The sequence below is a fragment of the Clostridium sp. AF37-5 genome (assembly GCF_003477605.1).
Taxonomy (GTDB): domain Bacteria; phylum Bacillota; class Clostridia; order Lachnospirales; family Lachnospiraceae; genus Eubacterium_F.
On the sequence record NZ_QUDR01000003.1, the window covers coordinates 115,343 to 225,764 of the forward strand.

General features: G+C 39.6%; 109 protein-coding genes and 1 tRNA gene (1 of these 110 only partly in view). 40 read left to right on the plus strand and 70 right to left on the minus strand.

The genetic code is table 11. The features are described from left to right. The 24 genes from DW019_RS03030 to ligA form a co-directional block, all read left to right on the plus strand. A protein-coding gene (locus DW019_RS03030; RefSeq protein ID WP_118442489.1) for an NAD(P)/FAD-dependent oxidoreductase crosses the window boundary here: on the plus strand, positions 1-264 show its end. It extends 978 nt beyond the left edge of the window; 264 of the gene's 1,242 nt are visible here — the last part of the coding sequence; the start codon falls outside the window, past its left edge; its stop codon occupies positions 262-264. Positions 265-279: 15 nt separating this feature from the next. Continuing rightward, positions 280-948, plus strand: a complete 669-nt coding sequence (cmk, locus tag DW019_RS03035) for a (d)CMP kinase (protein WP_117478605.1) — start codon at positions 280-282, stop codon at positions 946-948. Then, positions 938-1,810, plus strand: a complete 873-nt coding sequence (ispH, locus tag DW019_RS03040; protein ID WP_118442490.1) for a 4-hydroxy-3-methylbut-2-enyl diphosphate reductase — start codon at positions 938-940, stop codon at positions 1,808-1,810. The genes cmk and ispH overlap by 11 nt, the downstream gene beginning before the upstream one ends. Next, complete coding sequence (gene rpsA, locus DW019_RS03045; RefSeq protein ID WP_022376853.1) at positions 1,780-2,877, plus strand: 30S ribosomal protein S1; 1,098 nt, start codon at positions 1,780-1,782, stop codon at positions 2,875-2,877. The genes ispH and rpsA overlap by 31 nt, the downstream gene beginning before the upstream one ends. Then, complete coding sequence (locus DW019_RS03050; RefSeq protein WP_118442491.1) at positions 2,877-3,659, plus strand: protein-glutamate O-methyltransferase CheR; 783 nt, start codon at positions 2,877-2,879, stop codon at positions 3,657-3,659. The genes rpsA and DW019_RS03050 overlap by 1 nt, the downstream gene beginning before the upstream one ends. 90 nt (positions 3,660-3,749) lie before the next feature. Further along, on the plus strand, positions 3,750-4,754 hold the full coding sequence (gene plsX, locus DW019_RS03055; protein ID WP_022376851.1) for a phosphate acyltransferase PlsX: 1,005 nt from the start codon (positions 3,750-3,752) through the stop codon (positions 4,752-4,754). Between the two features lie 15 nt (positions 4,755-4,769). Next, the gene (gene rnc, locus DW019_RS03060) at positions 4,770-5,468 is read left to right on the plus strand and encodes a ribonuclease III (RefSeq protein ID WP_118442492.1); all 699 of its coding nucleotides are present in this window, start codon (positions 4,770-4,772) and stop codon (positions 5,466-5,468) included. A 3-nt stretch (positions 5,469-5,471) separates the two neighbouring features. Next, positions 5,472-9,035, plus strand: coding sequence for a chromosome segregation protein SMC (gene smc, locus DW019_RS03065; protein WP_118442493.1), 3,564 nt, complete (start codon positions 5,472-5,474; stop codon positions 9,033-9,035). 16 nt (positions 9,036-9,051) lie between these two features. Further along, positions 9,052-9,975, plus strand: coding sequence for a signal recognition particle-docking protein FtsY (ftsY, locus tag DW019_RS03070; protein ID WP_022376848.1), 924 nt, complete (start codon positions 9,052-9,054; stop codon positions 9,973-9,975). A 21-nt stretch (positions 9,976-9,996) separates the two neighbouring features. Then, complete coding sequence (ilvA, locus tag DW019_RS03075) at positions 9,997-11,217, plus strand: threonine ammonia-lyase (protein ID WP_022376847.1); 1,221 nt, start codon at positions 9,997-9,999, stop codon at positions 11,215-11,217. Positions 11,218-11,230: 13 nt separating this feature from the next. Beyond that, entirely contained in the window at positions 11,231-12,457 is a 1,227-nt protein-coding gene (gene hisZ, locus DW019_RS03080) for an ATP phosphoribosyltransferase regulatory subunit (RefSeq protein ID WP_022376846.1), read from the plus strand. A 30-nt stretch (positions 12,458-12,487) separates the two neighbouring features. Further along, positions 12,488-13,126: an ATP phosphoribosyltransferase gene (gene hisG / locus DW019_RS03085; RefSeq protein WP_022376845.1), complete on the plus strand. Its 639-nt coding sequence runs from the start codon at positions 12,488-12,490 to the stop codon at positions 13,124-13,126. A 14-nt stretch (positions 13,127-13,140) separates the two neighbouring features. Beyond that, positions 13,141-14,451 carry a histidinol dehydrogenase gene (gene hisD / locus DW019_RS03090; protein WP_117478598.1) on the plus strand — a complete coding sequence of 437 codons (1,311 nt, stop codon included), beginning with the start codon at positions 13,141-13,143 and terminating at the stop codon, positions 14,449-14,451. 115 nt (positions 14,452-14,566) lie between these two features. Continuing rightward, the gene (rplS, locus tag DW019_RS03095) at positions 14,567-14,914 is read left to right on the plus strand and encodes a 50S ribosomal protein L19 (protein WP_022376843.1); all 348 of its coding nucleotides are present in this window, start codon (positions 14,567-14,569) and stop codon (positions 14,912-14,914) included. A gap of 74 nt (positions 14,915-14,988) precedes the next feature. Beyond that, positions 14,989-15,603, plus strand: coding sequence for a signal peptidase I (gene lepB / locus DW019_RS03100; RefSeq protein ID WP_182431030.1), 615 nt, complete (start codon positions 14,989-14,991; stop codon positions 15,601-15,603). Positions 15,604-15,615: 12 nt separating this feature from the next. Continuing rightward, a complete protein-coding gene (gene ylqF, locus DW019_RS03105) occupies positions 15,616-16,479 on the plus strand; it encodes a ribosome biogenesis GTPase YlqF (protein WP_022376841.1) in 864 nt (287 codons plus the stop codon). Further along, complete coding sequence (locus DW019_RS03110; protein ID WP_118442495.1) at positions 16,469-16,927, plus strand: CYTH domain-containing protein; 459 nt, start codon at positions 16,469-16,471, stop codon at positions 16,925-16,927. Before ylqF ends, DW019_RS03110 begins: the two co-directional genes overlap by 11 nt. A gap of 70 nt (positions 16,928-16,997) precedes the next feature. After that, the gene (gdhA, locus tag DW019_RS03115) at positions 16,998-18,332 is read left to right on the plus strand and encodes an NADP-specific glutamate dehydrogenase (RefSeq protein WP_022376839.1); all 1,335 of its coding nucleotides are present in this window, start codon (positions 16,998-17,000) and stop codon (positions 18,330-18,332) included. Positions 18,333-18,498: 166 nt separating this feature from the next. After that, the gene (locus DW019_RS03120; RefSeq protein ID WP_117478595.1) at positions 18,499-19,407 is read left to right on the plus strand and encodes a DUF5688 family protein; all 909 of its coding nucleotides are present in this window, start codon (positions 18,499-18,501) and stop codon (positions 19,405-19,407) included. Positions 19,408-19,455: 48 nt separating this feature from the next. Continuing rightward, positions 19,456-19,528: transfer RNA gene (locus DW019_RS03125), tRNA-Arg, on the plus strand. Between the two features lie 42 nt (positions 19,529-19,570). Then, positions 19,571-20,464 (plus strand): Hsp33 family molecular chaperone HslO, encoded by an 894-nt coding sequence (hslO, locus tag DW019_RS03130; protein WP_117478594.1) that lies wholly within the window; start codon positions 19,571-19,573, stop codon positions 20,462-20,464. A 69-nt stretch (positions 20,465-20,533) separates the two neighbouring features. Beyond that, positions 20,534-21,268 (plus strand): hypothetical protein, encoded by a 735-nt coding sequence (locus DW019_RS03135; RefSeq protein WP_118442496.1) that lies wholly within the window; start codon positions 20,534-20,536, stop codon positions 21,266-21,268. A 90-nt stretch (positions 21,269-21,358) separates the two neighbouring features. Then, entirely contained in the window at positions 21,359-22,081 is a 723-nt protein-coding gene (locus DW019_RS03140; RefSeq protein WP_118442497.1) for a pseudouridine synthase, read from the plus strand. Beyond that, entirely contained in the window at positions 22,081-24,045 is a 1,965-nt protein-coding gene (gene ligA / locus DW019_RS03145; protein ID WP_118442498.1) for an NAD-dependent DNA ligase LigA, read from the plus strand. Before DW019_RS03140 ends, ligA begins: the two co-directional genes overlap by 1 nt. Here ligA and DW019_RS03150 read toward each other — a convergent pair. Next, entirely contained in the window at positions 24,029-25,516 is a 1,488-nt protein-coding gene (locus tag DW019_RS03150; RefSeq protein ID WP_182431031.1) for a polysaccharide biosynthesis protein, read from the minus strand. The two genes, ligA and DW019_RS03150, sit on opposite strands and share 17 nt — an antisense overlap. 117 nt (positions 25,517-25,633) lie before the next feature. On the opposite strand from DW019_RS03150, the gene DW019_RS03155 reads away from it, so the two are divergent. Further along, a complete protein-coding gene (locus DW019_RS03155) occupies positions 25,634-27,586 on the plus strand; it encodes a hypothetical protein (RefSeq protein ID WP_118442500.1) in 1,953 nt (650 codons plus the stop codon). 70 nt (positions 27,587-27,656) lie between these two features. Beyond that, complete coding sequence (locus tag DW019_RS03160; protein WP_117478588.1) at positions 27,657-28,847, plus strand: cysteine desulfurase family protein; 1,191 nt, start codon at positions 27,657-27,659, stop codon at positions 28,845-28,847. On the opposite strand, the gene DW019_RS03165 is transcribed toward DW019_RS03160, so the two are convergent. Together DW019_RS03165 and DW019_RS03170 are read right to left on the minus strand one after the other, a co-directional pair. Then, positions 28,844-29,668, minus strand: a complete 825-nt coding sequence (locus DW019_RS03165) for a histidinol-phosphatase HisJ family protein (protein ID WP_117478587.1) — start codon at positions 29,666-29,668, stop codon at positions 28,844-28,846. The genes DW019_RS03160 and DW019_RS03165 overlap by 4 nt on opposite strands. Then, positions 29,668-31,446: an NFACT RNA binding domain-containing protein gene (locus DW019_RS03170; RefSeq protein WP_118442501.1), complete on the minus strand. Its 1,779-nt coding sequence runs from the start codon at positions 31,444-31,446 to the stop codon at positions 29,668-29,670. The genes DW019_RS03165 and DW019_RS03170 overlap by 1 nt, the downstream gene beginning before the upstream one ends. 125 nt (positions 31,447-31,571) lie before the next feature. On the opposite strand from DW019_RS03170, the gene DW019_RS03175 reads away from it, so the two are divergent. The 7 genes from DW019_RS03175 to DW019_RS03205 all read left to right on the plus strand — a co-directional run bounded on the left by DW019_RS03175 (position 31,572) and on the right by DW019_RS03205 (position 37,084). Then, positions 31,572-32,450, plus strand: a complete 879-nt coding sequence (locus DW019_RS03175; protein ID WP_118442502.1) for a YicC/YloC family endoribonuclease — start codon at positions 31,572-31,574, stop codon at positions 32,448-32,450. 13 nt (positions 32,451-32,463) lie between these two features. Then, the gene (locus tag DW019_RS03180; protein WP_022376827.1) at positions 32,464-32,697 is read left to right on the plus strand and encodes a DUF370 domain-containing protein; all 234 of its coding nucleotides are present in this window, start codon (positions 32,464-32,466) and stop codon (positions 32,695-32,697) included. An 18-nt stretch (positions 32,698-32,715) separates the two neighbouring features. Beyond that, complete coding sequence (gene gmk, locus DW019_RS03185; protein WP_022376826.1) at positions 32,716-33,345, plus strand: guanylate kinase; 630 nt, start codon at positions 32,716-32,718, stop codon at positions 33,343-33,345. Between the two features lie 7 nt (positions 33,346-33,352). Next, positions 33,353-34,000 (plus strand): signal peptidase I, encoded by a 648-nt coding sequence (gene lepB / locus DW019_RS03190; RefSeq protein WP_118442503.1) that lies wholly within the window; start codon positions 33,353-33,355, stop codon positions 33,998-34,000. Positions 34,001-34,037: 37 nt separating this feature from the next. Beyond that, complete coding sequence (gene rpoZ, locus DW019_RS03195; RefSeq protein WP_022376824.1) at positions 34,038-34,286, plus strand: DNA-directed RNA polymerase subunit omega; 249 nt, start codon at positions 34,038-34,040, stop codon at positions 34,284-34,286. 156 nt (positions 34,287-34,442) lie between these two features. After that, entirely contained in the window at positions 34,443-34,751 is a 309-nt protein-coding gene (locus DW019_RS03200) for a LysM peptidoglycan-binding domain-containing protein (protein WP_118442504.1), read from the plus strand. Between the two features lie 110 nt (positions 34,752-34,861). Beyond that, on the plus strand, positions 34,862-37,084 hold the full coding sequence (locus DW019_RS03205; RefSeq protein ID WP_118442505.1) for an N-acetylmuramoyl-L-alanine amidase: 2,223 nt from the start codon (positions 34,862-34,864) through the stop codon (positions 37,082-37,084). A gap of 9 nt (positions 37,085-37,093) precedes the next feature. Here the strand turns inward: DW019_RS03205 and DW019_RS03210 are convergent, their stop codons facing one another. From DW019_RS03210 to DW019_RS03250, 9 genes are all read right to left on the minus strand, one after another. Further along, on the minus strand, positions 37,094-38,155 hold the full coding sequence (locus tag DW019_RS03210) for a tyrosine-type recombinase/integrase (protein WP_117478580.1): 1,062 nt from the start codon (positions 38,153-38,155) through the stop codon (positions 37,094-37,096). 170 nt (positions 38,156-38,325) lie between these two features. After that, positions 38,326-38,703: a BlaI/MecI/CopY family transcriptional regulator gene (locus DW019_RS03215; RefSeq protein ID WP_242989376.1), complete on the minus strand. Its 378-nt coding sequence runs from the start codon at positions 38,701-38,703 to the stop codon at positions 38,326-38,328. Between the two features lie 186 nt (positions 38,704-38,889). Beyond that, a complete protein-coding gene (locus DW019_RS03220; RefSeq protein WP_022376819.1) occupies positions 38,890-39,822 on the minus strand; it encodes an RluA family pseudouridine synthase in 933 nt (310 codons plus the stop codon). Further along, positions 39,804-40,310 (minus strand): signal peptidase II, encoded by a 507-nt coding sequence (gene lspA / locus DW019_RS03225; protein ID WP_022376818.1) that lies wholly within the window; start codon positions 40,308-40,310, stop codon positions 39,804-39,806. Before lspA ends, DW019_RS03220 begins: the two co-directional genes overlap by 19 nt. After that, entirely contained in the window at positions 40,310-41,338 is a 1,029-nt protein-coding gene (locus DW019_RS03230) for a DivIVA domain-containing protein (RefSeq protein WP_118442506.1), read from the minus strand. The genes lspA and DW019_RS03230 overlap by 1 nt, the downstream gene beginning before the upstream one ends. A 14-nt stretch (positions 41,339-41,352) precedes the next feature. Then, entirely contained in the window at positions 41,353-42,120 is a 768-nt protein-coding gene (locus DW019_RS03235) for a YlmH/Sll1252 family protein (protein WP_022376816.1), read from the minus strand. A 2-nt stretch (positions 42,121-42,122) separates the two neighbouring features. Then, on the minus strand, positions 42,123-42,626 hold the full coding sequence (locus DW019_RS03240; protein WP_022376815.1) for a cell division protein SepF: 504 nt from the start codon (positions 42,624-42,626) through the stop codon (positions 42,123-42,125). A gap of 16 nt (positions 42,627-42,642) precedes the next feature. Then, on the minus strand, positions 42,643-43,332 hold the full coding sequence (locus DW019_RS03245) for a YggS family pyridoxal phosphate-dependent enzyme (protein WP_022376814.1): 690 nt from the start codon (positions 43,330-43,332) through the stop codon (positions 42,643-42,645). Positions 43,333-43,371: 39 nt separating this feature from the next. Continuing rightward, on the minus strand, positions 43,372-44,757 hold the full coding sequence (locus DW019_RS03250) for an HlyD family efflux transporter periplasmic adaptor subunit (protein WP_117478577.1): 1,386 nt from the start codon (positions 44,755-44,757) through the stop codon (positions 43,372-43,374). Positions 44,758-44,856: 99 nt separating this feature from the next. Here DW019_RS03250 and DW019_RS03255 point away from each other — a divergent pair, with 99 nt between their 5' ends. Further along, entirely contained in the window at positions 44,857-45,051 is a 195-nt protein-coding gene (locus tag DW019_RS03255) for a DUF378 domain-containing protein (protein ID WP_022376812.1), read from the plus strand. A gap of 39 nt (positions 45,052-45,090) precedes the next feature. On the opposite strand, the gene mgsA is transcribed toward DW019_RS03255, so the two are convergent. The 15 genes from mgsA to DW019_RS03330 all read right to left on the minus strand — a co-directional run bounded on the left by mgsA (position 45,091) and on the right by DW019_RS03330 (position 62,115). Next, on the minus strand, positions 45,091-45,489 hold the full coding sequence (gene mgsA, locus DW019_RS03260) for a methylglyoxal synthase (RefSeq protein WP_022376811.1): 399 nt from the start codon (positions 45,487-45,489) through the stop codon (positions 45,091-45,093). 24 nt (positions 45,490-45,513) lie between these two features. Then, positions 45,514-46,671 (minus strand): FtsW/RodA/SpoVE family cell cycle protein, encoded by a 1,158-nt coding sequence (locus DW019_RS03265; RefSeq protein WP_118442507.1) that lies wholly within the window; start codon positions 46,669-46,671, stop codon positions 45,514-45,516. Between the two features lie 26 nt (positions 46,672-46,697). Beyond that, positions 46,698-46,973: a cell division topological specificity factor MinE gene (gene minE, locus DW019_RS03270; RefSeq protein WP_022376809.1), complete on the minus strand. Its 276-nt coding sequence runs from the start codon at positions 46,971-46,973 to the stop codon at positions 46,698-46,700. A 14-nt stretch (positions 46,974-46,987) separates the two neighbouring features. Continuing rightward, entirely contained in the window at positions 46,988-47,776 is a 789-nt protein-coding gene (gene minD / locus DW019_RS03275; protein WP_118442508.1) for a septum site-determining protein MinD, read from the minus strand. Positions 47,777-47,818: 42 nt separating this feature from the next. Continuing rightward, a complete protein-coding gene (minC, locus tag DW019_RS03280; protein ID WP_117478575.1) occupies positions 47,819-48,484 on the minus strand; it encodes a septum site-determining protein MinC in 666 nt (221 codons plus the stop codon). Between the two features lie 12 nt (positions 48,485-48,496). Continuing rightward, positions 48,497-51,349, minus strand: coding sequence for a penicillin-binding transpeptidase domain-containing protein (locus DW019_RS03285; protein WP_118442509.1), 2,853 nt, complete (start codon positions 51,347-51,349; stop codon positions 48,497-48,499). 3 nt (positions 51,350-51,352) lie between these two features. Beyond that, a complete protein-coding gene (gene mreD, locus DW019_RS03290) occupies positions 51,353-51,859 on the minus strand; it encodes a rod shape-determining protein MreD (protein WP_117478573.1) in 507 nt (168 codons plus the stop codon). Further along, entirely contained in the window at positions 51,852-52,727 is an 876-nt protein-coding gene (mreC, locus tag DW019_RS03295) for a rod shape-determining protein MreC (RefSeq protein ID WP_118442510.1), read from the minus strand. Before mreC ends, mreD begins: the two co-directional genes overlap by 8 nt. A gap of 31 nt (positions 52,728-52,758) precedes the next feature. Next, positions 52,759-53,751: a rod shape-determining protein gene (locus tag DW019_RS03300; protein ID WP_022376803.1), complete on the minus strand. Its 993-nt coding sequence runs from the start codon at positions 53,749-53,751 to the stop codon at positions 52,759-52,761. Between the two features lies 1 nt (position 53,752). After that, positions 53,753-54,451, minus strand: coding sequence for a DNA repair protein RadC (radC, locus tag DW019_RS03305; protein ID WP_022376802.1), 699 nt, complete (start codon positions 54,449-54,451; stop codon positions 53,753-53,755). A 118-nt stretch (positions 54,452-54,569) separates the two neighbouring features. Beyond that, entirely contained in the window at positions 54,570-55,859 is a 1,290-nt protein-coding gene (locus DW019_RS03310) for a methionine gamma-lyase family protein (protein ID WP_118442511.1), read from the minus strand. Between the two features lie 3 nt (positions 55,860-55,862). Next, the gene (gene miaA / locus DW019_RS03315) at positions 55,863-56,819 is read right to left on the minus strand and encodes a tRNA (adenosine(37)-N6)-dimethylallyltransferase MiaA (RefSeq protein WP_118442512.1); all 957 of its coding nucleotides are present in this window, start codon (positions 56,817-56,819) and stop codon (positions 55,863-55,865) included. A 23-nt stretch (positions 56,820-56,842) separates the two neighbouring features. Further along, positions 56,843-58,654: a DNA mismatch repair endonuclease MutL gene (gene mutL / locus DW019_RS03320; protein WP_118442513.1), complete on the minus strand. Its 1,812-nt coding sequence runs from the start codon at positions 58,652-58,654 to the stop codon at positions 56,843-56,845. An 18-nt stretch (positions 58,655-58,672) separates the two neighbouring features. Continuing rightward, complete coding sequence (gene mutS / locus DW019_RS03325; protein WP_118442514.1) at positions 58,673-61,318, minus strand: DNA mismatch repair protein MutS; 2,646 nt, start codon at positions 61,316-61,318, stop codon at positions 58,673-58,675. Between the two features lie 32 nt (positions 61,319-61,350). Next, positions 61,351-62,115 (minus strand): SH3 domain-containing protein, encoded by a 765-nt coding sequence (locus DW019_RS03330; RefSeq protein ID WP_182431032.1) that lies wholly within the window; start codon positions 62,113-62,115, stop codon positions 61,351-61,353. Between the two features lie 181 nt (positions 62,116-62,296). Between DW019_RS03330 and lexA the strand changes: the two genes are divergently transcribed. After that, complete coding sequence (lexA, locus tag DW019_RS03335; protein WP_117478567.1) at positions 62,297-62,911, plus strand: transcriptional repressor LexA; 615 nt, start codon at positions 62,297-62,299, stop codon at positions 62,909-62,911. 130 nt (positions 62,912-63,041) lie between these two features. On the opposite strand, the gene rsfS is transcribed toward lexA, so the two are convergent. The 12 genes from rsfS to DW019_RS03395 form a co-directional block, all read right to left on the minus strand. Further along, complete coding sequence (rsfS, locus tag DW019_RS03340; RefSeq protein WP_117478566.1) at positions 63,042-63,395, minus strand: ribosome silencing factor; 354 nt, start codon at positions 63,393-63,395, stop codon at positions 63,042-63,044. Between the two features lie 19 nt (positions 63,396-63,414). Beyond that, the gene (gene nadD, locus DW019_RS03345; RefSeq protein ID WP_117478565.1) at positions 63,415-64,611 is read right to left on the minus strand and encodes a nicotinate-nucleotide adenylyltransferase; all 1,197 of its coding nucleotides are present in this window, start codon (positions 64,609-64,611) and stop codon (positions 63,415-63,417) included. An 8-nt stretch (positions 64,612-64,619) separates the two neighbouring features. Then, a complete protein-coding gene (yhbY, locus tag DW019_RS03350; protein ID WP_022376793.1) occupies positions 64,620-64,928 on the minus strand; it encodes a ribosome assembly RNA-binding protein YhbY in 309 nt (102 codons plus the stop codon). A 148-nt stretch (positions 64,929-65,076) separates the two neighbouring features. Then, positions 65,077-66,369: a GTPase ObgE gene (gene obgE, locus DW019_RS03355; protein ID WP_117478564.1), complete on the minus strand. Its 1,293-nt coding sequence runs from the start codon at positions 66,367-66,369 to the stop codon at positions 65,077-65,079. Between the two features lie 69 nt (positions 66,370-66,438). Further along, positions 66,439-66,726 carry a 50S ribosomal protein L27 gene (gene rpmA, locus DW019_RS03360; protein ID WP_022376791.1) on the minus strand — a complete coding sequence of 96 codons (288 nt, stop codon included), beginning with the start codon at positions 66,724-66,726 and terminating at the stop codon, positions 66,439-66,441. Positions 66,727-66,738: 12 nt separating this feature from the next. Continuing rightward, a complete protein-coding gene (locus DW019_RS03365; RefSeq protein WP_022376790.1) occupies positions 66,739-67,059 on the minus strand; it encodes a ribosomal-processing cysteine protease Prp in 321 nt (106 codons plus the stop codon). A 16-nt stretch (positions 67,060-67,075) separates the two neighbouring features. Further along, entirely contained in the window at positions 67,076-67,384 is a 309-nt protein-coding gene (rplU, locus tag DW019_RS03370; RefSeq protein ID WP_022376789.1) for a 50S ribosomal protein L21, read from the minus strand. A 167-nt stretch (positions 67,385-67,551) separates the two neighbouring features. Continuing rightward, the gene (locus tag DW019_RS15260; RefSeq protein WP_207663917.1) at positions 67,552-70,860 is read right to left on the minus strand and encodes a hypothetical protein; all 3,309 of its coding nucleotides are present in this window, start codon (positions 70,858-70,860) and stop codon (positions 67,552-67,554) included. Positions 70,861-70,882: 22 nt separating this feature from the next. Beyond that, positions 70,883-71,779, minus strand: coding sequence for a glycosyltransferase family 8 protein (locus tag DW019_RS03380; protein ID WP_118442516.1), 897 nt, complete (start codon positions 71,777-71,779; stop codon positions 70,883-70,885). Between the two features lie 47 nt (positions 71,780-71,826). After that, positions 71,827-73,002, minus strand: coding sequence for a ribonuclease E/G (locus DW019_RS03385; RefSeq protein WP_118442517.1), 1,176 nt, complete (start codon positions 73,000-73,002; stop codon positions 71,827-71,829). A 3-nt stretch (positions 73,003-73,005) separates the two neighbouring features. Then, on the minus strand, positions 73,006-73,728 hold the full coding sequence (locus DW019_RS03390) for a TIGR03936 family radical SAM-associated protein (RefSeq protein ID WP_118442518.1): 723 nt from the start codon (positions 73,726-73,728) through the stop codon (positions 73,006-73,008). After that, positions 73,725-75,611: a TIGR03960 family B12-binding radical SAM protein gene (locus DW019_RS03395; RefSeq protein WP_118442519.1), complete on the minus strand. Its 1,887-nt coding sequence runs from the start codon at positions 75,609-75,611 to the stop codon at positions 73,725-73,727. Before DW019_RS03395 ends, DW019_RS03390 begins: the two co-directional genes overlap by 4 nt. Before the next feature lie 135 nt (positions 75,612-75,746). Between DW019_RS03395 and DW019_RS03400 the strand changes: the two genes are divergently transcribed. Further along, positions 75,747-76,622, plus strand: coding sequence for a hypothetical protein (locus tag DW019_RS03400; RefSeq protein WP_022376783.1), 876 nt, complete (start codon positions 75,747-75,749; stop codon positions 76,620-76,622). 88 nt (positions 76,623-76,710) lie between these two features. On the opposite strand, the gene DW019_RS03405 is transcribed toward DW019_RS03400, so the two are convergent. The 21 genes from DW019_RS03405 to DW019_RS03505 form a co-directional block, all read right to left on the minus strand. Beyond that, positions 76,711-78,351, minus strand: a complete 1,641-nt coding sequence (locus DW019_RS03405; protein ID WP_118442520.1) for a polysaccharide biosynthesis protein — start codon at positions 78,349-78,351, stop codon at positions 76,711-76,713. A 16-nt stretch (positions 78,352-78,367) separates the two neighbouring features. Beyond that, positions 78,368-79,474 (minus strand): DUF3048 domain-containing protein, encoded by a 1,107-nt coding sequence (locus DW019_RS03410; protein WP_118442521.1) that lies wholly within the window; start codon positions 79,472-79,474, stop codon positions 78,368-78,370. 24 nt (positions 79,475-79,498) lie between these two features. Next, positions 79,499-79,996, minus strand: a complete 498-nt coding sequence (gene ybeY / locus DW019_RS03415) for an rRNA maturation RNase YbeY (RefSeq protein WP_118442522.1) — start codon at positions 79,994-79,996, stop codon at positions 79,499-79,501. After that, positions 79,993-81,009: a PhoH family protein gene (locus tag DW019_RS03420; protein ID WP_118442523.1), complete on the minus strand. Its 1,017-nt coding sequence runs from the start codon at positions 81,007-81,009 to the stop codon at positions 79,993-79,995. The genes ybeY and DW019_RS03420 overlap by 4 nt, the downstream gene beginning before the upstream one ends. Then, positions 80,996-82,240, minus strand: a complete 1,245-nt coding sequence (locus DW019_RS03425; RefSeq protein ID WP_118442524.1) for a sporulation protein YqfD — start codon at positions 82,238-82,240, stop codon at positions 80,996-80,998. Before DW019_RS03425 ends, DW019_RS03420 begins: the two co-directional genes overlap by 14 nt. Before the next feature lie 6 nt (positions 82,241-82,246). Continuing rightward, complete coding sequence (locus DW019_RS03430) at positions 82,247-82,504, minus strand: YabP/YqfC family sporulation protein (RefSeq protein ID WP_118442525.1); 258 nt, start codon at positions 82,502-82,504, stop codon at positions 82,247-82,249. A 115-nt stretch (positions 82,505-82,619) separates the two neighbouring features. Continuing rightward, the gene (gene rpsU / locus DW019_RS03435) at positions 82,620-82,796 is read right to left on the minus strand and encodes a 30S ribosomal protein S21 (RefSeq protein WP_022376776.1); all 177 of its coding nucleotides are present in this window, start codon (positions 82,794-82,796) and stop codon (positions 82,620-82,622) included. 102 nt (positions 82,797-82,898) lie between these two features. Beyond that, entirely contained in the window at positions 82,899-83,699 is an 801-nt protein-coding gene (locus DW019_RS03440; RefSeq protein WP_118442526.1) for a polysaccharide deacetylase family protein, read from the minus strand. A 16-nt stretch (positions 83,700-83,715) separates the two neighbouring features. Next, a complete protein-coding gene (locus DW019_RS03445) occupies positions 83,716-84,015 on the minus strand; it encodes an AzlD domain-containing protein (protein WP_118442527.1) in 300 nt (99 codons plus the stop codon). Next, the gene (locus tag DW019_RS03450; RefSeq protein WP_022376773.1) at positions 84,012-84,713 is read right to left on the minus strand and encodes an AzlC family ABC transporter permease; all 702 of its coding nucleotides are present in this window, start codon (positions 84,711-84,713) and stop codon (positions 84,012-84,014) included. The genes DW019_RS03445 and DW019_RS03450 overlap by 4 nt, the downstream gene beginning before the upstream one ends. Then, complete coding sequence (locus DW019_RS03455; RefSeq protein WP_118442528.1) at positions 84,706-86,043, minus strand: ATP-binding protein; 1,338 nt, start codon at positions 86,041-86,043, stop codon at positions 84,706-84,708. The genes DW019_RS03450 and DW019_RS03455 overlap by 8 nt, the downstream gene beginning before the upstream one ends. After that, positions 86,040-86,738, minus strand: a complete 699-nt coding sequence (locus tag DW019_RS03460) for a response regulator transcription factor (protein ID WP_118442529.1) — start codon at positions 86,736-86,738, stop codon at positions 86,040-86,042. The genes DW019_RS03455 and DW019_RS03460 overlap by 4 nt, the downstream gene beginning before the upstream one ends. A 23-nt stretch (positions 86,739-86,761) precedes the next feature. After that, positions 86,762-87,790, minus strand: a complete 1,029-nt coding sequence (locus tag DW019_RS03465) for a S66 peptidase family protein (protein ID WP_118442530.1) — start codon at positions 87,788-87,790, stop codon at positions 86,762-86,764. 11 nt (positions 87,791-87,801) lie between these two features. Beyond that, positions 87,802-88,281 carry a 23S rRNA (pseudouridine(1915)-N(3))-methyltransferase RlmH gene (rlmH, locus tag DW019_RS03470; protein ID WP_022376769.1) on the minus strand — a complete coding sequence of 160 codons (480 nt, stop codon included), beginning with the start codon at positions 88,279-88,281 and terminating at the stop codon, positions 87,802-87,804. 245 nt (positions 88,282-88,526) lie between these two features. Beyond that, on the minus strand, positions 88,527-88,874 hold the full coding sequence (locus DW019_RS03475) for a type II toxin-antitoxin system PemK/MazF family toxin (protein WP_022376768.1): 348 nt from the start codon (positions 88,872-88,874) through the stop codon (positions 88,527-88,529). Positions 88,875-88,951: 77 nt separating this feature from the next. Continuing rightward, a complete protein-coding gene (gene alr, locus DW019_RS03480) occupies positions 88,952-90,079 on the minus strand; it encodes an alanine racemase (protein ID WP_117478547.1) in 1,128 nt (375 codons plus the stop codon). Further along, positions 90,066-91,571: an NAD(P)H-hydrate dehydratase gene (locus DW019_RS03485; protein WP_118442531.1), complete on the minus strand. Its 1,506-nt coding sequence runs from the start codon at positions 91,569-91,571 to the stop codon at positions 90,066-90,068. The genes alr and DW019_RS03485 overlap by 14 nt, the downstream gene beginning before the upstream one ends. A 15-nt stretch (positions 91,572-91,586) precedes the next feature. Continuing rightward, positions 91,587-91,961, minus strand: coding sequence for a holo-ACP synthase (gene acpS, locus DW019_RS03490; protein WP_118442532.1), 375 nt, complete (start codon positions 91,959-91,961; stop codon positions 91,587-91,589). Next, complete coding sequence (locus DW019_RS03495; RefSeq protein ID WP_022376764.1) at positions 91,958-92,563, minus strand: hypothetical protein; 606 nt, start codon at positions 92,561-92,563, stop codon at positions 91,958-91,960. The genes acpS and DW019_RS03495 overlap by 4 nt, the downstream gene beginning before the upstream one ends. A gap of 10 nt (positions 92,564-92,573) precedes the next feature. Next, positions 92,574-93,206, minus strand: coding sequence for a redox-sensing transcriptional repressor Rex (locus DW019_RS03500; RefSeq protein WP_022376763.1), 633 nt, complete (start codon positions 93,204-93,206; stop codon positions 92,574-92,576). An 83-nt stretch (positions 93,207-93,289) separates the two neighbouring features. Next, complete coding sequence (locus tag DW019_RS03505) at positions 93,290-93,637, minus strand: hypothetical protein (RefSeq protein ID WP_022376762.1); 348 nt, start codon at positions 93,635-93,637, stop codon at positions 93,290-93,292. 128 nt (positions 93,638-93,765) lie between these two features. Between DW019_RS03505 and DW019_RS03510 the strand changes: the two genes are divergently transcribed. Next, positions 93,766-95,715, plus strand: coding sequence for an ABC-F family ATP-binding cassette domain-containing protein (locus tag DW019_RS03510; protein ID WP_117478544.1), 1,950 nt, complete (start codon positions 93,766-93,768; stop codon positions 95,713-95,715). On the opposite strand, the gene DW019_RS03515 is transcribed toward DW019_RS03510, so the two are convergent. The 4 genes from DW019_RS03515 to lepA are packed head-to-tail and all read right to left on the minus strand — an operon-like array spanning position 95,705 to position 100,763. Continuing rightward, positions 95,705-96,985, minus strand: a complete 1,281-nt coding sequence (locus DW019_RS03515; protein ID WP_243024088.1) for an amidohydrolase — start codon at positions 96,983-96,985, stop codon at positions 95,705-95,707. The genes DW019_RS03510 and DW019_RS03515 overlap by 11 nt on opposite strands. A gap of 1 nt (position 96,986) precedes the next feature. After that, positions 96,987-97,802, minus strand: a complete 816-nt coding sequence (locus DW019_RS03520) for a purine-nucleoside phosphorylase (RefSeq protein WP_117478543.1) — start codon at positions 97,800-97,802, stop codon at positions 96,987-96,989. A 15-nt stretch (positions 97,803-97,817) separates the two neighbouring features. Further along, on the minus strand, positions 97,818-98,945 hold the full coding sequence (gene hemW, locus DW019_RS03525; RefSeq protein ID WP_117478542.1) for a radical SAM family heme chaperone HemW: 1,128 nt from the start codon (positions 98,943-98,945) through the stop codon (positions 97,818-97,820). Next, the gene (gene lepA / locus DW019_RS03530; protein ID WP_118442533.1) at positions 98,946-100,763 is read right to left on the minus strand and encodes a translation elongation factor 4; all 1,818 of its coding nucleotides are present in this window, start codon (positions 100,761-100,763) and stop codon (positions 98,946-98,948) included. Between the two features lie 146 nt (positions 100,764-100,909). On the opposite strand from lepA, the gene DW019_RS03535 reads away from it, so the two are divergent. After that, positions 100,910-101,692 carry an Ig-like domain-containing protein gene (locus DW019_RS03535; RefSeq protein ID WP_118442534.1) on the plus strand — a complete coding sequence of 261 codons (783 nt, stop codon included), beginning with the start codon at positions 100,910-100,912 and terminating at the stop codon, positions 101,690-101,692. A gap of 49 nt (positions 101,693-101,741) precedes the next feature. On the opposite strand, the gene DW019_RS03540 is transcribed toward DW019_RS03535, so the two are convergent. Beyond that, entirely contained in the window at positions 101,742-102,980 is a 1,239-nt protein-coding gene (locus DW019_RS03540; protein WP_117479879.1) for a glycoside hydrolase family 27 protein, read from the minus strand. Positions 102,981-103,150: 170 nt separating this feature from the next. Between DW019_RS03540 and trkA the strand changes: the two genes are divergently transcribed. Both trkA and DW019_RS03550 read left to right on the plus strand, forming a co-directional pair. Continuing rightward, on the plus strand, positions 103,151-104,545 hold the full coding sequence (gene trkA, locus DW019_RS03545) for a Trk system potassium transporter TrkA (protein WP_243024089.1): 1,395 nt from the start codon (positions 103,151-103,153) through the stop codon (positions 104,543-104,545). 6 nt (positions 104,546-104,551) lie between these two features. Continuing rightward, the gene (locus tag DW019_RS03550) at positions 104,552-106,021 is read left to right on the plus strand and encodes a TrkH family potassium uptake protein (protein WP_117479877.1); all 1,470 of its coding nucleotides are present in this window, start codon (positions 104,552-104,554) and stop codon (positions 106,019-106,021) included. A 315-nt stretch (positions 106,022-106,336) separates the two neighbouring features. On the opposite strand, the gene DW019_RS03555 is transcribed toward DW019_RS03550, so the two are convergent. The 5 genes from DW019_RS03555 to DW019_RS03575 form a co-directional block, all read right to left on the minus strand. Beyond that, positions 106,337-107,347 carry a GGGtGRT protein gene (locus DW019_RS03555; RefSeq protein ID WP_022376752.1) on the minus strand — a complete coding sequence of 337 codons (1,011 nt, stop codon included), beginning with the start codon at positions 107,345-107,347 and terminating at the stop codon, positions 106,337-106,339. 18 nt (positions 107,348-107,365) lie between these two features. Next, positions 107,366-108,070 carry a hypothetical protein gene (locus tag DW019_RS03560; protein ID WP_022376751.1) on the minus strand — a complete coding sequence of 235 codons (705 nt, stop codon included), beginning with the start codon at positions 108,068-108,070 and terminating at the stop codon, positions 107,366-107,368. Positions 108,071-108,134: 64 nt separating this feature from the next. Further along, positions 108,135-108,800: a UDP-N-acetylglucosamine pyrophosphorylase gene (locus tag DW019_RS03565; RefSeq protein WP_118442535.1), complete on the minus strand. Its 666-nt coding sequence runs from the start codon at positions 108,798-108,800 to the stop codon at positions 108,135-108,137. Between the two features lie 20 nt (positions 108,801-108,820). Further along, on the minus strand, positions 108,821-109,978 hold the full coding sequence (locus tag DW019_RS03570; protein WP_118442536.1) for a YARHG domain-containing protein: 1,158 nt from the start codon (positions 109,976-109,978) through the stop codon (positions 108,821-108,823). A 219-nt stretch (positions 109,979-110,197) separates the two neighbouring features. Beyond that, the coding region (locus DW019_RS03575) for a hypothetical protein (protein WP_207663918.1) at positions 110,198-110,422 on the minus strand (225 nt) is incomplete at its 5' end.

Genomic DNA, 110,422 nt, shown 5'->3' on the forward strand with positions numbered 1-110,422 from the left:
GACAAAAAAAATCGGTTGAAATTAGTTGACAGCATAAAGGATTTTACGGTAACATTAAAAGGATTGAGAGATATCAACGAAGCGATTATTACGCGCGGGGGTGTAAAAGTTTCGGAAATTGATCCATCAACGATGGAATCGAAACAAATACAGGGATTATTCTTTGCCGGTGAGGTGTTAGATTTGGATGCTTTAACCGGAGGTTTTAATCTTCAGATTGCATGGTCTACCGGGTATTTGGCTGGCAGGGAAGAATCGAATTAGAAGGAGGCGTTACGAATGAATATTGCAATTGATGGACCGGCAGGAGCCGGAAAAAGCTCAATCGCAAAGCTAGTAGCAAAAAAACTGAATTATGTTTATGTAGACACAGGTGCTATGTTCCGCACGATGGCGTATTATTTTTTGACAAACGGCATTGATACAACAGATGAAAATGCGGTAAATGAAAAATGTCAGGCAATTGATATTACGATTCAGTATGAAAACGGCGAGCAGCATATTTTCTTAAATGGTGCGGATGTCAGCAAAGAAATCCGTAAAGAAGAAGTTGGAAAAAATGCTTCGGTAGTTGCAAAATATCCAAAGGTTCGCGAAAAATTATTAGAATTGCAGAGAAATTTGGCGGCTGCCAATGATGTCATTATGGATGGCAGAGATATTGGAACCGTTGTTTTGCCAAATGCTGAGTGCAAAATTTATCTGACGGCAAGTTCTTTTGTGCGCGCAAACCGCCGTTACAAAGAATTAATAGAAAAAGGAGAAACCTGCGATTTGGCACAAATTGAGAAGGATATCATTGCTAGAGATGAACAGGATATGAACCGTGAAATTGCGCCGTTAAAGCAGGCAGAAGATGCAGTATATCTGGATTCCTCTGATTTATCAATCGATGAAGTGGTAAATAAAATTATTGAAATACAAGGAGCATCGGCTCATGACAATTAAATGTGCAGACAGCGCGGGGTTCTGTTTTGGAGTAAAGCGGGCCGTTGATACGGTATATGATTTATTGGCAGAAAAAAAATACAAAGTATATACACTTGGACCGATTATTCACAACGAGCAGGTAGTAGAGGATTTAGCATCGCAGGGGGTACAGGTGATTGAACACCCGGATGAAATTGCAAAAGAAGACAGGAGTCAGGCGATTTTAGTGATTCGTTCGCACGGTGTACCGGAATCCGTCATTCACACGCTAAACGAAGAAAAGATTCCTTTTGAAGATGCAACGTGTCCATTTGTGAAAAAAATTCATAAAACCGTTGCTGAATATAGTAAAAAAGGATATGAAATTGTTATCATCGGTTCGGCAAAACATCCGGAAGTACAGGGGATTCTCGGATGGACCAAAAACGGTGGAACCGTCGTAGAATCGAAGGAAGATGCCCTTTTATTTAAGCCGTCAAAAGAGGAAAAACCGATATGCGTGGTAGCACAAACGACATTTAATTACAAAAAATTTCAAGAATTAGTTGAAATTTTTTCAAAAAAAGGTTATGATATACTTGCTGTGAATACAATTTGTAATGCTACGTCTACACGTCAGACGGAGGCGGAGTCTTTAGCAAAGGATTCCGACGCTATGATTGTGATAGGCGGAACACATTCATCCAATTCACGCAAGTTATACGAAATATGTAAAAATCAGTGTGAAAACACTTTTTTTATACAGACAGCAGAAGATTTGCCGGATATCCCGGTCTCATCTTTTGCAAGCCTAGGTATTACTGCCGGGGCATCGACCCCAAATACTATTATACAGGAGGTTCTTAAGGCATGTCAGAAGCAAGTTTCGCAGAATTATTAGAGGATTCATTAGTCACAATCCACAATGGTGAGATTGTAGAAGGGACAGTTATCGGAGTTAAAGACAATGAGATTATCTTGAACATTGGATATAAAGCAGATGGTATTTTAACGAAGAATGAATACAGTAACAATACTGATGTTGACTTGACCTCCGAAGTAAAACCAGGAGATACGATGACTGTTAAAGTTTTGAAAGTCAACGATGGTGAGGGACAGGTTCTTCTTACTTATAAGAGACTTCAGCAGGACAAGATGAATGAACGTTTTCAGGAAGCATTTGAAAATCAGGAAGTACTTACCGGAAAAGTTTCCATGGTACTCAAAGGCGGTTTGAGTGTTTCTTATGGTGAAGGCCGTGTGTTTATCCCGGCTAGTCTGGTATCCGATATGTATGAGAGAGATTTATCCAAATATCAGGATCAGGAAGTTGAATTCGTTCTTACTGAAGTTAATCCACGTAAGAGAAGAATTATTGGCGACCGCAAACAGTTAATCGTTGCTAAGAAGAAAAAAATGCAGGAAGAATTGCTTTCCCGTATTAAAGTTGGCATGATGGTAGAAGGTACTGTTAAAAACCTTACCGATTTTGGTGCATTCATCGACTTGGGCGGAGCAGATGGACTTCTTCACATCTCCGAGATGTCATGGGGACGCGTTGCAGATCCTAAAAAGCTGTTCAAAGTTGGCGATAAAGTAAATGTCATGATTAAAGATATTCAAGACACAAAGATTGCACTTACTCTTAAACTGGAAGAGAACAATCCATGGAAAAATGCAGCAGAGAAGTATCAGATTGGTACAGTCGTAACCGGTAAGGTTGCCCGCATGACTGATTTTGGTGCATTTATTGAGTTGGAAGAAGGAATTGACGCATTGCTTCATGTTTCTCAGATTGCTATTGAGCATGTAGAAAAACCTTCCGATGTTTTGAAAGTAGGTCAGGAAATTACTGCTAAAATCGTTGATTTCAATGAAGAAACAAAGAAAATCAGCTTAAGTGTAAAAGCACTTGAGATTGAGAAACGCAACGAAGCAGCAGATGTTGAAGATTCCGAAGAAGAATAATGAGTCTTTACGATTACGAATGGTTTAAAAGCGGATTCCTTTCAATGTCAGGAATTGATTTAAATTCCTACAAAGAAGGGCAGATGAAGCGGCGGATTAATAATTTTTTGAAAAAACATCAAGTAGATGATTATAACACTTTTTTGTCATTACTTAGACAGGATACAGAAATTCATGATAGTTTTATTACATATTTGACTATCAATGTATCAGAGTTTTACCGAAATCCTCTGCAATGGCAGACCTTGGAAAAGGATATCATTCCACTGCTTTTGAAACGCTTTCCAAAACCTTTGCGTATTTGGAGTGCAGCCTGTTCAACAGGTGATGAGCCATATTCGCTGGCGATGGTTTTAAGTGATTTTCTTCCATTGAGTCAAGTTCAGATTTTGGCGACGGATATGGACGCGGAAGTTTTAGCAAAAGCAAAGGCGGGGTGTTACACCGGTCAGAGCATTAAAGGACTGCCGCAGCGTTACAGAGATAAATTTTTAGAAAAAGATGAGCATGGTATTTACCGTGTTTCTGACAAATTAAAATCATGTATTTCTTTTAAGCAGCACAATCTGTTAAAGGATGGATATCCGCAGAGAGTTCATCTGATTGTATGCCGGAATGTGATGATTTACTTTACGGAAGAGGCAAAGGAGCGGATTTACCGCCGATTTTCGGATTCCTTATGCAAACAGGGAATTTTGTTTGTAGGAAGCACTGAGCAGATTATTGGTGCGAAAAAGTATAATTTCCAGGGAATTCAGTCATTTTTTTATGAAAAACAGTAAGAAAACCACCTTCGGGTGGTTTTTTGATTGCTTTTTTTCTCATTTTCTAGTATATTTATAACGTATGAGTTTTTTTAGGAGGTAAAAAAGATGGAAAATAAAGTTGTAATTGCGTTAGATGCCATGGGTGGCGATTACGCACCGGTTGAAACAGTAAAGGGAGCCGTAGAGGCAGTAAATGAGAATAAGGGTATGAAAGTAATTCTTGTTGGCAGAGAAGAAGAAATAAAAAGTGAGCTTGCAAAATATACCTATGAGGAAGCAAGCATTGAAATCGTGAATGCAACAGAAATTATTGATATGGGTGAAGTCCCAACAAAGGCAATTCGTGAGAAGAAAGATTCTTCTTTAGTTGTTGCCATGAAATTAGTACGCGATGGAAAGGCGGATGCGATTGTATCGGCAGGAAGTACAGGTGCCATTTTGGTTGGTGGACAACTTGTTGTTGGTCGAATCAAAGGAATCAAGCGTCCGGCACTTGCACCATTTTTACCTTCTAAAAACGGATTTTCTCTGTTAATCGACTGTGGAGCGAATGTAGACGCTCGTCCGGAACATCTGGTTCAGTTTGCTCAGATGGGTTCGGTTTATTTTGAAAACGTTATGGGCAAAAAAAATCCAACGGTTGGTATTGTAAATATCGGAACCGAAGAGGAAAAAGGAAATCAGCTTGTGAAAGAAACATATCCGTTGCTTCGTGACTGCAAAAACATTAATTTTGTCGGAAGTGTTGAGGCAAGAGATATTGCAAAAGGCGGCACAGATATTCTTGTCTGTGAAGCTTTTGTCGGTAATGTGATTTTGAAATTCTTTGAAGGTGTTGCTAAAACATTCTTAGGCTGCATCAAAGAGGGCATTATGAAGAGCCTCCGCACAAAAATCGGTGGTATGCTGATTAAACCGGCATTAAAAGGATTATTAAAGACATTTGATGTCAGCAGCCAGGGCGGTGCCCCGTTGTTAGGATTAAAAGGGCTTGTGGTAAAGGCTCATGGAAATTCCAAGAGTGCGGAAATCAAAACGGCTTTGGGACAATGTATTACATTTAAAGAAAATAGTATTAATGAAAAAATACAGGACAAGATTCAGGCTTAAAGGAGGCTTTGTGCTGTGAAAGAAGACAAATTAACACAGTTACAGGACAAAATTGGATATCACTTTCAAAATCTTTCGTTGCTTAACAATGCGCTGACACATAGTTCGTATGCTAATGAGAGGCATTGGAAATATGAGAGAAACAATGAGCGGCTGGAATTTTTGGGAGATGCTGTTTTAGAATTGGTAAGCAGTGATTATATCTTCTCAAACCATAAGGATATGGTAGAAGGAAAAATGACGAAGCTGCGTGCCAGTTTAGTATGCGAGATGAGTCTTGCATCTTCTGCCAGGGAAATTGAATTAGGAGAATATTTGAAACTGGGACACGGCGAATGGGTTACCGGTGGCGGCAAGAGAGATTCAATTTTGTCTGACGCTTTTGAAGCTGTGATTGGCGCAATTTATCTGGATGGTGGATTGAATCCGGCAAGAGAGTTTATTTTGCAGTATGTTTTATCGGACATCGAAAAGAAACAGTTATTTTATGACAGTAAGACAATTTTGCAGGAAATTATCCAGAGCAAATTTCACGAAAAAACAAATCTTTCTTATGCACTGGAAAAAGAGGAAGGCCCTGACCACAATAAATCGTTTGAAGTGGTCTGCATGGTAAATGAGAAAGCCTATGGCCGTGGAAGAGGCCGTACGAAAAAGGCGGCCGAACAAAAGGCGGCGTATGAAACGATATTATTATTGAGACAGGAGAAGTAGTCCATGTATTTGAAAAGTATAGAAGTTCAGGGTTTCAAATCCTTTGCAAAAAAACTTGTATTTGAATTTCATAATGGAATTACCGGAATTGTCGGACCAAACGGCAGTGGAAAAAGTAATGTTGCCGATGCGGTCCGCTGGGTATTAGGCGAACAAAGTGCTAAGCAGTTACGTGGTTCGAGCATGCAGGATGTTATCTTTTCGGGAACGGAGATGCGCAAACCACAAAGTTATGCATATGTTGCATTGACAATCAGCAATGAGGACCACAAATTAAATCTGCCTTATGAAGAGGTACAGGTAGCGAGAAGAGTGTACCGTTCCGGTGAAAGTGAATACTTGTTAAATGGTGTAACCTGCCGTCTCCGTGATGTACAGGAATTGTTTTTTGATACCGGTATCGGAAAAGAAGGTTATTCCATCATCGGGCAGGGACAGATTGACAAAATTCTTAGTGGTAAACCGGAAGAACGAAGAGAATTATTTGACGAAGCTGCCGGTATCGTCAAATTCAAAAAAAGAAAGGCTGCTGCTGAGAAAAATCTGGAGACAGAACGTCAAAATCTTCTTCGTGTACAGGATATTTTAACAGAATTAGAAAAACAGGTTGGTCCACTGGAAGAACAGTCGAAAAAGGCGAAAGAATTCCTTCAGTTAAAAGAAGAGTTAAAACAGTTTGAAGTAGGACTGTTCTGCATGGATTATGAGACATTACAGCAGGAAACAGAAGAAATTGAGAAAAACCTTTCCCATACAAAAGAAGAATTGGAACAGGCAAAAGCGGATAAAGAAAAATCGCGTTCTGAATATGATTCGGTAGAGTCTGCAATTGCGGAGTTTGATCGTTCGGTTGAGAAGAAAAAGGAAAAAGTAAATCAGGATAAACTTTTGATTACGAATTTTGAAGGAGAAATTCGTATTACCAAGGAAAAAATTTCGTCTGCCGCACAGGGAAAAGAATATTACAAAGAGCGTACGGATGCATTGGAGGAATCCAAACAGGCAGCAAATGAGGAACTGGCTTCTTATACTGCTTCTCAGAAAGAGGCACTTTTAGAACTCGAGAAAATTACAGACGAAGAAAAATCGCTTAGCAGCCAGATGGAGCAGTTAGAGAAAGCAATTTTAGAAGATGAAATCGAGTTAAGCGAACAGAATGAGCAGATTATGGATTCGATGAATGCTTCCAGTAAGATTACTGTGGAACAGCAGAAAGCGAAATCCATGCTGGAGCAGAATAAGATTCGTAAAGCAGAATTAAATCAGAAGATTTTAGCAAATAAAACACAATATTCTTCAGCGGAAGAAGAAATGAAAAGAGAAGAGGAACTTTTGAAGGCGGCAAAGAAAGAGTTAGACTCTGCTTATGTGGCGAAAAAAGAACTCTTACGAAATGCAGATATAAAACGGCAGGATATTTTATCTTTGCAGAAAAAGCAGCAGGAAAAACAAAAGAATTACCATATCATTGATTCTAAACTGGAAACGGTAAAAAACATGGCAGAGCGCTATGAGGGGTACAGTCAGAGTATCCGCCGTGTGATGGAGCAGAAGAAACAGGAACCAGGTGTGCTTGGCGTTGTTGCAGATATTATCCGGGTGAAAGAAAAATATATTACTGCTGTTGAGACAGCACTTGGCGGAAATATTCAAAATATCGTAACAGAGGATGAACATGTTGCAAAACGAATGATTCAGTATTTAAAGAAGAATCGTTTGGGACGTGCTACATTTTTACCGCTGACGACAGTTACACCGAAAAAAGAAAAGCCATTCCGGGATGAAATTCTAGAGGAAGATGGTGTTCTTGGAAATGTAGCTTCCAAGGTAGACTGCGATGAAAAGTATAAATTAATTATCGAATATCTGTTAGGGCGTTTTCTTCTTGTGGATACGATTGATCATGCGATGCAGATTAGTAAAAAGTATCAGTACCGAGTGCGTATTGTAACATTAGAGGGTGAATTGTTCCATCCGGGCGGTTCTCTTTCCGGTGGTACCTTTAAGAATAATTCAAATCTGCTTGGCCGCCGCAAGGAGCAGGAAGCATTAGAAAAAGAAAAACAGACGATTGAGAGTGCAATTGCTTCCGTGAAAGAAGAAATTCAGACAGCACAGAAACAGGTGGAAAACTTTGTTAAAGATGCCAATACCAAAGAAGAGACGGTTAAAGAACTGGAATTAAAGAAAAATACGGCTCAGATTAAATATGAGCAGGCAGTATCGGTAAAAGAGCAGAAGGAAAAAGAATACCGCGCTATTGCCAATGATGGAAAAGAAATTGAAAACCAGAAGGCATTAATTGAAGATTCTCTTTCAAGAATCGACAGTGATTTGGAATTGTCGAAGCAGAAAGAGGAGCAGGCAAAAGAGCAGGTAAAACTTTTATCTGTCAAATTGGATGAAGAACGTGAAAAACAAGTGGAGTTACAAGAGAAAATTTCTCAAAACCGCTTAGAAGTTTCTTCGTTCCAGCAAAAGAACAATTATGTAGCTGAAAATATTCACCGAATTGAAGAATCACTTCATGATCTGGAAACAGAATACAACAAATTGATGCAGGAGCAGAAAAATTCGGATGATACGGTTTCTGAGATGGAACAGGCAATTGCCGGTTACGAAGAGAAAAACAAACAGTTACAGGAAGAAATTGTCCGCCTGACCAAAGAAATTGAAGAGGAAAGTAAGCAGAAAGAAGAAATGATGGCATCCCAGAAAGATATTTTTGAAAAGCGGGATGCACTGATGAATCATATGAGCGAACTCGACAAAGAGTCTTTCCGTTTAGAGTCGCGAAAGCAGAACATCGAAGAGAAGATGGAAGCAAAAGTCAATCATATGTGGAATGAATATGAGCTTACATACCGCAGTGCCAAAGAAATTGATATCGACCATTCCATTTCCTACACACGCATGAAGGCGAATGTAACGGATACGAAAAATAAAATTCGTGGTCTTGGCGATGTCAATGTGAATGCAATTGAAGACTTCAAATCCGTCAGTGAGCGTTATACACTTTTGAAAACGCAGCATGACGACTTGATTGAGTCGGAAGACGCACTGAAAAAGATTATTGCTGATTTAGATGAAGAAATGCGCAAACAGTTTACAGAAAAATTTGCGGATATTCAGAAACAGTTTGACAAGGTGTTCCGCGAGTTGTTTGGAGGCGGAAAAGGTACTTTGGAATTAGTCGAGGAAGAAGACGTATTGGAAGCCGGCATTACAATCAATGCGCAGCCGCCGGGAAAGAAACTTGGCAACATGATGCAGTTGTCCGGTGGAGAGAAGGCGTTAACAGCCATTGCACTTTTGTTTGCTATTCAAAATTTGAAACCTTCTCCGTTTTGTCTGCTTGATGAAATTGAGGCAGCACTTGACGATTCCAACGTAAAGCGGTATGCTAAATACTTGCATAAGCTTACAAAAAACACACAGTTTATTGTAATTACCCATCGAAAGGGCACGATGGAAGCAGCGGATGTTCTGTATGGTATTACCATGCAGGAAAAAGGCGTTTCTACGCTGGTATCCGTAAAACTCATTGAAGAGCAGTTAGACAACTAAAAGTAAGGAGACAGCAATGGAAGAAAAAGTTGGATTTTTCAAACGATTAAAAAATGGACTTTCCAAAACGAGAGATTCTTTCGTTTCCGGAATTGATTCTTTGTTTACCGGTTTTTCGGAGATTGATGATGATTTTTATGAAGAACTGGAAGAATTACTGGTAATGGGGGACATCGGTATTAATACTACAATGAGTATTATTGATGGACTCAAAGAACGTGTAAAAGAAGAAAAAATTAAAGAAGCTTCTGCCTGCAAACAGCTTTTGATTGATACCATTAAGGAGCAGATGCAGATTCATGAAGACGCTTATGAATTTGAACACAAAAAGTCTGTTTTATTATTGATTGGTGTAAATGGTGTTGGTAAGACGACCAGTGTCGGCAAACTGGCAGGACAGTTCAAAAATCAGGGTAAAAAGGTAATGCTTGCTGCCGCTGATACATTCCGTGCAGGTGCAATTGATCAGTTAAAAGAATGGGCAAATCGTGCCGGCGTAGATATTATTGCAGGACAGGAAGGTTCTGACCCGGCTGCGATTGTGTACGATGCGGTTGCTGCCGCAAAAGCAAGAGATGTTGATATTCTTCTCTGTGATACAGCAGGAAGACTTCATAATAAGAAAAATTTGATGGCAGAACTTCACAAGATTCATACCATCATCGAAAAAGAGTACCCGGAAGCCTTATTAGAGACCATGATTGTTGTTGATGGTACAACGGGACAGAATGCACTGGCACAGGCAAAAGAATTTAGCGAAGTGGCAGATGTATCAGGTGTTATTTTAACAAAACTTGATGGAACCGCAAAAGGCGGTATTGCGATTGCCATTCAGTCAGAATTAAGCATTCCGGTTAAGTATATCGGAATTGGTGAACAAATTGGTGACTTACAGAGATTTGATGCCGAAGAGTTTGTGAATGCATTATTTGAAGAATAGAGAAAGGTTGTGTTTTACCGGATGATGACGTTAGATCAGTTTGAGCAGGCAAGTGAAAAGGTGCAGAATGTAATTCTTCCTACAAATTTAATATATAGTGAGTATTACAGTGCACAGACCGGCGGAAAAATTTACTTAAAGCCGGAAAATATGCAGTATACAGGTGCTTATAAAGTTCGTGGTGCCTACTATAAAATCAGTACCATGTCAGAAGAGGACAGACAAAAAGGACTCATTACCGCTTCTGCCGGAAACCATGCACAGGGCGTTGCTTATGCAGCGAAATTGTTTGGGGTAAAGGCAGTAATTGTAATGCCAAATACAACACCGTTAATCAAAGTAAACCGCACAAAAAGCTATGGTGCAGAGGTAGTTCTTCACGGTGATGTATATGACGATGCGTGTTCTTATGCTTTGCAGTTAGCAGAGGAAAAAGGATACACTTTTATTCATCCGTTTGATGATGAAGTGGTAGCAACCGGACAGGGCTCCATTGCCATGGAGATTATTAAAGAACTTCCAACCGTTGATATGATTTTAGCACCGGTTGGCGGCGGCGGTTTGTTATGCGGCGTTTCAACACTCGCCAAATTATTAAATCCGAATATTAAAGTCATTGGTGTAGAGCCTGCAGGTGCAAACTGTATGCAGGAGTCGTTAAAGCAGGGAAAAGTTGTCTCTCTACCAAATGTCAATACCATTGCAGATGGTACGGCAGTAAAGACACCGGGACATAATATTTTCCCATATATCCAGAAAAATGTAGATGAAATTATCACCGTGGATGACCACGATTTGATTGTTAATTTCTTAGACATGGTGGAAAATCATAAAATGGTAGTTGAAAATTCCGGTCTGCTTACGGTATCTGCACTGAAGCAGTTAGACTGCAAAGGCAAGAAAATTGTCTGTATCTTAAGTGGCGGTAATATGGATGTCATTACAATGTCTTCTGTTGTTCAGCACGGACTTATTCAGCGTGGCAGAATCTTTACCGTGAGTGTCCAGCTTCCGGACCGTCCGGGTGAATTGGTACGGGTGGCAGATGTGATTGCAAAAGCACAGGGAAATATTATCCGCTTAGAGCATAACCAGTTTGTCAGCATTAACCGAAATGCCGCCGTGGAACTTACGATTACGATGGAAGCGTTTGGCAATGACCATAAAGAATCCATTATTGCAGCATTAAAAAAGGCAGGGTATACACCGAAACCGGAACAGCCGACTGCCGTTTACCAATAAAGGAGGAGCCGTGATGGACCAGAAATCATTACTCTTTACACCGGAAGGTGTACGAGACATCTACGGAGAAGATTGTGAAAGAAGAGCCAAAATTCAGCAGGGAATTCATACGATTATGAAACAGTATGGATTTAAGAATATTCAAACGCCTACTTTTGAGTTCTTTGATATTTTTAACAGAGAACGTGGAACTGTAAAATCTGCTGATATGTTTAAGTTCTTTGACCAGTACAACAATACGCTTGTGCTGCGTCCGGATATCACACCGTCGATTGCACGTTGTGTGGCTAAGTATTATGAAAAAGAAGAAATGCAGATTCGTCTGTGCTATACAGGAAGTACCTTTACCCGCTTAAGCGGTTATCAGGGAAAACTTTCGGAAATCACACAGCTCGGTGCGGAAATGATGAATGATGCGTCTTCCGATGCCGATGGTGAAATTATTGCCATGACGATTGAATGTCTGCAAAAATCGGGTTTGAAAGAGTTTAAAGTCGATATTGGACACGCTGATATTTTCCGCGGGCTTATTGAGGAGACGGATTTATCCGAAGAAGAAATCGAGACGTTAAAAACCTATTTAAATAACAAAAATATTTTTGCGGTTGAGGATATGCTCGAAAACCGCGATATGCCACAAGAATGTAAAAATCTTTTGGTAAAAATGCCGGATTTGTTTGGCGGAATCGAAACCATTACTTATGTTAAGGAACAGACCACAAACAAACGTGCCTTAAAAGCGTTAGAGCGATTAGAAAAAATCTATGAGATTTTGTCGGTATCCGGTTTAGAAGACCATATCACATTTGATTTGGGACTTTTGTCGCATTATGAATATTACACCGGAGTTATTTTCAAGGCTTATACATATGGTACCGGAGATGCGATTGTGACCGGTGGCCGGTATGATAATCTGGTCGAACAGTTCGGTAAAAAGACCCCCGCGGTTGGATTTGCGTTACTGTTAGACCAATTGATGGAAGCACTTAGAAGCCAGGAGATTCCAATTGAGGCACAGGAGAAAGATTACCTGATTTTGTACCGCTCAGCGAATCGAAAAAAAGCGTTAGAGATGGCAAAATCTTATCGTACGGATAATCAGCCGGCAAGACTGCTTCGAAAGGACGCACAGACACCATTAAGTGAGTATATTGCCTATGGCAAGCGAAATGAGGTTTCCAAGCTCCTTTATATTGATGACACCGGTGAAATTTCAGAGTTTGACTTATCGGAAATGTAATGCAGACAAAAGTTTGAAATGGAGGTTTTCATGAAATATATTACGATTGCACTCGCAAAGGGCCGTCTTGCAAAACAGACACTTGCACTGCTTGAGCAGACCGGCATTACCTGCGAGGAAATGAAAGACAAAGATACAAGAAAGTTGATTTTTATCAACGAGGAGTTGAAATTAAAATTCTTCCTTTCCAAAACATCGGATGTACCTACTTATGTGGAGTATGGCGCGGCAGATTTAGGTGTCGTAGGAAGCGATACAATTATGGAAGAGGGAAGAAAAGTATTAGAAGTTTTGGATTTAGGACTTGGCAAATGCAATATGTGTGTTGCAGGTCCTGCTTCAGCAAAAGAATTGCTGCATAATAATCAGGTGATTCGTGTTGCCTCGAAATATCCGGCAATTGCGAAAAACTATTTTTATAATCAGAAACATCAGACTGTGGAAATTGTAAAATTAAATGGTTCTGTTGAACTTGCACCAATTGTTGGTTTGTCCGAGGTCATTGTTGATATTGTTGAGACGGGCTCGACATTAAAGGCAAACGGACTAGAGGTATTGGAAACAATTTGTCCATTATCCGCCCGCGTGATTGTTAATGAAGCAAGTATGAAATTGCAGCGTGAGCGTATTACGAAACTGATTAAAGATTTAAAACAGGCACTGGAATAAGGAGGAATGGTAACATGCGCATGGTACAGCTTACCAAACAGGAAAAAGAAAATATTTTGGAAAATTTGTTGAAACGCAGCCCGAACCAGTATGATGAGTATCAGGAAGCAGTCAATGAAATTTTGGAAAATGTAAAAAAAGAAGGAGACAAGGCGGTCTTTGATTATACGAAGCGCTTTGACAAAGCCAATATTTCTAAAGAGACCTTGTATGTGACAGAAGAAGAGATCAAAGAGGCATATTCTCTTGTTGATGCTGACTTAATTGAGACAATGAAAAAATCGATTGCAAACATTCGCGATTTTCATGAACGTCAGGTGAGAAACAGCTGGTTTCACACAAGAGAGGATGGTGTGATTTTAGGACAGCGCATTACAGCATTAGCAAGTGTTGGTGTTTATGTGCCGGGCGGAAAAGCAGCTTATCCATCCAGTGTTTTGATGAATATTATTCCTGCAAAAGTGGCTGGCGTAAAACGTATTGTTATGGCAACTCCTCCGGGAAAAGACGGAAAAGTGACACCGGTCACTTTGGTAGCTGCTCATTTGGCCGGCGCCTCAGAAGTTGTAAAGGTTGGCGGTGCACAGGCGATTGCAGCACTCGCTTATGGAACGGAATCAATTCCGAAAGTAGATAAAATTGTAGGTCCCGGTAATATTTTTGTTGCCCTTGCCAAGAAAACGGTATACGGACATGTCAGCATCGACTCGGTTGCCGGCCCGAGTGAAATTCTTGTGCTTGCAGACGAAACTGCAAATCCACGTTACGTGGCTGCTGATTTGTTATCCCAGGCAGAACACGATGAGTTAGCGTCCGCAATTTTGGTGACGACAAGCCGTGAACTGGCAGAACAGGTATCGAAAGAAGTGGATACTTTTGTTGCTTCTTTATCCCGTAAGGAAATCATTTCAAAATCTTTGGAAAACTATGGATACCTTTTGATTGCTGACAATATGGATGAGGCAATTGACGTGGTAAATGAGATTGCTTCCGAGCATTTGGAAATCATTACGAAAAATCCGTTTGACACAATGACGCGTGTAAAGAATGCCGGTGCCATGTTCTTAGGTGAATACTCCAGTGAACCGCTTGGCGATTATTTTGCCGGACCAAACCATGTCCTTCCGACAAATGGAACAGCGAAATTCTTCTCCCCATTGTCCGTTGATGATTTCATCAAGAAATCCAGCGTAATTTCCTATTCACGTGAAGCACTGGAAGAAGCGCATGAGGACATTATCAAATTTGCGAAAGCAGAGCATTTGACAGCACACGCAAACTCCATCGCTGTGCGCTTTGGCAAAGAGGTCTTTGACGAAAATTAATACTTGACTTGTACAAGTGAAGTATGTTATATTTTTAATGTTGTGAATAAAGTAGATGGTCCTCTGATGGAAATATATCATTAAGAACATCAAAATTAGATTAGGAGGAACAACAATGAACGAAATTATCAAGAAAATCGAAGCAGAGCAGTTGAAAGCTGAAGTACCTGAATTTCACGTTGGTGATACCGTTAAAGTATATGCCAAAGTAAAAGAGGGACAGCGCGAAAGAACACAGGTTTTTGAAGGTGTTGTATTAAAACGCCAGGGCGGAAGCACTCGCGAGACATTTACTGTCCGCAAGTTCTCCAATGGTGTTGGTGTTGAGAAGACATGGCCTCTTCATTCTCCAATTGTTGAGAAAATCGAAATTGTTCGTCTTGGTAAAGTAAGAAGAGCAAAACTGAATTATCTGCGCGGACGCATAGGTAAAGCAGCTAAGGTTAAAGAACTTGTTAAGTAAATATTTGCTTTTCATCGAGGCGCATGGGCTTGGCTCATGCGTCTTTTTCAGTAAATGAGCAAAGGGGTATTGCTATGAATTTAAGGTTTGAAGAAGAAAAAAAACACGAACAGAGAATGCAGTTTCTAAAAGGAGCCATCCGCTTTTTGATTATGGCAGCAGCGGTTGTATTTCTTGCCTGGCTGATTATTACGTTTGCCTTAAAAAAAGTAAGTGTAATTGGCAGTTCCATGGAAACGACACTTTACAATGGGGAAGATGTGATTGTAAACAAAACTTCTTATGTGCTTTTTCCACCAAAAAGAAATCAGATTATTGCTTTTTATCCGGAAGTACAGGACGAGGAGGAGACAATAAACAGTGACAGTATGATTCACATCCGCAGAGTTGCCGGTCTTCCCGGTGAAAAAGTACAAATTAAAAATGGAAAACTTTATATTAATGGAGAAGAACAGAAAGAAAAATATGATTTTGAAGCGATGCATTCCGGCGGACGGGCAGTCAATGAAATTACGCTCAAAGACGATGAGTATTTTGTGCTAAGTGACAGCCGCAATGACATGGATGACAGTCGGAATTCATCTTTTACAAAAGTTACGAAAAAGAATATTATCGGAAAAGTAATTTTGCGGCTTGACCCATTTTCCTTAATTGGAGGGCCAACGGCAGAAGATAAGAAAACGGAATAGGAGGAAGTTTCGATGCATTTTCAATGGTATCCGGGGCATATGACAAAAGCAAAACGTGCCATGCAGGAAGATATCAAACTAATTGATGTCATTATTGAACTGGTGGATGCTAGAATCCCCCGAAGCAGCAAAAATCCTGATATTGATTCGCTGGCACAGGGAAAATCAAGAATTTTACTGTTAAATAAAAGCGATATGGCGGATGCGGCAAAGACTCAGTCATGGATTTCATATTATGAGAAACAGGGCTTTTTAGCATTGGCAGTCAATTCAAAAAAGAAAAATGAATTAAAACAGGTGAATGCGTTAGTGCAGAAAGCCTGTGAAAAGAAAATTGAGCGCGATCGCAAACGAGGCATTAAAAATCGTCCGGTTCGTGCTATGATTGTTGGTATCCCGAATGTTGGAAAGTCTACATTTATTAATAGTTTTGCCGGAAAAGCATGTGCAAAAACAGGAAATAAACCGGGCGTTACCAAAGGGAAACAGTGGATTCGCCTAAATAAACAGGTAGAACTTTTAGATACACCGGGTATTTTATGGCCGAAGTTTGAAGACCAGACAGTTGGACAGCATTTAGCTTTTATCGGTTCTATTAAAGATGAATTAATCCAGAGTGTAGAACTTGCACTGGATTTGATTGAGTTTTTAACGGCAAGTTATCCGGGAATTCTTGGTAAAACATATTCCGTTGATGAATCTGAGGATTCCGTTGCTATTTTAAATGCAATTGCTGTAAACCGCGGCTGTCTGAAAAAAGGAAATGAGTTAGACCATGATAAGGCTGCTTTTTTGCTTTTGGATGATTTCCGCAATGCAAGACTTGGAAAAATTTCAGTTGAAAATCCGCAGGATGGTGAGAATAATGGAAATTGAGAAAAAATTTTTAGTGAGTGACATTCCGGATTTAAGCCAGGCGGTCAAAGTGTTTGAAATTGAACAGGGATATCTGTGTTCGGAACCGACCGTGCGGATCCGCAGGAAAAATGACGACTATATTTTGACTTATAAAAACCGCATTGCTGTTGATGACGAGGCATTGAATGTTTCGGATGAGCGGGAGATGCCTTTGACAAAAGATAGTTTCTTTCATTTGAAACAAAAATGTGATGGCATCTGCATAAAGAAAACGAGATACTGCATCCCATATCAGAATTATATGATAGAACTGGATATCTTTCATGACCGTTATGAAGGACTTATTCTGGCAGAAGTGGAGTTTGACTCTGTTGAAGAAAGTAAATTGTTTGAAAAACCGTCATGGTTTTTAGAGGATGTAAGCGGAAAAGTTGACTATACAAATAGTTATTTAGCCCAAAAGTAATTTTTTACTTGTCAATTTCGTTTTTGCGTCTTATAATGTTAAGTGACAAAAAACGAAGGAGGTTATGACTATGTCATACGTAGATGAGGTATTGGCTGAATTAATCGAGAAGAACCCTGCTGAGCCGGAGTTCCATCAGGCAGCCAAAGAAGTTCTTGAATCACTTCGTCCTGTTGTAGAGCAGAACGAGGAAAAATTCCGTAAAGATGCTTTGCTTGAGCGTCTTGTTAATCCAGAGAGACAGATTAAGTTCCGTGTTCCTTGGGTTGATGATAAAGGACAGGTACAGGTAAATACCGGTTACCGTGTTCAGTTTAACAGTGCTATCGGACCATACAAAGGTGGACTTCGTTTCCATCCATCCGTAAACCTTGGTATCATTAAATTCCTTGGTTTCGAGCAGATTTTCAAAAACTCCCTGACCGGACTTCCGATTGGCGGCGGTAAAGGTGGTTCTGATTTCGATCCAAAAGGTAAATCAGACCGTGAGGTTATGGCATTCTGCCAGAGCTTTATGACAGAACTTTGCAAACATATCGGAGCAGATACAGACGTTCCTGCCGGTGATATCGGTGTTGGTGGACGTGAAATCGGTTATATGTTCGGACAGTATAAGAGAATCCGCAACCTGTATGAAGGTGTTCTGACAGGTAAAGGACTTACTTACGGTGGTTCTCTCGCTCGTACAGAAGCTACCGGATATGGTCTTTTGTACTATACACAGGAAATGTTGAAATGCAACGGACATGATTTGGCTGGTAAAACAGTTGTTGTTTCCGGTGCTGGTAACGTTGCTATTTACGCAACACAGAAAGCTCAGCAGCTTGGTGCAAAGGTTGTTACCGTTTCGGATTCTACCGGCTGGATTTATGATCCGGAAGGAATCGATGTTGAACTTTTGAAAGAAGTAAAAGAAGTTAAGAGAGCACGTCTTACTGAGTATGCAGCAGCTAGAAAGAGCGCTGAGTATCATGAAGGCAGAGGCGTTTGGTCTGTTAAATGTGATGTTGCTCTTCCATGTGCAACTCAGAACGAATTGCACTTAGATGATGCAAAAGCATTGGTTGCTAACGGCGTTATCGCTGTTGCTGAGGGTGCTAACATGCCTACTACTTTGGAAGCTACTGAATATCTTCAGGAGAACGGTGTTCTGTTTGCACCTGGTAAAGCTTCTAACGCCGGTGGTGTTGCTACATCTGCACTTGAGATGAGCCAGAACAGTGAGAGACTTAGCTGGACCTTTGATGAAGTTGATGCAAAACTTCAGGGTATCATGGTTAATATTTTCCATGCTTGTGATGATGCTTCAAAGAAATATGGTTTTGAGAAAAACTATGTTGTAGGTGCTAACATCGCTGGTTTTGAGAAAGTTGCTGAAGCTATGACAGCTCAGGGAATTGTTTAATCAATTAAATGAATAACGATTTAGGAGTCAGCCTCAAAAAAGGCTGGCTTCTTTTTATGTCGTAATGCGCCAAAAATAGCGTCAAACAATCCTTGCAAATCCATCTTTTCTCTGATACAATTTTTGTTACACGGTGATGGGTTATAATAATGGGAAGGGAGTCATTATGACAAAACAAGATTTTATGGAACAATTGATTGAAGAACTGTATCGTTATTTTTCACCGGAGCAGTATCAGTTAGAGGGCAGTGTTTTGCTGAAAAACAATGATACAAAACGGTATGCCATTCTTTTGAAAAAAATCGAAGGGACGGTATCACCTACAATTTATCTGGACAATTTTTACTCTGAATTTGAACACGGAAGAACAACAATCTCCGAAACAGCAAGTCATATTTATGAGCAGATGCACGATTTTGAGGATAAGATAGAAGCATATCAGGAATTTTCTGCCGAATTATCCGATTGCAGCAATAAAATAACATACCGGCTTGTTTCAAAAGAGAGGAATAAACAATTTTTGGAATCGGTACCACATCTTCCTTTCCTGAATATGGCGGTAGTTTTTTATATCATTCATCATGTATCGAAAGAAGGTATGGAATCAATCTGCGTAACAAATGAATTGGCAGGAAAATGGGGACTTTCCGCAAAATCACTCTATATTATTGCCGAAAAAAACACACCCATTCTTTTGCCTCCGGTAATTGATACGATGGAACACACGCTGGAATTACTTATGGGAGAGATTAACTGCGCAATTGAACCTGCCGGGGATTCCAATAAGCCTATTCCGATGCATATTATGACAAATAAGTATCAGATTAATGGTGCATCTGTATTGTTATATCATGGATTACTGGATGGACTGGCAGAAAAACTGGGTACGGATTTATATGTGATTCCAAGCAGTATTCATGAACTGATTATTATGCCGGCAGAAGATGGTTCCTTGTCATTATCAAAATTATCCGATATGGTAAAAGAAATCAATGAAAATCATGTAAAAGAGGAGGAAATTTTGTCCGATTGTGCCTACTATTATGACCATAAGGAAAAATCGTTTTATATGTAAAAAACACTTTACAAAGTCGAATCCATTGATATATAATAGATGAGTAATGCATCTGTGGCTCAGTGGATAGAGTAGAGGCTTCCGAAGCCTTTGGTCGGGGGTTCGAATCCCTCCAGGTGCATTCTTTTTATGCATTAGACTCTGGCTTAAAAGGAGAGATTACATGGAGAACAAAAAGGATTATATCGTACGTGGTACAGCGGCAAATGGTCAAATTCGCTGTTTTGCCATTACTTCAAGAAATTTAGTAGAAGAGGCAAGAAGCCGTCATCAAACAAGCCCTGTCATTACCGCGGCACTTGGCAGATTATTATCCGGTGGTGCTATGATGGGTGCCATGATGAAGGGGGAGAAAGATTTATTGACACTGCAGATTCAGTGCAGCGGACCGGTGCAGGGACTCACAGTAACAGCAGATGCTTTTGGGCATGTAAAAGGCTATGCAGTAAATCCGGTGGTATCTCTTCCTGCCAGAAAAGATGGCAAGCTGGATGTTGGAGGTGCACTTGATTTAGGCGTTTTAACGGTAATTAAGGATATCGGCATGAAAGAGCCGTATTCCGGACAGGTGCAGTTGGTTTCCGGGGAAATTGCAGAGGATCTCACATATTATTTTGCAGCATCGGAGCAGACTCCATCATCGGTAGCATTAGGTGTGCTGATGAATAAAAACAATACCGTTGCGCAGGCTGGTGGTTATATCATTCAGCTTATGCCGGATGTCGAGGAAGAAACCATCGAAATATTAGAAAAGCGTTTAGCCTCCATTGAACCGGTAACAACCTTGTTCGAGAAAGGCCATTCTCCGGAATCGATTCTTGCGGCAATTTTAGATAGCTTTGAGGTGGAACTGTCAGAAGAAAAACTTCCGGTTTGCTTTCACTGTAACTGCTCGAAGGAGCGTATGGAGCGTGCTCTTGTAAGTCTTGGAAGTAAGGAATTGGAAGATATTATAAAAGATGGTGAATCAATTGAACTGCATTGCCATTTTTGTAATTCCAATTATTCATTCTCCATAGAGGAGCTTAAGCAGATAAAAAATGGCTTAAAAGAATAGACAAAGACACCAAAAATTGCTATACTGTTATAGGGTAAAACGAATTACAATAGAAAGCTGGAATATACTATGAAATTAAAATATAAGAAAATGGTCATCATTGCATCCATTGTTGTTATGGCACTTGGATTTGTAGCACTTGTCTTTTTGGATAACGGAAGTCCGAATCAGAATGCACAGACAGCAGATTTGAACTTAAACGAGAACAAAGACATTAATAAACTGATTGAAAATTACTTTAATGCTAAAAAGTCCGTCAATATGGACGCTTTAAGCGAGTTAGTCAGTGATCCAAGCAGAATTCCAAAAGATCGCTATACGATATTAGCCAGTTATGTGGAAAACTATAAGGATTTTGATTGTTATTGCATTAAAAATGAGGAAATGGATTCGTATCGTGTTTATGTAAAGTATAACATGAAGTTAAAGAATATTGAAAGCTGGGTTCCTTGTTTGACCAAGTATTATGTTAAAATAACATCCGAAGGAAAGTATGTCATTTACTTTAGTGCTTTGGATAATTCCGAAGTGGAGTTTATTAACCTGGCAGATAAGAACGAAGAAATTCAGAAATTGAAGCAGGAAGTAAACAAAAGCATGTCCGATATATTGGAAAAGGATGCCACCTTTAAACAGTATTATCAGAAAATGCAAAAAGAGATTAAAGCGGCAGCAAATGGTGAAAGTGCTTCCGCATCACCGGCAGCATCAGCTGCGAATAATGGAACCGCAGTTCCAAGCACTGCTCCGAGTACGGCACCAAGTTCCGTTCCGAGTGCAAGTAGTGCACCAGCAGCAAACTGACAAAAGAAAATGAATTACAAAGATGGTACGTTTGAATCGTCAGACGTACCATTTTATTCCTAAGTAAAGAGAATAAAGGATGATAAAACTATGCAGGAAACAGGTACGCGAATTAATAAATATATGAGTCAGTGTGGCTACTGCTCCAGAAGAGAAGCTGATCGGCTGATTGAAAAAGGGGAAGTATGGATTAACGGTACTTTGGCAACAATGGGAACAAAAGTGATGCCCGGCGATACGGTAATGGTTCATCATACAACAATTACTCCTTGCCAAAAAGAATATCTTCTTGCATTTCACAAGCCTGCCGGTATTGTGTGCACGACAAGCAAAATAGATAAGAATAATGTAATTGATTACTTGAATTTCCCGGAGCGGATTTATCCGGTAGGAAGACTGGATAAAGAATCTACCGGTTTATTGCTTCTTACCAATAATGGACAATTGATGGACGATATTTTACGGGGAAGCAATTATCACGAAAAAGAGTATATTGTTCATGTAAATAAACCAATTACGGATTCTGTATTGCAGGCAATGGCTCAGGGTGTACCAATTTTAGATACAATAACCAGACCATGTAAGATACGCCGGATGGGAAAGGACTGCTTCTACATTACATTAACGCAGGGATTAAACCGTCAAATTCGTCGAATGTGTGAATATTTTGACTATCGTGTCACCAGTTTGAAAAGAATCCGGATTATGAATATTGAACTTGGTTCGCTCCCTGTCGGTAAATGGCGTGAGCTGACACCATCCGAAATAAAAACATTGAAAAATCTGGCACAGAATAAAGGAGAAGCAGAATAATGGAGAATGTATCCCGCATGAAAGAATTGATTTCACGTTTGAACCACGCTGCCAAAGTATATTATCAGGGGCAGGGTGAAGAGATGTCAAATTTTGAATATGATAAACTTTATGATGAACTGCTTGCATTGGAAAAAGAAACCGGCATTACGATGAACAACAGCCCAACCATTCATGTCGGATATGAAACCATTAGTGAACTTCCAAAAGAGCAGCATGTTCAGCCAATGCTTTCTTTAAATAAAACAAAAGAACCGGCGGATTTGGTTGCATGGCTTGGAAACAAGCAGGGCCTTTTGTCAATGAAATTAGATGGCTTGAGTATTATTTTGACTTATGAAAACGGTGAATTAGTAAAAGCATTGACACGTGGAAATGGTGAAATTGGAGAAGTCATCACAAATAATGCAAAAACGTTTGTAAATATACCGGGACATATTCAGTATACCGGCACTTTAATTGTTCGTGGTGAAGCTTTGATTCGATATTCCGATTTTAAAGAATTAAATAAGCAGGAAAATGTAGAAGAACAGTATAAAAATCCGCGAAACCTCTGCAGCGGAAGCGTACGACAGTTAAATAACGAGATTACGTCAAAACGCCGTGTTCATTTCTACGCCTATAATATTATTTCGATTGGAGATGAAATTTCATTCACAAAGAAAAAAGAGGGGCTTTCTTGGCTTGTGAAACAGGGCTTTGAAGTGGCACCTTACCGTGAAGTTTCTGCTTCAAACATAGAAGACATGATAACTTATTTTTCAAATTATGTAAAGCAGTCTGACTTGCCAAGTGATGGTTTGGTATTGACTTTTGATGATGTTGCCTATAGTGCTACACTTGGACGTACAGCTAAATTTCCTCATGATTCGATTGCATTTAAATGGCAGGATGAACTGGCAGAAACGACGCTTCGGGAAATTGAATGGAGTGCTTCACGTACTGGCTTGATTAACCCGGTTGCCGTTTTTGATGCTGTTGAATTAGAAGGAACCACTGTTTCCCGTGCCAGTGTTCATAATGTAAGCATTTTGAAAGAACTGAAATTGGGAATTGGTGATAAAATATTAGTCTATAAGGCCAATATGATTATTCCTCAGATACAGGAAAACAAAACACAGAGCGGAACGTGCGTAATTCCTGATAAATGTCCGGTCTGCGGTGCGTCTACAACATTAGAGCAGGAACACGGTTCTGTCTTTTTGCTCTGTCCAAATAAAGAGTGTTATGCAAAGAAAATAAAACTGCTGACACATTTTGTAAGTCGTAATGCTATGAACATCGACGGCTTATCAGAATCCACACTTGAAAAATTTGTAGCAGATGGCATGATTCATTCATTGACAGACATTTTTTATTTAGAAAAATATCAGGATAAAATTGTTGAGATGGAAGGGTTTGGTGAAAAATCCTACGACAATCTCATTGAGTCTATTGAAAAGGCAAAACAAATACCACTTGCCAATTTACTATACAGCCTTGGCATTAAAGGCATTGGCTTAAGTATGGCAAAACTTATTGCTGAAAAATACCCGTATCCGATTATAAAAATGCAGGAAATCACAGAAGAAGACCTGCTTCAAGTGGATGGCATTGGAGAGGTATTAGCAAAATCTTTTGTCCGGTACTTCGCAGATAAAAACAATCAGGAACAGTTAAAGAATTTAGATGCCCTGCTTATTGTTTCTTATCCGGAGAAAAAAGAGCATCAGCCATTTGCCGGCCTTACCTTTGTTATCACAGGGACATTAAATACATTTGATAACCGTAATCAGTGCAAAGACATGATTGAATCGCTCGGTGGGAAAGTGGCAGGAAGTGTCAGCAAAAACACCAGTTATCTGGTGAATAATGATATTACTTCCCAGTCCTCTAAAAACAAAAAAGCAAAAGAACTTTCGGTTCCGATTATTGAGGAAGCCACACTTGCTCAGATGATTGAAGAGGCTAACGAAAAAGCTTAATATCCTTTTTGGAAATCAAGCCACATTGATAAAAATACAAAAAGGATACAAAAAGAACCGGAATCAGCAATAAGTATGATAAATAAGGCTGATTTGTTAAATGAATCAGGTTACGGCAGAATATTTTACTAATATAGAGAAGGCTCACAAGAAAAACAAACGGCCAGACAAAATATTTTGCAACCTGAATGGTAATGTGTGTTTTCTTCATCAGGTAGATTCCATGACACAAACAGATGACAATCTGGCTGCATAAAAGTCCGAACAGATAACCAAAGATTCCATAAACAGGAGCCAGAAAAAACAGGCAGCCAATTCGAATGATAAGACCAATTACGGTAAAAGCAAAAGTGATTACCGTTTTCCCGAGTCCATTGATAATGCTGCCTAAAGTTGTTGTCACATATAGAAATGGGCATAAGAAAGCAAGCAGCGTCAAAAGTTTTCCGGCATTTTCGCTGTGAAACACAAATTGTCCAAGGTCCATTCCATAATTTAAAAAGACAGCACAGGTGAGCACGCCAAGCAGTAGGGAATAACGGACTGTAACAGAAGTTGTCTGCCGCACATGGTGATTATCTTTTTTGCCACTTGCTCTGGATATGGCTGGCAGTAAAAGAACAGAAAGTGAGTTTGTAATGGTTCCCGGAAAAAGAATAAAAGGCAGTACAACACCTGTCAAAATTCCATAAATTGCCAGTGCATCTTCTAAAGAGGAACCTGCCCTGCATAAAATCGGCGGAATGAAAACCGATTCTACACTGCCAAGAAGTGCAATAATTAATTTTGTGCCGGTGAGTGGCAGTGCCATACGAATTACATTACCAAACTGAGCTTTTTGACAAAATAGATGGGTAAAGGAAGACTCTTTTATCAAATGATACATATTATAAAAGTTGCTTGCCAGTTCACCAATGACAAGTCCGGCTACGGACAAAATAAGAGACGAAACCGGAAGCAAGTCGTAAAAGCAGAAAGAGACAACAAAAACAACCCGGACTAACTGCTCAATAATCTGTGTGACAGCCGGAATCCTGGCATTGTTTTTTCCGTAAAAATATCCATTGATTGTGGAAGTGACACCACAAAAAGGAAAGATAAAAGCCAAAACAAAAAGAAGCGGTGCCGTTTTATCTGCACCTAAAAAAGAATGTGCAATTACTGTGCGGAAAGAAAAAAGGCTAAACGACAAAATGACTGCCAGACAAAGAGAAAGTGTAATACCGGCTTTTATAATTTGTCCATGATTTTTTTGGGGCTGATGCGAGATCAACTGTGATACAGCTGTCTGGATGCCAGCGGCATAAATTGTAAAACAAATCGAATAGACCGGAAAAATTAATTGGTAAATTCCTAAATTTACTTCCCCTAATTCACCGGCAAGAAAAATTCGATAGCAAAAGCCAATAACTCTTGTGGCAAATCCGGCGATTGTTAAAATCATTGTTCCCTTTAATAATTGGTCTTTCACCGCACACCTCATTCTTTTTTTATTAATATATGTGTCAAATCACGAAAAAATGTTGTTAAAATCATTATTTTATAGTATGATAAATAGGAATGTTTATGTACAAAAGGAGAGATACCTGTGTTATTAAAAAGAAATGTTTTTCGTGTTGTGTGTGCCCTTTTTTACTTACCGGTCGCACTTTTAAGCATGTTTGAGATTATCAATTTGGTTATGACCAATTCTCAAAATAGATATTTTCTGGTAGGAGGCGTTGTTTTTGGCGTACTGCTTTTTCTAATTGCCGCGTACTTTATAAAACAAAAAAAATGGTTAATTATTGCCGAGAATAGTCGTCCTATTTCTATTATTTTAGAGACGATTATTGTTGTTCTTGTCGGCGTAGGTCTTTTCTTGTGGCAGAACTTGGTTTACGGATGGAAAACAGCTGCTACATCTTTGGTACTGACTTTATGCATTTATGCAATTGGACGTCTCTGCAGTGGACGGATTTGTGGAATTATCAGTTTTGCAAGCAGTATTTATTTAGTTATTTATCTGAATCAGGCACAGTATCTTCCGGAGCAGATGACGCTGAATATGTTTAGCTTTTTAATTCCATATCTTTGTTTTTTGATTTGGTTAAAGGCTTTAAGATTCGGAGAGAAAACAAGTGTTTTTTCCTGCGTTTTCGGTGCTTTGTTTCTTGGCGTGGTTTTCGCATTTGCTGTTCGAATCAATCCACTTGTAACCGTTTTATTTTTGGGGTGTTTTCTGGCTTTGTTTTTTGCCGGACAAAAAAATCCGAATCCATCCATTTTTTCAAAAGGTAGTTTATGCGCCGTTTATTTTCTTGTATTTACGGCAGGCATATTAGCAGTATTGTTTTTCTTTGAAAAAACAATTGTTACAAATATAACTTTTGTAAAAGATGCATCCCTTCCATTGGATGGCTGGCGTACCATGGTAGATTACATTCTTTTAAAATATGCGAAACCATTATTTTACTTTTTTGCACCATTTTCAAACGGTGTGTTTGTTATGCTTTTCTTCTTCTTTTCTGTTTTAGCCGGATATTATGCTATTCGAAATCGGTTTTCTTATATTGGACCGGTTCTTATCACGTTTTTTGCAGCTGTATGTTACTATATTTTGTGCTCTGAACACACAAATATTTTTTACTGCATTACATGTTTTCTGCCAATTTTAACCGGCTACGGATTCAGTAATATCCTTTTGCCGGAAGAAATTCTGCCGGAAACAGAAAAAAATGAAGCAGAAATGCTTGAACCGGAAAATGCCGAGACAGAAAATTTGGAAACAAAAAATTTGGAAACTGCAACAAAGAGTGAAGAACCTAAACGCGAAGAAAAACCAGAACCTGTACCGGAACCAAAAGAGGCGTTACCGCACAAAGAAGCGAAAGAAAAGGAAAATCTTATCTTGAAAACCTTAGGAAAAATGAAAGATAAAATTCCTGAGTGGACGATGCCGGAAGAATTTATAGAAAAACAGATGGAAATTGAAGAAGAGCCGGAAACTCCTTCGGATGCACTGGTTGAAAATACTTACTTATCGGCACAGACAGAAGAGGAACAGTTAAGTAATTTACTTAACCGTCTGGATATGGCTGAACCGATTAAACGTATGAACGAGAGTGCCCAGGAAGATATGGCGGATGTAATTGAGCGCGATGAAGAAAAGGTAGAATTATCTGAAGCACTGCCTCTTAAGCCATCCAAAAGCACCCTGCCCAAATATCAGAAACCAAAATTTGATTTTGATATTCAGCCGGTTAGTATTCCTTTGGATGACCAGTATTCAAATATCAGTGAATATGATGAAGTTCCAACAATCCATGATTTAGAAAATCAGTGGAAAGATGATTCCAAACCAATTATTGAAACAGTTGCTACAAGCATGGAGGAAGCACCGCAAACATTCAATACGTTGGAAGCGTCCGATACACCGGAGGCTGTTGATTTTACTGTTCCGCCAGAAGAGATTGAGCCTGAGCAGGAAGTTCACAGTGAAGAAATTGTACGCAAAAACGGAATCGGTAAGCGTTCCTATCATAAAATTACCATTCGCTAATGTAATTTGTCACAATCTGTCGAATAATGCATAAGATATAGTGATAGATACAAGAGAGAGGGTATGAGGTATGAGTCAGACGATTTACTTGGATAACGCCGCCACCACGCCTCTTTCAGAACAAGTGTTAGAAGAAATGATGCCTTATTTAAAGGATTCCTACGGAAATCCATCCAGTGTATATGACTTAGGTGTCGCCAATAAGTCTGCATTATTAACGGCACGAAAGCGAATTGCCAAAACGCTTAATTGTGCCAACCCGCAAAACATCTATTTTACCTCGGGTGGAACGGAATCAGATAACTGGGCAATCATCGGCACTGCCGAGCAGTGCAAAAAGAACGGAAATCATATTATTACTTCAAAAATAGAACATCATGCCGTATTAAATACATGTGCCTATTTGGAAGAAAAAGGTTTTGAAATTACCTATTTAGATGTGGATGAACAGGGGTTTATAAAACCGGAGAAATTGCTGCAGGCATTGCGTAAAGATACCATTTTGGTATCCATTATGACTGCAAATAATGAGATTGGCACAATTCAGGCAATTCCTGAGCTTGCATCACTTGTAAAAGCAAACAGCAGGGCTGTTTTTCATACTGACGCCGTTCAGGCATATGGACAGATTCCGATTGACATCACAAAAATGAATGTAGATTTATTAAGTGCCAGTGCACACAAATTTTATGGCCCAAAAGGTGTCGGATTTTTGTATATACGGGAAGGAGTGAATTTGCCTTCCTTCCATCACGGTGGAAAACAAGAGAGCGGACTCCGCGCCGGTACAGAAAATGTTCCTGCTCTTGTTGGTATGGGAAAAGCGGCTCAATTAGTAAACGAAATCTTAATGGAAAAATCAAATATGATGTCGCAATTACGTGATTACATGATTCACCGAATAGAGCAGGAAATTCCTTATTGTCATTTGAATGGTTCAAGAAGAAAACGCCTTCCTAATAACATCAATATAAGTTTTTCTTTTGTCGATGGAGAAACGATTGTTATTTTGTTAGATATGGAAGGAATTTGCGTCTCTGCCGGCTCCGCCTGCAATGCTGGTCAATCCATCACCTCTCATGTAATTGAAGCAATTGGATTAACCGGCAGTTTGGCAAGAGGAACTGTCCGTTTTACCCTTTCTTCCCATACAACGAAGGAAGAAATTGATAGAACAGTAGATGCATTAAAAGAAATAATTGAAAAAAACAGAAATTTAAACGCCAAATATCATATTTTTCTCGAAAATAACAGGCATTAAATATCATAAAATACCGGAGTCCGTTTTTCAAACACTGTATATTGACGGATTCCGTATTTTTTTAATAGGACTGCCACTTCATCAAAATGAAACGCCAAAAATTCAGGAGAATGAGCATCTGAACCAATCGTTACCATTTCGCCGCCAAGTGCTAAGTACCATTCAATAATTTTCTCATGTGGATTTTGACGTGAAAGAGGTGTCTTAAATCCGGAAGTATTAATTTCAAGCGCAAGGTCTTTTTGAATCAGCGTTTGCAAAATAGCTTCTAAAATTTCTCTAAATTGCTCCGGCTGGTATTTGTAATCTGTCGGTGCATACCGGACGATATAATCCAGATGTCCCAAAGAATCCATTTCATGAAATGTTGTTATATTATCATAAATCTTTTCAAAATACGTTTGAATGCACTCGGCTGGTTCTTGATTTTCCCAAAATGAGGGATAGTATGGATCTTTTCCGTCAACCAAATGAAGTGAGCCAATAATATAATCAAACTCTTTATCTCGGCATAACGCTTTATTTTTATCCACTACATCAGTAATAAGCTGCATACCACACTCCACACCGGTATAGACAGAGAGTGGTGCAGTCTTTTGCAGTGTATGAATACGCTTAAAATAATCATTCAAATCAAAACAGAACGGAATCCCGTCAACCGGATGTTCCAGCGCAGATTCTGGGAAATTGTAATCCATATGGTCAGTAATGCAGATTCCCTCTAAGCCTTTTTTGTAAGAAGTTAAAATCTGTTCCTGCATATCAGTTTCGCTATCTGTTGAAAATGACGTGTGAATGTGTGTGTCCATTTTGACTGCCATTACACATAACTCCTTTCAAGAAATACGGAATCTTCGGCATTTACGCACCGGATTCCCTCAATATGGGAGGATGCCATTAAGGAATAATTGGTATAATATACAACAAATCCCGGTTTTCCTCCGTTTGGTTTTTTTACATTTTTCTTCTGTGTGTAGTCAATTTCCACCTTGTCTGCCCCTTTTCCTTTAGAGAAATAGGCAGCTAAACTTCCCGCTTCTTCAAACGTTTTAATCGGCGGTTCTTCGCCATTTGTTTTCACAATCACATGAGAACCGGGCATGTTTTTAGCATGAAACCACCAATCATTTCCGGTTGCTGTCTTAAAGGTCAGTTCGTCATTCTGGTAATTATTTTTTCCAACAAAAATATCATACCCGTCACTGGAAATAAAGTGGAGTGGTTTACTTTTTTTTATCGGTTTCCTTTTTTTCCCTAATCGCTTTTCCTTCATATATCCAAAATCACTTAATTCCTGCCTTATGACTAGTAAATCTTCTTCTTTTCGTGCAATATCAAGTTCTGTCATAATGGATTCCAGATGTGTAATAGTTTCTTCGGTTTCTTCCTGCTGCTCTTTGACGGCCTCCTCGGTACGTTTTAGTTTGTTGTAACGGGCAAAATACTTATTTGCATTTTCAATTGCCGTCATCGTTTCATCAACCGGAATTGTTATTTCTTCGTTATTATAATAATTCACACAAGTTAGCGAAGTATCTGTCTCGGAGAGCTGATAACCATATGTTGTCAGTAATTCACCGTACACTTTATATTTCTCTTTTCCATCTGTTTTTTTCAATTGCTTATACTGCATATCACGTTTTTTATAGTTCCGCTCCAAAATATTAGTCACGGATTTACGCAAATCAATTGATTTTTGTCTGATGCGCTCAAGCGTATCCTTTTCCCCGTAAAAGGTTTCTACCACTTCGGACATCGATTCATATGTTTTACAGGTGCAGTCTGTGTACATCGCAAATGAAAAAGCACCAAAATCAATCGGTTTTGCCCCTCGAAAAACAATACAAGGAGAAAAATCCCTTCCTTTTGTTTGCTGCATTATGCTGCGAAACTGTTCCATCAACGCCGATTTATCATTCCCGTTTAAGGAAGCCGTTGGTGCATCTCCGTCGAGGTGACTTCTATAAGCGAGTTCGTGAGAGAGCGAAGAGCTAAATCCGGATAAGGAGCCGTATAACATTTTTGCAATCGAAACCGGTTTTATAAAAAGAGTTTCATTCCAGTCATTTGTAGTAACCTCATATGGATTTATTTTATGTTGTGTATTTGGTATAAAATAATCAAGCCCGGGTAGTACCTGTCTGACAGAACTGGTTAATCCATTAATATGTTTAATACTGTCAACAATCGTATTTTTTTCGTCGACTAAAATAATATTACTGTGTTTTCCCATAATCTCGACCATCAGTGATTTTTGAACAACATCCCCTAATTCATTCAGGTTTTCTAACTGAATTCTAATAACGCGTTCCAATCCGACCTGCTCAAATGACAGAATTTTTGCTCCACCTAAATGTTTTCTTAACAGCATACAAAATCCCGGCGCTGTAAATGGCGAAGGTTTTGGTGAATTTGTCAAATGAATCAGCGGGAGAGAAGGACTCGCTGAAATCTGCAATTTATACTGTGTTTTATTATTTTTTATGGAAAGCAGAAGTTCGTCTGCCTCCGGCTGTGCAATTTTTTGTATGTGACCACCGGTTAATTTGGCGTCCATTTCGCTGACTAAGGCAGCAATTGTAAAACCATCAAATGCCATGCGTATTCATCCTTTCTTTTCATCTTTTCCTATTATACAATATTTCCGGAAAGAGGGCAACAAACTTGACTTATCGACTGCGATGCTCTATAATAATACAGATTGGATAAAAAAGGAGGCTTATCATGATTCAGAGCATGACGGGATTTGGCCGCGGTGAGGCAGCCAATGAAAAATATAAGGTTACCATCGAAATGAAGTCGGTGAATCACCGCTATCTGGATTTGTCGGTTCGTCTCCCAAGAAAATTAAATTTTTATGAGCCTGCCATTCGAAATCAGGTGAAAGAGTTTGCAAAAAGAGGAAAAATCGATATTTTCGTTTCCATGGAACAATTGCAGGAAAACGCTGAATCGATTCAGTATAATCCTCAAATTGCAGCTGCTTATTTAAGCGGCATTTCCCAAATGGCAGATGAATTTTCGATTGACGGAACGATTCAGGCCTATCAATTGGCACGATTTCCGGATGTTTTTACAAAAGCAGAAGAGGATGACAACGAAGAAGAATGGATTCCGATTGTGACACAGGCATTACGTGATGCTTGTGAAAAATTTGCGGAAAGCCGACGCATCGAGGGAGAAAAATTAGCAAAAGATTTATCAGAAAAACTGGATCATATTTCTGATTTAGTAGATAAAATAGAAACGCGTTCTCCTCAGATTGTAGAAGAATACCGAAAGAAAATTACCGAGAAAGTCGAACAGCTTCTTGGTGATACACAAATCGATGAAAATCTTTTGGCAACAGAAATTGTTATGTTTAGCGATAAAATTTGTGTCGATGAGGAAATGGTTCGTTTGCGTACTCATGTTGAGCATGTCAAAGAAACCTTAGCGGCCGGAGAAAACATCGGGCGTAAACTGGATTTCTTAATTCAGGAAATGAATCGTGAGGCAAACACGACATTATCCAAAGCAAATGATTCCGAAGTTTCCGAGTATGGAATTGATTTAAAAACCGAAATCGAGAAAATTCGTGAACAGATTCAGAATATCGAATAGAAAGGCGCATACGATGCAATTTATTAATATTGGTTTTGGCAATGTAGTAAACAGTGATAAGGTTTACAGTATCGTAAGTCCGGATGCTGCTCCGGTTAAGCGGTTAATCCAGCAGGCAAAAGACCAGGGGGCTGCGATTGATGCCACTTGCGGCCGCAAAACAAAAGCAGTTTTAGTATTGGATAATCAGACCATTGTATTATCCTCATTACTGCCGGAAACCATTGCTGCAAGAATGAATCAATAAACGAAAGGAGCTTTCTCTATGTCAAAGAAAGGCGTTTTAACCGTTATTTCAGGCTTTTCCGGTGCCGGAAAAGGGACCATTATGAAACAATTGATTGAAAAATATCCATACTTTCTCTCTATATCGGCTACGACACGTAAGCCAAGAGAGGGAGAAGTAAATGGGCGTGAATACTATTTTCATACCCGTGAGGAATTTGAACATATGATAGAACAGTGTGAGTTAATCGAGTGGGCAGAATATGTCGGTAACTATTATGGCACACCGAAACAGGCTGTAAAAGATCAGCTTGCAGAAGGAAAAGATGTTCTTTTGGAGATTGAAATGCAGGGCGGTATGCTTGTAAAAGAGCAGTTTCCGGAAGCGGTATTGATTTTTATCACGCCACCATCTTATGAAGAACTTGCTTCCCGCTTAAAAGGAAGAGGAACTGAGACCGAGGAACAGATTAGCAAACGACTTAAGCGTGCCGGCGAAGAAGTGGCATATATGAAGTCCTATGACTATCTTGTTGTTAATGACAAGTTAGAAGATGCCGTAGAATGTGTGAATCAGATTATTCAGAACGAACACTGCCGTGTCTGTAACTGCGAAAACCTGATTGAACATATGGAATCAGAATTAAAAAATCATTCGGAGGGAGAGTAATTAAACTATGGATATGAAGGAAACACAAACCTCACAGGCAAACACAAGGGTTGTTGATGATTTACAGGAAAATCGTAAGGCAGCCAGAAAAAAAAGAAGTCCGTTTAGCATTATTTTTGAGGTGCTGTTATATGTTGCCATTATTGTATTTTGTATTTTCGTCGTACCAACCTATATCTTGCAACGGACGGTTGTCGATGGCAATTCAATGCAGGATACTTTGCAAAACGGAGATAGTTTATTGGTTAATAAGTTTATTTACCGTATTCATGACCCGGAGCGATACGATATTATTGTATTTTACCCGAAAGGTCATGACGTTGATGAGTACTATGTAAAACGTATTTATGGACTCCCGGGTGAAACGGTCTACATTGATAATAATTCCATTTATATCAATGGCAAAAAGATTGACGACCCATATGCAAAAGATGCCATGGACGATAGTCAGATTGAATTGGGAACAAAAGAGAAACCATACACCTTAAAATCAGATGAATACTATGTTTTAGGAGATCATCGTTCCGTAAGTTTAGACAGCCGAAGTATTCCACAGGGTGAAGATCCGGATGCACCGGGTCCTGTAAAAAGAGAAAACATTGCCGGAAAAGTATTTTTACGTATTTGGCCATTGAATCAGTTTGGAAAACCATGATATAATAACAATTGTTAAATTGAAAGGAGAAATTATTATGTTACATCCATCGTACACAGACCTTATGAATATTGCAAACAGTGAAGTTGAGCAAGGAGAACAGCCTGTTGTAAACAGCCGTTATTCCATTGTATTGGCAACTGCGAAACGCGCCAGACAGATTATTGCCGGCTCTGAGCCTTTAACAGACCATAATGACTGTCCAAAAGCGCTTTCCATTGCTATCGATGAATTATCTTCCGGTGCCATTAAAATTGACGCAGAAGATGACGATGCAGAAGAGTAGATAGAAATATTGTATAAGCCGAAACGATTTGTTATATAAAATACAAATCGTTTCTTTTTTTGAAAATAGTCATTGACAAACATCTGTTCGGATGATATATTATATACAACAAACAGATGTTCGGACTGTACGTTCGATTAATAAGGAGTGACTATTATGAGAAAATTATTACAATTACGTTTTACATTTATTCTTGTACCGGCGATTATTTTATTGCTTGTTTTTTTGAGCGGCTTTACCGGAAAGACTGCTTCTGCAGATATGAGTGGTCAGCACACAATGGAAAGCTATGAAAATGTATTAATTAAATCTGGTGATACGCTTTCTTCCCTTGCTGATACCTATGCAGAGAAGTATTCCAACTTATCAAAGGCAGAATATGAGGAAGCTATTATTTCATTAAACAGCCTTCCTTCAGAAAATATTCATGCCGGTGGATATTTGTTACTGCCTAATTTCAAATAGACAAGAAATAGAAGCATTCGCACCTTTTTGAGTAAATCTATGCGTAACTGACAATATTCTGTCAATTCATATTGATAAACTGTAGAAAAACCAAGTAAAGAGGTGCCATTATGAAAAAATACAACAAAATTTATTATAGAATTATTTTTGTTACTATGTGCTTTGTGCTCAGCAGTGTATTTATGCTTATTTCCGGAGCAGAGAGTTTAGCAAAATCAAAGGGAATTAAACTTCGCTACAATGGAAAAACTTCCGTTAATCGTTCGAAACAAATGTCAGTAACTTACCAGAACAAGAAAGTTTCAAAAAAATCCTACCCGGCAGTTGTCATCAAGAAAAACTATATGGTTTCCTATGCTGACGTATTTAAGAAGGGGATGAAGGTTTCCTGTAAATACAAAAAGAAAGGAAAGGTTCTTACCTTATCGGCAAATGGCATTTCTTTAAAAATGCAGGTTGGAAAAAAGACAGCTTACAAAAATGGGAAAAAAGTGAAATTAAAAGCAGCTCCTGTTTCTGTTCGTTTTGTATCCAAGAAAAAGACTAAAATACTGATTCCTATAAATTATGTTGCTAAAGCACTTCGGTTTTCTTATAAAAAAACCGGAAAAACCATTCGTTTAGGTGCTCCGTTAAAGCTTACATATAACGGGAAATTAACCTATTACACGGGTACACAGGGAAATATTTATTACAATCATAACAAATATACACTTCGTTCATTGCCGGTAATTAAATTATCCGGAAAGATGTACCTGCCTGCAGAAGAAACTCTTTCTTCTATTATGGGACTTACTTACTCCTATAATCAGCAGACAAAAGAACTACAGGTATCGGATTCCGATGTAGATATGTCATTTCGTGCCGTGCTTGACAGCCGTCAAGCTATATTAAATGGGAAAAATGTGACATTGACAGCACCTCCTAAAATGATTTATTCGCACAAAACAAAGAAAAATGTTTTATGTATACCGGCATCCTCCGTTTTAGGACAATTAAATTATACCAAAAGCTGGGATAAGAGCCTGTTATGCTACCGTATTCAGAGTAAACAATTTTTTAATTGGAGTACGAAACAGGCATCAAAACAGTCAACGGTACAACAAGCAAACACAACAACCAACTCTTTATATACGTTTCAGTCCTTTTATCAGGAGCAAAATGGAACCGGCTCGATTTCGTTCCAGTTATCGGGTACAAGTGAAGAGATTATGAAAACGGCAACGGTAAATCGAACCGGAAACACGGTTTCGATTTCACTGCCTAAATCCTCATACTTGTTAGCAAACAAAAGTTTTGAGCGCTTTGGTGAGATTATTCAGAAAATGGATGTAACCAACAGTGAAACAACGGTAACGATTACCTTTACTTGTTACAACACAGCGGATTATTCCTATATCATTCATAATAAGACATTGGAAATTAATATACTGCGTGCCTATCAGGCAGGAGATGGAAGTGTAACAAATTACTCCCTATCGATACCACGTCCTGCAAATGTACACATTAATCAAGTAAAAAATCAGGATTTATATCTGAACAAAAAGTTTCAGATTATTATTCCCGGTGATTATGTGTCCTATTATCAAACAAATCCAATTGTGATAAATCACAGTTCGATAAAAAATATTATGACTGCAAAAAGTGGAAATAATACAGTAATTACGATTACAACAACATCTTTAGTTGGATATAAAATTTATGAAAAGGGAAATACACTCAGTGTATTAATGGGACAGCCAAATAAAATATTTAAGAATGTTTTGGTTTTGGATGCAGGTCATGGTGGTCATGATCCTGGCGCACAAAATAATGGAACAAATGAAAAAGATTTAACTCACAAGATTATTTACACATTGATGAAGGATAAGTTTGCAGGAAATGCACCGGACACAAAAGTGTACTGGACCAGAACAAATGACAGTTATGTTACCCTTGCCAATCGGGCAGCTTTTGCAAAATCTGTTCGTGCGGATGCGTTTATCAGTCTGCATATGAATTCTGCTACCAGCAAGTCCGCTAATGGAACGGAAGTATATTATTCCGTATCCAATAACAAGACAAGTTTTAGTGGTATTACAAGTAAAGCCATGGCAAATTTGTTCCGTACTCAATTATTAGCGGATTTAAAAACAACAAACCGTGGTACAAAAACAGCTGCTTATTATGTATTAAAACACAATACAGTCCCGGCTATTTTAATTGAACTTGGATTTATCTCCGGAAACAGTGATTATTCTAAATTAACAAATGCCACCTTCCAAAAGAATGCGGCAAATTCTATTTATAAGAGTATTCAGACAATGTTCCAAACCTATCCTACCGGTCGGTAGGATAGGGGATTAGGATTCTCGCAAACGAACTGCCGAAGCAGCCTTTCGTTTTCTGTCTTCTTCCAGCGCTGCATAATGTTTCCTGGTTGTATTTACATCATTATGGCCTAATACTTCAGCAACCAGATAAATATCGCCCGTTTCACGGTATAAATTGGTACCATATGTACTTCTAAGCTTATGAGGCGTAATATGCTTTAATGTCGTAACATGTTTCGCACAATCAGAAACTAAATTTTCGATTGACTGTACACAGATACGTCTTTTTTGAATGGATAAAAACAAAGCATGTTCATGACCTTCTTTTGTTGTAATCGTCATTCGTTCTGCATAGTAATCGTATAAAGCTTCGGCAACTTCATCTCCAAAGTACACAAAATCTTCCTTGCCACCTTTACGCACGATTTTAATCCGATTATTGTCAAAATCAACGTCCTCAATGTCCAATCCAACACATTCGGATACACGAATTCCTGTGCCGAGCAGAAGAGTGAACAATGCGAGATTTCTTATTTTATTTCTTTCAAAATAAACTTTTTTCATCCCTGTCATTTCATCACCACCGTGTTCTACATAATCTAGAAGATTGGCAACTTCATCCGGGTCTAAACGAATAATTTCACGTTTATGCAGCTTAGGCATATCAACAATTAATGTGGGATTATTATGAATATACTCGCGTTTATAATAATATGCATAAAAACTTCGTAATGCCGCTAATTTACGATGAATCCCTCGTTCTTTGTTGGTATGAATTACACCATCTGCATCTTTGTAATATTTTAAATATTCTAAATATTCTTCAATGTCAACGGGCTGCAATTGTTCTAAGTCCTCTAAACGAATGTCTTTAATTGAATCTTTTTTAGCAAACACCGGATTGTTTATCTGCAAAAATTGAAAAAACAAACGAATATCATATACATAAGATATTCTGGTTTTAGCAGATGTATTTGGCTCAATGGCACGAAAAAAATCCTTTGTAAAATCCGGCAGTGTCTGTAAGACGCTACGCAGTTTTAATGTATTTTCACGGCTTGTCTGCTCATGATAAGTAATTTTCTTATCCATAGACTTAAACCTCCTAAATCCAATAAGTATATAAGTAATTCCAATAAAATTATAGCAAATAGGTATTTTCCCGTCAAGTCTTTTTGAAAAACTGGAGTTTGTCCAAGAGAGTAAAAGAGGCAAAAATTTAACTCGCACCCTGCTATATTGTTTTCTGGATGCGAGTTATCTTATTCATTAAGATGTAAAATTCGTTTTAACTCCATTGTCTCTTCTAATGAAAGTTTCCGATTTCCCAAATAATCATTAATAAATGTGCTCAGGGAACCATTATACATTTTATTAAGCAATGCTTTTGTCTCAATGTCCTGGATTTCTTTTTTTGTCACCTCAGCACTGCATAAAAATCCCGGATCCTCACGCCGAACGGCTCCTTTATTAATCAAGCGTTTGATTACGGTATATGTCGTATTTTTTTCCCAACCAATATATTCTTTAATGATTTTAGAAATGTCTTTAGCAGCCAAAACTTTATTGGACCACAACAATTCCATGACATTTAATTCCCCTTCATGCAACCGCATTTCCTTATCCGAACTCTTACTCATAAAAACAAATCCTCCTCAATGTCAGCAGCAAAAATCACGTTATCTACATTTGTAGACAAAAGAAACTACAATAATAGAATGTCCCCCCTAAAGATTCTACAAGTTGTTACTTCACGAACATTTGCCAAGTAACTAAATTCTACACCTATAGTAATGTAATTGTCAAGCAATATTTTACCTGAAATATCACGAATTTCCGAGGTTTTTTAGCAATTCTACAAAATATTGTGGGAGTGGCGATTCAACCTCAATATATTGATTGGTAACCGGATGTTGAAATCCTAAAATTTTTGCATGCAGTGTCTGTCCCTGTAGTTTTTCAAACATTTTTTGTGGTTTTGGACCGTATAATTCATCCCCCAGTAACGGATGCATAATGGATGCCATGTGTACACGAATCTGATGTGTGCGTCCTGTTTCAAGCTGACATTCAATATAATTGAATTTGTGATTTAGATGAGAAAGTACACGATAATGTGTAACTGCTCTCTTGCCTTTCTCTGGCTGAACTACCGCCATCTTTTTTCGATGAACAGGATGTCTGCCAATTGGCTTATCGATTGTGCCTGTTTCTTCCTGCAAATTATGATATACAATAGCTTCATATTTTCTCGTAATTGAATGAACCTGCAATTGTTTTGCCAGTGACTGGTGGGCAATATCGTTTTTACATGCAATGATTGCGCCTGTTGTGTCCATATCAATTCGATGTACGATTCCGGGCCTCAATACACCGTTTATTCCCGACAAATTTCCTTTACAGTGATACAAAAGACCATTCACCAAAGTATGGCTCATATGTCCCGCAGAAGGATGTACAACCATTCCTTTTGGCTTATCAATAACAATGACATCATTATCTTCATATAATATGTCTAAATCCATTTTCTCCGGCTTAATTTCCAGTTCCGTTGGTGCCGGAATTTCGATTATAATTTTATCACGAAAAGAAACGGGATATTTCACCTTCGTGATGACATTCCCGTTCACTGTAACCTTTTCATTTTTAATTAATTTTTGGATAAAGGAACGCGAATATTCCATCTGATCAGCCAAAAACTGATCAATTCGGCGTTCCTCTTCTGTTTCTACATCAATTATTAATTTTTCTTCTTCCACAAAAAATCTTCTTCCTTATATCGAAATAGTAAGCAATAAATCAGTAAGACAGCCGCAACACAAACATAGCAGTCTGCCACATTAAATACCGGAAAATTAATTGCTTTTATATACAAAAAGTCAACTACATAATGCCACATCATACGGTCAATAAAATTACCTATTGCCCCAGCTGCCAAAAGGATAATGGTAAATCGAAGCAGCAGAAATTTCTTTTGTACCGGTATTCTGCTGTAAAAATATATCATTGCACCAAGGACAACAATCGTAATTATGGCAAAAAACCATATAGCATTCGGAAAAATTCCCCATGCTGCACCCGGATTTTCTAAATAATGTAATGTAAATACACCGGGAATTATTGTAATATCATCCTGCCTTAAAGAAGTAATCGCAAAATTTTTCGTTATGCGGTCTCCGAAAATAAGCAAAATAAATACGAGTGCAAATACTGCATGATGTATTATTTGTTTTTTATTCTGAACCATTAAAAATCATCTACCGAACCAAGAAACTCAAAAGGGTCCTCGTCCTTTCCTTTCTTTTTCTTATTCTTCTTACCCAAGTTTATATTCTGCAGCAGAGAATCCAAGGATGGAGTCTCTTTTTCTTTCTTGTCCTCTTCCGGCTCTAAAGAAAGCATTTCCGGATTAGATTCCAAAGTTACCGCAGAATTTGGCACTGCCTCAAAAGGTTCTTTAACAACAGCATCCACCGGATCTAATACAAGGGCATCCGTTACTTCTTTTGTGTCTGCGTCTTTTGGTTTCTGAATCTGATTTAAGGTATCGCTTAAATCAATGGTATCCGCCGTGAGAATATCTTCCTGCAGTTCTTCGTTCTTTTTTTTTGCACGTTTTTCTTTTTTTACATCCGGAAGAACCATTGTTTCCGATAAATCTTCCGGCTCTTTTTCCACTGTCTCTTTCATAACAGGCTGCTCATTTACGAGTGGTTCCGGTATCTCCATTTCTGTCGGTGCCTTTGGCGCTTTCGGTTCTTCCGGTACCTGCTCTGCAATCATATTGTCTTTTTCATTCCGGATTGCTTCAATCTCCGGCGAATATACATCAAAAGAATCACTGGTAATTAACTCCAACTGAGCAGATGCAACCTGTTTTAACTGCATTTTATACTGATTAAACTGCTGAACCAGAGAAAGACATTTTTCCTTTAATTTATCATACTCCTGCTCTGCCTCTGCAACAATTTTATCAGCTTTAGTATTTGCATCCTTTTCAATTGCCTCTGCCTTTAACTGGGCTGCGTCTTTTGTTTCCTTCGCTGTTTTTTCAGCAAGAACCAATGCTTTCTGCATCGTATTTTCAATGGAACGGTAATACTGCACCCCATCATTTAAGGATTTTACATTTTTCTGCAGTTCTAAATTTTCATCGTACAACTGCTTGTACTGCTCCATCACAAGTTCTAAATAATCATCCGTTTCATCTTTATCATAGTACTTGCGTTTTTTTGGCTCCATCATTTTATTTTTCAAATCAAGTGGTGATAACATGAACCTTCATCTCCTTATCGGTATTGATATATAGTAATTTTTTGTTTCCCTTTTTTAGTAATATCTCCTTCATCAAAGGTAAGCCGATATTTACCGTGACCCCGAATTGAAAAAACGGAATCACTTGGACATCGATAACTGTTTGATGTTTTCTCCTCACTGTTAATAAATACTCTGCCCTGTGTAATCAGTTCGTTTGCCTTCGTGCGCGAGGAACCAATCATAGCAGCAACTATATTATCCAAACGAGCCGAGGCAACCGTTTGTCTGTGTATCTCATACTGTCTTTCCGGAATTTCGTCCAATTCGGAAATTTCACGGCATTCCATTATAGTATGCTTTACCTGCCGTAAATTTGAGAGTATAAACTCCTTTAATTCCTCAACACAAAAAAGATACGCAGCCTTTTCACAAATACGGATATCGCCGATCGTGGAACGGGAAATTCCAAGATTCAACACAGCCCCCAAATAATCTCTGTGTATTAAAGTATCCGCATACTTTTCGTGAACCGGGGAAATACGAATACAGCAAATTGGAAATGCTTGATCATACGCATCTACAAAATCAGCCGGAAAAAAACCGGCCATTTTTGAATCACAATCTTTATGACCACCCCACATACGAAGTACAACCGATGGAAACATCTTTTGATTCTGCAGTAAAGCAGACATCTCACCTGTTGTGAGAAACTCCGTAAAAGAAGGATAATCGTTGTAAATGGTTCGATGGTATAAGTCTTGTACATGCTGCAAAAAGAAGTGTTCCTGCTTTGTTCCCATGATTAAAACTCACGATTTATCGTAGGCATCTTTGCCGAACTACCATCAAGCCCTAACGGGTCCCCGCTGATATCTACATTTTCCGGTGTGAAAATGAAAATATATTTTGAAATCTGGTGATACTGTCCCTTGATTGAATAAATACATCCGGATATAAAGTCCATAATTCTCTGTGCATCATCCGGGTCAAAACCCTCCAAATTTACAACAACCGGCCGTCCGGAAAGTAACATATTACATATGTTCTGGGAGTCTTCAAAAGTTGTCGGCTTAATGATGCTGACTTCCATCATCGTGCGGTTCATCGGTACAACTTTTGGCTTAGACCCTAAAAATCCACTGCGCTGCTTTGGTGCCGGCTCCTCATAGTCATTCTCCTGCGAAACAGGCTGTCTTTGTGTTTTTACCGGTTTTGCCTTTACCGGCTCCTCCACATACTCCTCTTCATATTCGTCATCAAAATCATCTGGAATCTTAAAGAAATTTAAAATGGAATCTAAACCCATATCTTCTCGTTCCTTTCTATAAGTATTGTCTATTTCCAAAAATGCCGGTTCCTACACGTACATAAGTAGCGCCCTCTTCTATCGCTACTTCGTAGTCTCCGGTCATTCCCATGGAAAGTTCGTTCATATTAATATTATCAATGTTTTTGCCATTAATGTCAACTAGTAATTTATGCAAATTACGAAAATGAACACGATTTTCTTCCGGATTTGAAACGTTTGGTGCAATTGTCATAAGACCATGAATTTTCACATTTGGATAAGTAGAAATTTCACGTATGGCTTCTTCCACTTCTTCCGGCATAAATCCATACTTTGATTCCTCTTTTGCCATATTAACCTCAATTAAAATATCTGAAGTAATATTCCTTTTTTCGCTTTCTAACTGTATTTGTTTGGCAAGTCTTATTGAGTCGACAGAATGGATTCGTTTCACCCTTCCAACAACCTGCTTTACTTTATTTCGCTGTAAATGACCAATCATATGCCAATCTAACGGTTCTGTCAGTTCTTTTTGTTTTTCCACAATTTCCTGTACCTTGTTTTCACCAAAAGTAACGATGCCACACTGCATGGCCTCTCTCATCATTTCAACCGGTTTTGTCTTGCTGACCGCAATTAACGTAACATCATTTCGGTCTCTGCCTGCACGTGTACATGCCGATTCAATTTTTTTTTCAACTTTTTTCAAATTTTCTGTTACCATATCAATTACCTCTTTTCTCAATCTGTAATCTTTATGAAATTATTCAATAAAGTCATCATCATTTAAATACGTTGGGTCCACAACAATATGGTCATACGCAGACAAACCATTTACTGTATGGTCTGAAACAATGGAGTACTCCTTGTTTTTATATAAAACCTCAATTGGACGGAACTGGCAGTATCCCTGGTTCACATAATACACACCTGATAATTCTCCTGTTTCATGTACCCGGTACTGCTCTGAATCACCAAATTTTGTAATGAGAATATCCCCATCCGATAAAGTGTTTTTTCCTACATAATAGTTATCGCCAACCAACAAAGACGATTTTAATGAGACAAATTCATGGCCTGCTTTATTATTTGGATCGGATGTTTTTCTGGTGACTCCAATCCCATCATCTCCATTTACGGCATATTTTTTCGGAACAAGATAATAATTCTTTTTTAATACGGAACTGTTTGGAATTTTCAGTCCGGACGCCGATTTTAAGTTAAATTCAATCTGCAAAAAGCGGTCGTTAATATAGCGTTCCATATAACGGGACGTACTAAGCGTAGCAAAATGTGTGCCATCTTTATCCCACAATTTTACCTGAGCATTAAAAGAAATATCATCCTTTGTAATGGTTACACGGACACTTGTTTTGTCCTTTAATTCCTGATAGTAACTGTCATCTAATTTTACAACAATTGACCAATCATTACTTGTAACCAGCTTATAAACCGGTGAGCCGGCTGCGACGCTTCCCTCTTTCTGCATCTGTTTTCTTGCTACACTTCCATATTGGTCAAATAATTTCTTTGTAATGTCTTCTTCTTTTGTTGTCTCGTAACCATCCATCGAGTAAGCAATGATTCCACTTTTTTTTGCCATAACTTTAGTAAAACTGTCCGCTTTTCCGGAAGATGCCATCGCTTTTTTTAAATCACTGTATAAATTTCCCTGATTCAAGTCCATCAGTACATTTTCTGCATCGTAGTGGAGTTTTGTCACCTCGCTGTAATTGGCATTGTGGAAAGAACTGTAAAAGCTGGCAATCACTTCCCGCATTTTTGAAATATTTTCCGAGTTGTCTTTTTTGCTTCGGATTTGTTCGAGCATTTTACTCACTTCTCCACTGGTATCTTCGGTGTATGCCACATCTCCCTTTCCAATCCGGCTTCCTTCCGAAAGATAATAATTAATATATGCCGATTCTTCCGAATTCACAATTTCTTCCGCACGCATTACAAAACCATACAATGGCGCATCATCTGAAATATCCGTTGTGTTCACTTCATAAATTGAAATATGTTCTTTTGCAAAATATCCCCATGCCAGCACAACAATATAAACAACAATCAAAAGCAGAAGGAAAAAGGCCAGACTGGATTGTGGCCGAAATCTTTTTTTTATTGAAACTACCTTTCTTTTTCCCATGATTGTCTTCCTTCCCTGACATTGTTCTTATTTTTCACTCAAATGAATAGTGTTTCTCAATTTCGGTATACTATCTAACAAAGGAGGTAGTATACAAAAATGAAAGCAATAGACTATATTGTCCTGGTACTTGTTATTATCGGTGCCATCAACTGGGGCTTAGTCGGTTTTTTCGGACTGGACTTAGTTGCCTTTTTATTTGGTTCAATGTCCGTATTGTCACGCATTATTTATGCCGTAATTGGTATCTGCGGACTTTATGCCATCAGTTTCTGTGGGCGAATTAACAATTAAGTAAACGAGTAGGGGATCTCCTACTCGATACATATAAAATCACATACGAACCAGATTACGCCAGTCTAAGTCGCCACGCTCTAATGCTTTTACTAACAATTCCGCTGTAGCAACATTGGTAGCCAGAGGAATGTTGTGAATATCACACAGACGAAACACATTATTTACATCCGGTTCATGGACTTTCTGTGTCAATGGGTCACGCAGAAAAATAACTAAATCCAGTTCATTATTTTCAATCTGCACCCCAAGCTGTTTTTCTCCACCTAAATGTCCGGCAAGATACTTGTGAATGGAAAGGTTTGTTACCTCTTCAACAAGTCGTCCTGTCGTACCGGTGGCATAAATTTCATGTTTGCTCAAAATCCCACGATAAGCAATACAAAAATTCTGCATCAGAATTTTTTTTGCATCGTGCGCAATTAGGGCAATATTCATAACTACATCCCTTCTTTCTCTGAATTAAAAATCTAGGCTGCTGCTTCCTCGATTCGGTTGTATCCCTACGTTTAGCAAAATACCAATTGCCATCATATTACTAATAAGAGACGTGAGTCCATTACTTAAAAACGGCAATGGAAGTCCGGTATTTGGCAGCAATGATGTTGCCACACCGATATTAAAAAATGTCTGAAAACAAAACATAGCGCCAATTCCCACAGCAATCATCATTCCCATATAATCTCTCGCATTTTTTGCTGCCAGAAAACATTTGATAATAATAATGGATAACAGAGCTAAAACTACCATACATCCAATAAAACCAAACTCTTCGCTGATTGGTGTCCAGATAAAATCACTTTCTCTTACATCAACGCTGGTATAGTTTCGCGCCGTTGTGCTGCCATCCAAAAGTTTTCCATACAATTTTCCGGATGCAATGGAAAGAACCGAGTTGTTCTGCTGGTACATAACACCAAGACTCTCTTTTTCCGGGTGCAGCCATCCGGTAATGCGGGCCAACTGATAGCCACGCAGAAGTTTTTGATTTGGCTGTAAAATATACCAGAACAAAACACCAACCGCCGGAACTACAACGGCAGCAACCGGTGCCAATATTTTATGACCAATTCCTGAAGATGCTAACATCATAATGAGAATAACAATCATAACAACACTGGATGATAAATCCGTTTGTATTAAAATAAATACAGTTGGTACAAAGGTAATCAAAGAGGCAAGGAAAAAATTCTTATACGTAGATAAATTTTCTTTTCTCTTTGAAAAAAAGGTGGCAAGTGCCAATATTAACGTAATTTTACATACTTCCGATGGCTGAAAAGTAAATACTTTGAAATCAAGCCAGCGGTAAGAATTCGTATCCAACTCAACGCCTAATGGCGTCAATCTGGTTGCCATAGCCATAAGGGTCGTAACAATGTATATAATTGGAATATACATACATAAATCATGGTAATCAATAATGGAAAAAATACCTATGATAACTATACCCATAACAACTCCGACCAACTGTCTTTTTAAGGAAATGTCAGAATTGACTATGGAAATGACATATGAACTTATAAATGTCAAAATAAGCACAACGGCAATCAGAAAAATATCATAATTTTTCCAGTTGTACCGCTTAATCTGCAACCATTTCATAACGCGTTCCCGCATGATTTACCACCTTACCAATCCTTAATTTATTTCTTTGTCTGTTTCATGTCTTTAATCGGAATATTAGCAAAAAGTGCCGGCACCATACCATTGGAGCCTTCCGATTCAGTCTGCTCAATCTTGATATCCAGCCCGTCTAAATCAATTTCTACATATTTCGACAAAACATGGATAATATCATTTTTTATCTGCTCCATAATGTCCGGCGAACAGTTTGCACGGTCCGATACCAAAACCATCTTCAAACGGTCTTTTGCTACATTACTGGAGGATTTTTTTCTAAAAAAATCTGCAAATCCCATTACGATTCATCTCCTTAGCTTTTGAATTTGTTTTTAATTTTTGAGAAAAGACCATTTTTCTGGAATAAATCCAACAATGGAACATCCTCTCCCATGATTCTGTGACATATGTTTTCGTATGCCTGACCGGCAAGCGATTTGTTACCTACAAGCGGTTCACCCTGATTTGTCGAAACGACAATATTCTCATCATCCGGGACAACACCAAGCAAATCCACAGCAAGAATCTCTACAACATCATCACTCGACATCATATCTCCACGCTTTACCATATCGGCACGAAGGCGGTTTACAACGAGTTCAGTCTTTCCGATTTCGTTTGCTTCCAGCAATCCGATAATACGGTCTGCATCACGCACAGCCGATACTTCCGGTGTTGTTACTACAATTGCACGGTCAGCTCCGGCAATCGCATTTTTAAATCCCTGTTCGATTCCGGCAGGGCAGTCGAGCAATATGTAATCAAACTCTTCTTTTAATTCATTGGTCAGTTTTTCCATCTGCTCCGGTGTAACTGCTGTCTTATCTCTGGTCTGGGCAGAAGGCAGCAAATAAAGTGTCGGATATCGTTTATCCTTAATCAACGCCTGTTTGATTCGGCAGTTTCCTTCAATTACATCCACAAGATTGTATACAATACGGTTTTCAAGTCCCATAACAACATCCAGATTACGCAATCCGATATCTGTATCAATCAGTACTACTTTTTTTCCTTCTTTTGCTAATCCTGTTCCTACATTGGCAGTTGTCGTTGTTTTACCAACGCCTCCCTTACCCGATGTAATCACAATAACTTCACTCATAAATTTCTCTCCTTTCACCATAACAATGGCTTATATCAATATTCAAACATCAATTTCTGTCAACGTCTGTCTTGACAAAGTATCAATGTATATTGCTCCATCTTGCAAATAGGCAATCTGCGGCTCTGCCGGTGTTTCCTGTTTTTCGTCAGAGGAACGGGCGATTACATCGCTGATTCGTATCTGCATCGGATTCATTTTCAATGCAACAATAAACGCATTTTCTTTTCCGGCAGCTCCGGCATACACTGTTCCATACAGACTTCCTAACACAATTACATTTCCTGTCGATACAACTTGTGCACCTACATTAATGTCGCCTAAAATCACAACACTGGTTTCAAACTCCATCACCTGTCCGGAACGAAGATTTCCTTTGAAAAATTGACCGGAATTTGCATTCATTGCCATCAGTTTTTCATTCAGTGTCTGATTGAACAATTCTTCTCTCTGCTTGTCCTCATCAATCAGACACACGACTTGTAATTTTGAATTTTCCTTGATGCATTCCAGTAAAATAGCTTCCTGTTCCTCAGTTAATTTTCTTCCGTCAAAGGAAACGGCAACCTGAGCCTCACCAAGAAAATCCGAACTTTCCTTGAATTTTTTTTCGACTTCTTCTAAAATCTCCGGAAAAGGAAGCGCATCATCCAAAACAATGCGTATTCCTGATTTATTTCCTTTAATTACAACAGGTGCTTTTTTCATATTTCCAACTCCTTAATCCGTTTGTCTTGTTCCGCCCATTGCCGGACTCGAAACTTTTCCATCCATCAGTTTCTTACGTGAACTCTTATCATAATAATACTGATATACTTTGCTCGCAAGTTCTGCGGCATTGGAAGAAGAAAATCCGTTTGGAATTACTACCGTAATTGAAATTTCCGGATTCTCATAAGGTGCAAAACTAACAAATAATGCATGGTTTGGCTCGTTGTTTGTAATCTGAGCCGTACCGGTTTTTCCGGCAACCGTAACATTTACATTGTTAAACAGTGACTTAATGCTGCCCGCCTGTACTACATTTTTCATGCCGGTTTTAATTGCCGTTAAAGTTGACGACTGGAAATTCAATTTATTGCGGACATTTGATGATTTCTTATCCTGTGTTTTTGATTTAGCATCTTTGATTTTCTGAATCAGAGTTAAATCAAAGCAGGTTCCACCATTCGCAATTGTTGTGACATAACGGGACATCTGAACCGGTGTGTAACTGTGGGAGCCCTGTCCAATTGCAGAACGAACAACATCGACATCGGAAAACGTTGGTTCCGCTTCCGGCAGTTCAATGCCGGATTTTTCCGTTAAACCGTATTTATCTGCATACTTTTTCAGTTTGCTCAAACCTTTTTCATTATCCACTAATGTATTGTGTCCATTTCCTAATCGATAACCCATTTCATAGAAGAAATAGTTACAGGAATGCTGGATTGCCTGTGAAACATTAATATTACCATGCGAATAAGTACTCCAGCATTTTGGCCAAGGCTTATTAATTTTATTAAACTGTACACCGTCATGGATACGAGTATAAGGATTAATAATGCCCTCTTCCAATGCGGTTGTGGCAGTCACCATCTTAAATGTCGAACCGGGAGCTGCCTTTTGCTGGGTCGCACGGTTCAAAAGTGGCGACGCACTGCTTGTACTGATTTTGGCATAATAATCGGCATCAACTGAATTTGCAAATTTATTATTATCATAACTTGGATAAGACGTTAATGCCTTCACTTTTCCGGTCTTTACATCTGTTACAATAACGGCACAAGAACATGGTGTAAGTCCTAAATCTCCTGCTGAAATTTCAAGCGATCGGATTTTCGATTTCAAAAAACTGTATGGGGAAATCATTCCTGCCTGTAATTTCTGATAGGTAGAAGTTTTCTTTTTTAACACCTTCTGGTCATACAACAAAAGGCAAATCTCTCTGCCGGACAAAACACCGGAATCTACCATCGAGTGATACACTTTCTTATCAAACTTCGAATCATCCTGGATTTCATCGACAATATAAGAAACTAATTTCTGGAAGACTTCTTCCGAAGAATAGTAGTTATTGTCAATTTCCAGATTATCTAAATTAATCCAGTTGTTTTTGATTCCATAAACTAACAGCTGACTCAAACTTATTTTATTATTTACATACTTATTGTACATCGTATCTGTTGTGTCCATCGTAGACGTATTTAGTATCTGATTGGTTTTCAACATACTGAAAATGTAATCCAGATAGCCATCCGTTGTTTCCGACAACTGTTTTCCATTCTTTTGATTATTGACACGAAGTTCTTTTTTTACGCGGTTAATAGCGCTCTTTTTCGTGCGGGAAAATGTCTGGTACACCGATTTTTCCAAGGATGTCGCATTACTTGTATTGAAATGTGACACATCAACAATGCTATTTTGAATAATTGCATCGTAAACATCGTAAATAGAAATCAAAATACCTTTAGCATCTTTCCCTTTTGTACCATGCCCCTTCCCATTGATTAATTTGGAAGTAATAATACCGGCAATCTGTTTTTCTGCCAGACGATAAGTTGCTTCCTGCAAATCGGAATCAATCGTCAGATAAATATCTTTTCCGGCTACCGCATCCTTTGTTTTCTGCGAACTTACTACACGCGATGTACTGTCAATAACAAGTGTTTCGGAACCTTTTTTCCCTTTTAATTCATCTTCATATTCTTTTTCGATCCCGGTTTTACCAATCTGGTCTGCCGATGTGTATTCCGTATTCGGATCACTTTCTTTCATTTCCGCTAGCGTTTCGGAAGAAATCAATCCCGTATAGCCAATAATATGAGAGAAATATTTGCTGTCTTTATAGACACGGTTCATTTCGGTGGTAACTTCAACGCCAGGTAAATCAGCAGAATTTTCCTTAATGGCAGCCACTGTTTTATCCGAAACATTAGAACTTAATGTAATCGGATCATATTTTGAATATGTGTTCATCAATAACGCATAGCGCACCGTCATAATTGGCAGTGCCTCTGCATCCGTATACGTTTCGTCTTTATCAAAGAAATGAATGGTATTTACCTTATCTTCAGTGCGAATATAACGAAACAGTTCTTCTGCTGTCATATCTTTTTGCTTTTGCGTCAGCTCATGGATAGATTTACAAAAGAAAATCTCTCTTTTAAAACGAAGCTGTGCCGCCTGATTTGCCGTGTATTTAAATTTCCCATTTTTATTCATGCTGATTGGGAAATCCAAATCTAAAGAATCCCCATGTTTCTCAATCAGAGTGATACACTTCTCAATCATTGTGTTTTTTTCATGATTTGTTTTCAAATCTCCGGAATCTTCTATCGTTATAGAATAACTCTGCTCATTGGTAACTAAAAGTTTGCCATTACAGTCATAAATTTTACCGCGGGCACTCTTAATAGTTTTAATTTTCTGTTTTTGCAGAGAGGCTTCTCTGTCATAGGTTTCACCTTTCACAATCTGAAGATAAAACATGCGTCCGACAAGTATACTAAAAAGCAGTATATAGGTTGTCACCAGGGCGAAAAATCTTGATTTTACCACATTTTTCAGCATATCCAGTATACCGTTAAACATCTGCTAAATCTCCTTTCTTTTTCTTTCCTTTGGCTTTTCCAAATGAGCTGCCAGTTCAAACAAAAGAACTCCTGCCAGTGTTGTATAAAGTATTTCCGGCAGAAACTTATGAATAAAATAAAAGCCCAAGTGCAGTCTGCCACGCATTAAAAATTCGGTAATATAATAGTAAAAGCAATACACAAAGTCGCTGGAGGCAATTAAAACAACCGGAAGAATCAGGCTGTCTGTAAAATAGATTTTTTTACAAAAGCCGACAACAAAACCAATTGTCATAAAAATAAATGCATATAATCCAATTACGCTTCCATACAGGCAGTCTAGCAGCAAGCCTGAAAAAAAACCAATTACCAGTCCGGAAGTACGACCACGCAGATAACCGTATGTGATTGTCAGTACCAATAAAAGATTTGGAACCGCACCTGCTAACTTTATGGATTGAAATACGGTTGTCTGGAGCAAAAATGCTGCCAATATCATCACAACCGGCAAAATACGTTTTTTAATCATAATTCTTTATGTCCTTAATTTCTGAGTTGTCCTTAAGCTGCGTAATCACCAGTACATTTTCCAGCTGGTCAAAATTAACCGAAGGAATTAAATGCGCTGTCTTTGTCTGAGAAGACGGGTCACTTACAATGTCCTTGACATATCCAACAGACAATCCCTGTAAAAATTTATCACTGACGTGTGAAGTAACCACCTCGTCACCATCTTTAATCTTTGCCGTGTTGCTTATCATCTCAATGTCAATGTACCCTTTGTAAATACTCTCCATATTTCCTTTAACAATACAGGTTTCCCCGGTATCCTGAAACATTGCACTTACATTACTCTTATCATCAATGATGGCACGTACCTTTGCATACGACTCACCAACTTCAGAAACAATGCCAACCAAACCATTGCCGGCAATTACGTTCATATCAACCTGAATACCATCTTTCTTTCCTTTGTCAATCGTAAATACATGGAACCAGTTGTTACCATCGCGGCTGATAACACGCGCAGCCACTTTCGGATAATCCGGATATACCTTGTCCAATTTATACAATTCTCTGTAATTATCCAGTTCTGCATTTTCACGGGCGAGAATTTTATTATTATAACTTAAGTCATTTAACTTTTCCTGCAATTCCTTATTCTCTGCTAACAGGGTTTCTTTTGAAGTAAGTAAATCTGCTTTATCCGAAAGGTATTTACCAACGGAATTAATCCCCTTCTGCATTGGTGTCACCACATTCCCAACAAATGCTTTCACACCGGCAAACCGGTCTGTAAACTTAAACGAGAGAAGCACTAACAGTACACACAAAACCGAGAGACATATATATAATATTTTGGGATGAATCCATTTATTTTTCCTTCTCTTTTTCACACAAACACCTCCGCTTTGTTTTCGGAAAAAATTACAAGGTCAATTTTGCTAAATGTGGGTCTTCGATAATTGCACCAAGTCCCATAACAACCGTGCTTTCCGGTTCCTCACATAAGTTTACTTTCAGTCCGAGCTGGTCATATACAAAACGTCCTAAATCCTTAATGCGGCTCGAACCTCCGGTCAGATAAACACCGGATTTGTAAATGTCGGAAGAAATTTCCGGCGGCGTGCGCTCCAATATAATTTTCACAGCATCAACAATGCTTTGGAACAATTCAGACAGTGCGGAATGGACATCTTTTGACTCAATCGTAATTTCACTTGGCAGTCCTGTTACCAGATTACGTCCACATACGTCAATGGATTCGTCCGTCACATAAGCAGAACCAATTGTCATTTTAATTTCTTCTGCTGTCTTTTCGCCAATCACAAAACTCTTATCTTTTTTGATTTTATTAATAATTGCCTCATCAAAACGATTTCCGCCAATCGGAATCAATCGGCTTAATACAATACCACCAAGGGACATCACGGAAATCTCTGTTGTATTTGCACCGATATCCACAACCAAAGTTCCTGTAGATTTTGTAATATCGAGATTCATACCCAGGGCATCTGCAACCGGCTTCTCAACGACATGGATTTTCTTCGGTTTCAGATTGGTATTTGTAATCAAATCAAAATAAGCTCTTTTCTCCACTTCTGTAATATCAGTCGGAACCGCAATATAATACTCTGCACCTTTTAACTTTTTCTTGCCATCCAGTTCATGGAAGAAATAATCAATCATCGACTGCATATTTCCGATATCGGCAATAACACCATTTTTTACCGGATAAGACACCTGAATGTTTGCCGGTGCCTTCTCATACATCTCATACGCCTCATTTCCTACCGCAAAAGTATGAGATTTATTGTAAATCGCAATTACACTTTTTTCATGAAGAATAATTCCCTCTCCATTTTTATAAAACTTAATTGAACTTGTTCCAAAATCAATTCCTATTGCTTTTCCTAACATGTCAAATCAATCCTCTTTCTTTTAAACTAATGTAGCGGTTATCACCAATGATAATGTGGTCAACCAAAGGAATACCAATCAAATCTGAAGCCTCATATAACCGTTTGGTCATCTTGATATCTTCTCCGCTCGGAATGGGATTCCCACTCGGATGATTATGCAGTATCACAATCTGAGCCGCGTCGCATTGCAGGGCAATCCGCAGAATCTCTCTCGGATTTACCACAGAATAGTTTATAGTTCCCTTAAAAACTGCTTTGTCGTAGAGCAGCCTTCCGCTTGCATCCAGTGCTGCAAGATACAAATGCTCCGTTTCGAGATTTCGCATTTCATCCATAAAATAAGCCGCCAGTTGTTCGGGGCGGCTAAAATTTGTGGCATTACACTTACTCTCTCTTGCCAGTCGTTTGGACAACTCCACCGCACACAAAATCTGAACTGCCTTCACCGGACCAATTCCGTGAATCTGAAGAAGCTGATTGCGCGTCAGATGAAACAATCCCATCAAACCCTGAAAAGAAGGATGTGCACTCAGCACTTCCAAAGCGAGGGCAAGACTCGTCTTATCCTTTGTTCCGGACTTTAAAATGACAGCAAGTAATTCTGCATTCGACAAAGACTTTGCACCGTCTCTTTCACACTTCTCATACGGCTTTTCCGAATCCGGCAATTCTTTCATGGTAAAATTTTCTTTTTTCATTTCGGCTCCTTTCGGAACCAAATTCCACCTAAACATTGTTATTTTACCATATCAAGGCAAAAATGTATACCTATTAAGCAAGATTTTTCTGTGAATTTTTTTTGAATTTTGCCAAAATCTATGGCAATTCGACAAATCCACCATCAATCATATTTTGCAGTGTTTTTAATATACCCATCTTTCCGTGCGGCCATGTAATTCCACCCTGAAAATAGACACTGTAAGGCGGTTCAATCGGGGCATCTGCACTTAATTCAATAGAGGACCCCTGTACAAAAGCACCCGCTGCCATAATGACATCGCTGTGATAGCCGGGCATCGCATATGGCTCCGGCAGAACGTAGGCATCTACCGGGGCTGCCTGCTGGATTCCCTGGCAGAAGGCGATAATTCGTTCCGGTGTGCCAAAAGCAATTGCCTGAATGATATCGTGTCTGTCTTCTTTACCATTAGGACTTGCCGTAAAGCCAAGTTTTTCATATAAATTTGCAGCAAAAATAGCAGACTTTAAGGCACTTGCCACAACCGTCGGTGCTAAAAATAATCCTTGATAAAACGCCGAATTAACCTGAAGGGAAGCCCCTACTTCTTTGCCAAGACCAGGTGCCGTAAGGCGGTATGCAGCAAGTTCAACTAAATCTTTCCGTCCAACAATATACCCGCCCAAAGGTGCCAGACCGCCACCCGGATTTTTTATCAGAGAACCTACACAAATATCGGCTCCAACCTGCGTTGGCTCGATGGTTTCTACAAATTCACCATAACAGTTATCTACCATGCAGATGACATCCGGCTTTATCGATTTGATATAACGAATCAGTTCTCCAATCCGCTCAACAGACAAGGTTTTGCGCATTGCGTATCCTTTGGAACGCTGAATCGTGACTAATTTTGTTTTCTCATTTAATGCATTTTTGATTCCTGCATAATCAAATTCACTGTCACCGACCAAATCTACCTGTCGATAAGATACCCCAAATTCACGAAGAGATCCTTTGGTATCTGTTCCCTCGATGCCGATGATTCCTTCCAATGTATCATATGGTTTTCCAACCGGCGACAGCAGTTCATCCCCCGGTCGAAGAATCGACGATAAAGCAATTGTCAACGCATGCGTTCCGCAGGTAATCTGTGAGCGCACAAGTGCATCTTCTGCTTCAAAAATGTCAGCATATACGGCTTCCAACGTATCTCTTCCGGTATCGTTATAACCATACCCTGTTGTTCCCCACAAATGGTTTTCACTCACACGGTTCTTCTGCATGGCATGAATTACTTTCAACTGATTAATTTCCGCCACTTCATCAATTTTAGCAAACCGATCTTCGATTTCTCCCAAAACAGTTTTTCCAAAATCAATCACATCTTTTTTAATTCCAAATTTTTCATACATTTCTTCTGTTGTCATGATTTATCCTTCCCGGCATGAACAAATGCCCTTTTCTACTGCTAATTTCATAATATAGTTTACAATTTCATGGTTATTTGAAAAATTATCTTTGTTAATCATTGTCACATCTCGTTCCCGTCGAAACCATGTCATCTGACGTTTTGCGAAATGTCTGGTGTCCCGTTTTAAGCGGTAAACAGCTTCTTCCATTGTACACTCTTTAAAAAGAGCTGACGCAATTTCTTTGTAGCCAAGCCCTTGCATGGAAACCAAATTTCTTGAATAACCGGCGTCCAAAAGTTGTTTTACCTCCTTGACAAGTCCCTCTTCCATCATCTGGTCAACCCGTTTGTCAATCCGTTCATAAAGCACCTTCCGGTTCATTGTGAGAACCAGATACAAAAAATTATACGGCGACCCTTTCTGCCGCTCCTCTTTATTGTGATCTGAAAATTTCTGTCCGGTACTTTGAAAATACTCCAAGGCACGAATCACACGTTTTATGTTATTTGGATGAATGGCTTCTGCGGATTCTTTATCCACTTTTTGCAGTTCATGATGTAGATAAGAAGCACCTTTTTCTTTTGCCAGATTTTGCAAATCCGCTCTGATTTCATCACCCTGTTTTTCTTTTGTAAAAGCAATATCATTTAACACTGCTTGAATATAAAACCCGGTTCCGCCTACAAGAATCGGAATCTTCCCACGATTATAAATATCTTCCATAATTTCCTTTACGCGTTTTTGAAAAATCATCACGTTAAATTCTTCATCCGGATTCCATTCATCAATCATATAGTGCGTAACGCCCTGCATCTGCTCTTTTTTAATTTTTGCAGTTCCAATATCCATCTGTTTGTATACTTGCATCGAATCAGCTGAAATAATTTCACCGCCTGCCGCTTTTGCCAGCTCAATGGATATTTCCGTTTTCCCGACAGCGGTTGGCCCTGTCAAAACAATAATTGGTTTTTTCATATCCATACACTCCTTTTTGACATTCAAAGCACACGTTTGAATTTTTTTTCAAATTCATACTGGCTCATTGCAATCGTTGTCGGTCTTCCATGGGGACAATGATACGGCTGATCCATCTGTAACATCTGTCCAATCAGCTCTTTTGCCTCTGCGTAAGACAACGTATGATTGCCCTTCACCGCCGCCTTGCATGCCATCGTAGCACAATGGTCGATTACAAATTCCGGTGCCGATTTCATATTTTGATTTCTCAAATTGTCTAGCAATTCCAAAAACAACTGTTTCGGCTCTAAATTCAAAAAGTCAGCCGGCACACCGGTAATCAAATACTCTCTGTCCCCAAACATTTCCCAGCAAAAGCCAATAGCAGTTAAGGTCTGTGCATTCTCCTCTAACACTTCAATTTCCCGTCCTGACAGCGACACAACAATCGGCGCAATCAAATTCTGTGTCAGCGGTTTTTTATCCTTTAACTTTTTCATTAATTTCTCGTATAACACTTTTTCATGAGCTGCATGCTGGTCAATAATCAATAATTCTTTTTCGTACTCCACAAGCCAGTAGGTGCCGAAAACCTGTCCGATAATCCGGAAAACAACACCCTCTTGCTGTTCTTCTTTCTTAAAATCTAATTGCTTGTAATCTTCTCTTACAATTGATACATTCTGCTTTCCGGAAAATGGTGCACTTTCATACACAAATGGTTTTTCTTCCATCTTTTTCTCCGGTTGTGCGCGCATACTCCACTCTTTTTTTCTTTCATATTCAAACGGCTCCGGCTGTTTTTCAATCGGTTTTTCTTCTACCGGGCTTTGCTTCTCTTTTTCATCCAGTGTGACATCCGGAATTAAAGTACTCTGCTTCAATGCCTCAGTAACCGTGTCTCTCACAAGTGATAAAACTTCCATCTGATTTGTAAAGCGGATTTCCATTTTGGTCGGATGGACATTGACATCAATAAAAGAAGAATCAATCGAAAGCATGAGTACCACAAACGGGTAACGGTGTCCCATAAGAAATCCCTGATATCCCTGCATGGTTGCATTTGCCAAAATCGGACTTTTGATATAACGCCCATTTACAAAGTAATTCATCATTGAGCGGTTTCCCCTTGATAAAATCGGTTTTCCAATAAATCCTTCTAAACGCATGCCATCCTGTTCTTGACAAATCGGTATCAGTTCTTTCGTAATTTCTCTTCCGTAGTGATAAAAAATATTGGTCTTTACCTGTCCGTCACCACTTGTCTGAAATTTTGTTTTCCCATCTACAATAAAAGAGAAACGGATATCCGCATGAGCCAGTGAATACCGCTGCACCAGTTCATGAATATAGTTTCCCTCAGTTGTTTTTGATTTTAAAAATTTTCTTCTTGCCGGTGTGTTATAAAACAAGTTTCGTACCACAAAAGTAGTTCCTTCCGGGCAGCCGACTTCCTCACATCCGGTCTCTTTTCCGCCCTCAATGGAATATCTGGTTCCGACAATGTCTTCCTTTCTTTTTGTAATCAATTCAACCTGAGCCACCGCCGCAATACTTGACAATGCCTCGCCGCGGAACCCAAGACTTGTTACCGAAAGTAAATCCTCAGTATTTCTAATTTTGCTTGTCGCATGGCGTAAAAATGCCGTCGGAATTTCCTCTTTTGCAATACCTGCACCATTATCCGTGATACGAATCATGGAAATTCCGCCTTCTTTTATTTCGATTGTAATGGCGGATGCACCGGCATCCAAAGAATTTTCCATTAATTCTTTCACAACAGCCGAAGGACGTTCCACAACTTCGCCTGCCGCAATTTGATTTATCGTTTTTTGGTCAAGAACTTGAATCATGACATCCTCCGTTTCTTTTTACCACTGTTCTTTTAATTTATTCTGCCACTTGTAAACTAAATTCATCGCATCCATCGGTGTCACATTGGATAAATTAATATCACGCAGTTCAAACAAAATGGCATCCGTCTGATTTGTCGTCTCCATCGTATCAAAAATGGAAAGCTGCGTCATGGCTTCCGTGCCGCCTTTTAAATCTTTCTCACTTAAATCCGTAAGTTTTGATAGATTACTATTGGCATCTTTGGCCTCCAACAAATCCGCAATTTCCCTTGCACGGACTAAAACTTCATCCGGAACACCGGCAAGTCTGGCAACCTGAATACCATAACTGCGGTCAGCACCGCCCTTTACAATTTTGCGAAGGAATACGATATCCTCTCCATCCTCTTTTACGGCAATACAGTAATTCTGGACGCCTTCTAATTTGCCCTCCAATTCCGTCAATTCGTGGTAATGTGTGGCAAATAATGTTTTTGCTCCAATTTTTTTCTTATTTACTATGTGTTCAACAACCGACCATGCAATACTTAGTCCGTCAAAGGTACTAGTTCCGCGGCCGATTTCGTCTAAAATAATCAAACTGTCTTTTGTTGCGTTATGTAAAATATTGGCAACTTCGGTCATTTCCACCATAAAGGTACTCTGCCCGCTCGCCAAGTCATCCGATGCCCCGACACGCGTAAATATGCGGTCAACTAATGACAAATCTGCTTCTCTTGCCGGAACAAAACAGCCAATCTGCGCCATTAAAGAAATCAATGCTGTCTGACGCATATAAGTAGATTTACCCGCCATATTTGGGCCGGTAATAATCACAACACGGTGTGTATCATCATCTAAGTAGGTATCGTTAGCAATAAACATATCCTTTGTCATCATCTGCTCAATCACCGGATGTCTGCCTTCTTTAATCGTAATGGAGCCATTGTGATTAATGGTTGGCCGTACATACTGATTATGCTCTGCTACATACGCAAGAGATGCTAACATATCCAAAAAGGCAATCACCGATGCCGTATCCTGAATCCGCTTCATCTGCCCAAATATTTTATCCCGCAGTTCGCAAAACACCGCATATTCCAGATTATAAAGCCGGTCCTCCGCCCCCAGAATCACATCTTCCATTTCTTTCAGTTCATTAGTCGTGTAACGCTCCGCATTTGTCAATGTCTGTTTTCGAATCCAGTTTTCCGGCACCTGGTCAAGAAAAGATTTTGTGACCTCAAAATAATACCCGAAAACTTTATTATATTTAATTCTAAGATTCTTAATTCCTGTATGTTCTTTTTCTTTTGCCTCTAAATTTGCCAGCCAGTCTTTGCCTTCGGTTTTTGCCTGTCTGAGCTTATCAATTTCTTCATGATAACCGTTTTTAAAGATACCGCCCTCTCTTACCGAAATCGGTGGTTCTTCCTCAATTGCCGAATGAATCCATCCGTAAATATCTTCCAGTGCATCCATCTTATCATATAAGTCTTTAAAAAGCGGCGCTTTAAAATTGCCAAGAAGCATACGAATCGCCGGAAGCATTTCCAAAGAAGATTCCAGTGCTATCATATCTCTTGGATTTACAGTACGGTAACTGATTTTGCTCAAAAGACGCTCTAAGTCATATACCGGATTCAGATATTCACGAATTTCCTCTCTGGTAATAACATTCGCATTTAATTCCTCAATCGCATCATAACGCGCAAGAATCTCTTCTTCCTCAATCAAAGGCTGTTCAATGGAAGCACGCAATTTTCTGGCACCCATCGCTGTTTTTGTCTTATCAAGCACCCAGAGAAGCGAACCTCTTTTCTGCTTTTCACGCAGTGTCTCTACCAGTTCCAGATTCCGTCTGGTATTTCTGTCTAAAAGCATATACTTGCCAACATGATACGGCTGCAAATGTGAAATGTGCTCTAGGGCACACTTTTGCGTTTCAATCAAATACATCATGACGGCTCCTGCCGCAATCATGCCAATCGAGTATTCCTCTACTCCCATGCCGTCTAAACTGCTTACATGAAAATGACGGCACAGAGCCTCCCAGCAGCTTTCTTTTTCAAAGTAGCGCGGTTCGAGTGCAGAAATGGTAATTCCAAGCCGTTCACTCAAATCGGTCAAGTCAACACCGGATATGTAAAAGGAATCATTGCAGATAATCTCGGCCGGCATATATTTATTTACTTCATCCAAAAGTTTACTTACCGACTCTACTTCGGTAAGCATATATTCTCCTGTTGTGACATCTACAATCGAAATGCCAAAACTATGGTCAACTGAAACAATTCCCATTAAATAATTATTTCTCGTTTCATCTAAAGAACCGGTAAAACAATTGGTACCCGGTGTAACAATACGTGTTACTTCTCTTTTTACCAATCCTTTTGCCAGTTTCGGGTCTTCTACCTGTTCACAAATCGCTACTTTATAGCCCCGCTCTACCAAACGGTTAATATATGTCTCCGCAGAATGAAACGGGACACCACACATGGGTGCCCGCTCTTTAAGACCACAACTCTTTCCGGTCAGGGTTAATTCAAGTTCTTTGTGTGCACATATGGCATCATCAAAAAACATTTCATAGAAGTCCCCTAACCGGTAAAAGAGAATACAGTCTTTATATTCATTTTTCGTTTCCATGTACTGCTGCATCATTGGCGTTAACTGTTCCATGGTCTTTGTTACCTCTTTCGCAATATTCCAATCTATTCTGTTGTATTAGCAGTCGGCTCTGGAGTCGGTACCTGAGTTGGTGCTTCTGTCGGTGCCTGAGTTGGCGCTTCTGTTGGTGCCTGAGTCGGTGCTTTTGTAACAACAGCACCTGGCGTTTTCGTTGCTTTCGGCATCTTCGTAGCCTTTGGCGATTTGGACGCTTTTGGTGTCTTCGTAGCCTTTGGTACTTTTGTAGCCTTTGGTGTAGCCGTTGTACGAACCGGTGTCTGAGTCGGTCTTGGAGTAACTGTCTCAATCGGTTTTGGTTTATCAACAGAGAGATACATCGCATTGATATAACCTTTCTGTCCATTATACTCAACTTCCATCCATTCTTTCTTCTGCAAACCAGAGAAAGTCAGTTTTGTCGATGCCGGAACTTTTGCCACAACACTTGCCGTCAAAGACGGTTCGGAACGCATATTAACAGTCGATGTCGTATAACCTTCCGTTGCCTTTGCCAGTTCCTCATCCACCTGCGTATCGGCATCATCTTCACGAATCATCGTATTTTCATCCGGTGTCTGTGTTGGCTCCGGACTTTCTCTTACCGTAACAGCACTGTCCGATACAGCAGAAGCATTAGCCTCTTCATCTGTAACCGTATTATGATTAAAGAAAGCAACCGAAATATAATAGCCAATTCCAATCACTAACGCAAGTGTAAGTACCACGCTAATACCAAACATACTTGTCTCAAATACTTTATGTTCTGAACTCAGCATTCTGCTAAAAAAGCCTTTTTTCTCGTTTTTCATTCCCATTTACACTCCTTATCTTGAATATCTTTGTTTATTATAACCATTCTGTCGTCATTTGTCTATGATAAATTCCATTTTTCGCAAAAAAACGAACATTCGTTTGACACACATAATAAATTATGATATATTTAAAAAGCAAACAATTGTTTGTATTTTACTAATTTTTTAGGAGGTTTCTATGGGAAATGGCAGAATATCAGCAAAGCAGGCTGAAATATTAGAATACATAAAAGCACAAATTTTAGAAAAAGGATATCCACCGGCAGTACGGGAAATTTGTTCAGCTGTTCATTTAAAGTCAACATCTTCGGTACACTCTCATTTGGAGACATTAGAAAAGAATGGTTATATCCGCCGTGACCCGACGAAACCACGTGCAATTGAAATTATAGATGATGATTTTAATTTATCCAGGCGCGAAATCCGCAACATTCCATTGTTAGGACATGTTGCCGCCGGTGCCCCATTATTTGCGGAGCAGAATATCGAAAATTATTTTCCAATGCTTGCAGACCAGCTCCCTGCCGGTAACTTATTTATGCTTGATGTCCGCGGTGAAAGTATGATAAATGTCGGTATTTATGACGGTGACAAAATCATTGTGCAGCAGACTCCTACTGCCAGAGACGGCGATATTGTAGTTGCATTAATTGATGATTCCGCCACGGTAAAAACTTACTACAAAGAAAGCGGACGTTACCGTCTCCAGCCGGAAAATGATTCTATGGAGCCAATTTATGTAAACGAAGTAATCATATTAGGAAAAGTAATCGGCTTATACCGCTTCTTCTAAACTTATATCACAAAAACAGAGCATATAAAATCTTTTTATTGCTCTCTCGAACAAAATGCAATAAAAAAATTCCATGTGTAAGAGGCTTATAACGCGAAGCGTTATCTTATCTCTTACGCATGGAATTTTTTTATAATTCTTCTCTCGAAATCTTCTTTCCATCTTTCCAGATTCGCTCTAAATCATAAAACAAGCGGTCTTCTTTGGAAAAAACATGAACAATTACATCGCCATAATCCATCAAAACCCAGGAAGAATTTTTATTCCCCTCAATTCTCTTGCTTTTATAGCCGGCTTCTATCATTTTTTCCTCGACTAAATCCGTCATGGCATTTAACTGATTCTGATTTCTTCCATTTGCAATTACCAGATAATCTGCAATTATCGAAATTTCATCGACTTTAAGTATCTCAATGTCCTCTCCCAGTTTTTCATCCAAGGCATCATAAACAATCTGTACCATTTTTTTCGACTGATTTTCCATCTAACGTTTCCTCCTGATTCTATTTTATTGTGAAATAATAATGAAACGCTTCCAGTGACATTTCATCAATCGGCATCTGATTCTCTTCTAAATACGTTAATGTGTTTTTTAAAATCATACCTGTTGCCTGATTCAAATCAAAAAAGGCTGTCCTTCGAATTCTTTCAAGCGGATATGGTTTGCAGTCCATATCACGGTTTGGCTCAATATAATCCGCAATGTAAATTATTTTCTCTAATGTCGTCATCTGCGACTTGCCGGTTGTATGACAGGCAATGGCAGAACAAATTTCATCATCTTCTATGCCATATCGAAGCACCGCTAATTTAGCACCTAATTTCCCATGAATTACAGCAGGGGTACTTTTTTCGGACTCAGACAATGGAATTTCCAGTTTCTCACATAAGGCAAATATCTCTTCATTCGTCAGATATTTCGCACAGTCATGCAAAAGACCGGCTAATTTTGCTCTTTGCAGTGAAACATCATCATGCATCATGGCAAGATTTGCCGCCATATTGGCAACTCCTAACGTATGAACAAATCGTTTCGGCCGAAGCGATGCCGCTAAGCAGTCCATCTGTTCTTTTTCGTTTTTAGGTATTTCAAAACTAGAGTCACCATATAACCGGTGCATCTGAATATAACGTACCACAGGCTCCGGACAATATCCAATAATTGACTTTCCCTTTTTAATACGTTTTCGGATTTCATGTGAAGAAATTGACATGGCAGGTATTTTCAGTGGACGAAAATCTCCATCTAACCGTTCACTTAACTGCTTGCAGTACTCTTTCGTCTGCTCATAGGAAACCTCATCCCGTGAGGCAGCCAATATCGTACACAATTTCACAATTTTTTCCGGATGATACCACTGTTCAAACTGCGCTAAAGAGTCGCCACCCATAATAAAATAAAAGTGCGCATCTTCTCTTTCTTTCTTTAATTCTACAAGTGTGTCATACGTGTATGTTTTCCCTTCTCTTTTATATTCAACATTTGAATATTTAAAATACGGGGTTTTGTCAATCGCAAACTGAACCATACGTTTTCTATGTTCTTTTTCTGCAATTTCATCCTGATTTTTGTGCGGTGGTTTCGCTGATGGCATAAACCATATTTCATCCAATTTATACTGTTCATACGCAGCCTGAGCCATCATCAAATGAGCATTATGAATCGGATTAAATGTTCCGCCCATGATTCCGATTTTCATTCTTTTACCTACTCCTTTGTATTTTTTGCCTTTGGCAGTTCAATTTTTTTCTTTGTTTTAGATTCACGATATAATACAATTTTTCTTCCGATTACCTGTACTACATCCGAATGAGTCCGTTCTGCTAACAGTGCTGCAACATCACCGGGCATTGCCACACAGTTTTTTAATACATTAATTTTGATTAATTCTCTTGCCTCTAATGCCTGTTCTACCGATTCTGTAAGTTCCGGTGTGATGGTTGCCTTGCCAATCTGCATGATTGGTTCCATCTTCATTGCCAGGCTTTTTAAATAGGCTCTTTGTTTGCTTGTCATTTTTTCCTCCTTCTTGCTTCGCATTGCTACGCGCAGCGCGCCTCGCTTCATCTCGGTCGCGCTACGCGCGACATACATCTGCGCGAATACACTTATTTGCAAGCGAGCTTGCATAAGTGTATTCATGCAGATGTGCGTTGCTTTGTAGTTATCGCATAAATTCAAATTGCCAGCCGTACATTTTTACGGTGTCGCCTTCTTCGATTCCAAGTTTTTCTAATTCGTCAAGGATTCCGTTTGTTTTTAAGAATTTTTGGAAGAATTCAAATCCTTTTTCGGAATCCAGATTGGTATAACCAAGCATTCTTTCGATACGAGGACCTTCGACAATGTAAAGTCCTTCTTCTTCCTCGCTTTTTTCAACCGTATACGGTTCATTTGAGAAATCCGGTTCTTTTATCATGTATTCTTTTTCAAAAACAACCTGTTCTTCTTTGACATGGTCAAGCATGTCTTTGACATGATAAAGTAATGCCTGCACACCTTCTCCGCTGACAGCAGATATCGGAAATACTGAAATTCCTTCCGGTTCAAATTCATCCTTGATTGCCTGCAATACTTTTTCACGGTCTTCACCATAAAAGCAATCGATTTTGTTGGCAGCAATGACCTGCGGGCGCTTAGCAATTTTCGGATTATAAGCTTTTAATTCCTCGTTAATGGCATGAATGTCTTCAATTGGGTCTCTGCCCTCTGTGGATGCTGCATCCACCATATGAATGAGCACGCGGGTACGTTCAATATGACGTAAAAATTCATGTCCTAATCCAACACCTTCTGAAGCTCCTTCAATCAATCCCGGAATATCAGCGATAACAAATCCATCGGCACCATCTAAATCAACCACACCAAGATTTGGATTCAAAGTTGTAAAATGATAATTTGCAATCTTTGGCTGTGCGTTCGTCACTCTTGATAAAAGGGTAGACTTTCCGACATTTGGGAATCCAACCAAACCAACATCAGCAATAACTTTTAATTCAAGGATAACTTCAAGTTCAATACCGGGTTTGCCCGGCTGGGCATACTTAGGCACCTGCATCGTAGGTGTTGCAAAATGCTGGTTTCCCTTTCCGCCGTTTCCACCTTTTAGTACCACTTCTCTATTATTTTCGTAAGACATATCGGTAATTACCTGTCCTGTCTGTGCCTCACGTACAATTGTACCTGCCGGCACCTTTACGATTTTATCTTCTCCATCAGCTCCGTGACAGCGTCTTTTGCCGCCCGGCTCTCCGTCTCCTGCAAAATATTTCCTCACATGACGGAATTCGTTTAACGTATTAATGCCCGGGTCAACTTCAAATATCAAATCACCGCCGCGGCCACCATCGCCACCATCCGGTCCACCGTTAGCAACGTATTTTTCACGGCGGAAACTAACATGACCGTCACCGCCTTTTCCGGAGCGGATTGTTATCTTCGCTCGATCTGCAAACATACTTTTTTCCTTTCTATGAACGAATAAGGGGCTGCACATAAGGCAGCCCCCTGACAAATCATTTCGATTTTATTTGCTTTCCACTGGATATACGGAAGCCTGTTTTTTATCTCTTCCTTTTCTCTCGAAACGAAGAACACCGTCTACCAAAGCATACAATGTATCGTCTCCACCTTTACCAACATTAACACCCGGATGAATCTTGGTGCCACGCTGTCTGTAAAGAATATTTCCAGCCAAAACAAACTGTCCGTCAGCTCTTTTAGCGCCTAAGCGTTTAGATTCGGAATCTCTACCGTTCTTTGTAGAACCCATTCCTTTTTTATGAGCAAACAACTGAAGGTTCATTTTCAACATGGTCTTTTCCTCCTAACGATTAATAATTTGAACATACTTCTTTCCATATTCTTCGGCAATATGTTCGATTCCCAATAGCATGGACTGTAACAATAACTGTGTTTTCTCCGAAATTTCTCCTGTCAAATCAAAAGAAATCATTCCTCTTTCCTCATCCATACCCTCCGAGAAGGAATCCTCCGTAAATTCTTCAATTGAATTTACACAGTTAATGGCGAGAACAGAAATCGAAGCACAAACAATATCACTGCCCCGGTCCGCGTATCCGGCATGCCCTTCCATATGAAAACCCGTTATGTTCCCATTCTGCTTTTTTACAATTACCTGAATCATAGATTCACCTGAAAGATTAAGCGTTAATCTTTTCGATTTTTACCTGAGTAAATGGCTGTCTATGACCATTCTTTTTGTGGTATCCGGTTTTTCTCTTATAACGATAAACAATAACCTTTTTACTTTTGCCTTCTGCTACTACAGTTGCTTTGACAGAAGCTCCGTCAACAGTTGGAGTACCAACTTTGACATCTTTGTCACCAACTAAAAGTACCTGGTCAAAAGTAACTTCGGAACCAGCTTCCAAACCAAGTTTTTCAACTTTGATTACGTCGCCTTCTTCTACTTTATACTGCTTACCACCGGTTGCTATAATTGCGTACATATAGCACCTCCTAATAAAATTACTCGCCAACTATGGTGCCTGTCTCATGAAAAATGGACAGAACTATAACCTCGTTGTGCGGCATACGCTTAACAGTATAGCATGACCAATCACACTATGTCAAGTATTTTTCATGAACATTTGACGCAAACGAAACCAGCCCAAATTTATTTTTTGATCTTGACTTTCTTGTTCAGTCCTCTGGCACGAAGTACCTTTTTATATGCTTTATATTTACTCTTTGGCACTTTAATAACTGTCTTTTTTCGGATGCTCTTAAATGTTTTTTTAGCAACCGTTTTCTTTGTCAGTTTCTTTGTTTTGATTTCAAGCAGAGTCAGTTTTTTGCAGTTACTAAAGGCTTTTTCTCCAATGGAAGTAACATCGTACTCAACACCCTGAACGGTAATGCTCTCAGGAATGGTGACTTTTTTCTTCTTTTTGTTTGTATAGCCTGTAAATTCAACCGTAGAGCCCTTTGCCTTTGATTTCGTTACTCTGTATTTATTTCCTTTTACTTTCAGTATTGCACCGACCTTTTTCGGTACTGCTTTTTCCCTTTCAGCAGGCTTCTTCGTCGCCTGAGAATCCGAGGTCTTGGTCGGTTTTGCAGTTGGCGTTGCAGCTGGTTTGTCGGTTGGTTTTGCAGTTGGCGTTACAGCTGGTTTGTCGGTTGGTTTTGCAGTTGGCGTTACAACCGGCTTTTCTGCCGGTGCTTCTTTGATGGTATAAACCACTTCTACCTTAGCAGTGCCTACCGATACAGTGGCTTTGATGGTACCGGGACTGGTAAGGTCCTCTGTCCGAGTTCCCTCACGTGTATAAAAGATTTCATAAGGCACTTCTATTTTGCCCCATTCTTCACTTAACTCGATACCAATGTCAACTGCATGGGCTGTTTTATCATATACAGTATCCTTGCCACTGACTGTCATCCTCACTGAATGAGCAGAATCCTTCTTACAAATACCTGTGATTACATTTCCTTGTGCAGTATATATTGTGTCATGAGCGGTCGGTGATTCCGGAAGTTTTTCATTGGAATAACTCTTCACACATTCCTGATAACCGGTATATACTGTTCCGTGTGAAGAATCCGCCACCGGAGCTTTGTCATTTTCACCGTCATTGTCGATGTTCTGGTACCAATACTGGCTTCCGTCACTCACTCCATGGTTCAGAAGGCTGCACACTTCTCCAGAGGCAAACTGCTGTGCCGTCTTAGCATTTTTATCTTCTGCTTTTTCTGAAAGATAATATGTATTTTCAATATGGCTTCCGGTAAATGATTGGCTAAGCGGATAAGTATCGCCATCTCCATCAAACGTAATGTCCTTTACAAAACTATCCTTAATCGTGCCATAATTTCCGCCGGCTAATGCGCTGTGAACCCGAAGTTTAATAGTCATTTCATCGTCATACTCTGTCTTCTTCTTCGTTTTTATGACAGCATTCTCCACCGCACAATTTTCGATTGTTCCATAATTGTTGGAACAGAGAATACCAGAGCGAAAATCTGCCGAATAATTTCTAGATGGCACCGTTGCATTCCGGATACGCACATTTTTGATGGTACCATAATTATTTCCCATCAAAATATATGGATAATAGTTACTTTTCACATTGGTAATACTATGTCCATTTCCATCAAATATGCCATAAAATGAACTTGCGACACCATTGAGCAATCCAGAAACATCTTCTTCACTAAAATCAATATCAGCATCCAAAAGAACATTTAATGCATCATCCTTTAGAAGCAGCTTATGCAGCGAATCAAGATCGGCTTTTCCCCCTATTTTCACAAACCATTTTCCATCTTTTTTAACTGCCGGAAGACAGGATGTATAACTTGCACCTTGTTTTACCGTATCTCCCGGATAGGCGACAAAACTATCACCATTTCTGTCCTGTGCAAAATAGAACACTTCATTCGGCAGCACATCTCCTTCAAATTTTTCTCCATCCACAGTCACTCCTAATTCCACTTCGCGCAAAGTAATCATCATATCTTCTGTGATTTTGTCCGGAGTCCCTGCACTTCCGTAGTCATATTCGTAATATCTTTGTCCGTCAAAGTATCGATTTCCCAATTTGAATCCATCCGGCACCACGAACTCTTGTTGATTTGTCTCTCCTTCAACCTGAAGCGTAATCTTGTGAGTACTTACTGCCGGGTCATCCTTAATCATGTTTTCTATTGCATGTCCGCTATCCCCATCACTCTGGTAAGTATATGTATAAACGCTTCCATCTTCCAATGTAATTATGTTTTTCCCATATTCCATAAAGCACTTCAAGGTGCCGTCTTCTGCGGTCTGGAGATTCGTGACTGGCTGCCCGTTAATGGTTTTCACTTTGGTATTTTCTAAAAGTCCATCCACGGTAAAAAGACCGATTTTCCTGCCATACACATCTGACACGTCTGACATGCGATTCAGAGTAAAATATTGCTCATCATAGGAAATTACACTATTGCAAATTACCGTATTTGACCCTTCTGACTCTACAATGCCAATTTTAACACTTTGCTGGGTTGGAGATTTCTGTTTCGCCGTTATCTTCGCTCCGTCAATGTATACACTATTCCTGCCTTTAAGAAAATACGAAATCCATTCTTTCTCTGCATCATCAGTCAGTGACAGTTCTCCGCCCAAAATAGCGATATCCTTAGCATAAACACAACGACCATCACCGTAGGATAAATCTGCTTTTCCTCCAGTCATTGTAAATTTTTCCACCCCCTCAATTGCTCCATAGGCAACCAAATCTCCACCTTCCAATGTGACAGTTCCCTGACGACGATTTTCTCCCTCTTTCCTTCCGAATATAGAATAACCATAGTTTTCTTCTTCCTCTGAATCTTCTTTGCAGTTACCTAGCATCAAAGTAAGACGGCCGTTACCTTCTTTGAGCGTTATATCACCAGTTACCTGAATCACATAACTATAATCCTTATCCGGCGATGTAAGACAGGAATCCTCTTCCACATACAGATTTGCTGTTCCTTCGATGTCCAGTACCGGAAAAAGCTGGTTGGTATAGATATTACCACAACTATCCACACCCGAATCATACATCTGATTATTTTGAATCTGTGCTCCATCAAAAATAATATTTGCTTCCACTCCCTTTTCTACCTTGATGTGAGTGTCGACAAATGCACCATTGATCTCATTGGAGCCTTTGATGATGTAAGTTCCATTTTTTGCAATATTAATTTCGATGACGGTAGTAGTAAAATCCTCACCATACGCATCTACAAAGGTTTTTTCTTGTCTAAGAGCCGCATCTGCCAGATTAAAAGTCACTGCGTTTTCTGTAGGCAGGGAAAGCTTCTGCATTTCTTCCATAACTGCCCTTCCCTTGGCATACGCTTCTGCATAGGATACGGTCGGGATACTTGTAAGCACCGTAGCCGATAATGTTGCAATACAAATCCCTTTTTGTGCCTGTCTGTAAAATTTCTTTCTCATTTTTTCCTCCATTTCTCTCATTTTAAGTCTCATTTTTCATTATCTTATAATATTTTTCGTACTGCTCTCGCAATATCTCACCTGTTGTCCACGGCTTGCGTTTCCCGACATAATGAATAATCGCCGGATCATCCCTTTGAAGATCTGCATACAATGTTTGGCTGTGAATATTGCCGCTTTGCAAATGTCCTGCCACAAATGTGGTATAATTCCAGCGAAAATCCAATGGCAGCACCTTGCCATCAAACAGCATATTAAGGACATCTTGATCGCTAAACATATATTTGTGCCCCGTTAGCAATTCATAAACCTGCGACATCGTAATATGCTGCCTGGCTTTTTGCAGATTCAGAAGCAATACCCCTGAATTAAAATAATCCTCTGCATATTGCATCTTCAAACCGTCACTTCGATAATTATCCACATTATATGGCATACCATCTAAAAAAATGGCACGGCGCGTCTGTGACAAAACACGAAGATCTTCTGCCCGAACAGCCGCCACTTCCTTTTCACCAAGATGCGTATCGTAGAGTTTGCTTACATCCTCCAAAAAAATCATGTCGCAATCAAAATACAACATTTTTTCATAATTTGTGAACATCTCATCAAACAGATACAAGCGGTAATTGATAGCTGCTGTGTAATACGCATTTGCCGTTTCCGGAAAAAACTTTTTTCTTTCTCTCATATTAATAAAACGGATGCTGACTCCCGGCTCGTCTTTTCCCAGTGCATAGATTTGTTCTTGTGCCTCCCCGGGAATGTCATCTTGTAAAATAAGGATGTCATAATTTCGTGTCTTGTCCCGACTATACAAGAGAGAATACAACGATGTACAAAGTGGTTTTGCATACTTCTCATCGCTGACAAAGCATATATTAACTGAAGTTTCAAATGCTTTTTGAAGTTTTTTCATTTTTATCCCTTTCTTTGGTGTTAAATATTATAACAATATAAAGTTTATCATATAAAATAGTTAAAAAGCAAGTGATTACTAGACAAAGCCTCCCGCAAAGGTGGATTTTTTTTCATTCTCGTAATCTCAACAAGTCCAAGTTTTGTAATGTCCACAAGTACGGTTTTTACTTTATCTTCCGAAAGTTTCATACGGAGAAGCTGCATCAGTTCTTCCACATGTTCTTGTTCTTTCATATCAATAAAGTCAATCAATATAATCCCCGATAGATTTCGGAGACGAATCTGGCGCGCAGCCTCAATGGCAGCTTCACAGTTAATCTTGTAAAATGTCGTCTCTTTCGCTCTCTTGCCATCAATCGCTTTACCAGTATTTACATCAATGACCGTCAATGCCTCTGTTGGCTCAATCACAAGGTTGCCACCACTCTTTAACCAAACTTTTTTTTCGCAGGCTTTCTCTAATTTAGTTGAAATGCCGAGTAATTTATCCAGTGAATAACTATCATCCGAATATAATTCCACCTTATCCCCATAAATCGGATGCAGTTCTTCATAAACCGATTGTAAATCCGTGACAATCCTCTCAAAATTTGAAAGTTCCAAACTTCGGATATATTTTAAATAAAATGACGCCTCACGATACAAACAGCTAAATCTTGTTTTATACTCACTGTAATCCATTAACTCATGCATTTGTTTCAGAAGTCCGGTGCACTCTTTTCTGATTTCTTCTTCACTCGCTGCCTTAGCACTCGTGCGAAGAATCACACCATAGGGATCCTCACAAAAATCTTCTAAGATTTTATAAAGTTCTTTCTTTTTTTCTTCCTCTGTAATTTTTTTTGAAACACCTTTTGTTTTTGATTTTGTGGAAACAACTGCAAACCGCCCTGCAATTTCCGGGAAAATTGTCAGTACCGGCTGTTTTGTCTTAACTGCCGCCTGCTTAATCTGAACAACAAATTCATCTCCGGCTTTTACCGTTTTCCCCTGACATTCACTTAAAGGAAGGAATCCAACCTTATTTTTCTCAAATTCCACAAAAGCCGCATGAATGTTATCCACGACATTCTGCACTTTCCCAACAAAAATATCACCAACATTTCCGGAAGTATTTTCCTCGTTTTCTACTAAAACATCATATAATTTGTCGTTATGCACAGAAACCAGTATCGTTTTATCCTGCACTTTTGTAATTACAATCTGGCTGCGGTTTGTCATCGTCTATTCTCCCTTTTTCTTAAAAATCATCTGCATTCTGTGAATCTGATACGAATAAGGTTCTAATTCATTCTCACAAAATGCATAAAATGCCTGCATCACAAGTTCCGGCTTAATATTTGTCTCACTTCCGCTTGTCAGCCGCATAAACAGCGAGTTTCCCTCATAATCACAGTGAAGTGTTCCATAGTTTTCACCATTTTTTTTAGCAAAAGCATCCATTGAAAAATCCCAGGCAAGAATATGTGGTTTAATATCCACTTCTTTCACAGATTTTTTCGTCTTTTTCTCAATCACAATTTCTTGCTGCTCCATAAAAGAAAGCCATTTTTCCTGCCAATTTTCCGGAAAAACACCCGCTTCTTTTTCCACTACCATATAATCCGCAGCGATAAGAAGCGACATCGAATTTTTAAAACCATCCGGCATGATTTCAATGTCTGTAACAAATATTTCATCAGTCATAAATTGATTTAAGTAGGTCACAAGCTCCGGCAGTGAAAGATCCGGCAGTGAATAAAATTCTACATCAATATATTCTCCGTCACTTGTTACACCGACGCCAAGCGGCGAAGCAAAACTCATTAACTGGTGCGGACTGTACCCCTTTGAATACGCAACATCCAATTTTGCACGTCGAATCGCTTTCTGAAAAAAACGCATGCAGTCAAGGTGTCCGATAAACTTCATCGAGCCGCATTTTACAAAACGCATTCTTGTTTTCATTGTGCACTACCTCCACTTGCTTTTCTATCCATCATACAGATACCCGCATGGAACGAAGCAGCTCCGCATCCACTGCACTTCTGCTTACAGTTCGGCGTAACCTTTCCCTGCTTTGCATTTTCATATTCACGGCGTAAAAACTGTTTGCTGACACCAATATCAATAAAATCCCATGGAAAGATTTCGTCTTCGTTTCGTTCTCTGTAATTATAAAAATCACGGTCCACCGAAAGTTCATCAAGAAGTTCATTCCATACATCCGGGCGGAAATAATCCGTCCATGCGTCAAAAATGCACCCCTTTTTGTAAGCCTTTTCAATTACATCTGAAAGTTTCCTGTCACCTCTGGCAAAGATTCCTTCCAATTCAGAAGTCACAGCATCATGGCAGATATAACGGATAGAACGCTGATTTATCTGTTCTCTCACCTTACCGGTAAGGAACCGGCGTTTCTCATCAAAATACTCTGCCGTTCCCATCGGCGCCCACTGGAACGGAGTAAATGGCTTTGGTACAAAAAATGACGTACTTGCCGTAATCTCCGGTCTTCCCTGACGTTCTTCTTTTGGAAGTTCAAAATAGGTAGCAGCGATATCATTTGCCAATTCCGCAATTGCTGCAATATCCTCATCCGTTTCACCGGGAAGCCCTAACATGAAATATAGTTTAACACGTTTCCAGCCTCCCTGAAAAGCTTCCCATGCTCCTTTTAAAATCACATCCTTTGTAAGACCTTTATTAATCACATCACGCATGCGCTGAGATCCTGCCTCCGGCGCAAATGTCAGACTGCTTTTTCTGATATCCTGAACTTTACTCATAACATCCAAGGAAAACGCATCAATACGAAGCGATGGCAGCGCAATATTTAATTTTCTCTGACGACATTCTTCAATCAGATAATAAACCAAATCCGCCAGTTCATCATAATCACTTGAACTTAAAGAACTTAAAGTAATTTCCTCATACCCGGTATTGTCAAGCATCTCAATTGCCCGCTGTTTCAAAAAATCAAGTCTTCTCGGACGAATCGGACGATAAATCATCCCCGCCTGACAGAAACGGCATCCGCGGATACATCCACGCTGGATTTCCAGCACGACCCGGTCCTGCGTAGCTCGAATATACGGCACCAACGGTTTAGATGGATAATAAGTATCACTCAAATCCGTCACCACTTGTTTTTTTACACGGTTTGGTGCTTCCTTGCAGTTTGGCTCCATAGACGCAATCGTTCCGTCCTCGTGATACGTTACATCATATAAAAGAGGAACATACAGCCCTTCCACACCGGATGCCCGCTTCAAAAATGTCAACCGGTCCTCTCCTTTTTGTCTGGAATCCTTATAAACATCCAATAATTCGCGGTAAACAGTCTCTCCTTCTCCAATATAAAAAATGTCAAAAAATTCAGCAATGGGCTCCGGATTATATGTGCACGGACCACCTCCGATTACAATCGGATCGTCCCATGTTCTCTCACCGGCGTGCAGCGGAATGTGCGACAAATCCAAGACCTGCAAAATGTTGGTATAACACATTTCATACTGAATCGTAATACCAAGAAAATCAAACGCCCGAATCGGCTCCTGGCTCTCCAAAGCAAACAAGGGAATATTTTTCTCACGCAGTATCTTGTCCATGTCCGGCCACGGAGAATAAACCCTTTCACAATAGGTGTCATCCCAGCGGTTAAACATATCATATAAAATCTGTATTCCAAGATGTGACATTCCAATCTCATATACATCCGGAAAACACATACAAAAACGGACATCAACTTCTCTCGGATTTTTCTTTACCATATTAATTTCATTTCCAATATATCTGGCCGGTTTTTCAACCTGCATTAAAACTTCATCACGAAGCGCTAGTTTTCTCATGCTCTGTTGTCCTTTCTCATACATTCTGTTCGTCAATTATACACAACTTTATGATATACTGTCAAATATCTTGCCACTTGAATCAACTTATGCTATATTGAAACAAGTGAATTTATGCGAAGGAGGGACCAAATTATGTGGTGTCCAAAATGTAAAAACGAATATGTCGATGGAATTACCCTCTGCGCCGACTGTGGTGTGGAATTAGTCGATGAACTTCCGGAAGAAACGGATGAAGTAAAACCGGTTCGTTTATGTCATGTTGCCAATGAAGAAATTGGTGCAAAACTGGTTTTGTATTTGAATGTAGAAGGGGTACTTACCGCAGGAATTATGCCGGTTACCGAAGAAGATGAATTTGACGATGGATTTTACGTTGTCGTTGCCAAAGAAGAATACGATGAAAAAGCTGAAACATTTGAATCTTTTGACGGTGCATCAGAAATGACCGAAGAAACCGTTTCTTCCATGATGACGGATATTGACGACGAACTTGCCCAGATTCAGGACGAAGAAGCAAGTAAAATGCTTTCCGAACTCCGTACCGAATCCAGTTCCGTTTATGTCAAGAAAAAAGACAAATACACAGATTTAAAATTCAGCGGTATTTCCTTTATTGTATTTGGTCTTTTGGGACTCGGTCTTTTGGCACTGAATTTATTTGAATACATTAACTTATTTAATAAATTTTCATCCTTAATCATGGTCGTTGTCTTTGTCATTTTCTTCATTGTAGGAATTACTTCTCTTCTGCGTGCAAAGAAAATGAAATCCATGGTTTCCCAGGAAGAAAGAGCAAGTGATGATGTATTAGACTGGATTGAAGCAAACATCACTGATGAATACATCTCATCTTTAATTAATGAAGAAGAAACAGAAGAAAAAAACTACTTCACCGCCCACTCGGCAATGTGTAATAAAGTTAAAGAACAGTTTCCTCTCTTCAACGAAAACTATATTGATGAATTAATGGATGAACGTTACAACGAATACTGCGACTCCATCAACTAAACACTTCTCTATAAAAAAGGAAGTTTAATCGGTTCAAGACTATAATGCACCGCATTATCCCGTCTTGAACCAATTAAACTTCTCTTTTTTACTTCATTAGGTGCATTTTTCTAGCTAACAAATATAATCTTCTTCCCATCGGGAAATCAAACAATTCTTCTTTAGTCAGACCTTTCAGCAGAAGAAACGCCGTAAAGTATACCACTACCGCCACACAGACCGCAAGCATTGTACGAATCAAATTTGAGCCAATCACAAAGCCCACAAGGCCGTAAACACTTACCGCAGCAAGCGCCATCCAAAATCCCGCTGCCAAAGGAGCAAAGAACGTCTTAATAACTTCCTGCCGGTACGAAGGCACATAGCGTTTGATTGCACGAAGATTCAGAATAAACACAAGAATCGGGAATGTGATATTACCAATCAAAAGTGCATAAACGCCAATGTTGGTACAAGCTAGCAAAAATGATACAATTCCTATATGAATCACCAGCGAAATTGCTGAGTGGATTACCGGAATCCGCATTTTATCAATACTCTGCAAGGCACCGCCGGTCACATTGGAAAGTGCATAAAAGATAATAGCAGTTGCACCAACTGTCATCATATGCCCGCCAAGGACATAGTTTGAGGATGAAAACAGCATGCGCACAACCGGCTGTCCAAGAACCGTAAGTCCCAGTGCACACGGAATTGCTATAATCATGTTAAATTTAATACCGGAAGCAACATTATAGTTCCACTGTTCATCGTCTCCCTCCGTGTATGCTGCCACCGCACTTGGTATCATGGAAGAAGCAATGGCTGTTGAAATCGCAATTGGTACACTGCACAATAAGCGGTATTTGGAACTGTACACACCGACAAAGCTTTTAATGGAAACAGCATCCAAACCTCTTTTCGCCGAAATAAAACCAAACAGTTTATAATCAATTAATCCACTAATATTATAAACTGTCTGCGAAAGAACAATCGGAAGAATCGTAAGAATCAAAATCTTAAACAACGATTGGTAAGATTCCAGATTTCCGGTCACATCTTTCTTTTCTAACTTTGCCTGAACCGGACGGTATAACCAGTATACAAACATAACAAGCAAAAGAGCCGATGCCGCACCAAGACATGTACCAAGGGTACCACCCGCTGCTCCCCATGCAGCCTGCTGCAAACTATCAGCATTCCACTTCATAAACAAATAGCTTGCCGCCACACTGACAATGGCATTGACCACCTGCTCAATAATCTGTGAAACCGCTGTCGGTATCATGGTTCTTTTTCCCTGGAAGAAACCACGAAACACACCTAATAAGGCCACAATAAAAATTGTAGGTGCAAGTACACGCAAAGGAATCTGAACACCACTGTATTCCGGATAAATCGTATGTTCAATCACACCTGCCCCAAAAAACAAGATCAAAGCAAATGCGCCGCCGGAGATTATGGCAAAACGCAGGGCAACTTTCAAAATTCTTCCTGTATTTTTATGTTCTCTGTTTGCCTGTCTGGCAGAAATCATTTTTGACAAAGCAAGTGGCAGGCTATAAGAAGAAATAATCAAAATCAAATCATAAATCTCAAAAGCAACTGCATAGATTCCATTTCCCTCTTCGCCAAGGATATTAGACATCGGGATTCGGTAAACCATACCGATAATTCGTACGATAAGCGATGCCATCGCCAAAATACCGCCCTGCTTTAAATAATCCGCATTTTTCTTTTTCGTACTCAATGCTCTATTCGTCCTTTCACTTAATCAAATTCTGTCGATTTTTAGGGTACACGGCAATGTAAGTTTTGCCCGGGTTAATCGTCAGCACATTACCGGACTCATCATAGTACGCCATTTCATTCGTTGTTTCCACACGTTTCCACGTAATAGAAATCCGTTTGCCATCACTGTAATAATACCCTTTTCCGGAAGTATTGCCAAGTTTCATCGTCTGGTATCCATTGTGGTCAATATTTGACTCACTCACCAGTTGTATAATTACATTTTTAAATGCAAGCTGTTTTTTGTAATACGTGTCCATATGTTTTTGCCCGTATTCATATTTTTTATAGGTTTTACTCTTAGCACTGTATTTCATCTTACATGTGGAGTAATTCGAAAACGGAATCGTAACCGACTTAGCTGTTTTTCCATTTGCAGGTTCCGTATCCTCATTCGCAAAATTAAAATGTTTTGCCATTGCCTCGGAGTTCCTTGTCAATGAATATCCAAGCTTTTTTGCACCTTTTTTCATTTTCTTTCCATTTGTAAACACATTGTGAGGGGCGCGGATGGATAAATCTCTGGCATACACAACACCACCAATTGCTGACAAACCACTCAAATTGTTTGTTCCCAACTTTTTAATTTTTGACACTGCATATTTGGTATGTCCAAAATGACAAAAAATCGCATCCCATTCTTTGGCAAACTGCACATAGTAGTGTCTTGCACTTCGCACTGAACCAATCTTTTTCACCTTGCTGACATCCTCATAGACCGCCATCATGCGGGTAATTCCACCTTCTGCCAGTGCCTCATAAATAATATCTGCTTTCGATGTTCCTTTTTGATTTCGAAACGCATACTCAATATTGTTTATCATAATCGCATAGGGACGCTTCTTTGCCACAGACGGCCTAATATATTTACCGGTAAGCTCACTTTTAACCATACCTTCATATGGATTTTTCGTTGCCTGCGGCTCATTTTCCTGTTGCTTTGTCTGAACTTGCTTGTCCGTCTGCGGATTATTTTTCTGCAAAGACTTTCTTCCACAAGCCAGATACAATCCTGCGGCAATCAGTGATAACACCGCAATCCCACATAAAGCTAAAACAATTTTTTTCTGTTTCTGATTCATATTACCCTCACTTTCGCAGTCTCATTATCTCAAAATTTGTAACTTTTTCATGATTTCACGCTGCTTTTCTTCCATTTCTGCCCTTTCATCCTCTTCCATATGGTCATAGCCAAACAAATGAAGAAGACTGTGTACAACTAAGAATGAAAACTCTCGCAGTAACGAGTGTCCATATTCTTCTGCCTGTTCGCATACAACCTCCGAACACAAAACAATATCTCCTAACATCATTTCTTCTGATTCTGGGGAAACAGTAAGTGTCTTGCAGAACTTCTCCCCCGAAAAATCCGCCGGGGCATCATATTCCATCATCGGAAAACTAAGCACATCCGTTGGCCTGTCAACATTCCGGTGTGTTCGGTTGAGTTCATGAATTTCTTCCTTTGTAACAAGAGTAACACTAATTTCCGGCTCATAGGGGCACTTCACAAAATCCGTAACAAATGCTGCCAGTTTCTTAATTTGCTCTTCCGGCTCAAAAGGAAAAGTAACTTCTCCCATATCTTCTAAATAAATTGTCATCGTTTTCCTGCTTTCTTTGTCTGTGTGCTTGCTTTTTTACGCGACTCTTTGTAGTTTTCACGTGCCTCATACTTTTCATAGGCATGTACAATTTTCTGTACTAACGGATGACGCACCACATCTTTATTGGTCAGATAGGAAAAACCGATATCCTCTACCTGTTCCAATACTTTCGATGCCTGTTCCAGACCGGATTGTGTCTGAAAAGGTAAATCTTTCTGCGACAAATCGCCGGTTATCACAACTTTTGAACCAAATCCAATACGCGTCAAAAACATTTTCATCTGTGCCGGCGTTGTGTTCTGCGCCTCATCAAGAATAATAAACGCATTATCTAACGTTCTTCCTCGCATATAAGCAAGTGGCGCCACTTCAATCAGGCCTTTTTCAGAGTTCTTAATAAAACTGTCCGCTCCCATAATCTGGTAAAGTGCATCATATAAGGGTCTTAAATACGGGTCAATTTTACTCTGTAAATCACCCGGCAGAAAGCCGAGATTTTCTCCCGCTTCAATCGCCGGTCTTGTCAAAATAATTTTACTGACTTCATCATTTTTAAATGCCTGAATTGCCATAGCCATCGCCAAATAGGTCTTTCCGGTTCCCGCCGGTCCGATTCCAAACACCATCATTTTTTCTCGTATCTGGTTTACATATTTCTGCTGGCCTCTGGTTTTTGGCTTAATCGGTTTTCCCTGAATGGTGTAGCCAATCAATTCTTTGTCAATCTCTGCTAATGACACATCCGAATGTTCCTTCGATAGTGCTAGAACATAATCTACATTCTGCTCCGTAATCGTATTCCCACGCTCCGAAAGTGTAAGAAGCTCCGAAAATACATTTTTTGCCTGTTCAACTGCCGATTTACTTCCTACCAGTTTAACCGCACCATCGCGCAGAATTACGCTTACCCGAAGCGTTCGTTCAATCTTCTTTACATGGCAGTCAAGACCGCCAAACAAATTCCTTTCATGCTCCAAAGGAATCTCTAAGATTACTTCATGAGTCTCCATCCTGCTTTTCCTCTGCTTTCTTATCAATCTTAAGTTCGCTCTCTGCGATATATTGTTTCCTTGTTTTTTTGCAAAGGAAACGAATCTGTCCACTGATTAACCAGTCCTTTTCATTTTGTTTGGTTATTTTCGCTTCCTTTGAAAGAATCTCCAATCCATCCTGTCTGCACTGCCGCAATAATTTCTGATACAGCCGCTTTCCCTCTTTAAAAATTTCTTTGCGGTTTCTCTTTCGAATCACAAACGTATACTCTCGAAACTCCTTTTTTCGTTTCGTAAAAGTAAAAGGAATCGGTAAATCCTCCCATTTGGGCAATATCGTTGTTATTATATCATATTTCTTAGCGTTATTAAACCGTTTAATTGGATTTTTTATCACGAAAGTCTTGTGATTGATTTCATACTCAGTCTGGTAGATTTTTTTCCCTGTATATTCCTTTTCGCAGACCTTCACCGGGATTTCTTTAGAAAATTTGCTGTCGCAGACAAGTAAAACCTCTCCTTTTGCTACCACTCCCATCTTATCCACAACCGTCTCATCATCTCCGGTAACCGGAACAATCCCGGAAATCAAAATTTGCCCCTTTTTCACCTTTTGTCCCGGCTTAACACATGCCACACCGCGGTTTACAACAATTTTTTTAACAATTCCGCTTTTTTCTGCTACTAGGTGACAGAACCGACCTGCGCGTTCCCGTCCTACTTCCGGATTCGCTTCTTTTATAGAAATCACAAGAAGACTTCCTTTTTCTTCTGCAGACACCCAGCTGATATCCGGATGCTTTTGACGAATACTTTTTTCAATTGTATCACAGTGCAGGCTGCGCCGTTTCATTCCGCGGTATACCTGTAGAGAATTTACGGTTTTTAATAGTGTTTCTTTCGTATAAGTAACCTGTCCCTGAAACTGAATTTGCCAGACAAAGGTAGACAAAAAATGCAAAAGGAAGAAAAAGAGCAGAAAGCCCGAAAAAAAAGTCCAGTTTTTCTTCATTCTCCTGATATAAAAAGGAAAACCCTTCTTTTTTTTAATCTGCGGATGTAATTTCGTTTTATAGACAATGGGTTTCATCTTTTTAAAATCTTTCACACAAACACAAAATTCTACTGCTTGTTCTCTTTTTACTCCCCATAATAAAATGCCGTGATGACGGCACATATTCATAAAACGCTCGAAACTTCCTTTATGCGATTGGCAGACAACATAGCCCTGTAACCACTTCAGTCCAATTCCCCCTTATGTGCCAATGTACTCAACACAGCAGATTTCACCATATATTTTACAATCTTCTTTGGTAAACCGGTCTATTCTAAGACACGTACCGCGGACAATCAATTTGTTGTGTCTTCCCTGTAACTTAATCTGCTCGGATGTATAATCAATAATGGACTGGTAGTTCTCAACCAATGCCATTTCTTTTCCATACAAATTCACAACCGTTGTATTTCCTAAAATATCCGGTGCCAAATGAAGTTTTTCTGAAAGATTTCCCATAAAACACAGCCCTTTTCTTTTATTCTATGCCATTCCCGCGGCTGCGGTTCCAATGCATAAGAAAAAGTCTGTCTCCATAATAGTTTATGAAAACAGACTTTCTCATATGTGCTTCTTATTTGTATTTTCTTTTACGAGCTGCTTCAGACTTTTTCTTACGTCTTACGCTTGGTTTTTCATAATGCTCTCTCTTGCGAATCTCCTGCTGAATACCAGCTTTTGCACAGTTTCTCTTGAAACGGCGCAATGCGCTATCCAATGATTCGTTTTCTTTAACTGTTACACTAGACATTGTATCACACCTTACCTCCCTCCAGTTGTAGATTGTGCTTCAATACAACTGATCGGGTATTTTTTCGCACTACCTAAGATTATACCATAAAATTCCCATACGTCAACTGTTTTTTGCAAATTCGTCTAAAGTTCCAAAGCGAAATCCCTTTTTCTTAAGGAAAGTAAGAACTTCCCCCAAAGCCTGTGTATTTGACTTTGAGCACGCATGAATCAGTGGAATCATTCCATTATGATAATAAGTTTTAAATTTACGAATCACAAAATTCTTTCCCGGCTGGTTGGCCGTGTCGTAATCATAATAAGCCAAACTCCAAAAAATTGTCGAATATCCCATCGATTTAGCCACCTTAATACTCCTCATGCTAAAGTTTCCCTCCGGAGGACGGATAAAAGGATCCATTTTAAAACCAGTCTTCTTTTTCATTGCTTTTTCGCAGTCTTTGATTTCTCTCTGAATACGTTTTACACTTAGTTTTGCCATTCTCGGATGGTGTGTGGTATGATTTCCTACGAGATGTCCCTCTTTTTTCATCTTCTTTACCAGTCCCGGATTTGACATAATATAATCTTTTGTCACAAAAAAGATTGCTTTTGCATGGTGTTTTTTCAGTGTTTTCAAAATTTTCTTCGTATATCCGGCTTCATAGCCGCAATCAAAACTCAGATACACAACCTTATTCTTTTTTGAACATTTTCCTGTATAATAGGCATGATCTTTTTTACATTTCCATCCTGCCGGTCCGGTTCCGTTTGGTTTTTTATGGTTTAAATTCTGTCCTAATCCCCAGTTATACGACCGCGTGGAATAAGAAGACAGTGGCCGCTTTGCCTGACTATCCATTTCACCACCGGTTATACACAAAAGCACTGCCAAAAACAAAGTAAAAATTCTTTTTCTCATTCGTTTCTCCTTCACATCAAAATATACCGGCAAGCAATGCGCCTGCCACTGCCCCAACAGCCACAATCACAAGTCCCGTATCGAAATACGCAAGAACAAGTGCCACAAGCGTTCCCGCCGTAGAAGTAACTACATTTCCGGTTGCCGTAAAAATAGCCGGAAACGTAAGTGCCGCCAATACCGCATAAGGCACATAATACAAAAAGGACGTAAGCCACTGCGATGTAATTTCTTTTCGAAACACCGTAATTGGAAGAACGCGAATCAGATAGGTAATCACTGCCATTACCGCAATATAAATCAACTGCTCTGTCATGCTTTAACCTCCTTTTTTACCGGGAACATAAACGCTCCTATAGATGCTGCAATCACGGTAGAAAGAATCACCTGAAAGCCAATGGAAATTTCTTTGAGTACCGGTGTCGCAGTAAAAATACACTGGCAGATAACAGCAATACCAATAACAAATAAAACGGCCTTGCTCTTTTTTGCCGGCGGTATGATAATTGCAATAAACATCGCATACAGACCAAGTTCCATCGCAGCTGATAAAGCCCCCGGCATAATCTGAGACGCAAGTGCCCCGGCTGCGGTACCAACTGTCCATCCAAAGACCGGCACCGTAATCAAGCCATACATAAAGCGCGCCGACAAAGATTCTGTCTCCATTGATGACACTGCAAAAATCTCATCCGTAATACCATAGCCAATCATCAGCCGCTGGCGTAAAGTCATCTTCTTGTCCACTTTCTGCGATAAAGAAAACGACATCAACATATATCGCACATTAATAATAAACGTAGTCATTGCCATTTCTAAATAACTGCCATGTGCTGCCATAATTGCCACTCCGGCAAACTGTCCGGCGGATGTTACATTGGCAACAGAAATCAAAATCGTAATCCACACAGGAATTCCTGCATTTACTGCTTTTACACCAAATGTAAAGGACACCGACAAATAACCGATTGCAATCGGCAGTCCTTTTTTTATCCCTCGTATCCAATCATTCATTTTCCTTATGAAAAGTCACTGTAATCTCAGTTCCTTTATCCTCCTCGCTTATTACTTCAATATCCGCATGATGAACTGCCACAATATGTTTTACAATAGCAAGTCCAAGTCCGGTTCCGCCGGTTTCTCTCGAACGCCCCTTGTCCACCCGGTAAAAACGTTCAAAAATACGTTCCTGATTTTCTTTGCTGATTCCAATTCCGGTATCTTTTACACAAAATATGACGGTATTTTCCGTTTCCGCCAAACACACTACAACCTGACCGTCTTCTTTATTATAGCGAATTCCGTTATCAATTAAATTATATGCCAGTTCCTCCAGCATTTTTGCCACGCCATGAATCATTACAACTTCCGGCACTGTCTCCAGATGAAGCATAACCTTTCTCTTTTCTGCCGTCAAAGCAAGCAAATCCCCGCAGTTACGCACTGTATCCGCAAAATTCACCCACGCAAAATCATCGTTAAAATTTCTTGTATCCAATTCAGATAACTGCAAAATATCATTAATCAAAGTCAGAAGACGCGACGAATTTTTCTGGATTTCCCCGGCAAAACGCACCACATCTTCTCCCTTTGCCATTCCCCCGGCAATCAACTCCGAATAACCGGAAATTGATGTCAAAGGCGTTTTCAATTCATGGGAAACATTCGCCGTAAATTCCTGCCGCATATTACTACTTTTTACAATATCCCGGTGTTGCTTTTGAATCGTATTCAAAAAAGGAGTTAATTCTTTGTAACCGGTTGCCAGTTCCTCGCGATCCATGTTCTTTGCAAGCATTTCAATTGGTTTAACAATACTTTTCGCAAATAATCTTGATAAAAAGATAGACACCACAAACAAAAGAATCGCAATTCCTCCAATAAATGGTGAAACTCGTATCAAAAAGCTAAAAAAACTCTGACTTTCTTTTGCCAAACGGAGAATATTACCATTGCTTAACCGTATTGCATAGTAATAAGAAGCATGAGATAATGTATTAGAGGTTCGGATGGATTTTCCACTTCCCTTTTCTATCGCCTCTTTTACTTCGGGACGTTCTTTGTGATTTCCTAAAACGTCTGCATTTACATCCGAATCAGCTAAGACAACTCCATCTTTGTCAATCAGTGTCACGCGTATGTTATCAACTTTTTTCTGCGAGATAATGCGGTTAGTATCTTTATAATTTACTAAATCCTCTCCTAACATATCAGCACAGGTGTGAAGATTCTCAATGACCTCATTTTGAAACAAATTATAAAACACAACCGTTGTTAATAACAACACGGCAATCATCGATATCATAGCAATTGCCATAAAGTTTAACTGCATCCTTTTTTTCATTCTGTTTCATCCTCCGTTTTTCGGAAACAATATCCGACATTTCGTATCGTTTGTATCTGGCTGCCGGCTTCACCAAGTTTTTTTCGCAGCGTCCGAATATGCATATCTAATGTTCTCGATTCTCCAAAAAAATCAACACCCCAAATTAACTCCATCAAAGAATCCCTTGTCATCACCTGGTCTGCATGGCTCATCAGTACCTGCAGTAATTCAAATTCTTTGTAAGTAAGCGGGCATTTTCCCCCTTTTACAAAAACTTCTCTGGCGTCCTTATTTAATTCGATTTTCTGCCGGTTTCCAATGACAGAAATTTGTTTCTTTTTGCTCGAAAATCGTCGCAGCAAAGCCCAGATACGTGAAACAAATTCCATTACACCAAATGGCTTTGTCAAATAGTCATCTGCCCCACAGTCAAGCCCCCTCACAATATCCAACTCTGAATCTCTGGCTGAAACCATAAGAATCGGAATCTTTGCATACAATTCTTTTTCACGGATTTCTTTCACGATATGAAAACCATCTGCATCCGGTAACATCACATCCATCACAATCAAATCCGGTAATTTTTTTTTGCACGCTTTCCAAAAAGCGGAAACGCTTGTCAAAAGTGCCACCTCATGCCCGGCATTTTTTAGTGCAAAACTTTCAATTTCTCCAATTCCATCATCATCTTCAACAAGATAAATCAGTGCCATTTATATCCCCTCTTCTTTCCTTATTATTGCAAACTCATCGCAATACAGCAGTCATTTCCAACTACTGTCACTTTACCATAGGAGCCGCAGATAAGCGGTATCATCGGTGCCACGTGTCCGATATCCAAATCCATAAAAATTGGCACATCAAACTCACTTAATATAGAAAGAACCGCTTCGTATTGGTCAAGTCCAGCAATTATCTGCCCCTGTACACCGGGACGTCCAATCAGAAAGCCACGACAAGTATCAAACCAGCCCGCCTGCTTCAAGCTCCACAAAGTTCTTCTCATCTCAAATACATTCAAATCACAGGATTCCAAAAACCAAAGAATACCATCATCTTCATATTTTTGATTAAATTCCTTTACCTTATCAAATTTCGTCCCCCTCAAATGAGATAAGCAATCTAAGCATCCCCCAAGCAGTCGTCCCTCAATCTTGAAAGATTCGCCTTCTTTCTTATTGGTATGTAGAAGAAAAGGCTCTGTGACATGATAGGCAGCCAACGGATGCTGTTCATCTTTTAGTGATTCCTTTTCCCACATCGGATAATTTTGCATCTCAAACTTTTTTCCCTGCAGTAATTCATAGGCATCCTGAATCGATGCATGCCACGGCTCCATACCAAAAGCTCCTGCATTTGGACCGTAAATTGCTGCCGTATCGGTCAGTGTTGCAAGTAAAAAAATCAGATTTGTATTGTCTGAGTACCCCATAAACCACTTAGGCGGCAATCGCTTTAATTGTCCAAAATCAATATATTCAAGTATTTCGCACATTAACTCACCACCGCCACAGGAAATCAATGCCTGATTTGTTTCTTTCTTATAATATTCCATAAATTCAGCCGCACATTTTTTCGGGCTGCTACTGATTCCTACACCATCTGACGCATAACAGTTAAACCCTAATTCAGTCTTAAAACCAAGCGCATTCCATTTTTTCAGACTGTTTTGAAAGGCAGAATAATACGGTTCACCCGCACAGCCAAACGATGGTGCAATAAATCCGATGGTATTTCCTTTTTCAACAAACGATGGATAACGCATATCTCTCCTCCTTATTTATGGTATGGTTCATGATTCATAATGCGGTTTGCACGATAAATCTGCTCAAACAAAATAACGCGCATCAATTGATGGGGAAAGGTAAAATCCGAAAATGACAGCCTCTCATCCGCACGGTCAAGTAAGGATGTATGTAAGCCAAGAGACCCTCCAATCACAAAGGCAATGTGGCTTTTCCCCTGATTCATACACATTGAAAGGTGCTTTGCAAATCCTTCTGAGTCAAATTTCTTTCCCTTTAAATCAAGTGCAATCACATACATCGAATCTTTTATTTTGGAAAGCAGACGTTCTGCCTCCTTTTGCCGTATCTGCTCCTGCTGCAAATCCGATGCCTGTTCCGGTGTTTTCTCATCCGAAACTTCTATAATATCTACTTTCGCATACCGCGACAAACGCTTTTTATATTCATTTACCGCATCTGTATAAAACTTTTCTTTTATTTTTCCTACACATAATATCGTATACTGCATAATGTTTCTTCCTTTACTTTCATATGCCTAGTATAGCACATATACAAATGCCACATCAATAAAAAGAAAAAAATATGCAACTTTTTGAAAGCTGACATATTTTTGACACATACTATCTGTATATTAACACTTGGAAAGTTTATAACTTTCTACTCCCACCCTATTATACGCTTTGACACCTTCGGGTGTCAGGAAAGACACCTCCTCCCAGAGGTGTCTTTTCTGTTGTAGAGATTTTTTCATTCTTATGTAGACAGTGACAAACTGACACATAATGCAGTATCAATCTTTTCAATTGCTTCCGTGTCCAAATGACACACTTTTTCACGTAATCGGGATTTATCAATCGTACGAACCTGTTCCAAAAGAATCACAGAATCTTTTACAATTCCATATTTGTGTGCATCCAATGCTACATGCGTTGGCAGTTTTGCCTTGTGCAGCTGGCTTGTAATTGCCGCACAAATAACCGTCGGGCTATAACGGTTGCCCATATCATTTTGTATAATAAGAACCGGCCGCACTCCACCCTGTTCGGAGCCAATGACCGGTCGTAAATCTGCATAATAAATATCGCCTCGTTTTACAATCATGGTTTCACACTCCCTCATTTGATATTCCTATTATTCCCAATATACGAAGCGATATTCAATTTGTTCAAAAGCTTTTATTATTCTCCTAAATATTTTCTAGGCACACGGTTTGTAATACTGCATACAAACTCATAATTAAATGAATGTGATTTTTCTGCAATCTCCTCAACGGGGATATTTTTTTCTCCATCTTTTCCAAAAATTGTTACCGTATCTCCGATTGCAGCTTCTTTAATATGAGACACATCCACCATAAACTGGTCCATACAGATTCTTCCTAAAATCGGTGCATACTGTCCATGAATCAAAACACGTCCTTTGCCTGACAAATCACGTTTCATGCCATCAGCATAACCAACCGGAATTGTAGCGACCGTCATTTTTTCCTTCGCCGTAAATGTACCACCGTAACTGATACTCGTTCCCGGCTCTACGGTCTTTATATAAGAAATAATCGATTTCCATTGCATGGCAGGTTCCAATACAAGAACATCCTTTGCCACTTCATCAGACGGATACAGTCCATAGGTCGTAATACCGGAACGCACCATATCAAGATTAGCTTCCGGAAATCCAATAATTGAAGCACTATTTGACACATGGTGAATTGGAATCTTAACACCGCGCTTTTCTAATTCCTCGACAAAAGTTATATATTTTCTAAAAGGCTCTCTCGCCGGCTCAATTGTTTTCTCATCCGCTCTGGCAAAATGCGTAAAGATTCCTTCAACTTCCAGTCCCGGCAGTTTCGAAATTTTTTCTACCGTATCCAAAGATTCTTCACTAGGGATAAAACCAATCCGGCTCATTCCGGTATCAACTTTTATATGAATCTTTGCTTTTTTTCCAAGTTTTAATGCTGTCTCACTTAACTGCTCTGCCATTTCCCACGTATACACAGTCTGGGAAATCTGATATTCCACTAAATCCTCATAGGATTCTTCTCCGGTATATCCTAAAATCAAAATCAGTTTATCAATTCCTGCTTTTCGAAGTTCTATGGCTTCCTCTATCATGGCAACTCCGTAAGCATCTACCTGATCATATAATGCCTTCGCAACCTGTACGGCACCATGCCCATAAGCATTCGCCTTCACAATTGCCATTACCTTTGTTCCTTCTTTTATATTTTTATGTACCTCATCGATATTATGCCGGATGGCATCTAAATTAACCTCTGCATAAGTACGATTAAACTGTTTCATTTTCATTTCCTTCTTTCTGAAAACATTTTATATTTGTAAGGACCTCGGTCAAACCATCCAGCAAATCAGATGCCATGACTCCATACGTACTTTTCTGTTTTGCTGCCACATCACCGGAAAGACCATGCAGGTAAACACCGAGCTTTGCAGCCAAAAACGGATTCACATTCTGGGCAAGCAGACCACTAATCACCCCGGTCAGCACATCACCTGAACCACCGGTTGCCATTCCATTATTTCCGGAAACATTGACATAACATTCCGTCCCATCCGAGACAACAGTCCTTGCATCTTTTTGCACCAAAATACAATTTCTTGTCTTTGCGGTATTTTTCGTTGTTCCTAAAATATCCTCTTGTAGTTTGGGTATCGGAATCCCGGTTAGCACACTCATTTCCTTAACATGCGGTGTTAAGACAAAATTATCCCGAAACGTAATATCTTTTTTTGCACAAATGGTTATCGCATCACCGTCTACCACAGTCGGAACTTTTGTATTTGCTAAGACGTACTCCACCAGTTCCTCTGATTGTTTGGATAAACCAATTCCCGGTCCAATCACGACAGCACTTGCAAGCGGAAGTACTTTTTTTATTTCCTCTCTGGTTGAAAAAAGAATTTCCGGCAGTGCACTAAGCAGTGTATCCCGGTTTGATGGTGTCGATACAACATGCACAAGTCCTGCTCCCATACGATATGCGGCTTTTGCTGACAGAAAGCAGGCGCCACTCATAGTATCACACCCGGCAATTACAACCACTCTTCCAAACGTTCCCTTATGTGAATAAGCGATGCGCTTTGGAAGGTTACAAACAATATCATCCGGCTCATAATAGTAAGCATCTGCCTGTGCAAAATCAACGCTTTTCCTTGGAAATCCAATATCCGCCACATAAACTTTTCCGGCATATTCACACCCCGGATACAAAACAAGCCCGGTTTTGTTCACGCCAAAGGTAATCGTCGCTTCAGCCTGTACGGCACAGCCTAGCACTTTCGCACTTTTTGCATGAATACCGGACGGAATATCTAATGAATAAACCGTCACGCCACTTTGATTCATATCTAAAATAACCTGTTCATACACACCGGTTACTTCTCTGGAAAGTCCGATTCCAAAGACGGCATCAATTAAAATGTCGTATTCATCCATCGAAACAAGTGAATAGGTAAGAATCGGGACGTCACATGCCGAAGCAATTACAAGCTGTGTTTTCATTTCTTCTGACATATGTTCCGAATTTCCTACGACTGTAACTGCCGCCTGATATCCCATTTCATGTAAGATACGTGCCACACAGACGCCGTCACCGCCATTGTTTCCAATTCCACATACACATAAAAAAGTATCCGATGGTCCGGCTTTCTCCAAAAGGACGGAAACCACCGACATCGCCGCCTTTTCCATCAAAACAAGACTTGGCATCCCCATTGTATCAATTGCATGGGTATCAATTGCTTTCGCCTGTTCACCGGAATACATCTCTTTCATAAAAGTCCCTTCTTTCTATTCTTTTACATCGTCTGCCACAGCAATCACAAATGCCGTCGCAACTTCCTTTGTATTTGTGATAGAAATCTTCCAATCGGTAATCCCCATTTCTTCTGCTTTTTTTCTCGCCGCACCATAAAGTGTAACATAGGGGGCGCCGCTTTCTCTTCGCAGAATTTCCACTTCACAGGCATCAATGCCCGCAAAGCCGGTACCAAATGCTTTTACTACCGCTTCTTTCCCGGCAAAATCAGAAGCACCTCTCCTTTTTGCGTGTTCCATCTCCGCCCGTTCCTTTTCCGTAAAAATGCGATGGACAAAATGCTCTTTTTCCATCGCTTTTACAACACGGGAAATCTCAATGGAATCTACACCAATTCCAAGTATCATTCTTTTCCCTTCCTTTTATCATATAAATTCATTACGTCATGACCTAATAACCCATGCATTAAAGAATAGGCACTGTCCATACTCTCCTCTAAATCATCTTTCCATTCCGTTTTCTCACGGAGGGAAATGCGGAGTTCTTCAATTTCCTGCTTTACAATTTTTAACTGCTCATCTCCATTTGCTAGACGCTCAAAACAATAATGTGCCCCTGTGGCAAGCAGTTCTTCATTTGCCTTTTTTATCATTCTCGGAAGTTCAATCAATTCATCCGATTCCGTCTCTATCCGCTCTTTGATTTCCAAAAGAAGACGCTGCTGGTTTTTCTTCTTCTTATCACGTAAAGGCTCTGCATCATTCATCCCAGCCACAATGCCTTCCATCAATTTCTTTTTCGTCTTTTTTAAATCTTTGATGTCATTTACTAAATACCCCTGCCTTTTGAGCAGTTCATTTAATTTCTCCTCAAGCTGAATAATCTCAGCCGGTTTTTCTCCCTGCGGAAACAAGGTATGCCAGCGACGGTCCAACACTAGAATAGGAACCTTTTTCCCTTTTAAAGCTTCTCTCACCAGCGTTTCAAATTCTAAGTCTCGTCGTTTCATACCATTCCTCCTATTCCGGTAAGTTAGAAATATTGTAGGAAAGCCGCATCAAACTTTCTGCCAGATGTACATTTTCAACCGCAATATTTCCCGGAAGATTCAAATCGGTGGCCGCAAAATTCCAAAATGCACTAACACCATACTGTACAAGCTGTTTCGCCACTGCCGGTGCAATTGATTTCGGCAGCGTAAGTGCTGCAATATCTACCGTATGTCCTTTTACATATCCTTCTAAGTCTTTCATGTCATAAACCATCGTATGACCAATCTTTTTGCCAATCTTATCCGGACTGACATCAAAAACTGCTGATACCACAAATCCTCGTTTTTCAAAACCGGCATAATTGGCAAGTGCATGCCCTAAGTTACCGGCACCAAGAATAATGACATGGTAATCCCTGTCAAGTCCCAAAATTTTACCTATTTCATTTTTCAAATAAGGAACATTATAACCATATCCCTGCTGACCAAAACCGCCAAAATTATTAAAATCCTGTCGGATTTGAGATGCTGTCACTTTCATTTGCTTACTTAACTCCCCGGATGAAATACGCTCAATTCCGTTATCCAATAATTCGCTTAAATATCTATAATACCGCGGCAAACGCTTAATTACTGCCGCTGAAATCTTTTTATCTGCCACAAAAGTATCCTCCAACGAAAATAAAAAGTACAAATCAGCCATAAAAAAAGCTGTCTGTACTTATTATAATGGAATGTTAAAAATTAGTCAATCTCCAATGTCCGCAAATGTTTCCATTTTCCCTTCTCAAACGGCTCCGGAATCAGGCAGGAAGACAAACGCAGGCATTTTAATCTGCGAAATTGATATAAAACCTCAATATGTTTTAACTCCAATGGCTTAAACTCATCAAATCCTGCTATCTCTATCACTTCAAGATTCGGAAATTCGCAGAGTGCATTTAAATCAAAGGACTCTTTTGTAATCTTCCACAAAGAAACTTTTTTAACTTTCTTTTTTTCTTTTTTCGAAAGCCAGTTCCTTTTGCCTTCTTCATTGCGCTCAATGCGACTGATTGCCTCTTCTCCGTAATAAATTCGATTGATACACATAGTAACCACCCTTTCCTTTTTTTGGTGTTCATAAAATAAGACGATTGAAAACGGCAAAATGTTGCAAAAAAATTAAAATTATTATAAAATATGTTTTTGTTAGAAGTTTTTTGGAGGATTCAATCATTATGATATTAGCATGCAATCATATTTCAAAGGCATTTGCAGACGAAACCGTTTTGTCAGATGCTGTTTTTCATATAAATGAAGGTGAACGCGCTGCCATCGTAGGAATTAACGGTGCCGGCAAAACAACACTGCTGCGAATCATTGTCGGTGAACTTCCGGCAGATTCCGGTGAAATTGTAACAGCTAAAGGAAGTACCATCGGCTATCTCCCACAGCAGCAGGGATATCACTCAGACAAAACAATTTATGAAGAATTATTGGCTGTCAAATCGGATGTCATTGAAATGGACGAAAAAATCCGTGCAATGGAGCAGCAAATGACAACTTTAGAAGGTGCCGAATTAGAGCGTGTGTTAAACCAATACCATAAGCTGCAAACGGCTTTTGAAGATGGTGAAGGATATACTTACAAAAGTAAAGTTCTCGGCGTCATTAACGGTCTTGGCTTTCGCGGAGAAGCGATGCACCAGTGCATCAACAATCTCTCCGGTGGACAAAAAACAAGGGTTGCTCTTGGTAAACTTCTGTTATCAGAACCGGACTTATTGTTGATGGATGAGCCTACAAACCACTTAGATTTGGAATCCGTGCGCTGGCTGGAAAACTATTTAAACGGTTACAAGGGGAGTGTCTTAGTTGTCTCTCATGACCGCTTTTTCATCGACCGCATCGCCGAGAAAATTATTGAAATTGACCACGGCAAAGTAATGACTTTTACCGGTGACTATACCAGTTATTCCGAAAAAAAGGAAAAATTACGCGAGGAAATGATTCACCGCTACTATAACCAGCAGCAGGAAATCAAACACCAGGAAGCTGTCATCCAGAAATTAAAATCCTTTAACCGTGAAAAGTCAATTCGCCGTGCGGAAAGCCGTGAAAAAATGTTAGCCAAAATCGAACGTGTAGAAAAGCCGGTGGAATACGAAAAATCACTTTCTCTTTCCCTGACTCCTTCAGTAATCAGTGGAAATGATGTTTTGACGGTCACGGATTTTGCCAAAAGTTTTGGAGAAAACCACTTGTTTGACCATCTTTCCTTTTCAATTAAACGAGGCGAAAAGGTGGCAATTATCGGCAAGAATGGAACCGGCAAAACAACACTTTTAAAATTAATTCAGGGAATGATTCCGGTTGATGAAGGAAGTGCCGTAACCGGCTCTCATGTCGAAATCGGTTACTATGACCAGGAACATCAGATGCTTAACGATGATAAAACCATCTTTGAAGAAATTCAGGATGATTACCCGGATTTAACAAATACAGCAATTCGTAATGTTCTCGCTGCCTTTTTATTTACGGGAGATGATGTTTTTAAACCGATTCATCTTCTCAGCGGTGGTGAAAAAGGTCGTGTATCATTGGCGAAACTGATGCTGTCAAAGGCAAACTTTTTACTCCTTGACGAGCCGACCAACCATTTGGATATTACCTCCAAGGAAATTTTGGAATCCGCAATTAATAAATATGAGGGAACCGTGCTTTACGTCTCGCATGACCGTTATTTTATCAACCGCACCGCCACAAGAATTTTGGATTTAACCGGGCACAAACTGCTCTCCTACAGTGGAAATTATGCGTACTATCTGGAGAAAAAAGATACGGTGGAAAGCCGCTTTTTAACAGATGACGATAAAACCATGCAGACTTCTGCAAAAAAAGATACAAAAGAAGAAGGTAAGCTTGACTGGCAGGAGCAGAAAAAACTGGCAGCGAAAAAGCGAAAAATTGAAAACGAATATCAAAAAACCGAACAAGAAATTGAAGCACTGGAAACGGACATTGCAAATCTTGATGAGGAACTGATGCGTCCGGAATATGCATGCAATGCTCATAAACTAAACGAATTATCAACCGCCCGCGAAGAAAAAGAAACCGCTCTCACTGCCGCTATGGAGCAATGGGAACGGTTAGCCGAACAATTAGAAGAATTTGAAGTTACTGAGTAATCCGCTTAGTAACTTCATTTGCTTTTGCATAAATTTCCGATGGACTTTCTCCCACAAAAAACTCGCCATTTTCATAGAGAACCATGCCATTTACCATCGTCATTTTCACATTTTCTTTACTACCACTGTATACTAAGTTTTTCACAAGATTATGCACAGGCTGCATATTTGGCCGCTGTAAATCAATTAAAATCAAATCAGCAAACTGGCCTTCCTTTACATACATGCATTCCGGCAGCCCCATTGCCAGTGCACCACCGGTTGTAGCCATCTTTAAAACATCTGCGGCATCCATAACCGCTGCATCCTCATATTTTAACTTCGGAAGAACTGCTGCTAAATACATTTCCCGGAACATGTCAAGCGCATTATTGCTCGCCGGTCCATCCGTGCCAATCGCCAGGTTAATTCCCGCCTTTTTTAAAGCAGGTAAATCCGCAATTCCACTCGCAAGTTTTGCATTGGATGAAGGATTCGTAACAATCGACACCTTTTTCTCCCTGCAAATATTCCGGTCTGTTTCATCCATCCAGACACCGTGGAAACCACCACCGCCATAGTCAAATAAACCAATTGAATCCAAAAACTGGACCGGTGACATACCATAACGCATTTTACATTCTTCCACTTCTTTTTTGGTCTCTGCCAGATGCAGATACACCGGCTGTTTGTATTCATGAGCAAGTTCTGCCATGCCCTCTAACAATTCGCGGCTTGTTGTATATTCAGCATGAACACCAAGGCGAAATGACACCAGTTCATCCCCCTTGTTCAGCGTTTCATATTCCTCCCTTATGCGTGCAAGCGAACCGGTAAAATTATTTAGTTCGCCACAAAAAACTGTACGAAATCCCATTTGAACCGATGTTTTGGCATGCTGATAATTATCCACATACATATCAAAATTTGAGGTAATTCCACTTGTCAGATATTCTAAAACTGCCACCTTGGATAAGATTTCAATATCCCCTTTCTGCAGTTTTGCTTCCATTGGAAACACCCTGTCATTTAACCAGTTCTGTAATGGCAGATCATCCGCATAGGATCGAAGAAATGTCATGGCAGAATGTGTGTGGGCATTTTTAAAACCAGGCATTAAAAGATTTCCTTCGCAGTCAATTTCCCGTGTAAATTTTCTTTTATTAAGCTCCGAATTATTTTCCCCCACATAAGAAATACGGTTTCCATCAATGTGTACTTCTCCATCAAAGACTTCCGCATCTTCTTCCATCGTAAGAATTTTCGCATGATATAATCGTATGGAAGACATCCTAACACATCCTTTCAATGGCTGATTTCACAAGCGTTTTAAACTTCGGTGCCACACGGTCAGCCACTTCTTTTACCTCCTCATGACTCAATGGATTTGCTGCTGTTCCTCCCGCCATATTCGAAATACAAGAGACACCGCATACGCGCATTCCCATATGTCTGCCGACAATTGCCTCTACCGCCGTGCTCATTCCCACGGCATCAGCACCAAACATACCAAACATTTTCACCTCTGCCGGTGATTCATACGCAGGTCCCGTTGTCTGAAGATAAACACCTTCCTTTAAAACAATATCATTAACTTTTGCTTCTTTTGTGAGAATCTTCCGTAGCTCCAAATCATAAATTGTATCCATGGACGGAAAACGCACGCCAAATGAATCTACGTTTTTTCCAATCAATGGAGATGGCACAAAGGAACTAATCTGGTCAGTCAGCATCATCAAATCTCCTGCCTCCACCTTCTCACTGATTCCTCCGGCTGCATTTGTTAAAAACAAGATTTTCGCTCCCAGTAAACACATCACACGAACCGGCAAAACAACATCCTCCATCGAATAACCTTCATAGTAATGAACGCGCCCCTGCATAATGACAACTTTCGTGTCTCCAATTAATCCAAAAACAAACCGTCCATTATGTCCTGCCACAGTAGAAACCGGAAATCCCGGAATCTCGTGGTAATCAATGGATGCCACGCATTCAATCTCATCCGCTAATGCTCCAAGTCCGCTTCCCAAAATCAAAGCGACCTGTGGCTCAAAGTCTGTAATTTTGCGAATCTGTTTTACACACTCTCTTACTTTTTGTTCCATAATAACCCCTCCTTGTTATATAAACTCTGCAAATACACGGTTGCTGACATCAATTCCAAAATCAGTCAGGCAATACCTGTCACCATTTTCCTTTATCAATCCTTCACGAATGCACTTTTCTAAGGAACTTTGATAATAAGTTTCCATCGGCACTAAAAAATTCTGATAAAACATTTTTCTCGATACACCTTCCATCATCCGAAGTCCCAGATACATAAACTCTGCCATGCAGTCTTCCTTTGTTAATTCCTCTTTTTCAACAACCGGCAATTTCCCATTCTTTATTTTTTGCCCATAAGTCTTAAAATTTTGCTCATTGGAAAACCGCACATTCTCCATGCACGATGACGCTCCTAATCCAAGTCCAAGATAAGGAAAACGTTTCCAGTATTTTTTGTTGTGATCACACTCTTTTCCTGCTTTGGCATAATTGGATATCTCATAGCGGTGATACCCAAAATCCGAGAGCCTCTCTTTCGTCAGTTCATACATCTGCCTGTCCTCTTCTTCCGAAACAGGCGGACATTCCCCATACTTTTCGTAAAACGGAGTTCCCTCTTCCAAAATCAGGCTGTACGAAGAAATATGCTCCGGTGCAAGTTCACACACACGTGTCAATGTCTGCTCGTATCCTGCTACAGTCTGCTCAGGAATTGCCGACATTAAATCCACATTGATGTTAGCAAATCCACATTCTCTTGCTTGATGAAAACTCACCAAAAAATCGTCATAGCTGTGAATTCTGCCAAGACAAGCAAGCTCAGAAGAAATCGTCGACTGAAGTCCAAAACTAATCCGATTTACGCCAGCCTTTTTATAATTTTTCAGTTTTTCAGCGTCTACCGTACCTGGGTTACATTCGATGGTATATTCCATTTTATCAGATAAATGAAATGATTTTACCATTTCATTCTGTAAAACATCAAACTGCCCCTCCGTAAGCAGAGATGGCGTTCCTCCACCGATAAAAATGGTATCTACCACATCATTTGACACCTTATCTTTCCAAAGCCGCATTTCCATAGCAAGTGCTTTTACATACTCATCTTTCAGCGCTTCTTTGGCAGGAAATGAAAGGAAATCACAGTAATTACACTTTTTCACGCAAAACGGAATGTGAAGATACAAGCCAAATGTACTCATTTATTCTTCCTCATCCAGTTTCAAAACACTCATAAATGCCTTCTGCGGAATTTCTACATTGCCAATCTGGCGCATTCTCTTCTTTCCTTCCTTCTGCTTTTCAAGAAGTTTTCTCTTTCGTGAAATGTCGCCGCCATAACATTTGGCAAGGACGTCTTTGCGCACTGCCTTAACCGTTTCACGGGCAATTACTTTATTTCCAATGGCTGCCTGAATCGGAATTTCAAAAAGATGTCTCGGAATTTCATTTTTCAATTTCTGGCACATCTTTCTTCCACGCTCATAAGCAGAACTTTCATGCACAATAAAGGACAGCGCATCGACTTCCTCTTTGTTAATCAAAATGTTTAACTTCACAAGACTTGCTGTCTCATAGCCCTTCATCTCATAATCAAAGGAAGCGTAACCACGGGAACGCGATTTCAACGAATCAAAAAAGTCGTAAATAATCTCATTCAACGGCAGTGTGTATTTCAAAAGTGCACGTGTCTCTTCCATATATTCCATGCCCTGATAGACACCACGTCTTTCCTGACAAAGTTTCATAATGGCTCCCACAAATTCTGTCGTCACCATAATCTCTGCATCCACAACCGGTTCTTCCATATGCTCAATTTCGGATGGATCCGGGAGATTTGAAGGATTCGTCACTTCGACCATTTCCCCATTTGTTTTATAGACATGGTAAACAACGCCCGGTGCTGTCGTAACCAAATCCAGATTATATTCTCTCTCTAAACGCTCCTGAATAACTTCCAAATGTAAAAGTCCTAAAAATCCACAGCGGAAACCAAATCCAAGGGCAACCGAAGTCTCTGCCTCAAACTGTAACGAAGCATCATTTAACTGCAATTTCTCCAGTGCATCGCGCAAATCCTGATATTTGGCACCATCGGCCGGATAAAGACCACAGTAAACCATCGGCATTACTTTTTTATATCCCGGCAGTGCCTCTTTGCATGGATTTTCAGCATCTGTTACGGTATCACCGACACGTGTTCCCTCTACATTTTTCAAACTGGCAGTAATATAGCCAACCATGCCCGCGGTCAATTCTTCGCAGGGAATAAACTGACCGGCACCAAAAGTACCCACTTCAACCACTTCTTCTTCCAAACCGGTCGCCATCATGTGAATTTTCGTTCCCTTTTTCACGATACCGTCAAATAAGCGACAGAAAATAATAACCCCTTTATAGGAATCATAAACAGAATCAAAAACTAAAGCCTTAAGCGGTGCTGTATCATCACCCTGCGGTGCCGGTATTTTTTTCACAATCTGCTCCAACACTTCTTCAATGTTCGTTCCTAATTTTGCGGAAATCAATGGGGCATCCTGTGCCTCAATTCCAATGACATCCTCAATTTCATTTTTTACACGGTCCGGGTCAGCACTCGGCAAATCAATTTTATTGATAACCGGCATAATTTCCAAATCATGGTCAATTGCCAGATAACAGTTTGCTAACGTCTGTGCCTCAATTCCCTGTGCCGCATCGACAATCAAAATGGCGCCCTCACACGCCGCCAGACTTCTTGATACCTCATAATTGAAATCCACGTGTCCCGGTGTATCAATCAGGTTAAACAAATATTCTTCACCGTTTTTTGCCGTGTACGCCAGACGAACTGCCTGTGATTTAATCGTAATTCCACGTTCACGTTCCAATTCCATGTTGTCAAGCACCTGTGCCTGCATCTCACGGCTTGTAAGCAGTCCGGTCCGTTCAATAATACGGTCGGCAAGCGTTGATTTTCCATGGTCAATATGTGCTACAATACAAAAATTTCTTATATGATCTTTTCCAATAACTGACATAATTGTAATTCTTTCCTTTCCTACCACAAATCTATCCCTATCTTAGCATAATTACACATATTTTGCCACAAAAAGTTCCTATCCGCCTTGTCTTTTCCACATTTATGGTGTAGAATACAGATAATTAAGTCAAGGAGGGACACAAAATGAGAAAACAGATGGCTAAAATACTAACCGCCGTTTTACTGCTCGGCACATTGACTGATGTCTCGACTGCAAAAGCAGCGGCACCAAAGTTAAATAAATCCAAATTAACACTTTACATTGGAAGTAATTACACATTAAAAGTAAAAAAAGCTTCCGGCAAGGTAAAATGGACTTCCGGTAAAAAATCCGTTGCAACCGTTTCTTCCAAAGGAAAAGTAGTTGCAAAAAAAGCGGGAAAGGCTAAAATCACAGCAAAAATTGGCAGCAAAAAGCTAATTTGCCGGCTGACAGTAAAAAACCGATCACTTGGAAAAGGAACAAAGGCAAGTCCAAAGTCCGCTTATAACAACAATTCCTTTACCTTCTATGAGGAAGGCAAAAAAATCGGAAAAATTTCCATGCAGTTAGAGTCCTTTGCTTCCGGTGCCGAATCCGCTAAATTAGCAAAAAAGAATTCATCTAATTTAGTGCCAAAAGCAAATGAGGAATATTTATATTTCCGTTTTAAGATTACCTATCATTCGGGTACACAGACAATTAAGGCAAAAGATGTTTTTAATTACTACTACAATATCTTCGGAGCAAACTCTACAAAACAGATGACAAACTTAGATTGGGGATTCTTCTTTGAAGATGTCGATGATTTAGGTCAGGTGCTGTTGTCTCCGGGCAACACAATAACTTGTGGCAAAGCAGTCTTGGTAAATAAAGGATTTGCCCCATATACTTACCGTATTCAGACCGGTAAGAACACTTACACTTGGTTTACAACAGCAAGATAATCAAGATAACAAAAAAGCAAGCCTCATAAGCAGACTTGCTTTTTTAATACTAAATTTCCAAAAGAACGCAGCCATGTGCAGAAATTGCTGTCTTTTGATTTGTTTGGATTTTTTCTCCTGTCCATAAGTCATTTGCAAATTCTTTTTCCTGAATCTCAAGTAATTCACTGATATTTACCATGCAGTCAAAACCGGATACATTGAAAATGGCCGCATAATCTCCTGTTTTCCATACAATCACCGTATCATCTCTAATTATCTCTTTTGCCTGTCCTGCCGGTAGTTCAAACAATGCAAGTACCTTTTGGTTGCATAACAGCGATAATGTTTCTTCATCCAATTTGGTTAATTCTGCCCCGAGCATAAGCGGTGACTGGAATATACACCAAAGTGTCATCATTGTCTTCTGCTCATCATAGGTAAGTGCTGACTTTCTTTCATCGCCAAAACCCTTTCCAATCATTCCAAACGGAAGCATATCGCAGTCCGGATATCCACCTTCTCTGGTCAGCCCCTGCCAGTTGTGACAACGGTCAAACATATCGCGAAGCGATTCCCAATTATCCCACAAATCATCGGTAATGCGCCACATATTTGCATTTTCATGATAAAACTCATTTTCCTCTACAAGTGCCGGTCCCGGTGACAAACTTAATACAATATCTCTGCCACATTTTTCAATCGCCCGATGAAGCATTTTAATCTCCTCTTTGGAGGAATCTGCATCCATACGACAGATGTCGTCACATTTAATAAAATCAACTCCCCAGTCCGCATAAAGAGAAACAATGGAATCATAATACTCCTGCGCCCCCTCAACACCCGGTGTTACGCCATACATATCGGGATTCCATCCACAAATCGAATAAGCGTCTGCAATTTCATTTGCTGTTTTATCGGTGCCAAGAATTTTTGTCCTTTGATATGCTGCCTGACGTGGAATTCCTCTCATAATATGAATTCCGAATTTCAGTCCAAGCCCGTGCACATAATCCGCCAATGGGCCAAAACCTTTGCCATCGGCAGAGGATGGAAAGCGTTTAACACATGGCAGTAAACGACTATATTCATCCATCTCCACATGGCAGAACGGAACATACTGAAAGCGCTCTCTCTGCTCGCCGGCCTCATAGGAATACCAGGCAATATCAACAACTACATATTCCCATCCATATTCCTTTAAGTGAGCCGCCATATAATCAGCGTTTCCCCGAACCTGCTCCTCATTTACGGTTGTGTCATAATAATCATAACTATTCCAGCCCATCGGCGGTTTCTTTAAGTTCATGTATACAATCCTCCTATTTTTTTTCTATCGTACTATTTTTTCTCTATTTTTTCTATATTTTTTTGTGACAATACCATGTTAAAATGTGACATTTACGTTCAAATTCCTATGGTTGTATTTTTTTTCGTTCGTGCTATAATAGATACAGACTTTTGGAGGTATAGATTATTATGAAAATCAGTAATAAGATGCAATCAAAAAATGGCCTGAATATTATTATTGTTGGATGTGGAAAAGTGGGAATGACCCTAATCGAGCAATTAAGCAAAGAAGGCCATGACATTACCATTATTGATAAAAATGCAGCGAAGGTTCAGGAAATGTCCAATCTATATGATATTATGGGGCTGGTCGGAAATGGTGCCAGTTATAGTGTACAGATGGAGGCCGGAATTGAAAACGCTGATTTAATTATTGCGGTAACAGCTTCTGATGAATTAAACCTGTTATGCTGTACCGTTGCCAAACAAGTCGGTGACTGTGCTGCGATTGCCCGTGTCCGCACACCGGATTACAGCAAAGAAGCCGGATACCTAAGAGAAAAACTTGGTCTCACCATGATTATTAATCCAGAATTAGAAGCTTCCCTTGAGACAGCCCGTATTCTTTATCTGCCAACAGCGTTAGAAGTAAACTCTTTTGCTCATGGTCAGGCAGAAATTGTAAAATTTAAAATTCCGGAAGGAAATCTATTAGACGGAATGACAATTGCCACCTTAGGAAAAAGTATTACAAATGAAATTCTTATCTGCGCCATCGAACGTGAAGGTGAAGTTTATATCCCAGGCGGTAATTTCCAAATGGCAAAGAACGATATTGTTTCTTTTGTTGCTCCAAGACGCCATATCCGTAGTTTTCTGAAAAAAATCGGCTTTAAAACCAAACAGGTAAAAGATGCTATGATTGTCGGTGGTGGAAAAGCTTCTTACTATTTAGCCAAACAGTTAATCGCCATGGGAATTGATGTAAAAATCATTGAACAGAACAAGGAACGCTGCGAGGAATTAAGTATTTTACTGCCGGAAGCAATTATTATTAATGGAGACGGCACGGATGAGGAAGTTTTACGTGAAGAGGGAATTGAATATGCACAGGCATTTATTCCACTGACTGGTATTGATGAGGAAAATATTATGCTGACACTCCATGCAAAACAAGTTTCCAATGCAAAATTGATAACTAAAATCAATCGAAGCACTTTTAAAAATGTAATTAGTAAGCTGGATTTGGGAAGTGTAATATATCCACGTTACATTACATCCGAAGCGATTATTGCCTATGTACGTGCGAAAAAGAATTCGACAAACAGTAATATTGAAACTTTATATCATATGTTTGATAACCGCGCAGAAGCCATTGAATTTCGTGTTGATGAACCATCTTCTGTTACCGGTATTCCACTGAAAGATTTGATGTTAAAAAATGATTTGCTGGTTTCTTTTATCTATCGAAACGGCAAGGTTCAAATTCCAAGTGGTTTGGACACCATTGAAGTTGGTGACACCGTTATGATTGTTACAACCCATACCGGTTTAGATAATATACAGGATATTATAAGGAGTTAATGAATTATGAATACATCAATTATCCGCTATATTGTCGGATACATTTTAAAGATTGAGGCAGCACTTTTACTGATTCCTTCCATTGTAGCTGCTATTTACCGCGAACCGGAGGGGTTATGTTATCTTTCTGTTTCCGCTCTGTGCATCTTCCTTGGTGTACTCCTCTCTTTTCGGAAACCGAAAAATCATGTTTTTTATTTAAAAGAAGGCTGTGTTGCCACATCCTTAAGCTGGATTGTACTCAGTTTTTTTGGTTCCATTCCATTTTTACTGACCGGTGAAATCACATCCGTACCGGATGCTTTATTTGAAACCATTTCCGGTTTCACAACAACCGGAGCCAGTGTTTTAAATAATGTGGAAACACTTTCCCACTGCTCGCTTTTCTGGCGCAGTTTCACACATTGGGTTGGCGGCATGGGTGTTCTGGTCTTTTTGCTTGCTGTCATTCCACTGAGCGGCGGTTCGCATATAAATCTGATGCGCGCAGAAAGCCCGGGACCATCTGTGGAAAAACTGGTACCAAAAGTCCGTTCAACTGCCCGGATTCTTTATGTTATTTATTTGACACTCACCATCATTGAGATTGTTTTACTTCTCCTTGGTAACATGCCTTTATTTGATTCCCTCACCATCAGTTTTGGTACAGCAGGGACCGGTGGTTTTGGAATTAAAAATGACAGTATGGGCAGTTATTCGGCTTATTTACAATGGGTTGTTACTATTTTTATGATTTTGTTTGGTGTGAATTTTAATGCCTTTTACCTGATTTTATACCGTAAATTTAAAAAGGCATTCCGCATGGAAGAAGTCAGATATTACTTTTTAATCATCTTCGCTTCCATCGCAATTATCACTATGCAGATTCTCCATACCTCTGCCGGTATTTTTGATGCACTGCGCCACGCTTCTTTCCAGGTGGCATCCATCATTACAACAACCGGTTATTCAACCATTGATTTTAACCTATGGTCACAGACATGTAAAACGATATTAATTCTCTTGATGTTTGTCGGTGCTTGTGCAGGCAGTACCGGAGGCGGAATCAAGGTGTCACGTTTTGTCATTCTTTGCAAAACCGTGAAAAAAGAACTGAATTCCTATATTCATCCTAAGAGCATTAAAAAGATTAATTTTGAACATAAGACTGTAGAACATGAAGTAGTTCGTGCTACAAATGTGTATTTTATTACCTTTATGATTCTGTTCGCGTTTTCTGTGTTTGCAATTTCCTTTGATGGCAATGACTTAATTACGAACTTTACTGCCGTGGCAGCTACAATTAATAATATTGGTCCCGGTCTTGAACTAGTCGGCCCTACCCAAAACTTCGGATTGTTTAGCGGATTTTCCAAATTTGTCCTGATGTTTGATATGCTTGCCGGACGATTGGAGTTATTCCCGCTTCTCCTTCTGTTCCATCCTACTTTGTGGAAGGAAATTGCTTCCGGGAAGATAAGGAAGTTAAAGAAGTAAGTTGTTTTCTAAATTAATATTATGTATTTCCGTAATTTAACAGAATCCGGTTACCTTCTCGTGGGCGCTCCCGCTTGTTGAGATGCGTAGCAGCAGGGGTACTGAAACTACCAGTACCTCCTGCTGACGCACTCAAAACCCACGTGAAGATAACCGGATTCTGTTAAATTACTGGAACGCTAATGATATGAATTTTAGAAATAACTTACAAACTTTTGTCTGTAAATTTGTTAAAGTAAATGAGAGGAACTTGTCAAAACAAATTGACAAGTTCCTCTCACTATAATTTATTATCTTAAAATAATATTTCCAGAATTAGAATTTACCAGCTTCTGCTGCTTCCTGGATGGAAACGGCAACGGCTACTGTCATACCAACCATTGGGTTGTTGCCTGCACCGATAAGTCCCATCATTTCTACGTGAGCAGGTACAGAAGAAGAACCGGCGAACTGTGCGTCACTGTGCATACGTCCCAATGTATCCGTCATACCATAAGAAGCAGGACCGGCTGCCATGTTATCTGGGTGAAGTGTACGTCCTGTACCACCACCGGATGCTACGGAGAAGTACTTCTTGCCCTGTTCAATACACTCTTTCTTGTATGTTCCTGCAACCGGATGCTGGAAACGAGTAGGGTTTGTGGAGTTACCGGTAATCGATACGTCTACGCCCTCTTTGTGCATGATTGCAACACCTTCCTGAACGTCATTTGCACCATAGCAGTTAACTTTAGCACGAAGACCTTCCGAATAAGATTTACGGAATACTTCTTTTACTTCGTTCTTATATGGATCATACTCTGTCTCAACAAATGTAAATCCGTTAATACGAGAAATAATCTGTGCAGCGTCTTTTCCAAGACCATTCAAGATAACACGAAGTGGTTTTTTACGAACTTTGTTTGCTTTCTCAGCAATACCGATAGCACCTTCTGCTGCTGCAAAGGACTCATGTCCTGCAAGGAAACAGAAACACTCAGTCTCTTCTTCCAAAAGCATCTTGCCAAGGTTACCATGTCCAAGACCTACTTTACGTGTATCAGCAACGGAACCAGGAATACAAAATGCCTGAAGTCCGATACCAATTGCTGCTGCTGCATCTGCTGCTCTCTTGCATCCTTTTTTGATTGCAATTGCAGCACCTACTGTATATGCCCAGCATGCGTTTTCAAAACAAATCGGCTGAATACCTTTAATCTGGTCATATACATTCAAACCAGCGTCTTTCGTAATCTTCTCTGCTTCTTCGATAGAGGAGATACCATACTCAGCTAATACGCCATTGATTTTATCAATTCTTCTTTCATATGATTCAAATAAAGCCATTATTCTATCCTCCTCTATTTATTTAAGAACTTCATCTGTTCTAGGGTCGATGATTTTAACTGCATCATCTACACGGCCATACTGTCCGCAAGCTTTCTCGTAAGCAGTATTTGGGTCATCACCTTTTTTGATGAAATCTGTCATTTTACCAAGACTTACAAATTTGTAACCAATAATCATGTCTTCCTCATCGAGAGCGATTCCGGTAACATAACCTTCTGCCATCTCTAAGTAACGAGGACCTTTTTTCAATGTACCATACATCGTACCAACCTGAGAACGAAGTCCTTTACCAAGGTCTTCCAAACCAGCACCAATTGGCAAACCATCTTCTGAGAATGCACTCTGTGTTCTACCATATACAATCTGCAAGAACAACTCTCTCATAGCAGTGTTGATAGCGTCACATACAAGGTCAGTATTCAAAGCTTCCATAACCGTTCTTCCCGGAAGAATCTCAGATGCCATAGCTGCGGAATGAGTCATACCGGAACATCCGATAGTCTCAACCAAAGCTTCCTGAATAATACCCTCTTTTACATTCAATGTAAGTTTGCATGCTCCCTGCTGAGGTGCACACCAGCCTACACCATGTGTCAAACCGGAGATATCTTTAACTTCTTTTGCCTTTACCCATTTTGCTTCTTCTGGAATCGGTGCACAACCATGGTTCACACCCTGAGCAACTGGGCACATGTTTTCTACTTCTTGTGAATAAATCATGTCATAACTCCTTTCAGAATTTTGTTCCTATACTTAAAAAGCATACAATATTTCGACATCTTTGTCAATGTTTCGAGACGACTTCGCCCTGTTTTTTGTAAATGCTGCCAGCCGGTATCACTCCTCGAACACTGGACAATGGATATACATTGCTGTTTGCTCCGATAATAGAACCCGGATTTAAAATACTGCCACATCCAACTTCCACACAGTCTCCCAAAATCGCTCCCATTTTTTTCAGACCGGTTTCAATTTTTTCCTCACCGGATTTAATTACAACCAAAGTTTTGTCCGATTTTACATTGGATGTAATGGAGCCGGCTCCCATATGGGACTTAAATCCCAAAACCGAATCTCCTACATAGTTATAATGAGGAACCTGAACCTTATCAAATAAGATGACGTTTTTCAACTCGGTTGAATTTCCAACAACTGCGCCTTTTCCAACAATGGCATTTCCTCGGATAAATGCACAGTGACGGATTTCCGCCTCTTCATCAATAATCGCCGGACCATGAATGTATGCAGACGGTGCAACACTAGCAGATTTCGCAATCCAGATATTATCCTCTCTGCACTCAAACTTATCTGCCGGCAATGTTTTTCCAAGTTCTAAAATAAACTCACTAATCTTTGGAAGCACCTCATACGGATAGGTCACTCCCTCAAAAATTTTTTCTGCAATTGTATGTCCTTTTTCAAATAAAACATCACATGCAATTTCTTTCATTAATTCTGCCCCCTATGGATTTATTTGTTTTCGTATTTCTTCAACAAGTCACGGTTCTTAATTTCATACTTATTAAAGAAAAAGGTATCGCCTTTTTTATCCCACTGTTTCGGAGAATATTTTGGAACATACCAGTCTTTGCTTTCAAAATATTCCTGAAGTTCCTTGGATTTGAATTTGCGTCCATGTCTTGCATATAATTCATTTTTTGCAAGATTGATTTCGGATTTACTCATACCGCTTAAATCACTTTTTGTTAAATACTCAGTATCACTGTTTGGAAATATGTAAGTATCATCATCAATCGCAGTATCATCATCCTCAATGTCCTCATCCGCATCATCAAAGTCTTCAAACTCTTCACTGTCTCCAACATCAGATGGTGCTTCTGTCGGTTCTGTACCCCAGAAAGAATCCTGTGTCGGTGTAGGCGTAGGCGATGGACTTGGCGAAGGTGTTACTTCAATCTGGTTCGGAATCTGATGAGAAATGTTTTGACTAAAATGCAATTTCACATCATCGCTTCCTGTCATCACAAACTGGTCATCTGTCTCAAAATTTCCTGTATAAATCATGCCATCGCAAGTAATGGTATAACGGTCATTCGACTCCGTCCAATTTAATACTTTACTGCCTTCTCCGCCTCCAATCATCTGACCGGAACCATCCGCATTAATCGTCATTGTCAACCTGATATCATCCGCTTCTTTATCCTGCAAAACAGCGAGATCATGCAGAGACCGCAGCCCGTCTTCCGGCGTTGTGGCAGCAAACTCATACCATGTTCCCTCTAATTTTTTACCGGAATCCATAAATGGCAGTTTAATTACACCAGTAAGAATTAGAATAACAGCAATGCCAATCAAAATCACCGGGATTGTTATTCCAAGAATTAATCCAAGATGACTTTTCTTTTGCTTTTGCGGTTTCTGTGACTTATTGAAAGATGTTTGTGCTGCCATGTTCTGTTTGGCTGCCTGTACTCTTTGCTGTGCCTGCGCTTCCTGTTGCGCCTGCACTTGTTGCTTCGCCTGCGCTTGGTTCTGTTGCTGCATTTGCTGCGCCATCTGCGCTTCTTGCTGCGCTGCCGCCTGAATCAAATCACAGCCACACTCTTCACAGAATCGCGAACCCGGCTGGTTTTGATGACCACAATTCGGACAAAATGTAATCTCCATAATCCTATTTCCTCTTTTCTTAATTATTAAGTTAAAATAACATAAAATATTATATCACTGCCGGTCTAATAATGTCTAGCAAGAAATTCCAATCAATTGAAACAGGATATTTGCTTTGCAAATATAGTTTCAATCGTTTTGGAATTTCTTGCTTTCATTTTAGTTCAAGAGGACACCTCCTGTGTTCTCTCTAGATGATAACTTCTCCTGCTGTGCTAATTAGTTGTTTTCTTTTGATGCAAGTAAAGCTTTTAATCGAGCGATTTCACGATCTCTTTTTGATAATGCCTCATCTTTTTCCTGAGTTACTCTCGACAGTTCTCTTTTCAGTCGCTCAATTTCCTGCTCCTTGACTTCGTTCATACTATCCACGTATTCTTCCACCGTACCTTCTGATAACAACATAGGCTCTACCTCCGCTCGGTTTCGAATCAGAAACGAGCG

Excerpts from the sequence above, each read along its gene's own strand:
- cmk (WP_117478605.1), top strand. The coding sequence starts at position 280 with ATGAATATTGCAATTGATGGACCGGCAGGAGCCGGAAAAAGCTCAATC.
- ispH (WP_118442490.1), top strand. The coding sequence starts at position 938 with ATGACAATTAAATGTGCAGACAGCGCGGGGTTCTGTTTTGGAGTAAAG.
- rpsA (WP_022376853.1), top strand. The coding sequence starts at position 1,780 with ATGTCAGAAGCAAGTTTCGCAGAATTATTAGAGGATTCATTAGTCACA.
- DW019_RS03050 (WP_118442491.1), top strand. The coding sequence starts at position 2,877 with ATGAGTCTTTACGATTACGAATGGTTTAAAAGCGGATTCCTTTCAATG.
- plsX (WP_022376851.1), top strand. The coding sequence starts at position 3,750 with ATGGAAAATAAAGTTGTAATTGCGTTAGATGCCATGGGTGGCGATTAC.
- smc (WP_118442493.1), top strand. The coding sequence starts at position 5,472 with ATGTATTTGAAAAGTATAGAAGTTCAGGGTTTCAAATCCTTTGCAAAA.
- ftsY (WP_022376848.1), top strand. The coding sequence starts at position 9,052 with ATGGAAGAAAAAGTTGGATTTTTCAAACGATTAAAAAATGGACTTTCC.
- ilvA (WP_022376847.1), top strand. The coding sequence starts at position 9,997 with ATGATGACGTTAGATCAGTTTGAGCAGGCAAGTGAAAAGGTGCAGAAT.
- hisZ (WP_022376846.1), top strand. The coding sequence starts at position 11,231 with ATGGACCAGAAATCATTACTCTTTACACCGGAAGGTGTACGAGACATC.
- hisG (WP_022376845.1), top strand. The coding sequence starts at position 12,488 with ATGAAATATATTACGATTGCACTCGCAAAGGGCCGTCTTGCAAAACAG.
- hisD (WP_117478598.1), top strand. The coding sequence starts at position 13,141 with ATGCGCATGGTACAGCTTACCAAACAGGAAAAAGAAAATATTTTGGAA.
- rplS (WP_022376843.1), top strand. The coding sequence starts at position 14,567 with ATGAACGAAATTATCAAGAAAATCGAAGCAGAGCAGTTGAAAGCTGAA.
- lepB (WP_182431030.1), top strand. The coding sequence starts at position 14,989 with ATGAATTTAAGGTTTGAAGAAGAAAAAAAACACGAACAGAGAATGCAG.
- ylqF (WP_022376841.1), top strand. The coding sequence starts at position 15,616 with ATGCATTTTCAATGGTATCCGGGGCATATGACAAAAGCAAAACGTGCC.
- DW019_RS03110 (WP_118442495.1), top strand. The coding sequence starts at position 16,469 with ATGGAAATTGAGAAAAAATTTTTAGTGAGTGACATTCCGGATTTAAGC.
- gdhA (WP_022376839.1), top strand. The coding sequence starts at position 16,998 with ATGTCATACGTAGATGAGGTATTGGCTGAATTAATCGAGAAGAACCCT.
- DW019_RS03120 (WP_117478595.1), top strand. The coding sequence starts at position 18,499 with ATGACAAAACAAGATTTTATGGAACAATTGATTGAAGAACTGTATCGT.
- hslO (WP_117478594.1), top strand. The coding sequence starts at position 19,571 with ATGGAGAACAAAAAGGATTATATCGTACGTGGTACAGCGGCAAATGGT.
- DW019_RS03135 (WP_118442496.1), top strand. The coding sequence starts at position 20,534 with ATGAAATTAAAATATAAGAAAATGGTCATCATTGCATCCATTGTTGTT.
- DW019_RS03140 (WP_118442497.1), top strand. The coding sequence starts at position 21,359 with ATGCAGGAAACAGGTACGCGAATTAATAAATATATGAGTCAGTGTGGC.
- ligA (WP_118442498.1), top strand. The coding sequence starts at position 22,081 with ATGGAGAATGTATCCCGCATGAAAGAATTGATTTCACGTTTGAACCAC.
- DW019_RS03160 (WP_117478588.1), top strand. The coding sequence starts at position 27,657 with ATGAGTCAGACGATTTACTTGGATAACGCCGCCACCACGCCTCTTTCA.
- DW019_RS03165 (WP_117478587.1), bottom strand. The coding sequence starts at position 29,668 with ATGGCAGTCAAAATGGACACACACATTCACACGTCATTTTCAACAGAT.
- DW019_RS03170 (WP_118442501.1), bottom strand. The coding sequence starts at position 31,446 with ATGGCATTTGATGGTTTTACAATTGCTGCCTTAGTCAGCGAAATGGAC.
- DW019_RS03175 (WP_118442502.1), top strand. The coding sequence starts at position 31,572 with ATGATTCAGAGCATGACGGGATTTGGCCGCGGTGAGGCAGCCAATGAA.
- DW019_RS03180 (WP_022376827.1), top strand. The coding sequence starts at position 32,464 with ATGCAATTTATTAATATTGGTTTTGGCAATGTAGTAAACAGTGATAAG.
- gmk (WP_022376826.1), top strand. The coding sequence starts at position 32,716 with ATGTCAAAGAAAGGCGTTTTAACCGTTATTTCAGGCTTTTCCGGTGCC.
- lepB (WP_118442503.1), top strand. The coding sequence starts at position 33,353 with ATGGATATGAAGGAAACACAAACCTCACAGGCAAACACAAGGGTTGTT.
- rpoZ (WP_022376824.1), top strand. The coding sequence starts at position 34,038 with ATGTTACATCCATCGTACACAGACCTTATGAATATTGCAAACAGTGAA.
- DW019_RS03200 (WP_118442504.1), top strand. The coding sequence starts at position 34,443 with ATGAGAAAATTATTACAATTACGTTTTACATTTATTCTTGTACCGGCG.
- DW019_RS03205 (WP_118442505.1), top strand. The coding sequence starts at position 34,862 with ATGAAAAAATACAACAAAATTTATTATAGAATTATTTTTGTTACTATG.
- DW019_RS03210 (WP_117478580.1), bottom strand. The coding sequence starts at position 38,155 with ATGGATAAGAAAATTACTTATCATGAGCAGACAAGCCGTGAAAATACA.
- DW019_RS03215 (WP_242989376.1), bottom strand. The coding sequence starts at position 38,703 with ATGAGTAAGAGTTCGGATAAGGAAATGCGGTTGCATGAAGGGGAATTA.
- lspA (WP_022376818.1), bottom strand. The coding sequence starts at position 40,310 with ATGGTTCAGAATAAAAAACAAATAATACATCATGCAGTATTTGCACTC.
- DW019_RS03230 (WP_118442506.1), bottom strand. The coding sequence starts at position 41,338 with ATGTTATCACCACTTGATTTGAAAAATAAAATGATGGAGCCAAAAAAA.
- DW019_RS03235 (WP_022376816.1), bottom strand. The coding sequence starts at position 42,120 with ATGGGAACAAAGCAGGAACACTTCTTTTTGCAGCATGTACAAGACTTA.
- DW019_RS03240 (WP_022376815.1), bottom strand. The coding sequence starts at position 42,626 with ATGGGTTTAGATTCCATTTTAAATTTCTTTAAGATTCCAGATGATTTT.
- DW019_RS03245 (WP_022376814.1), bottom strand. The coding sequence starts at position 43,332 with ATGGTAACAGAAAATTTGAAAAAAGTTGAAAAAAAAATTGAATCGGCA.
- DW019_RS03250 (WP_117478577.1), bottom strand. The coding sequence starts at position 44,757 with ATGGGAAAAAGAAAGGTAGTTTCAATAAAAAAAAGATTTCGGCCACAA.
- DW019_RS03255 (WP_022376812.1), top strand. The coding sequence starts at position 44,857 with ATGAAAGCAATAGACTATATTGTCCTGGTACTTGTTATTATCGGTGCC.
- mgsA (WP_022376811.1), bottom strand. The coding sequence starts at position 45,489 with ATGAATATTGCCCTAATTGCGCACGATGCAAAAAAAATTCTGATGCAG.
- DW019_RS03265 (WP_118442507.1), bottom strand. The coding sequence starts at position 46,671 with ATGCGGGAACGCGTTATGAAATGGTTGCAGATTAAGCGGTACAACTGG.
- minE (WP_022376809.1), bottom strand. The coding sequence starts at position 46,973 with ATGGGATTTGCAGATTTTTTTAGAAAAAAATCCTCCAGTAATGTAGCA.
- minD (WP_118442508.1), bottom strand. The coding sequence starts at position 47,776 with ATGAGTGAAGTTATTGTGATTACATCGGGTAAGGGAGGCGTTGGTAAA.
- minC (WP_117478575.1), bottom strand. The coding sequence starts at position 48,484 with ATGAAAAAAGCACCTGTTGTAATTAAAGGAAATAAATCAGGAATACGC.
- DW019_RS03285 (WP_118442509.1), bottom strand. The coding sequence starts at position 51,349 with ATGTTTAACGGTATACTGGATATGCTGAAAAATGTGGTAAAATCAAGA.
- mreD (WP_117478573.1), bottom strand. The coding sequence starts at position 51,859 with ATGATTAAAAAACGTATTTTGCCGGTTGTGATGATATTGGCAGCATTT.
- DW019_RS03300 (WP_022376803.1), bottom strand. The coding sequence starts at position 53,751 with ATGTTAGGAAAAGCAATAGGAATTGATTTTGGAACAAGTTCAATTAAG.
- radC (WP_022376802.1), bottom strand. The coding sequence starts at position 54,451 with ATGAAAAAAGAAAATTTTACCATGAAAGAATTGCCGGATTCGGAAAAG.
- DW019_RS03310 (WP_118442511.1), bottom strand. The coding sequence starts at position 55,859 with ATGACAACAGAAGAAATGTATGAAAAATTTGGAATTAAAAAAGATGTG.
- miaA (WP_118442512.1), bottom strand. The coding sequence starts at position 56,819 with ATGAAAAAACCAATTATTGTTTTGACAGGGCCAACCGCTGTCGGGAAA.
- mutL (WP_118442513.1), bottom strand. The coding sequence starts at position 58,654 with ATGATTCAAGTTCTTGACCAAAAAACGATAAATCAAATTGCGGCAGGC.
- mutS (WP_118442514.1), bottom strand. The coding sequence starts at position 61,318 with ATGGAACAGTTAACGCCAATGATGCAGCAGTACATGGAAACGAAAAAT.
- DW019_RS03330 (WP_182431032.1), bottom strand. The coding sequence starts at position 62,115 with ATGAAAAACGAGAAAAAAGGCTTTTTTAGCAGAATGCTGAGTTCAGAA.
- lexA (WP_117478567.1), top strand. The coding sequence starts at position 62,297 with ATGGGAAATGGCAGAATATCAGCAAAGCAGGCTGAAATATTAGAATAC.
- rsfS (WP_117478566.1), bottom strand. The coding sequence starts at position 63,395 with ATGGAAAATCAGTCGAAAAAAATGGTACAGATTGTTTATGATGCCTTG.
- nadD (WP_117478565.1), bottom strand. The coding sequence starts at position 64,611 with ATGAAAATCGGAATCATGGGCGGAACATTTAATCCGATTCATAATGCT.
- yhbY (WP_022376793.1), bottom strand. The coding sequence starts at position 64,928 with ATGACAAGCAAACAAAGAGCCTATTTAAAAAGCCTGGCAATGAAGATG.
- obgE (WP_117478564.1), bottom strand. The coding sequence starts at position 66,369 with ATGTTTGCAGATCGAGCGAAGATAACAATCCGCTCCGGAAAAGGCGGT.
- rpmA (WP_022376791.1), bottom strand. The coding sequence starts at position 66,726 with ATGTTGAAAATGAACCTTCAGTTGTTTGCTCATAAAAAAGGAATGGGT.
- DW019_RS03365 (WP_022376790.1), bottom strand. The coding sequence starts at position 67,059 with ATGATTCAGGTAATTGTAAAAAAGCAGAATGGGAACATAACGGGTTTT.
- rplU (WP_022376789.1), bottom strand. The coding sequence starts at position 67,384 with ATGTACGCAATTATAGCAACCGGTGGTAAGCAGTATAAAGTAGAAGAA.
- DW019_RS15260 (WP_207663917.1), bottom strand. The coding sequence starts at position 70,860 with ATGAGAAAGAAATTTTACAGACAGGCACAAAAAGGGATTTGTATTGCA.
- DW019_RS03380 (WP_118442516.1), bottom strand. The coding sequence starts at position 71,779 with ATGAAAAAACTTCAAAAAGCATTTGAAACTTCAGTTAATATATGCTTT.
- DW019_RS03385 (WP_118442517.1), bottom strand. The coding sequence starts at position 73,002 with ATGACAAACCGCAGCCAGATTGTAATTACAAAAGTGCAGGATAAAACG.
- DW019_RS03390 (WP_118442518.1), bottom strand. The coding sequence starts at position 73,728 with ATGAAAACAAGAATGCGTTTTGTAAAATGCGGCTCGATGAAGTTTATC.
- DW019_RS03395 (WP_118442519.1), bottom strand. The coding sequence starts at position 75,611 with ATGAGAAAACTAGCGCTTCGTGATGAAGTTTTAATGCAGGTTGAAAAA.
- DW019_RS03400 (WP_022376783.1), top strand. The coding sequence starts at position 75,747 with ATGTGGTGTCCAAAATGTAAAAACGAATATGTCGATGGAATTACCCTC.
- DW019_RS03410 (WP_118442521.1), bottom strand. The coding sequence starts at position 79,474 with ATGAATCAGAAACAGAAAAAAATTGTTTTAGCTTTATGTGGGATTGCG.
- ybeY (WP_118442522.1), bottom strand. The coding sequence starts at position 79,996 with ATGACAATTTATTTAGAAGATATGGGAGAAGTTACTTTTCCTTTTGAG.
- DW019_RS03420 (WP_118442523.1), bottom strand. The coding sequence starts at position 81,009 with ATGGAGACTCATGAAGTAATCTTAGAGATTCCTTTGGAGCATGAAAGG.
- DW019_RS03430 (WP_118442525.1), bottom strand. The coding sequence starts at position 82,504 with ATGGGAAATCTTTCAGAAAAACTTCATTTGGCACCGGATATTTTAGGA.
- rpsU (WP_022376776.1), bottom strand. The coding sequence starts at position 82,796 with ATGTCTAGTGTAACAGTTAAAGAAAACGAATCATTGGATAGCGCATTG.
- DW019_RS03440 (WP_118442526.1), bottom strand. The coding sequence starts at position 83,699 with ATGAGAAAAAGAATTTTTACTTTGTTTTTGGCAGTGCTTTTGTGTATA.
- DW019_RS03445 (WP_118442527.1), bottom strand. The coding sequence starts at position 84,015 with ATGACAGAGCAGTTGATTTATATTGCGGTAATGGCAGTGATTACCTAT.
- DW019_RS03450 (WP_022376773.1), bottom strand. The coding sequence starts at position 84,713 with ATGAATGATTGGATACGAGGGATAAAAAAAGGACTGCCGATTGCAATC.
- DW019_RS03455 (WP_118442528.1), bottom strand. The coding sequence starts at position 86,043 with ATGAAAAAAAGGATGCAGTTAAACTTTATGGCAATTGCTATGATATCG.
- DW019_RS03460 (WP_118442529.1), bottom strand. The coding sequence starts at position 86,738 with ATGGCACTGATTTATCTTGTTGAAGATGATGATGGAATTGGAGAAATT.
- DW019_RS03465 (WP_118442530.1), bottom strand. The coding sequence starts at position 87,790 with ATGCGTTATCCATCGTTTGTTGAAAAAGGAAATACCATCGGATTTATT.
- rlmH (WP_022376769.1), bottom strand. The coding sequence starts at position 88,281 with ATGCAGTATACGATATTATGTGTAGGAAAAATAAAAGAAAAGTTTTAT.
- DW019_RS03475 (WP_022376768.1), bottom strand. The coding sequence starts at position 88,874 with ATGATTGTAAAACGAGGCGATATTTATTATGCAGATTTACGACCGGTC.
- alr (WP_117478547.1), bottom strand. The coding sequence starts at position 90,079 with ATGAAACAGTTTAATCGTACTTATGCAGAGGTTAATTTAGATGCCATC.
- DW019_RS03485 (WP_118442531.1), bottom strand. The coding sequence starts at position 91,571 with ATGAAAGAGATGTATTCCGGTGAACAGGCGAAAGCAATTGATACCCAT.
- acpS (WP_118442532.1), bottom strand. The coding sequence starts at position 91,961 with ATGATACTTGGAATTGGTGTAGATTCCATTGAGATTTCCCGTGTTGTA.
- DW019_RS03495 (WP_022376764.1), bottom strand. The coding sequence starts at position 92,563 with ATGAAACGACGAGACTTAGAATTTGAAACGCTGGTGAGAGAAGCTTTA.
- DW019_RS03505 (WP_022376762.1), bottom strand. The coding sequence starts at position 93,637 with ATGTGTATCAATCGAATTTATTACGGAGAAGAGGCAATCAGTCGCATT.
- DW019_RS03510 (WP_117478544.1), top strand. The coding sequence starts at position 93,766 with ATGATATTAGCATGCAATCATATTTCAAAGGCATTTGCAGACGAAACC.
- DW019_RS03515 (WP_243024088.1), bottom strand. The coding sequence starts at position 96,985 with ATGTCTTCCATACGATTATATCATGCGAAAATTCTTACGATGGAAGAA.
- DW019_RS03520 (WP_117478543.1), bottom strand. The coding sequence starts at position 97,802 with ATGGAACAAAAAGTAAGAGAGTGTGTAAAACAGATTCGCAAAATTACA.
- hemW (WP_117478542.1), bottom strand. The coding sequence starts at position 98,945 with ATGAGTACATTTGGCTTGTATCTTCACATTCCGTTTTGCGTGAAAAAG.
- lepA (WP_118442533.1), bottom strand. The coding sequence starts at position 100,763 with ATGTCAGTTATTGGAAAAGATCATATAAGAAATTTTTGTATTGTAGCA.
- DW019_RS03535 (WP_118442534.1), top strand. The coding sequence starts at position 100,910 with ATGAGAAAACAGATGGCTAAAATACTAACCGCCGTTTTACTGCTCGGC.
- DW019_RS03540 (WP_117479879.1), bottom strand. The coding sequence starts at position 102,980 with ATGAACTTAAAGAAACCGCCGATGGGCTGGAATAGTTATGATTATTAT.
- trkA (WP_243024089.1), top strand. The coding sequence starts at position 103,151 with ATGAAAATCAGTAATAAGATGCAATCAAAAAATGGCCTGAATATTATT.
- DW019_RS03550 (WP_117479877.1), top strand. The coding sequence starts at position 104,552 with ATGAATACATCAATTATCCGCTATATTGTCGGATACATTTTAAAGATT.
- DW019_RS03555 (WP_022376752.1), bottom strand. The coding sequence starts at position 107,347 with ATGGCTTTATTTGAATCATATGAAAGAAGAATTGATAAAATCAATGGC.
- DW019_RS03560 (WP_022376751.1), bottom strand. The coding sequence starts at position 108,070 with ATGATTTATTCACAAGAAGTAGAAAACATGTGCCCAGTTGCTCAGGGT.
- DW019_RS03565 (WP_118442535.1), bottom strand. The coding sequence starts at position 108,800 with ATGAAAGAAATTGCATGTGATGTTTTATTTGAAAAAGGACATACAATT.
- DW019_RS03570 (WP_118442536.1), bottom strand. The coding sequence starts at position 109,978 with ATGGAGATTACATTTTGTCCGAATTGTGGTCATCAAAACCAGCCGGGT.